Genomic DNA, 112,210 nt, shown 5'->3' on the forward strand with positions numbered 1-112,210 from the left:
GTCGGTCCGGCCAGAAGGATCAACTATCGTGCGACGCTCTGCATCGTCATGCCGTTCCGGACGCTTCGCGTCCTTTTGACGACGCAGAGCGTCGCGAACTGCATTCCCACGCTGGAGCGTGAGGAACGAGATGCTAGCCTCTGTCATGCACCAATCGCCCACCTGACCAGGTCTGTTTCACGGTCCGGTCATCACCAATCGTCATCAGCACGAAGAGAATCTCTTCGATAGTCTTCGCCTGCTTCAAGCGATACGACAGCAGTGGGGTGGCGTTGTAGTCCAGCACCAGGAAGTCAGCCTCGTTGCCGGGCTTCAGGCTGCCGACCTTGTCTTCCAGACGCAGCGCCCGCGCGCCGCCCAGGGTCGCCAGGTACAGCGACTTGAACGGATTGAGCCGGGCGCCCTGCATCTGCATGACCTTGTAGGCCTCGTTCAGGGTCTGCAGAATCGAAAAGCTGGTGCCGCCGCCCACGTCGGTGCCCAGACCGACATTTACCTTGTGCTTCTCGGCCATCGGCAGATTGAACAGGCCGCTGCCAAGAAACAGGTTGGAGGTCGGGCAGAAGGCAATCGCCGAGCCGGTCTGTGCCAGTCGGGCGCATTGTGCGTCGCACAGGTGCACGCCATGGGCGAACACCGAGCGCTCGCTGAGCAGGTTGAAGTGATCGTAGACGTCCAGGTAATGCTTGCGCTCCGGGAACAGCGCCTTGACCCACTCGATCTCCTGAAGGTTCTCGCTGATGTGGGTCTGCAGGTACAGGCCGGGGTATTCGGTCAGCAGCTGGCCAGCCAGGCTCAATTGCTTCGGGCTGCTGGTCGGCGCGAAGCGCGGCGTCACTGCGTAGCTCAAACGCCCTTTGCCATGCCAGCGTTCGATCAGCGCCTTGCTGTCGGCATACCCGGATTCTGGCGTATCGACCAGATAATCCGGCGCATTGCGGTCCATCATCACCTTGCCGGCGATCATGCGCAGATCAAGTGCCTGGGCCGCGCTGAAAAACGCCTCGACCGATTCCTTGTGCACGCTGCCGAACACCAGTGCCGTGGTCGTACCGTTGCGCAGCAGTTCCTTGATGAAGATGTCGGCCACCTGCGCCGAATGCGCGGGGTCGGCGAACTGGCTTTCGCAGGGGAAGGTGTAGGTGTTGAGCCAGTCCAGCAATTGCTCGCCGTAGGAGCCGATCATCCCGGTTTGCGGCAAGTGAATATGGGTGTCGATGAACCCCGGTGTGATCAGTGCGTCCGGGTATTCGATCAGCTCGACATCGTCGTCGAGGCGCTCCAGCAGATCGGCAGCGTGACCCACCGCAACGATCTTGCCGTCCTCGACCAGCAACAGGCCGTCGGCAAAGTATTCATAGGATGCCTCCAGCGCCACTTCGGCCGGGTCGGCGAGGCTGTGAACGATGGCGGCGCGGTAGGCTTTACGGCGGGAAACTGAACTCATGGCACTCTCGTTGTGACTCATTGCGACTGACTGCGGCGCGATGCAGGCAGCAGTCTGGCGATAGGTTCGGCGTTGGCGGTGTGTTGGCCAAAGCTGACATTGTAAGTGGCGATTATTTCCGCGGCGATCGACACCGCGATCTCGATGGGCAGCTTGCCTTTGACCTCGGCCAGGCCCATCGGGCAACGCATGCGTTGCAGCAGACTGGCGTCGAAACCGCGTTCCCGCAAGCGATGTTCGAACTTGACCCGTTTGGTTTTCGAGCCGATCAGCCCGAAGTAACCAAAGTCGCCACGCCTGAGGATGGCGGCCGTCAGTTCCAGATCCAGCTGATGGTTGTGGGTCATCACAATGCAATAGGTGCCGACCGGCAGTTGCGCGACCTCGTCGACCGGCTCGTCATTGATGATCTTCATCACGCCGTCGGGCATCGGTTCGGGGAATTCCTGCTCACGGCTGTCGATCCAGCGCACCCGGCAGGGCAGGCTGGCCAGCAGCGGCACCAGGGCGCGGCCGACGTGACCGGCACCGAACACGGCAATCTGCGCGACGGGCTCGCCCATCGGTTCGAACAACAGCACGTTCACGCCACCGCAACACTGGCCCAGGCTTGCACCCAGGTTGAAACGTTCCAGGCGCGTCTGCCGAGTGCCGCTGGCAAGCATCTCGCGGGCGATTTCCATGGCCTTGTATTCCAGGTGCCCGCCACCGATGGTGTCGTGGATGCGCTCGGCGCAGACCACCATTTTCGATCCGGCATTGCGCGGCGTGGAGCCCAGCTCTTCGATGATGGTTACCAGAATGCCGGGTTCCCCACGGGCCTGCAGCTCGGCCAGGGCGCTGATCCAGTTGTTCATTTCTGCTCCAGGACAGAGTGATCCAGGCCAGGCGCCTTCGCGAGCAAGCTCGCTCCCACAGGCGCATCCTGAATAGGTGAAGACGAGCCTGGCGAAGCTTCGCTTGTTCGCGAAGAGGCGGAAACAATCGGCTCGGCGCTGGACGCGCGACGAGCAGCGCTGTTCTGACGCATCTGTTCACAGCCCCACAACACTTTTTCCGGTGTCGCCGGGGCGTCGATGTTCGGTTGATGGCGGTAGTCACCCAGGCTTGCCACAGCGTCCTTGATGGCGCACCAGGCGGCGATGCCGAGCATGAACGGCGGCTCGCCGACGGCCTTGGAGTGGAACACCGTGTCTTCCGGGTTCTTGCGGTTCTCTACCAGCTTGATGCGCAGATCTAGCGGCATGTCTGCCACTGCCGGGATCTTGTAGGACGCCGGGCCGCTGGTCATCAGCTTGCCCTTGTCGTTCCACACCAGTTCCTCGGTGGTCAGCCAGCCGGCGCCCTGAATATAGCCGCCTTCGACCTGACCGATATCGATGGCCGGGTTCAGCGACGCGCCGACGTCGTGCAGGATGTCGGTGCGCAACATCTTGTATTCGCCGGTCAGCGTATCGACGATGACCTCCACGCAGGCTGCGCCAAAGGCGTAGTAATAGAACGGCCGGCCACGCGCCTGGCTGCGGTCGTAAAAAATCTTCGGCGTCTTGTAATAGCCGGTGCTCGACAGCGACACCTGACCCATCCACGCCAATTGCGCCAGCTCGGCGAACGGCAGGAGCAGCTCGCCGATCCGCACATGGCCGTTGCGGAATTCGACATCCGCTTCGCTCACCTGATAGTGCCTGGCGGCAAATTCCACCAGCCGTTGCTTGAGGATTTCAGCGGCATTCTGTGCTGCCTTGCCGTTCAGGTCGGTGCCGCTCGAGGCCGCAGTGGGCGAGGTATTCGGCACCTTGTCGGTGTTGGTCGCGGTGATCTGGATACGGTCGATGTCCACCTGGAACACCTCGGCCACGACCTGTGCGACCTTGGTGTTCAAGCCCTGGCCCATTTCGGTGCCGCCATGGTTCAGGTGGATGCTGCCGTCGGTGTAGATATGAATCAGCGCACCGGCCTGATTGAGAAAGCTGGCGGTAAACGAGATGCCGAACTTGACCGGTGTCAGCGCCAAGCCTTTTTTCAGTACCGGGCTGCCGGCATTGAAAGCGCGAATCGCTTCGCGGCGCTCGGCGTACTGGCTGCTCTGCTCAAGGTCGGCGGTCATCTCTTCCAGCAGGTTGTGTTCGACCGTCTGGTAATAGTGGGTGACGTTACGCTCGGTCTTGCCGTAATAGTTGGCCTTGCGCACGTGCAGCGGGTCTTTGCCGAGGAAGCGTGCAATGCAGTCCATGACCTCTTCGATGGCGACCATGCCCTGCGGGCCACCAAAGCCCCGGTAGGCGGTGTTGGACGCGGTGTGCGTCTTGCAGCGGTGACCGTTGACAGTGGCCTCACCCAGGTAATAAGCGTTATCGGCATGAAACATGGCGCGGTCGACGATGGACGCCGAGAGGTCCGGCGAATAGCCGCAGTTGCCGGCCAGATCCAGCTGTATGCCCTGCAAACGTCCGTCATCGTCGAAACCCACGTCGTACTCGATGTAGAACGGGTGGCGTTTGCCGGTCATCTGCATGTCTTCGAAGCGTTGCAGGCGCATCTTGGTGGGCTGGCCGGTCAGGCGGGCAATCACTGCGCACAGGCAGGCCGGGCTGGCCGCCTGGGTTTCCTTGCCGCCAAAACCACCGCCCATGCGGCGCATGTCGACCACGATGCGGTTCATCGGCACGCCCAGAACCTCGGCCACCAGCTTCTGGATTTCCGTGGGGTTCTGGGTCGAGCAATAGACGATCATGCCGCCGTCTTCGGTCGGCATCACCGAGGAGATTTGGGTTTCCAGGTAGAAATGTTCCTGGCCGCCAATGTGCAGGTTGCCCTGCAGGCGGTGGGTTGCGCGCGCCAGTGCTGCGGCGGAGTCACCGCGCTTGTGCGTATGGCTGTCGAGCACGAAGTGCTTCTGGCGCAGGGCCTGGACCACATCCAGCACCGGTGGCAGGTCTTGGTATTCGATGATCGCCGCCATGGCCGCCTGGCGTGCAATGTCCAGATCGCGGGCCGCCACGGCGAGCACCGGTTGCCCGACGAACTCCACCTTGTCGATAGCCAGCAGCGGGTCGCCGGGCAGCAACGGCCCGATGTCCTTCAGCCCCGGAATATCCTCATGGGTAATCGCAATGCGCACACCTTCGAAGGCGTAGCAGGGCGAGGTATCGATGCTGACGATTCGCGCATGGGCACGGTCGGAAAGGCGCGCGTACGCGTGCAACTGGTTGGGGAATTCCAGGCGATCATCGATGTACACCGCTTCGCCGGACACATGCTTGTCGGCACTGTCGTGCTTGACGCTGCGGCCCACGCCGGTGCTCAGACCCTGCTGAAATACCGCAAGCATCTCTGCCTGGGTGATGGGTGTGGAATGCTCAGACATAGTCAGTCACCCGCGTTGGAACGGCTGGGGTCTGTAACTCGATGAAGTACTTGCGCAGCAGGTTCTGCGCACTCAACAGGCGGTACTCCTTGCTCGCCCGGAAATCCGACAGCGGGGTGAAGTCCTCGCTCAGCGCTGCGCAAGCGCGTTCGACGGTCGCATGGCTCCACGGCTGTCCGATCAGCGCCTTTTCGCAGGCCGCTGCACGCTTGGGGATCGCCGCCATACCACCGAACGCTACGCGAGCCTCGTGGATGACGCCGCCTTCCAGGGTCAGACGAAAAGCCGCGCAGACCGCCGAGATATCATCGTCCAGTCGTTTGGAGACTTTGTAGGCCCGAAACGTCTGCCGGGGATTGGCTGTCGGCACGATGATCTTTTCGATGAACTCGCTTTCCTGGCGGGCGGTGACCTTGTAGTCGATGAAATAGTCTTCCAGCGCCAGGGTGCGCTGACTGTTGCCTTTGCGCAGCACGACCTGCGCGCCAAGGGCGATCAGCAGCGGCGGGGAGTCGCCGATGGGGGAGGCGTTGCCGATGTTGCCACCCAGCGTGCCCTGATTGCGGATCTGCAACGAAGCAAAGCGCTGCAGTAACTCGCCGAAGTCCGGGTATTCGGCCTTGAGTGCTGCATAACAGTCGGTCAACGGGGTCGCCGCACCGATCTCCAGGCGGTCGTCGAAACGCTTCACGCCCTTCATCTCGTCAATGTGCCCGACGTAAATCATCACCGGCAGCTGTTTGTGAAACTGCGTGACTTCCAGGGCCAGATCGGTGCCGCCGGCCAGCAGGCGCGCCTGTGGATGGCTGTCGTAGAGATCCGCCAGATCCGCCACGGTCAGCGGAATGAAGCAGCGTTTTTCGCCGTCATTCAGTTCATCCGTGCGGGCCGGAGCGATGGCGCGCAGGCGCTCGACGGTCTGCGCCTGGCGCTGATCGAACTGGTCCGGCAGGCGCTGCGCGCAAGACTGCTCGGCGGCGGCCAGAATAGGGCGATAGCCGGTGCAGCGACACAGGTTGCCGGCCAGGGCTTCGTGGGCCTGATGGGGATCGGCTTCGCTGCTGTTCTTTTGCAGGGCAAACAGCGACATCACAAAGCCCGGGGTACAAAAGCCGCATTGCGAGCCATGACACTCGACCATCGCCTTCTGCACGCTGTGCAGCTGGCCCTGATGCTTGAGGTCTTCGACGCTGATCAATTGCTTGCCGTGCAGCGAAGCCATGAACGTCAGGCACGAATTGAGGCTGCGATAACGCAGCGCTTGCTCGCCGTCGGCGTCACTGTGCAACTCGCCAACCACGACGGTGCACGCACCGCAGTCGCCACTGGCGCAACCTTCCTTGGTACCGGGCTTGTGTGCCTGCTCACGCAGGTAGGTCAGCACGGTCATGTTCGGATTAAGGCTGCGCTCGGTTTTTAGCTCTTGGTTCAAAAGGAACTGAATCACGGCGCAAAGCCCTCACGTTTATTGTCATCAGACATGTCAATGAATCTATCAGCTCTGTTTATTGAGTCAATTTGTTTCTGACTTCAGAGTCAGGAAATTGAGTTTTTCGGCCATCTGCCGATCAAAGAGCCTCTGGTTCTTGAATCGCCTGCCGGCTGTATTCAAGGTTTTGCGTATTTCGTGCCAGTTTCCGTGTTTATGGCCCTGCGCCACCCGTGCCGGTTGCGATACACTCCGCGACTTGCATGCGGAACTGGTTTTTTCTGAAGGATAGTCATGACGTTCAAGGCCCCGGACAGCCTCGCTGAGCAAATTGCTCATCATCTTGCCGAGCGGATCATTCGCGGTGAGCTCAAGCCTGGAGAGCGTATCCAGGAGCAGAAAGTCACGCAGGCGTTGAACGTCAGCCGTGGCTCCGTGCGCGAAGCATTGCTGATTCTGGAGCGCCGCCACCTTGTGGTGATCCTGCCGCGGCGTGGCGCACAGGTCACGGTGCTCAACGCACACAACGTCACCAGCCTGTGCAGCCTGATGAGCGAACTGTACATTCTGCTGGCCAATGCGGTTGTGGAGCGCTGGAAGACCGAGGATGATCTTGCGCCGTTCGTGCAGATACAACGGCGTCTGCAGGCCAGTTTCGAGCAGCAGGACGTCAAGGCATTCGTCGAAGAGAGCTTCAATGTCATGCGCGCGGCCTATCCATTCGCCAACAACCCGTACCTCGAGGAAACCGTCGAGAACCTACAGCCTTCCATGAGCCGCAGCTATTTCCTCGCGCTCGAGCAACGCAAGGCCGATATGGGCGACTACCTGGCGTTGTTCGACGAACTGCTTGGCGCAGTCATGGTGCGGGATGTGCCGAAGATTCGTGTCGTGCTGGTCAGCTACTGTCAGCGCAGCTGCCAGTTGGTGCTGGCCGCCCTGGCAGCGGGCTGACGCCGTGCGCCTGAAGTGCATCAAGCTGGCGGGGTTCAAATCTTTCGTCGACCCCACCACGGTGAACTTCCCCAGCAACATGGCGGCTGTCGTCGGCCCCAATGGCTGTGGCAAATCCAACATCATCGATGCCGTGCGCTGGGTCATGGGCGAAAGCTCGGCCAAGAACCTGCGCGGCGAGTCGATGACCGATGTCATCTTCAACGGCTCCACCAGCCGCAAACCGGTCAGCCAGGCCAGCATCGAACTGGTGTTCGACAACTCCGACGGCACGCTGGTGGGCGAGTACGCGGCATATGCGGAAATCTCCATTCGCCGCAAAGTGACCCGCGACAGCCAGAACAGCTACTACCTGAACGGCACAAAATGCCGCCGTCGCGACATCACCGACATCTTCCTCGGCACCGGCCTGGGGCCGCGCAGCTATTCGATCATCGAACAGGGCATGATCTCCAAGCTGATCGAAGCCAAGCCCGAAGACCTGCGCAACTTCATCGAAGAAGCCGCGGGCATCTCCAAGTACAAGGAGCGGCGCCGCGAAACCGAAAACCGTATTCGTCGTACCCATGAAAACCTGGCACGCCTGACCGACCTGCGTGAGGAGCTCGAGCGTCAGCTGGAGCGTCTGCACCGGCAGGCTCAGGCCGCCGAGAAGTATCAGGAATACAAGGCCGAAGAGCGCCAGCTGAAAGCGCAATTGTCGGCCCTGCGCTGGCAAGCGCTGAATGATCTGGTGGGGCAGCGCGAGGCTGTTATCGGCAATCAGGAGGTCGGCTTCGAGGCGCTGGTGGCCGATCAGCGCAGTGCCGATGCCAGTATCGAAAGGCTGCGTGACGGCCACCATGACCTGTCCGAGCGCTTCAACCTGGTGCAGGGCCGCTTTTATTCGGTCGGCGGCGATATTGCCCGCGTCGAGCAGAGCATTCAGCACGGTCAGCAGCGACTGCGCCAACTGCAGGATGACCTGCGCGAAGCCGAGCGTGCCCGCCAGGAAACCGAATCGCACCTTGGGCACGACACCACGTTGCTCGCTACCCTTGGCGAAGAGCTGGAGATGCTCGAGCCCGAGCAGGAAATGACCAGCGCCGCCGCCGAGGAGTCGGCGATCGCTCTGGAAGACGCCGAAGCGGCCATGCAGGGCTGGCAGGAGAAGTGGGACGTCTTCAATCAGCAATCCGCCGAGCCGCAGCGTCAGGCCCAAGTCCAGCAGTCACGTATTCAGCAACTGGAACAGAGCATCGAACGATTGGCCGAGCGCCAGCGACGTCTGGCCGAAGAGCGCCAACTGCTGGCCGCCGACCCGGAAGACGCGGCCATTCTGGAATTGAGCGAAGACCTCGCCACCCGCGACATGACCCTTGAAGAGCTGAACATGGGCGAAGAGCAGGCGGTCGAGCGGCTTGAGCAATTACGCGAAGCATTGCAGCAGGCCAGTCAGGCGCAACAGCAGGCGCAGGGCGAGCTGCAACGTCTCAACGGCCGGCTGGCGTCTCTGGAGGCGCTGCAGCAGGCAGCACTTGATCCGGACACCGGCACCGCCGAGTGGCTGCGTGATCAGCAACTGGCCGAGCGACCGCGTCTGGCCGAAGGGCTGAGCGTCGAAGCTGGCTGGGAAATGGCCGTGGAAACCGTGCTTGGCGCGGATTTGCAGGCCGTGCTGGTGGATGACTTCGACGGGTTCGATCTGGCCGGTTTTCAGCAGGGCGATCTGCGCTTGCTCAGCGCGGGTGCTGACACGGTTCGCGCGCCGGGCAGCCTGCTGGAAAAGGTCGACAGCATGGTTGACCTGTCCGCCTGGCTGGGCCAGGTGATTCCGGTCGAGAATCTGGACGAGGCGCTGGCGCGACGTGCACAACTCGGCGCCGGGCAGAGCCTGATCAGTCGTGACGGCTACTGGGTGGGGCGGCACTTTTTGCGTGTACGCCGCGCCAGTGAAGCGCAGAGCGGTGTGCTGGCTCGCGGTCAGGAATTGCAGCGGCTGGGTCTGGAACGCGATGAGCGCGAGGCTACGCTGGCCACCCTGGAAGAGCAGTTGCTGGTTTTGCGCGAGCAACAGTCGCAGGAGGAAGACGCGCGTGAGCAGTTGCGCCGTCGCGTGCAGGACGAAACCCGTCAGCAAAGCGAACTGAAAGCGCAGCTGTCGGCGGTTCGGGTAAAAGTCGAGCAGTTGACCCTGCGGCGCACCCGCCTTGATGAAGAGTTGGCCGAGCTGGGCGAGCAGCGCGCTGTCGAGCACGAACACCTTGGCGAATCGCGCCTGCAATTGCAGGACGCACTGGACAGCATGGCGCAGGATACCGAGCAGCGCGAGGTGCTCCAGGCCCAGCGCGACGCGCTGCGTGAGCGTCTGGACCGGATACGTCAGGATGCGCGGCAACACAAGGATCACAGTCATCAACTGGCGGTGCGTCTGGGCTCGATCAAGGCGCAATACGATTCGACCCGTCAGGCGCTGGAGCGCCTGCGCATGCAGTCCGAAAGACTTACCGAGAAGCGCGAGCAGCTGAGCCTGAATCTGGAGGAGGGCGAGGCCCCGCTCGAAGAGCTGCGTCTCAAGCTTGAAGAGCTGCTGGAGCGGCGCATGGTGGTCGATGACGAAATGCGCATCGCCAAGAACGCACTCGAAGACGCTGACCGCGAATTGCGTGAGGCAGAAAAGCGCCGGACCCAGGCCGAGCAGCAATCGCAGCTGCTGCGTGGCCAGCTGGAACAACAGCGCCTGGAGTGGCAGGCACTGACGGTGCGGCGCAAAGCCTTGCAGGACCAGTTGCATGAAGACGGCTATGACCTGCACGGCGTGCTCGCAACCTTGACGCCGGAAGCCAGCGAACAGGCCGCCGAGCAGCAACTGGAAAGCATCGCCGGGCGTATTCAGCGTCTGGGCGCGATCAACCTCGCGGCTATCGACGAGTATCAGCAGCAGTCCGAGCGCAAACGCTATCTGGATGCGCAGGATGCCGATCTGGTCGAAGCGCTGGACACACTGGAAAACGTCATCCGCAAGATCGACAAGGAGACCCGAAACCGCTTCAAGGATACCTTCGATCAGATAAACAGCGGAATTCAGGCACTTTTCCCAAAAGTTTTCGGTGGCGGCTCCGCTTATTTGGAACTGACGGGCGAAGATCTACTCGATACTGGGGTGACAATCATGGCGCGCCCCCCCGGCAAGAAGAACAGCACCATTCATTTGCTGTCCGGCGGTGAAAAGGCCCTGACGGCGCTGGCACTGGTTTTTGCCATTTTCAAACTCAATCCTGCGCCGTTTTGCATGCTTGACGAGGTGGATGCGCCGCTGGATGACGCCAACGTGGGTCGCTATGCGCGGTTGGTGAAAGAAATGTCACAAACGGTGCAGTTCATCTACATCACCCACAACAAGATCGCCATGGAAATGGCCGATCAACTGATGGGGGTGACGATGCACGAGCCCGGTTGTTCGCGGCTGGTAGCGGTGGATGTGGAGCAGGCGATGGCGCTGGTGGATGCCTGATTCAAGGCCTCGTTCTACGGCCAGATCGCTGCCCGGAGGCCTGAAAATGCGACGCTTGTACATTGGATGGCAATTTGGTCGGCGAAGAGACGTAACAGACGGTGTAAAGTTACCTTTGGTCGTGCTAGTTTAGTGACCACTTTTTGTTTTCGCGTGGGCGAATTGCCAGTCAGAACATAGACTTGGCACCACGTATTAAAGGGGTTTAGGCCCTTATTTTCAGATTTCTTCATTAGAGGCACTGGATTACATGGAAATCGGTCTGCGCGAGTGGCTGATCGTCATCGGCATAATAGTCATCGCCGGTATTCTCTTTGATGGCTGGCGCCGTATGCGCGGCAGCAAGGGTAAATTGAAATTCAGACTGGATCGGAGCTTCTCCAACCTTCCGGATGAAGAAGAAACCACGTCTGCCGAAGTGCTGGGTCCGCCCCGTGTGCTGGATACGCACAAGGAGCCGCAGCTCGACGAGCACGATCTGCCGTCCATGAGCGCCAGCCCGCGTGAAGGCAAGCGTGGCAGCAGTGAAAAGCGTAGCGACAAGAAGCGCAAGGACGAGCCACAGCAGGGCGACCTGAATCTGGATCTCGACGGCCCGAGCCTGTTCACGGGCCGCGACGACGATTTCCCGGACGACAAGCCGGCCCAGCGCATCACTGAAGACAAGGACCTGCCTCCTGTTGAGGAAGTACTGGTCATCAGCGTGATCTCGCGCAGCGAAGGCGGTTTCAAGGGCCCGGCGCTGCTGCAGAACATTCTGGAAAGCGGCCTGCGTTTTGGCGAGATGGATATTTTCCACCGTCACGAGAGCATGGCTGGCAACGGCGAAGTACTGTTCTCGATGGCCAATGCGGTCAAGCCCGGCGTGTTCGACCTGGACGATATCGACCATTTCAGCACCCGTGCAGTCAGCTTCTTCCTCGGCTTGCCGGGTCCTCGTCACCCCAAGCAGGCATTCGACGTAATGGTTGCCGCCGCTCGAAAGCTGGCCCACGAGCTGGATGGCGAACTGAAGGATGATCAGCGCAGCGTCATGACCGCGCAGACCATCGAGCATTATCGCCAGCGCATCGTCGAGTTCGAGCGTCGTGCGTTGACCCAGCGTCGCGGTTAAGCAAGCCCTTGGGCAGGTCCCCGATCATGAGCGTGCTGCGGCATGCCCTGTCGGGGCCTGACCTGAACAGAACAGAGCCAACAGATTGAGCAGCCTCGGCTGCTTTTTTGCTTTTTGAGAGAACACCGTATGAAGGCCGTCGAAACCCGAATCCTGGAACTGCGTGCAGAGCTGGATCAGCACAACTACCGCTACCACGTTCTGGATGAACCGAGCATTCCGGATGTCGAGTACGACCGCCTGTTTCACGAGCTCAAGGCCCTGGAGGCGGAAAACCCCCATCTGGTCACTCCTGATTCGCCGACGCAACGGGTCGGAAGCGCCGCTTTGTCGGCGTTCACTCAGGTGCGTCACGAAATGCCGATGCTTAGCCTGGGCAACGCGTTCGAAGAAAACGACATGCTCGAGTTCGACCGACGGGTAACCGAGGGGCTGGATCTGCCGTCCGGAGACCTGTTTGGCGAAGGCAGCAAGGTGCAGTACAGCTGCGAGCCCAAGCTGGACGGCCTCGCAGTCAGCCTGTTGTATCGCGACGGCGCTCTGGTACGGGGTGCGACACGCGGCGACGGGACCACCGGCGAAGACATCAGTGTCAACGTGCGCACAGTACGTAACATCCCGCTCAAGCTGCAGGGCAAGGGTTGGCCCGAAGTACTGGAGGTGCGCGGTGAAGTGTTCATGTCCAAGGCTGGTTTCGAGCGCCTCAACGCCAGTCAGCTGGAAATCGGCGGCAAGACCTTCGCCAACCCGCGCAACGCAGCCGCGGGCAGCCTGCGTCAGCTGGATTCCAAGATCACCGCGAACCGCCCGCTGGAGTTCTGCTGCTATGGCCTGGGCCAGACGTCGGCAGAAATCGCCGACACGCATATCGGCGTGCTTGAAGCGCTGAAAGAATGGGGCATGCCGGTCAGTCGCGAGCTGAAACTGGCGAATGGCGTCGAGGAGTGCCTGGCCTATTACCGCGATATCGGTGAGCGGCGCCTGGCGCTGAGCTACGAGATCGACGGCGTGGTATTCAAGGTCAACAACCTGGCAGCGCAGCGCGAACTGGGCTTCCGCGCCCGTGAGCCGCGCTGGGCGATTGCCCACAAATTCCCCGCCATGGAAGAGCTCACCGAACTGCTGGATGTCGAGTTTCAGGTGGGGCGTACTGGCGCAGTGACGCCGGTCGCGCGGCTCAAGCCGGTCAAGGTGGCAGGCGTCATGGTCGCCAACGCCACGCTGCATAACATGGACGAAGTCGCGCGGCTCGGCCTGATGATCGGCGACACGGTAATCATCCGGCGTGCCGGTGACGTGATTCCGCAGGTGGTGCAGGTCGTTGCCGAGCGCCGCCCCGAGAATGCCAGGGCGGTGCAGGTTCCGCAGACCTGCCCGGTGTGCGGCTCGCATGTCGAGCGCACGCAGCTGATCAAGCGCAGCAAAGGCAAGGAAACCGTTACCGAGGGCGCGGTGTATCGCTGTGTCGGGCGTCTGGCCTGCGGTGCGCAACTCAAGCAGGCGATCATCCATTACGTGTCGCGTCGTGCCATGGACATCGAAGGGCTGGGGGACAAGACCATCGAGCAACTGGTCGATGAGAAACTCATCGGCTCGCCTGCCGACCTGTACAAGCTGAAGTACGAACAGATCATCGATCTGGAAGGCTTCGCTGAGATCTCCAGCAACAAGCTGCTCAAGGCCATTGCCGACAGCCGACAGCCGACTCTGGCGCGCTTCATCTATGCCCTGGGTATTCCCGACGTGGGGGAAGAGACGGCCAAGGTTCTGGCGCGTTCGCTGGCGTCGCTGGAGCGCGTCAAACAGGCCTTGCCGGAAGTGTTGACCTATCTGCCGGATGTCGGCCTGGAGGTCGCTTACGAGATTCACAGCTTCTTCGAGGACGAGCACAACCGTAACGTCATCGATGCGCTGCTTGGTGAATGCGGTCTGCAATTGCAGGACCAGGGCGAGCTGGGCGCCGAGTTCGCGGCCAGTACCACGCTGGAAGGGCTGATCGACAAATTGCACATTCCGTCGGTAGGGCCGGGTGCTGCGCAGAAACTGGCGGACCGGTTCGGTACGCTGGAGGCCATCATCAGCGCCGACTGGCTGGACATGCGTCAGACCCTGCCGGAGAAACAGGCCAAGTCGGTCCGCGATTTCTTCGACGACAAGGCGCATGCCGAGCGCGCCCGCGCCATCGAAGCCCAGCTCAAGGACTTCGGCATGCACTGGCGCAGCGAGAAAAAAACCGTCGAAGGCTTGCCGCTGGCCGGCCAGACCTGGGTACTGACCGGCTCGCTGGAACGCATGAGTCGCGATGTCGCCAAGGAAAAACTCGAAAGCCTCGGTGCCAAGGTGTCCGGCTCGGTCTCGGCCAAGACCCACACCGTGGTCGCGGGGCCAGGCGCCGGCTCGAAGCTGACCAAGGCCAACGAACTGGGCCTTACCGTGCTGGACGAAGACGCACTGCTCAAACGCCTGACCGAACTGGGCGTCGCTGTGGATTGAGTGGGGCCGACGCTCCCTATGCCCTGATTATCGTGCGACGCTCCGCGTCGCATGCAGTTCTGAACGCTCTGCGTCCGATCTTGAGTGTGATGGTGCGGCGTAGATCTGTGTCGCGCAGCGTCACGCACTGCATTCCCACGCTGGAGCGTGAGGAACGATAATCCCGACTACCGTGCGACGCACCGTTTTCGCCCGAGCAAACGCCGTCGACGCTATCCTTCCCCGTCGCTCGATAATATTTTGAACCCCCCACGCGTCGGCATGATCTAGTCCATGCAAGGTCAACGGGAGATCGCCATGTACCGCTTCTTCGAGCAATTGAGTTCACGCATTACCGCCCCATTTGTCGGCGAATCCAAACGTAACAGCAAGGTCTGGCAGTGCACCTGTGGCCAGTCGGTGTTTTTCCCCAATACCCAGTGCCTGGCCTGTTCTGCAGCGCTGGGCTACCTGCCTGAACAAGGGCGCGTTGCCACGCTCGAAGCGGGGCCAGATTCCACTACCTGGCGCTTGAGCGATGAGCCAGGTGCCGGGCTGTATCGGCGTTGCGCCAACCTTGGCACTCCGGCAGCCTGCAACTGGCTTTTTCCAGAGCACAATGCCGGCGAATTCTGTGTCGCGTGCAGCCTCAATCGCACCATTCCCGACCTCTCGGTCGTTGAAAACGGCGAGCGCTGGCGCAAGGTCGAGACGGCCAAACGTCGTCTGGTCGCGCAACTGATCTCCCTGGGCCTGCAGGTCATTCCCAAGACTGTCGACGAAGAAACCGGCCTGGCCTTCGATTTTGTCGGTGTCGATCTGGAAGGCAACTTGCCGACCACAGGCCATGCCAACGGCCTGATCACCCTGAACATCGAAGAAGCCGACGACGCACACCGCGAAGCGATGCGCGTCCAGATGCACGAACCCTATCGCACCTTGCTTGGCCATTTTCGTCATGAAGTCGGTCATTACTACTGGGATCGGCTCATTGCCAATACTCACTGGCAGGACAGCTACCGCAACCTGTTCGGCGACGAGCGCGCCAGCTATGCCGACGCGCTCGATCACCACTATAAGAACGGCGCGCCGGACGACTGGCAGGAAAGCTTCGTCAGCGCCTACGCGACCATGCATCCGTGGGAAGACTGGGCCGAAACCTGGGCGCATTACCTGCACATGATGGATGCGGTCGACACCGCGCTGGGCTTTGGCATGAGCGCCCGCGACATGGAGCTCGATTACCAGCCGTTTCCGCTGGAAGTGCTCTACGACCCTCAGCATCCGGGCGGCCCGGCATTCCTTTCGTTCGTCAACGCCTGGATCGAGCTGGCGAGCATGCTCAACGAGCTGTCACGCAGCATGGGGCAACCGGATTTCTATCCGTTCGTGCTACCCCCAGCGGTCATCGCCAAGCTGCACTTCATCCATCTGGTGATTCAGGATGCCGGTGGCAAGGCCGATGAGGTTTTGCAGGCCCAGTAAACACGGGCCGTGCCTGACATGCTTCGGCGGCGTGTCAGGCATGTGTTCTAAGCGGGGTCAAAGCGTCAGGGTCAGCCTGCGCTCGAAACCGATCCGCCCGCGGTACGCCTCACCGGTATCCACCCAGCCCTGGCCCATGTAAAGCCCGATGGCAGCCGAGTTGTCCGCATCCACCGACAGCATCAATTGAGTGATGTCCGGCCATTTCAGGCGCAGAGCCGCCGGCAACGCCTGCAGGCACGCCTTGCCCAGCCCTTTGCCCTGTTCACGGTGATCGATTTGCAGCGCATGCAGTGTCGCCGTCAGATCCTCCTGCGCCCAATGCGGCAGACAATCATCACGCTTGAGCAGGAAGAACCCGACGGGCTTCTCGTCACCGAGCAGCGCAAAGCCGCAAATATTCGGACTGGGTCTGACCAGAAGCGTATTGAGCGCGGTGTAAATATCGCCGGAGAACTGTATCTGTTCCTGCGTAACCTCGAGGTATCCGAGCTGCTGGCGTTGAGAGGCGGTGAGGTCGTGGTAGTCGACCAATCGAGTCTGCATGAGCAACCTGCTGGCTGATTATTGTTGAGGCGGGCAGGGTACAGGAACGAATGGGGCGGTTTCGAGGATTTGTCACGCCGATGACCGATGCGCATTTGCCTTTCAGCCCCGGCACACAAGTGCTTGAGCCCCCTCGAAATTTTTATCCGAAGCAACGGTTGTAAACTCGCGCAAGACCGGTACAATGGCGCGGCTCGCCAACTGGTGAGTGTCGTTATGGTGACCCCATCGGTCCCCCCGCAACGATTACCCGTGAACCTGGTCAGATCCGGAAGGAAGCAGCCACAGCGGGAACATTGTGTGCCGGGGTGTGGCTGGTGGGGGCACCACCTTAACGAATCTTCAGTCGGTCCTCGACGCAGTTGTCCTGAAATCCCCATACCTCCCCGTACATCCAAACGCTCGCCATATGCCGAACGCGCGTTAGCTTTCCTGCGTCTGTGTCCGCGCAGGAATACCTTTTGCACTGAGTGTGACCATCCCGATATAGAACGGTCGGTAACGCGATCCGAATTCGTCTGAACCCTCGGCGCCATGTGCCACCTAACCCCTTACGCGTCGCTTGAAACCGTTTTACGGCAAGGGGCAATTCAAGTCGCTGCGGGTGTCACAGGCTTTTCGGTCAGGCGTCTCGCAGCAGTGGAGCCGGGGGCCGGATGGAACAGGACATCATCAGATTTTTCACAGACTCGCAATTTCTGGGCATATCGCTCGCCAACTGGATACTGGCTATCTTCGCCTCGACCCTGAGTTTTATTCTGGTCCGGGGCGTGATCGGTTTCGTGCTCAGAAAGATGCGTTCGCGTGCAGATGCGCCCAGTACGCATATGCGATACATCGTGGTGCAGGTGCTGTCCGGCACCAGTAATACCTTGTTGCTGCTGGCTTCGATCCTGATCGGCATCGGCATCCTCGATCTGCCGGAACGCTGGCTCGGGCGGGTCAGCAGTCTGTGGTTCGTGGTCGCTGCATTGCAGGTCGGGCTGTGGGCAAACCGGGCGATTGCGCTCGCGTTGCAGCGCTACTTCGTGCGTCACAATGCCGGTGGCACCTTTCAGGGCAGTGCGTTGGCCACGTTGAGTCTGTGGGGCGCGAAAGTGTTGCTGTGGGCCACGGTGGTCATGGCGATGCTGTCGAACGTCGGGGTCAATATCACTGCGTTCGTCGCCAGCCTCGGGGTCGGTGGTATTGCGGTCGCGCTGGCGGTGCAGAACATTCTGGGTGATGTGTTTGCCTCGCTGTCCATCGCGGTGGACAAGCCTTTCGAAGTTGGCGACTTCATTGTCGTCGGTGCGCTGTCCGGGACGGTCGAGCACGTCGGCCTGAAGACCACGCGCATCCGCAGCCTGGGGGGCGAGCAGATCGTGATGGCCAACGCCGACATGATCAACAACACCATCCAGAACTACAAGCGCCTGCAGGAACGGCGCATTGTCTTCGAGTTCAGGCTGACCTATGACTGCTCGGTCGATCAGATCAGGGAAGTGCCGAAGAAAGTCGAAGCGATCATCAACGCGCAGAAACTGGCGCGTTTCGACCGTTCGCATTTCCGGGGTTTTGGCGAGACATCACTGGAATTCGAGACCGTTTTCATCGTGCTCGACCCCAGCTACAACGTCTACATGGATGTGCAGCAGGCGATCAATCTGGACATCATGGAAGCCTTTGCCGAGCTGGATGTGCGTTTCGCGTTCCCGTCCCGCACGGTGTACGTGGCGTCCCTGCCACCGGTGAAAACCGCTCGTCCTACTGCGCTGGAAGCTGCCGACGCGACAACCTGATGGAATCAGGCCGGAAACTGCAGCGCGTTGGTCAGGTCGCCCATCGGCGTCTGGCCACGCGCGATCATGGCCTCGTCGCGACGTTTCAGACCGTCAAGTTTTTCCAGACCATGTACGCGGGTGATCAGGCGCAGGATCGAGGCAGTGTCGTAAACCGTGTGGTCGACCTTGCCCTTGCGGGCGAAAGGCGAGATGACCAGCGCCGGAACGCGTGTGCCGGGACCGAAGCGATCGCCCTTGGGCGGTGCGACGTGGTCCCACCAGCCGCCGTTCTCGTCGACGGTGATGACGATCACCATGTTGTCCCACTGCGGGCTCTTGCGCAGCACCTTGATGACCCGGTCGATGTGTCGGTCACCCGCCGCCACGTCGGCGTAACCGGCGTGCATGTTCAGGTTGCCTTGGGGTTTGTAGAAGGTAACGGCAGGTAACTTGCCGGCTTCGGCATCGGCGAGGAAGCGATTGGTGCTTGACTCGTCACCCAGCCCACCGTCACGCAGACGCTTCTTGCGTTCTTCAGGGTGCTGTGGACCTTGCTGCTTGAAGTAGTTGAACGGCTGGTGATGATATTGAAAGTTGGGGATTTTCGGGATCCCGGTGGAGTCCTTGAATTCATCCAGCGTCACTTGCCAGGCACCGGCATACCAGGCCCAGTCCACATTCCTTTTCGACAGCTTGTCACCGATGTGCTCGTGGCCTTGCGGAACAAGCACGTTTGGCAGATCCGGTTTCGAGTAATCAGGGTTCTGCGGGTCGCGCAGCCAGGTTGGCCAGTAAGGCGGGGCCATGGTGTTGACGGCGTAATTGTCCGGCGTGATAGCGCTGGGCCCGAACTGTGGCGGTCCGTCCATGGCGCTGGCCGGCGACTGGTCGAGCGGTTTGAGGCGCGGGTCATGCGGGTTGAAGCTCTGCAGAGTAGCGATTTGCGACTTGGCCGGAGATTCGGCGGCGTTCGGGTAAATAGGCGCGGTGGCTGAAATCAGGTACTGGTGGTTGAGGAACGAGCCGCCGAAAGCACCCTGAAAGAAGTTGTCACACAGCACGAACTCCTTGGCCACGTCCCACAGGCGCAGCGAGTACTGAGTCTGTGCGTAGTTGCCCATGGTCAGGCCGCCCGCATCAGCCCAGGCCACGAAACGATCATTCTTGCCGTCGTTGATCTGCATCTGGTTCTGGTAAAAGACGTGCCACAGATCGCGGGTCACCAGGCTCAGCGGCAGGTCTTCACCCTTTGGCCCCTTGAGCGGGAACGGCGCGTTGGGCAGGTCTTGCTGAAACTGCTCGCCCACCGGATAGGTCACGCCATCGACGGTTTGCGGTCCGACCTGCAGCACACCGCCCCAGGCCGGTGGCAGTTTCGACAACCGCGTGCCGTCGCGGTCGCGCTGCTCGTAATCGGAAGGCCTGAGCGAAGAGAGTGGCTTTTCGACGCCGGGGAAATCACCGAACAGGTTATTGAAGCTGCGGTTCTCGGCGTAGATCACCACGATGGTTTTCACATTCTCGCGCAGGGCGCGATCCAGCGCGGGTCCGGCAAGGTGATGGTGCCGTTCGTTGTCGCCAGGCGGCTTTTCGTGGGCGGAAACGTAGCTGCTCAGGGTGACTCCTGCACCCAAGGCAGCCATCCCGCCCAGAAAACGACGGCGGCCGGGGTTTTCGTTGGTATCTTCGTCGTCTGGTCTGTCGCTCATCGCCAAATACTCGCGCTGGTTAATGTGTTACCAAAGATTTCAGGCGAGCGTAACGATGCAATATGACGCTATTGCGACAGCGCAGATGAAGGATCAGGGAACAGTGGGCGTGGTGTAGTGATCAATGATTTGCTGGATTTCTCCCGACAGGCGCATCTGCACCAGCGTGCGCAAAATTCTGCCCACTGGCAGGTCGGCGTTGTTGCGGATCAGGCAGGCGGCTGGCTGTTCGGCGACCAGCGATATCGGCTTGAGTTTCTTGCCGGCAGGCAGGTTCCGATTGGTCCATTCTAGGATCAACTGATTGGTCACCGCATAGTTGTAGCGCCCGGCCATCAGTTTGCCGAGCGTCTGGTTCTGCGTGCGTGCGTCTTCACGGATCAGTTTATGATTCTCGAAAAGATGCTGCAGGGCCGGGTAGGTATAGCCCAGCACGGTACCGACGGTTTCATTGTCGAACTGTTCGGGGTAGGGGCCGGCAGCCGTTGCCGCCGAAGCGACCAGCCAGTCGCGCTGATAGAGAATCGGCAGGCTCCACAGGTAGTCCCCGGACAGGTCCGGGTACCACGCCTGGGCGCTGTAGCAGTGCATGTCGACTTCACCGCGCTCCAGCGCCGACTGGATACGCAGGCGCGGCATCACGTGATAACTCGCTTCAAGGCCCACATGGTGTGCAAGGCTTTGCATGATGTCGAACAGAATGCCGGATTCGGGACGAAAGTCGGTGATGTGCATCATCGGCATGGTCCAGCCTTCGTTGACCGCAAAGCTCAAGGTCTCCTGCGCCGCGCGACCGCTTTGCGGCAACAGCAATAGCAGGCAGACCGCCGCTGCACGAGGCAGCCGCGGCGTGGTGAAGGCCCGGATAAAGCGCGTCAATAGAGTCATTTGCACAGCTTAGCCACAATACAGACGGACACCAGATGCAATTTTGCCCCTGCTCGGCTAGCATTGGCGGTCTTCCGCTTACCAGTTGCGACGGTTTTAAATGAGTTATCAGGTTCTTGCACGTAAATGGCGTCCGCGCTCGTTCCGCGAAATGGTCGGCCAGGCTCATGTGTTGAAGGCCCTGATCAACGCGCTGGACAGCCAGCGCCTGCACCATGCCTATCTGTTTACCGGCACACGGGGCGTCGGCAAAACCACTATCGCGCGCATCATCGCCAAGTGCCTGAACTGTGAAACCGGCATCACCTCGACGCCCTGCGGCACCTGCTCGGTGTGCAAGGAGATCGACGAGGGCCGTTTCGTCGACCTGATCGAAATCGATGCCGCCAGCCGCACCAAGGTCGAGGACACGCGCGAGCTGCTGGATAACGTGCAGTACGCGCCCAGTCGCGGTCGTTTCAAGGTTTACCTGATCGACGAAGTGCACATGCTTTCCAGTCACTCGTTCAACGCCTTGCTCAAGACGCTTGAAGAGCCGCCGCCCTACGTCAAGTTCATCCTCGCCACCACCGATCCGCAAAAGCTGCCGGCGACCATTCTTTCGCGCTGCCTGCAGTTCTCGCTGAAGAACATGACGCCTGAACGTGTGGTCGAGCACCTGACCCACGTGCTGGGCGTCGAGAATGTGCCGTTCGAAGACGATGCGCTGTGGCTGCTCGGGCGCGCCGCCGACGGTTCGATGCGTGATGCGATGAGCCTCACCGATCAGGCCATTGCCTTCGGCGAAGGCAAGGTCATGGCCGCCGATGTACGTGCCATGCTCGGCACGCTGGACCACGGCCAGGTGTTCGATGTGCTGACCGCGTTGCTGGAAGGCGATGCCCGCGGAGTACTGGAGGCGGTACGTCACCTGGCCGAGCAGGGCCCTGACTGGAATGGCGTGCTCTCGGAAATCCTCAACGTGCTGCACCGTGTGGCGATTGCCCAGGCGTTGCCGGAAGGTGTCGACAATGGTCATGGCGATCGTGACCGGGTGCTTGCCCTGGCGCAGGCCCTGCCTGCCGAAGACGTGCAGTTTTACTACCAGATGGGCTTGATTGGTCGTCGTGACCTGCCGCTGGCACCTGATCCGCGTGGCGGTTTCGAGATGGTCCTGCTGCGCATGCTGGCGTTCCGGCCTGCCGACAGCGATGACGCGCCGAGGCAGCCGCTAAAGCCAGTGGGGATCAGCCAGGCCACGGTTGATTCCCGAAAAGCAGTGGCGGATGCGACACCTGTTGCATCGGCAACTCCCGCAGTGTCGACCGCCCCGGTGATGGCTGCGCCCGATCCGGCCTTCGAAGCGCTGCCGCCTGCGGCAGCTCCGATGCCGGCCGCAGCCGCCTGGGCAGAGCCCGCGGTACAGCCGGAATCCAAGCCGGAGCCACAAGCCGCGCCAGTCGAAGACCTTGACCTGCCTTGGAATGAGCCGAAGTCACCAGTTGCTGAACCCGCCGCCGAAACTGCGCCTGATAGCGAAGCCGAGCCAGTAGCCGAGCCGGTTCTGGAGACCGTTTCCGAGCAGCCCGACCTGACGCCCATGCCGACACCTGCGCCCGCCAGCCCGGTGCCGGCCGCGCCCGAGGCCGAGCCCGCGCAACCGGTTGCCGAGCAGTCGGTCACGCCGGCAATGCTCGAAGCCATCCCGGACTCTGCGTATATGTCCATGCACGCCGACGCCATGTCTTCCGACTCCGGGCCCATGGGCGGTGATGACGAGCCGCCAGCGGACGACGATTACGTCGAGCCGGATATCGATATAGACCCGGCGTCCTATAGCTATCTGGATGAGCTGGCCCACGAAAGTGTCGTCGAGCTGGAAGCCGTCGAGCCGGAGCCTGCCCCGGCGGCCAAACCGGCCACCGGTCTTGCTGCCGAGTGGCTGGACGTATTCCCCAAGCTGCCGATCTCCGGCATGACCGGCAGCATCGCGGCCAACTGCACATTGATCTCGGCCGATGGCGACAACTGGCTGCTGCACCTCGACCCGGCGCACAGCGCGCTGTTCAACTCGACCCAGCAGCGGCGCCTGAACGATGCGTTGAACCAGTACCATGGGCGCACGATCAATCTGAATATCGAGTTGATCAAGCCTGAGCAGGAAACCCCTGCGCAGGCCGCTTCACGGCTGCGTGCCGAGCGTCAGCGCCAGGCCGAAGCCTCGATCCAGGCCGATCCGTACATCCAGCAGATGCTGCAACAGTTTGGCGCTGTTATCCGGGAAGACACGATCAAACCCGTGGACGCGCCTGCGGTACAGGCTCAATAACTGAACACAGGGCGCCGCTGGCGCCACGCAAACGAACCATCCATTTTCGAGGAGATATCCCATGATGAAAGGTGGCATGGCTGGCCTGATGAAGCAGGCGCAGCAAATGCAGGAAAAAATGGCCAAGATGCAGGAAGAGCTGGCCAACGCGGAAGTCACCGGTCAATCGGGCGCAGGCCTGGTGAGCGTGGTGATGACCGGTCGTCATGACGTCAAGCGCATCAATCTGGATGACAGCCTGATGCAGGAAGACAAGGAAGTGCTGGAAGACCTGATCGCCGCTGCCGTCAACGACGCTGTGCGCAAGATCGAGCAGGCCAGCCAGGACAAGACAGCTTCCATGACTGCCGGCATGCAGTTGCCGCCCGGTATGAAGCTGCCGTTCTGACGGTCGTCCGGGTCATGATCAATGCCAGGCCCTGTGCCTGGCATTTTTCTGTCTGCTGTGTGGCTGGCCGGGCTCCGTTGTTCGGCTTCATCACTACCATCAGTATTTGGCCTGAGCGACTGAATTGAGCGACAATCGTTCCCCGTCTCTGGAGTGCCCCATGTCTGAGCCCATTGAAAACCTTACTGTCGACGCCGAGCTGGACGCAGTCGGGCTGTTTTGTCCGGAACCTGTGATGATGTTGCACCAGAAGGTGCGTGATCTGCCTGCGGGCGGTCTGCTCAAGGTCATTGCAACCGATCCGTCCACGCGTCGCGATATTCCGAAATTCTGTGTATTCCTCGGTCATGAGCTTGTTGCAGAGCAAGCCGAAGAGGGCACGTTCCTGTACTGGATCCGCAAGAAGGCCGACTGATCGTCACATCGCTGCAACCCGCGCCTGTTCACGACGCACCTGTTCCCGATTCGAGCAGGTCCCTGTTCGCCAGACCCAGAGAGTCTTCCATGCGCATTGTTGCTGACGAAAATATTCCCCTGCTCGACGCTTTTTTTGCTCATTTCGGTGAGATCCATCGCTTGCCGGGCCGCGCCATGGACCGTGCCGCCGTGGCTGACGCCGACATCCTGCTGGTTCGCTCCGTCACCGCAGTGACCCGCGAACTGCTTGAAGGCAGCCCGGTGCGTTTTGTCGGGACCTGCACCATCGGCACCGATCACCTGGATCTGGACTGGTTTCAGCAAGCCGGTATCCAGTGGGCCAGCGCACCGGGCTGCAATGCGCGTGGCGTGGTGGACTACGTCCTCGGCAGCCTGTTGACCCTGGCTGAAATCGAAGGCGTCGACCTTGCGCAGCGCACTTATGGTGTGGTCGGTGCAGGGCAGGTGGGTGGTCGGCTGATCAGCGTATTGAAGGCCCTGGGCTGGAACGTGCTGGTCTGTGATCCGCCACGCCAGGCTGCCGAAGACGGCGACTTCGTCAGCCTCGACGAGATCCTGCAGCGCTGTGACGTCATCAGCCTGCACACACCTCTGAGCAAGACTGGGGCGTCACCGACCTGGCACCTGCTCGACGACGCGCGTTTGCGTCAGCTCAGGCAGGGTGCCTGGCTGATCAATGCCAGCCGTGGTGCCGTGGTGGATAACGCAGCGCTGCACGACGTGTTGCTTGAGCGGGAAGACCTGCAGGCCGTGCTGGACGTGTGGGAAGGTGAGCCGCAGGTCAACGTCGCGCTGGCTGACCTGTGTGTTCTGGGTACACCGCATATCGCCGGTTACAGCCTGGATGGCAGGCAGCGCGGCACCGCACAGATCTACCAGGCGCTGTGTGGCTTTCTTGATCAGCCCGCGACCATCGAGCTGGACGATTTGCTGCCAAAACCCTGGCTGGCGCAGGTCAGTCTCGACGCGGACTGCGACCCGGTCTGGGCGCTTAATATGCTGTGCCGCGGCGTGTATGACCCGCGGCGTGACGACGCGGATTTCCGTCGCAGTCTGACCGGTGACACCGTCAGCCAGCGTCTGGCCTTCGATGCATTGCGCAAGCAGTACCCGCCACGCCGGGAAATCGAAGGGCTGAAGGTGCACCTGGAAGGTGAGTCCGAGGCGTTGGCGCAACTGGTGCGCGCGCTGGGTGCGGTGCTGGTCTGATTGCCAGCCGCGCTATCGGGCAATAAAAAACCCGACCTTGTGGTCGGGTTTCAAATGTCTGGTACAGCTCGGTCTTATTTTTCCGGGGTTACCCAGTGCTTGTCGCATTCCTGGCAGGCAGCCTGAACCATTTCTTCGGTGATCAGGACTTCTTCCCCGTGCTGGTCGAGAACTGCACCGCCAACCGGCAGATTGGGCGTGGCTCGAACGACCTGAACTTCGTTGCTGCGCTCTTGCGGGTTCATTGTGTTTCTCCTTTCATCAGGTAACGGCGTTAAGTTAACCGCGCTTGATGACCGGTCCGTTACAGGTTCTGTCAGCCGCTCAAACGCGCTCCAAGTGCAACAGAGATGATGCAAATCTGCCAGCAGGCGCTTAGATCGATGTCTTATAGTGGCCTCTGTAAAGCAGTCATAACCTGACTCTGGAAGCCGACCGCAAGTTCATTCGAAATGATATTCGGCGCGCCTGGCGACACAGGTGTAGGCTTTGCAACTCAGACAGATCGGGCAGACAGGCAGGTTCATCGTTCATGATTTCACGGATTACCCGGCGTCATCGCCAGGCCTTGCGTCTGGCTGCGAGTTTCATCGCGCCGTATCGCTGGCAGGCGCTCGGCGCATTGCTGGCATTGGTCATCACCGCCGGTATCACCCTGTCGATCGGGCAGGGCATCAAATTGATGGTCGATCAGGGTTTCATGACCCGCTCAGCGCAGTTGCTCGAGCGCTCGATCGGGTTTTTCATGCTGCTGACGGTCGGCCTCGCCATCGGGACCTTTGCCCGTTTCTACCTGGTGTCGTGGATCGGCGAGCGTGTGGTTGCCGACCTGCGCAAGAAAGTATTCGATCACCTGATCGAGCTGCATCCGGGCTTCTACGAGAACAATCGCAGCTCGGAAATCCAGTCGCGCCTGACCGCCGACACCACGCTGTTGCAGTCGGTGATCGGCTCGTCACTGTCGATGTTCCTGCGCAATGCGCTGATGGTCATCGGCGGTATCGTGCTGCTGTTCATCACCAACCCCAAACTCACCAGCATCGTGGTGGTGGCGTTGCCGCTGATCATCGCGCCCATTCTCATGTTCGGACGGCGGGTACGAAACCTGTCGCGCGAGAGTCAGGACCGGGTCGCCAATGTGGGCAGCTACGTGGCCGAGGCCCTGGGGCAGATCAAGACGGTGCAGGCCTACAATCACCAGCAGCAGGACAAACAGCGTTTTTCACATACCGTGGAGCAGGCCTTCGAGACCGCCCGCAAACGGATCCTGCAGCGCTCCTGGCTGATCACGCTGGTGATTGTCCTGGTGCTGGGGGCGGTGGCGGTGATGTTGTGGGTGGGCGGCATGGACGTGATCAGCGGCCGCATTTCCAGCGGTGAGCTGGCAGCGTTCGTGTTCTACGCGCTGATGGTCGGTATGGCGTTCGGCACGTTGAGCGAAGTGATTGGCGACCTGCAGCGCGCCGCCGGTGCTGCAGAGAGGATCGGCGAGCTGCTTCAGGCGCGCAGCGAGATCAGCGTACCGACCACTGACCTGCAGAGCCTGCCGCAACGCATCAGTGGGCGTCTGGCGCTGGAGAATGTCACCTTCGCCTACCCGTCGCGCCCCGAGCGCAATGCGCTGGATAACCTGACCCTGAGCATCGAGCCCGGTGAAACCCTGGCGCTGGTCGGGCCCTCCGGAGCAGGCAAGTCGACCATCCTCGATCTGCTGTTGCGTTTTTACGACCCGGTTCAAGGGCGCATTCTGATCGAGGGCGTACCGGTCAAGCAGCTCGATCCCCATGATCTGCGCCGCTGCTTCGCGCTGGTTTCACAATCGCCTGCGCTGTTTTTCGGCAGTGTCGAGGACAACATTCGCTACGGTAACGCCACTGCCAGCCTTGAGCAGGTACAAGCGGCGGCGCGCATTGCCCATGCGCATGAGTTCATTCTCGAAATGGCCGACGGCTACCGTACGCATCTGGGTGAGGGCGGGGTGGGATTGTCGGGCGGACAGCGGCAGCGCCTGGCGATCGCCCGTGCCTTGCTGGTCGATGCGCCGATCCTGTTGCTGGACGAAGCGACCAGTGCGCTGGACGCGCAGAGTGAGTACTTGATTCAACAGGCCCTGCCGAGCTTGATGCAGGGGCGCACCACGCTGGTCATCGCTCATCGGCTGGCCACAGTGCAGAATGCCGACCGGATTGCCGTCATGGATCAGGGGCGGTTGGTGGCGGTGGGCACCCATCAGCAGTTGATTGCCAGCAACCCGCTTTATGCGCGACTGGCGGCGTTGCAGTTCAATGTCGGAGTTGAATAGGAGAGGGCGAGGAGGGCTTGCGGACAACGTGGGAGGTCAAGCCCCCCACCTGGTGAGCCTCAGCGATATTCGCACAGGTAGGCGGTATCGACTTTGACCTGAAGCTGGAACTTGCTGTTGGCCGGTACGTTGAACTGGCTGCCGGTGGCGAAGGTTTCCCAGTCAGTGCTGTCCGGAAGCTTCACGCTCAACTCGCCGGAGATCACATGCATGATTTCCCGTTGCGCTGTACCGAACTCGTATTCGCCCGCTGCCATGACACCGATGGTTGCCTCACCATCGGCCTGGGTGAAGGCGATGGATTTGACGGTGCCGTCGAAGTACTCGTTGACCTTGAACATGGGCGATTCCTTTTGAAAGGGCTGAAAATGGTTCGCCAGTATGCCCAACACGGTAAAACTCGTCACGCCCCTTGCACGTCGACGCTGACGAAGCGTCGACGTGCAGCAGCACTCAATTGGGCAGAATCAACGGCAGCAGCCGGGCGGTATTGCGCGCATCGACCAGGGCGCGATGCTGTTGCCCGCTGAACTGCATGCCTGCCAGTTGCAAGGCACTGTTCAGCCCCATCGGTTTCTGCAACTGACGAGCCTGGGCGAAACGCTGTTTGAGATTGATGTGCGGCATGCCGGACAGCGCACTGTCGAGGTGATGATGACGCCATTCCTCCTCCAGTTGCTGACGATCATAATCCCCCCAGCTGGCCCAGCCGACGATGCGTGCACGGTGATGGCTCAACCAGCGCTCGAATTGTGGCCACACCGTGGTCAGCGGCGCAGCGCTGTCGATGCTGCTCTGGTTGATATGGGTCAGCTCGCGGCAGAAATGGGTCAGCAGCGGCCTGCGCGCCGGGCGCACGAAGCGTTCGAAATGGTCCAGCTCGCGTCCGTCCTGATTGACCAGTGTCGCGCCTATCTCGATGACTTCCATTTCTGCGACCGGCCATCCGCCTTCTTCGGTCGTGGCCTCAAGATCAATTACCAGCCAGTGCGGCATCATCAAGCTTCCTTACGATAGTCAATGGCTTCAGCGTAGCCAGATTAACCCGTTGCGCACACCCTGGGCTTTGCATCGGCACCCTTGTTGTTCCAACTGCTCCTACAGTGACCACGGGTGGTTGCATTGGTGCACTCGCAGTGCCTGGACGAGTATTGCAAGCGCACCGCAGTGCGCTGACGCCGTCGATTTGACAGTTGTTTAAATCACGGAAACCGCATAGCTTGGACGGCTTTGATTGATGTCGTGCTTTATGAAAAGACTTGCAGTGTTAATTGACGGTGTTGCGCGCAGGATCGTTACGGGCGCCATGCTCTTCATTCCGTTGATTGCAACGCAGCATGTCTTCGCCGCGCAGATCGTGCGAGTGGCCGCAGTGCATTTTCCCCCTTACATGGTGCGCCCTGAAAAAGGTGAAGACGCCGGTCTTTTACCCAGGTTGATCGATGCCCTGAATGGCGAGCAGGACGAATACGAATTCGTGATGATTCCGACATCGGTGCCTCGGCGTTTTCGTGATTTCACGGAAGGGCGTTTCGATCTTGCAGTCTTCGAAAACCCCAATTGGGGCTGGAAGGATATTCCCCATGAACAGATCGATATGGGACTCGAGGATGCCGAGGTCTATGTGGCGCGCCGCGTGGAAGGACGCGGGCAGGATTACTTCGACACTCTGGCTGGCAAACGTCTGGCACTGTTCAGTGGCTATCATTATGGATTTGCCAACTTCAATACCGATCAGAAGTACCTGAGCGAGCACTTCACCATTACCTCCACGTACTCCCACGACAGTAACTTGCTGATGGTGGTGCGCGGCCGCGCCGATATCGCGCCTGTTACCCGTTCGTACCTGATTGATTTCATGGCGCGTAACAAGGATGAAGCGGCCCAGTTGATGGTGTCCGACCGTATCGATCAGATCTACCGTCAATACGCGTTGTTGCGCCCGAATGGCAACATTGATGCTCCGCACTTCAGACAGCTACTGGAAAGGCTGCGCGAAGATGGGCAGATGGCGAAGATTTTCGAGCCGCTGCACATCAAGGTGCTTCCGGTAGATACCGGGATGCCGGGCAAATAGCGGAGGGCAGGTTTGCGCCTGCCACCCGGAAGTAATCAGCGGTCCTTGGCGTCCTTGGCATCCATTTCTGCGTTGCGCTCGTGGACGCGCTTGAGCTGTTCTTCAGTGAGGGGCAGTTTCTTGGCTGTGTCACGCAGCATCATCAGACCGCCGACGATCGAGCCAATGGCTACGAGCAGAATTAACCAGGCATACCAGGGCATAGCGCTCTCCTTGTTTTGATACCGGTTTGAGCAGCACGGCTGCCCAATGGTTCAAGTGTATGCGCCCTGAAGGGGTTGCGTACGAAACCATTCGCACGCAACCCCAAGATCCTCGCAATCAGTCCCCGGTCAGCATCGCGTCGGCTGGCGCATCGGCGCGCGATTTGGCGGTCAGGCTGAAGTAGATGAAGCCGATCGCCATCAGACCCAGGAAAATCAGGCCGATCAGGGCGTTGAACCAGGCCATGGCCACCAGGCACACGAGGGCCAGCGCCAGGGCGATGCCGGGTACTACCGGATAACCGGGTGCGCGGAACGTGCGCTCCAGGCCTGGTTCGGTCTTGCGCAGCTTGAACAGGCTGAGCATGCTCATGATGTACATGACGATGGCGCCGAAAACGGCCATGGTGATCATCGCCGCGGTCAGCGTCATGCCGCTCAGGTTGATCAGGCCGTCGCTGTAGATCGCGGCGATGCCGATCACGCCGCCTGCGATGATTGCCCGGTGCGGTGTCTGGAAGCGTGAGAGTCTGGCCAGCGAGGCGGGCAGGTAGCCGGCGCGGGCAAGGGCAAAGAACTGGCGCGAGTACCCCATGATGATCCCGTGGAAGCTGGCGACCAGACCGAACAGGCCAATCCATACCAGCATGTGCAGCCAGCCGGAGTTGTCACCGACCACGGCCTTCATGGCCTGCGGCAGCGGATCATTGATGTTGGCCAGCGTGCGCCAGTCGCCCACGCCACCGGCAAACAGCATTACGCCGATGGCCAGCACCACAAGGGTGAGGATCCCGCTGATGTACGCTTTCGGGATGGTCCGTTTCGGGTCCTTGGCTTCTTCGGCGGCCATGGCTGCACCTTCGATGGCCAGGAAAAACCAGATGGCAAACGGGATTGCCGCGAACATGCCGGCAATGGCTTCGGGTCCGAAAGTCTGTGAGCCCGCCCAGCCATTGAGGGCGAAATTGCTGAAACTGAAGGCCGGCGCGACGACGCCCATGAACACCAGCAACTCGGCGACGGCCAGAATGCACACCACCAGTTCGAAGGTCGCAGCCAGTTTCACACCCACGATGTTGAGCGCCATGAACACAATGTAGGCACCGACTGCTGCATGTCGGGGGTCAAGACCCGGGTATTGCACGTTGAGGTATGCACCGATCGCCATGGCGATCGCCGGTGGTGCGAAGACGAATTCGATCAGCGTCGCCATGCCGGCAATCAGTCCGCCTTTTTCACCAAAGGCACGGCGGCTGTAAGCAAACGGGCCGCCTGCATGCGGGATGGCCGTAGTGAGTTCGGTAAAGCTGAAGATGAAGCAGGTGTACATGGTGGCAACCATCAGTGCTGTTACCAGAAAGCCCAGCGTGCCTGCCGCGCCCCAGCCGTAGCTCCAGCCGAAGTATTCGCCGGAAATCACCAGCCCGACGGCGATCCCCCATAAGTGAATCGTGCCGAGTGTCGGCTTGAGTTGCGTACTCATTGTTATCTCCCTGAGATTTCGATAATCGTTGAAACATCCTGTTGCAGAGGCCGTGCCAGTGCACTGTTCATTGTCGTGTTGCTTCAAAACAGGTCGTTTGTGGAACGTCAGGGGGAACAGATTCACCCTGTTGTGCAGATTCGGTGCAGGCTAACGTAGCGATGGTCGCCGCAGGTGCAGGAAATCGTGACTTTTTACGACCGCCACTGGACAAATGCCGATCTATGGGTCCCGCCGTTGCGCCGGTTCGGCTACAATGCGCGCCGATTTCGACTTACCTGAGACCACGCTCATGTCCGCCTGCCAGACTCCTGTCATCGTCGCCCTGGATTTTCCGACCCGTGAAGCCGCATTGCGCCTGGCTGATCAGCTCGATCCCAAGCTGTGCAGGGTCAAGGTCGGCAAGGAACTGTTCACCAGTTGCGCGGCCGACATCGTCGAGACCCTGCGCCACAGGGGCTTCGAGGTGTTTCTGGATCTCAAATTCCACGACATCCCGAATACCACGGCGATGGCGGTCAGGGCGGCGGCCGAGATGGGCGTGTGGATGGTCAATGTGCATTGCTCCGGCGGCTTGCGCATGATGGCAGCCTGCCGGGAAGTGCTTGAGCAGCGCAGCGGTCCACAGCCGTTGCTGATCGGTGTGACCGTTCTGACCAGCATGGAGCGCGAAGACTTGGCCGGTATCGGCCTGGACATCGACCCGCAGGTGCAGGTGCTGCGCCTCGCCGCTCTGGCCGAGAAGGCCGGGATGGATGGTCTGGTGTGCTCGGCGCTTGAAGCGCAGGCATTGAAAGCGGCTCACCCGTCGTTGCAACTGGTGACGCCCGGCATCCGCCCGGCGGGCAGCGCGCAGGACGATCAGCGGCGTATCCTGACTCCTCGTCAGGCACTGGATGCAGGCTCTGATTACCTTGTCATCGGCCGCCCGATCAGCCAGGCGGCTGATCCGGCGAAGGCACTGGCGGCGGTGGTCGCCGAGCTGTCCTGAACGGATGCGGACGTTACGGATACCTTCCCCTAAAGTGGGGAAGATCCGTAACGTTCGAAAAGCCTGCGGGCTTTATTCCACTTGCAGGATCAGCTTGCCCTGATTCTCACCGCTGAACAGCATCTGGAAGGTTTCCGGGAACGTCTCCAGGCCTTCTACGATGTGCTCCTTGCTCTTGAGCTTGCCTTCCTTGATCCAGCCGGCCATGACCTGGCCCGCTTCTGCAAAGCGCTCCGGGTGGTCCAGTACGATGAAGCCTTCCATGCGAGCACGGTTGACCAGCAGTGACATGTAGTTGGCCGGGCCTTTGATCGCCTTGGTGCTGTTGTACTGGCTGATAGCGCCACAGATCACTACACGCGCGCCGACCGCCAGTTGGCTGAGTGCCGCATCAAGAATGTCGCCACCGACGTTGTCGAAGTACACGTTCACGCCATCCGGGCAGTGGCGTTTCAGGCCGTCCATGACGTCTTCGGATTTGTAGTCGATGGCTGCGTCGAAGCCCAGTTCATCGGTCAGCAGACGGCATTTTTCCGCGCCTCCCGCGATGCCGACGACCCGGCAGCCCTTGAGCTTGGCAATCTGCCCGGCCACGCTGCCGACAGCACCTGCCGCACCGGAAATCACCACGGTGTCACCGCTTTTCGGTTGGCCGACGTCCAGCAGCGCCAGATAGGCGGTCATGCCGGTCATGCCCAGTGCCGATAGATAAAGCGGCAGGGGTGCAAGGCTGGTATCCACTTTGTAGAAGCCCTTCGGCTCACCGGCAAAGTAGTCCTGCACGCCCAAGGCGCCTTGAATATGGTCACCTACGGCGAACTTGGGGTTTTTCGATTCAAGTACTTCACCCACGCCGAGGGCACGCATCACTTCGCCCAGCTTTACGGCTGGAATGTAGGATTTGCCCTCATTCATCCAGCCACGCATGGCCGGGTCCAGTGACAGGTATTTGTTCCTGACCAGAATCTGCCCCTCGGCAAGTGCACTGACCGGGACTTCCTGATAGGTGAAGTCATCACGGCGCGCATCGCCCGAAGGGCGTTTGGCGAGCAGGAACTGGCGGTTGGAAAGATCAGTCATGGCAGGGTCTCCTGAAAATGGTTCAAGAATGGATTCAAACGTTCATAGCGCCGCTAGGGCAAGAAGCGATCACCCAGCGAATGCCATTTGATCCATGTGGTTGATAGGAGTCCGTTGCGCCGCTGGCGTTCAGACGGATGTGCGGATGAAACATGCTGACGACGGATATGGCTTGAGTCACTCCCGTCAGTGCTCTAGATTCCTTGTTCGATCAACGCTTGGACGACCGTGATGCCTGCCACCTCTTCAAACACTCTCCACCCCCGTGCTCTGCGAGCTGGCGACGCCGTGGCGCTGGTATCCCCGGCAGGACCTGTGGACCCCGCCAAGATCAAGGCGGCGGTGGCGGTACTTGAGGGGTGGGGGCTGCGTCCACGGGTCTATCCGCATGCGCTGGGCAACTACTCGTTCTATTCGGGGACCGACGAAGAGCGGCTCGCCGACCTCAACGCAGCGCTTGCCGATCCGGAAATCCGCGCGGTCATCTGTACTCGCGGCGGCTATGGCGTGCAAAGGATTGTCCAGCAGGTGGATATGGACGCGGTGCGTCGTGACCCCAAGCTGGTGACCGGCTTTTCCGATATCACCGCGTTGCACGGTGCACTGTGGAACCACGCACGCCTGGCGACCATACATGGCCCGGTCGCTTCGCAGCTTGAACGTGGCGGCCTGTTCGTCAGCGGCATGCGCCATGTACTGATGAGTACCGAGCCGGTCTTGCTCAAGGCTGATCCGGCCTCGCCAACGGCCAGGGTCAGAACCGGTGGCAGCGCACAGGGCCTGCTGCTGGGTGGCAACCTGTGCATCCTCGATACCTCTGTAGGTACGCCATTCATGCCCGACCTGCGCGGTGCGATCCTGCTCATCGAAGAGGTCAACGAACCCGCCTATCGGGTCGACCGCATGCTCACCCACCTGGGCAATTGCGGGATTCTTGCGTCTCTGGCCGGCATTGCCGTCGGCGAATTCACCCCTGCCGCGAACACTGGCCGCACGATCAGCCCCGCCGATGTGCTGCTCGAGAGGCTGGGCAGTCTCGGCATCCCGGTGCTCGGCGGTCTACCGGTAGGGCATGGCGATCCTAATCAGGCAGTGCCACTGGGCACCCAGGCGATACTTGATGCCGACGCCGGAACCCTGCTGGTATCGGCTGCCGCCCGCAGTTGATGTCTCTGCCGCGCTGCGCTGGCGGTTGACCTAATCGGCCTTGCGTGTGTTCAGGATCAGCAAGGTCAGCAGGCCTGCAACGATGCCCCAGAATGCCGAGCCTATGGAGAACAGCGTCAGTCCCGAGGCGGTCACCATGAAGGTGATCAGCGCGGGTTCGCGCTCCCTCGGTTCGGCCATCGCAACGGTCAGGCCGTTGGTAATCGATCCGAGCAGCGCCAGCGCGGCAATCGAGAGCATCAGTTCCTTGGGGAACGCACTGAACAGACCCGCCAGGGTGGCACCGAAAATGCCGGCTATTGCATAGAAAATCCCGCACCAGATCGCTGCCGTATAGCGTTTGGACTTGTCCTCATGGGCATGAGGACTGGTACAGATGGCGGCACTGATCGCCGCCAGATTGATTCCGTGGCAGCCGAACGGCGCTGTGAGCAATGAGGCGAAGCCTGTCACCGATATCAGCGGCGAGGTCGGCGGGAAGTAGCCGTCGGCTCGCAACACGGCCACACCGGGCATGTTCTGCGAGGTCATGGCCACCACGAACAGCGGGATGCCAATGCTGACCGTCGCCGCCCAGGAAAACTCGGGAGTGGTCCAGACCGGCATGGCGACTTCCAGCGCCAGGCCGTCAAAATTCAGCAGGCCCAGCATGCCTGAGATGCCGATACCGACCAGCAGCGCGAGCAGCACCGAGTAGCGTGGCGACAGGCGCTTGACCAGCAGATAGGTGAAGAACATGCCCATTACCAGGCTGGTGTGGTGCTCTGCGGCAACAAAGATCTCGCTGCCGATCCTGAACAGGATCCCTGCCAGCAAAGCCGCAGCCAGCGAGGCTGGCAGGCGCCGCACGATGCGCTCGAAGCTGCCGGTCAGCCCGCACAGAATGACCAGCAGCGCGCTGGTGATGAACGCGCCAATGGCCTGCGGGTAGCTGACGCCGCCCAGGCTGGTGATCAGCAATGCAGCGCCGGGTGTCGACCACGCCACGGTAATCGGCATGCGGTAGCGCAACGAGAGGCCGATGCTGCATACGGCCATGCCCATGAACAGCGCCCACAGCCAGGATGAAATCTGCACGCTGCTCAACCCCGCCGCCTGGCCCGCCTGAAACATCAGCACCAGCGAACTGGTGCAGCCGGTCATCATGGCGATGAAACCGGCAACCACCGCCGACGGCGATGAGTCTGTCAGCGGGCGCAATGGCATCTTGAGGGATTCGTTCATGCTGGGCGTTCCTTGAAGCGGGCAGGTAGCAGAGGGCGCCAAGCCTAAACGCATGGCTGCTCGGCCTTGCAATACAGCGACATGAGTAAACGCCAGCACAGTTGCAGCCGTGGCTTTACTCGGCGTCAGTCCCGACCGGGCAGGCGCCGGATTGCAGGGTCTGCCCCAACGCCCGATTGACCGTCAGCCAGCCGTCCACGGCATCCTGACCCGCCTCGGCGAACACCCGCTGCAGCAGTTTGACCTGTTCGCGTCGCAAGCCCTGTTCAAAAAGAGCGCCTTCATCGGTGAGGCCCAACAGTCGTTTGCGCTTGTCATTCTCGGGGGCCGCACTGTGCACCAGATTCATCGCGATCAGCTGGCGCAGCGGGGCATTGAGGGCCTGTTTGCTGACGCCTAATACGGTGAGCAGCTCCTTGACGCTCAGGCCGGGGTAGCGAGCGATGAAAAATACAATGCGCTGATGCACGCGACTGAAGCCGCGTCTGGCCAGCATTTCATCAGCCTTGGCAGTGAACGCCTGATAGCCGAAGAAGAAGGCTTCCATGGCCATTTGTTGATTGGCAGGTTTTTTAAGGTCAAGCATGTTGACGTATCCAGGTTGATCGTCGTAATTTGAGTCAACCAGTTTGACGTATTTCCAATTGTCTCGGCTACAGGTAACTGCCATGGCTTTCTCCGAACGCGTTTCCCGTCTGAAAAGTTCTCTGATTCGCGAGATCCTCGCCGCCGCTCAGCGTCCGGAAGTGATGTCGTTTGCTGGTGGTCTGCCTGCCGAGTCGATGCTGCCCAAAGTGCAGTGGGCCGATATGCCCGTTGCACTGGGGCAGTACGGCATGAGCGAGGGCGAGCCGGCGCTGCGCGAAGCGCTGGCCGCCGATGCCCGCGCCCTGGGTATCGACTGCGACGCCCGTCAGGTCATGGTGGTCAGCGGTTCTCAGCAGACACTGGACCTGGCAGCCAAGCTGTACATCGACAAAGGCACCGAAATTCTCCTCGAGGCGCCTACCTATCTGGCGGCGCTGCAGATATTCCAGCTGTTCGGTGCCGACTGCATCACCGTACCGCTGCAGGCCGAAGGACCGGACCTGGTTGCCATGCGTCAGCGTCTGGAGCAGCACAAACCAGCGTTCGCCTACCTCATCCCGACGTTCCAGAACCCCTCGGCGGTGCGCTACAGCCAGGCCAGTCGCGATGCCGTGGCGGCCTTGCTCGACGAGTTCGGTGTCACGTTGATCGAGGACGAGCCGTATCGTGAGTTGAGCTTTGACGGCGGCAGTGCCAGGCCGATCGTCAGCGGTTTGAAAACGGCCAGCTGGATTTACACCGGTACGGTTTCCAAGACGCTGCTGCCCGGCCTGCGGGTGGGTTATCTGATCGCCAGCCCCGATCTGTTTCCGCACTTGCTGCGTCTGAAACAGTCGGCTGACCTGCATACCAATCGCCTCGGACAGTGGCAGGCCTTGCAGTGGATTGGTACTGAGCACTATCGTGAGCATCTGGTGACGCTGTGCGAGTTTTATCGGGGCCGTCGTGATGCGTTCGAAAGCGCCTTGCAAACGCATTTTTCCGACTTGGCCACCTGGAACAGCCCACAAGGCGGGCTTTTCTTCTGGCTGACGCTGAAGCAGCCGCTGGACACGCGCACCTTGCTGGATGCAGCGCTGGCGCAGGATGTGGCGTTCATGCCGGGCGAACCTTTTTTTGCCGATCCGGACGCCAATCACGGTCATTTGCGGCTCAATTTCAGCCATATCGACCCTGCACGGCTCGATGAGGGTATAAAACGACTGGCGTCGGTGGTCCGCGCTGCACACCTCCTGCAAGCCGCCTGATTCAAGACGTCAACATAGACGCAGCAAGGGAGCAGTCTTATGTACAAGGTTTATGGCGATTACAACTCGGGCAACTGCTACAAGGTCAAGCTGATGCTTAACCTGCTGGGCAGTGAGTACGAGTGGGTGCCGGTTGATATTCTCAACGGCGAAACCCAGACCCCGGCGTTTCTGGAAAAGAACCCCAACGGCAAGATTCCGGTGCTGGAGCTGGAAGATGGCACTTGCCTGTGGGAATCCAACGCGATTCTCAACTTTCTGGCTGACGGCTCTTCGTACCTGCCGAGCGAACCGAGGTTGCGCACCCAGGTGCTGCAGTGGCAGTTCTTCGAACAGTACAGCCATGAGCCGTCGGTCGCGGTTGCCCGATTCATCCAGTTCTATCTGGGCTTGCCGGCCGAGCGCATGACCGAGTATCGCGCCATGCAGAAGGCCGGCTACCGCGCACTGGCGGTCATGGAGCAGCAGCTCGACCGTACGCCGTTTCTGGTCGGCGAGAATTTCTCCATCGCCGACATCGCCTTGTATGCCTACACCCACGTCGCTCATCAGGGCGGTTTCGATCTGGCACCCTATACCGGGATCCGCCGTTGGCTGGATCGGGTCAAGGCACAGCCGGGTTATATCGGTATGCTGGACTGACACATCCGTCATTTGAACAAAGGGAAATGTATGCGCGTTCCAATCGTACTTCTGGGCGCTTTCATTGCGCTGGGTATCGGCTGCTCGGCCCAGGCCGAGGACTGCGACGCCAATCAGGCCAGCATGAATCGCTGCGCTGCCAATGAGCAGGCGACGCTCGATGCCGATCTCAACAAGCAGTACAACGCGCAAATGGCGTGGTTGAAGACCCCGGCGAAAAAGCAGGCACTCAAGGATGCGCAACGAAAGTGGATAGCCCTGCGTGATGCCGATTGCCTGTATCAGGCAGGCAAACCCGAAGATTCAGGCTCCATCTGGCCATTGCTGCAGTCGCAATGCCTGGCCGAGCAGACCCGTGTGCGGCTGAAGCAGTTGCAAGCCTATGTGGCTTGTCGCGAGGAAGGTTGCCCGCGCTGAGAGGCGGCGCCGGGCAAACAGGCGTCAGATCGCTCCGAAGCGCTGGTTCAGGTAGTCGATGATCACCTTGGACTCATACATCCACACGGTTTTGTCGCCTTCCTCGATGCGCAGGCAAGGCACTTTGATCCTGCCGCCCTCGTTGAGCAGGGTCTGGCGATCGAGCTCATTGTTTTTCGCATCGCGCAACGCGACCGGAACATTGAGGCGGCGCAGGGCGCGACGGGTTTTCACGCAGAATGGGCAGGCGTGGAACTGATACAGCGTCAGATTCTGAGCCGCTTCAGCAACGGCCGCCTGGGCCTGCGGGTCACGTTTTTTCCTGCTCGGGCGAGTCAGGAAATCGATGCCGATGACGAGTTGGCCGAGGCCGACTCTTAACGCTTTCATGAACAAGGTCATACCTCTTGCGGGCGGTGGCGTGCCCAGCCGTGCATTCAGCGTGCCTCACGGCAGGTGAACGCAGGCTGAACGATCACTTAATCAGGCTGAGAAACTCACTGCGGGTGGCCGCGTTTTCACGGAACTCGCCCAGCATCACCGAGGTGATCATGGCCGAATTCTGCTTCTCGACGCCACGCATCATCATGCACATGTGCTTGGCTTCGATCACCACCGCAACGCCCAGCGCGCCGGTAACCTGCTGGATGGCCTCGGCGATCTGGCGGCTGAGGTTTTCCTGGATCTGCAGACGGCGAGCGTACATGTCGACGATCCGCGCCACTTTAGACAAACCAAGCACCTTGCCCTGCGGGATGTAGGCCACATGTGCCTTGCCAATGAACGGCAGCAGATGGTGCTCGCACAGCGAGTACAGCTCGATGTCCTTGACCATCACCATTTCACTGGCATCGGAGCTGAACAGCGCGCCGTTGGTTACTTCTTCCAGGGTCTGCGCGTAACCGCGACACAGATACTGCATGGCCTTGGCGGCGCGCTTGGGGGTGTCCAGCAGACCTTCGCGCGAGACGTCCTCGCCCAGTTGCCCGAGGATGGCGGTGTAATTCTGTTCCAGTGTCACAGGGGTGTGTTTCCGTGTGGGGTTCGATGGTTGCGAGGGCAGGCCCGTCGCCGAGACGCACATAGTAACGTACGCATGCGGGCGGGTGCACGGCAGGGCTGCAAATCAACCGGCCGGTCAGTGCCTTTGTATCCTCTCGCTTACACGTTGGCGACCAGATCGCTACCCACTTCTGACGCCCATTGCGGTCTGAGTAGGCAGGTCATCAATCCATTGCCTGTCCCTAGAGAGTAAACCCGGATGTTGAGTCGAGTAGCAAAAATAGCGTTGTTCGCGATTGTACTGTCGTCGGTTTCCGGCTGCTGGCCGTTCTGGCCTGGTCCGGGCGGACATGGCGGCGGTGGCGGGCATCATGAAGGCGGCGGCCCTGGTCCTGGCGGTCCTGGCCCGGGTCGCTGAGTCAGCGGCAGGGCGGCGCTGCAGCCCTGCGTGCGGGGTCTGACTGACTGAAAGGGCGCGGCGGGTTCTACTCGTCGCGCCCTTCCATCATGATGCGCCTGAGGATCACGTACACCGCACCTGCACCGCCGTGTTTGGCCAGGCAGGAGCAAAAGCCCAGTACCTGCGAATGCTGACGCAGCCAGGTGTTGACGTGGCTTTTGATCATGGGCCGCTTGCCGTCCAGACGTACCGCCTTGCCATGGGTGACGCGTACGCAGCGTATTTCCAGACGGGTTGCTTCAGCCAGAAATTCCCACAGCGTCTCTCGCGCCACTTCCACGCTCATGCCATGCAGGTCCAGGCTGCCCTCGAAGCTGATCTGCCCGAGTTTGAGCTTGCGCATCTGACCTTCCTGCACGCCGTCACGCGACCAGCTCAGGACATCTTCAGGACCAACGTCGATCACAAATTGATCCGACAAGCCATCAACGGTCACCGAATCGGTGCGCACGGTTGCCGACTGGCGCAGGCGGGCCAGCATTTTTCGATCGGTCTTGGGTTTGCCGACATCGGCATGTTCATGCTTGAGCGGCTTGACGCCGCGTGTCTCGCTTCTGAACAGGGAAAAATCGTCGTCTTGCATGGGGCCTCCGCGAAGGAGGCCATTCTAACCGTTCAGACAAGAGGGTCAGTTGTGTTTTTTCATCAGGTGCGAAGAGATACTCAGGCCGCCGGCACTGCGCTGACGACGGCAGCGGCGCCATAGCCAGACGCCCACGTACAGCACCAGCAGTCCGCCGATGGCGACAAACGCCGCGCCGCCCGGACTGGCGTTCAGTTCGCCGAGCATCTGCGGGTGAACCGTGAGGCTGGATGCACCGGCAACTGTCAGCAACAGACCTGCGATCACAAGGAGCAGTGCGATCAGCGTGCCGATGCGTTTGCCCCAGTTGCCCTGACCCCTGGGGCGCAGGCGACGTGCATCGAAACCATCTGACGTTTTCATGCCTTTTCCTCAACAGGTATCAGCTCAATGGAGTATCGGCGCTCTGACCCGGGGAAGGAGGGGTGGTTCCCGCCTCCGGGACGATCCATGACGGCAAAGGATGGGCGGTTATGTGAACCTTGTCACACGCTCCCTCGCCTGTGCGGTGTCAGACAAGGTCTTTGGTCAGCGCCAGGGTGGCGAAGTTGTCGGCCATGATTGCCATCTCGGTTCTGTGCACGACCTCTGCGCTGACCACGCCGTGCGGGCTCGGCAGGTCGCGGGTTGCGCAGGCATCGTCGACCAGAGTGCAGCGATAACCGTAGTCCTTGGTGGCGCGAACCGTGGTGCTGATACTCGAATGGCTCATGAAGCCGCAGACGATCAGGTCCAGGTGCCCAAGGTCCTGCAACAGTTCATGCAGTCCGGTGCCATTGAAGGCATTGGGCAGGCGTTTCTCGATCAGGTGTTCATCACCCTGCGGCAACAGCTCCGGCACCAGTTCACCGCGCTCGCCATGTGGGTCGAACGGGCCGCCCACAGTGCCCAGATGGCGGATGTGAACGATCGGGCATTTGACCGCACGTGCCTTTTCGACCAATCGGCCGATGTTGGCCATGGCTTCTCTCACGCCGGTCAAGGCCAGCGGGCCGCGGAGGTATTCTTTTTGCGCGTCGATGATGATCAGCGTCGCGTTACTCAGATGGGCGGGCGCATGCACCCGGCCGCTGAGCTGAAACATGGTCTTTAAATCCGACATTCACGGGCTCCTTTGTGTGGGGCTTTTGCGACATTGTCCTCTGGCTGAAGCGTTCTGGGAATGGCAACCATCGCAGGCCACGGTTTTTATGGCCTGCAGGGCAGTTGGAGGAGGGGATGGCTGGCGGTTTGCCTTGATGGCGGTAGACGAATCATGGAAACTTCCCCGCCTATCGGGTACGAAGAATGCACGTTGTTCGTAACCAGACTGTTCACCGAGGCTCGTCTTACAGCAGTTCGTTGCCTTTCAAGGAGTTTGTCCATGATCACTTCCCGTCTGCGTACCGTGCGCGACCATATACGCTGGGCCGTCAGCCGCTTTCACGAGGAAGACGTATTTTTCGGTCATGGCACCGACAATGCCTGGGATGAAGCGCGGCAACTGGTGCTGGGTGCACTGCACCTGCCTTGGGAAATTGCCGACAGCTACCTGGATTGCCGTCTGGAAGTCGACGAAATATCCGAACTGCAACGCTTGATCAAGCGCCGCATCGACGAGCGTGTGCCCACCCCGTACCTGCTCGGCGAGGCCTGGTTCTGTGGCATGTCGTTCATTGTCGATGACCGCGTCCTGATCCCGCGTTCGCCCATCGCCGAGCTGATCGAAGAACGTTTCGCCCCCTGGCTGGCCGACGAGCCAGCGCGGATTCTCGACCTGTGCACAGGCTCGGGTTGCATCGGTATCGCCTGCGCCGAAGTGTTTCCCGAAGCCGAGGTGGCCCTGGCCGACCTGTCCTACGACGCATTGGAAGTGGCCAATCAGAACATTGAGCGTCACGGCATGGAGGATCGGGTCTACACCGTTCAGGGCGACGGATTCGACGGCCTGCCGGGTCAGCGTTTTGACCTGATCGTGTCCAACCCGCCCTATGTGGACGCCGAAGATTTTGCCGACATGCCTGACGAGTATCAGCATGAGCCGGAACTGGCGCTGGCCTGTGGCAGCGATGGCCTGAACCTGGTCCGCCGCATGCTCGCCCAGGCCGCCGATCATCTGCACGAGAAGGGGCTGTTGATCGTCGAGGTCGGCAATAGCCAGGTGCACGTGCAGGCGCTGTACCCGGAGGTCGATTTCGCCTGGCTGGACTTCCAGCGGGGCGGGCATGGTGTGTTCATGCTCACGGCAGAACAGTGCCGCGACCACCAGGCATTGTTTCAGTCGAAGGTTTGAGGTCAAGGGCCGCGATAACCGGCTGAGACAAAAGGGGGGCTGATATCAGCCCCCCTTTTTTCGGCGTGTTTTTTATCGGTGCGTCGCGATCCAGATCAGCAGTCCGGCCTGGAATACCGCGAAGGTCACCAGACAGGCAATCGTGAAGCGCAGGCCGCTGTCTTCACGCTTGTATTTGCTGACCCGGTCTTCATGCTGGCGAATCGTCACTTCCTGTTCGATCAGATTTTTCTCGGCCTTTTCCAGCATCTGCGAGGCTTCGAGAATCTCGATGATCTGCACCTTGTCGTTGTTCCAGGTGCTGTGCAGGTTGCCGACGTGTACATCCTTGATCGCGCCTTTCATGTGCTGGGCATCGGCATACGTCACTTCAAAACCCAGAGTGCGCAGAAAGTGATCGCGACGCAGACGTGTGTCTTCATTCAGACCGTCCTTGCTGGCCAGCGCCACGCCTTCAATCTTGTAGGAAGACCATCTTTTCTGCGCCCAGTGCACCGCATGAGCAATCATGAAGCGTCCGATACCGCGGTTCCACGGCTCGATCTGCAAGCCTGACTCGGGACCGAAACGCACTATGCGTTTTTCGTGGTCGGCCCAGATATCCAGATGGTTCTGTTCCTTGCGGACCCGCTGACCTGGCAATTGCACGGTGATGCGCAGCAGGCTCAATGCCTTGCTGTGCCGCTCGGCACGCCCGAACTGTACGAAGCGCAGTGGGCGGCCGCCGGTCGCGCGGTCGGTGGGCAGTGGCGACAGACGCAGCATCTGAAAGCTTTCGGGCAGGACGTCTTCCCACGGCTGCGGGGGCACCGGCACTGCGACTTCTGCGCTGGCCGGCTCTGCGAGGGTTTCAGTCATGGTATTTGCGTCTGTCATAAGGGTGTCCTTTCCTGGGCCTTGCCCCGGAGCAGGTTCGCCGGGGCATAAAGGTGCCGAAACACTAGGGTGCCGGAACACAGGGCCAGCAAACTGCTATCGGCCAGGTTCGCCAGGACTGAAGGACTTTTGACTAGCGCGCGTCAGATCTTTTTTCCGGGTGGAGCATCCGGATTTGGGAGTGCCTTGATGAAGCTCAGGATCCGCTCAGTCACTTCACTGGCCAGCGGCTGGGTCGGATTGCGGTAGGACAATAGTTGCTGCTGCAAATCATCCGGTACGATGCGCAGCACATGGTTCATACCGTCGATCAGGGCCAGTTGAGCATCCGGTTTGGCTTTTTGCAGCAGCAGCGCATCACCCACACCGACCTGAATGTCGTTTCGGCCCTGAACGATCAGCGCCGGAATGTGCAGTGCACCGAATGCCGCCGCCGGGTCCTGGCGGAACAGCGAGATCAGGTACGGCTGGACACTGGGGCGGAAGACCACTTCCAGCTCGGCGGGCACGTTGTCATCGGTCTTGCCGGCCTTGAGTTCGTCGAGCAACTGATCGCTGCGCTGCAGCAGGTCCGGCGGCAGGCGCTCCTGAAACTGTTCGCGCAGCACCTGATCCACCGGTCGCCCGGTGCCGGCCACGGAAATCAGCGCCGCTGCACCTACCTTTTCAGCCGCTAGCGTCGCCACCAGTGCACCTTCGCTGTGGCCCAACAGAATCAGCTGGCCCAGGCGCGGGTTGGCTTTCAGCGCTCTGGCCCAGAGCTGGACGTCGGCCACGTAGCGGTCGACGCTTAGGTTGCGTTCATCCGGCGTGACCGCCTTGCTGGCCGCGACGCCCCGTTTGTCGTAGCGCACGCTGGCAATATTGTTGCTCGCCAGGATCACCGCCAGGCGTTTCATGCTGTCGTTGCGTCCACCTTCCGGGTTGTTGCCGTCGCGGTCGGTGGGGCCGGAACCGGCGATGATCAGCACCACCGGCACCGGTTTGTCGGAACGCGGCATGAGCAGCGTGCCGTACAGCTTGCCGTTTTCGGTGTCCACGCTTATCGGCCGCTGCACCGCGCTGGGCGCCGCAGCGCTGGCGGTTGCGGCGGCCAGGCTCAGGATCAGGGTTATCGGCACGGCCAGCAGACGCAGCGCGTTGGGAACTCGAAGCAGGGAAATACCGGATAACATCGCAAGGCCATCATTGGGGGAGTCACGCTTGGACGCACGCGGTGACAGAAGGTTCGAGGATGAACTGAACCGCGAGCCTGCGTATACTGGCGAGCTTGGTTTAACGATCTGGTTTTTTGGCTGATTTTTCGGAGCGCCCGCATGTCCGGCAACACTTTCGGCAAGCTGTTCACTGTCACCACCGCCGGCGAAAGCCACGGCCCGGCGCTGGTCGCTATCGTCGACGGCTGCCCGCCGGGGCTGGAACTGGACCTGCAAGACCTGCAGCGCGACCTGGATCGGCGCAAGCCGGGCACCAGCCGCCATACCACGCAGCGTCAGGAGGCCGATGAAGTCGAGATTCTCTCGGGTGTCTTCGAGGGCAGGACCACCGGCGCGTCCATCGGTCTGCTGATCCGCAATACCGATCAGAAGTCCAAGGACTATTCGGCGATCAAGGACCTGTTCCGCCCGGCCCACGCCGATTACACCTATCACCACAAGTACGGCATTCGTGATTACCGTGGCGGCGGTCGCAGTTCGGCCAGGGAAACCGCCATGCGTGTGGCCGCTGGTGCCATTGCCAAGAAGTATCTTGCAAGCCAGGGCATCGTCATTCGCGGTTACATGAGCCAGCTTGGCCCGATCCAGATCCCGTTCAAGACCTGGGATTCGGTGGAAGACAACGCGTTTTTCTGCCCCGACCCTGACAAGGTGCCGGAGCTGGAAGCCTACATGGACCAGCTGCGACGTGATCAGGACTCGGTCGGTGCGAAAATCACCGTGGTCGCAGAAGGCGTGATGCCGGGTCTTGGCGAGCCGATCTTCGATCGTCTGGACGCTGAACTGGCCCATGCGCTGATGAGCATCAACGCGGTCAAGGGTGTGGAAATCGGTGCCGGTTTCGACTGTGTTGCCCAGCGTGGCACCGAGCACCGTGACGAGATGACGCCACAGGGATTCCTGTCCAATCACGCGGGCGGCATTCTCGGCGGCATTTCCTCCGGCCAGCCGATCATCGCGCACCTGGCGCTCAAGCCGACGTCCAGCATCACCACGCCAGGTCTTTCGATCGATGTCGACGGCAACGCAGCCGACGTCATCACCAAGGGTCGGCATGACCCGTGTGTCGGCATTCGTGCCACACCGATTGCCGAAGCGATGATGGCCATCGTTCTGCTTGATCACTTGTTGCGTCATCGCGGTCAGAACGCCGATGTCAGCGTCAACACACCTGTGCTGGGGCAGGTGTAATGCACGCCGTCACGGTTGCGGACTGCTAGCGTGGCGCAACCTGGCGGCGGACAGCTGCCTTACTGGCGGCTGTCCGGGTTCTACGTATGCTATTTCGCTCTGCTGGGCCTGTCGGCGCCCTTCATGGCCCTTTACCTTCACCATCTGGGTTTTTCCAGCGCACGGATCGGCGAGCTTGTCGCCATTCCCATGCTGATGCGCTGCGTCGCGCCCAATCTCTGGGGGTGGCTGGGTGATCACACCGGTTGGCGTCTGACCATTGTGCGGTCTGGCGCCATCTGCACCTTGTTGGCGTTTTCGCTGATTCTGGTCGAAAAAAGCTATGCCTGGCTGGCGATGGTCATGGCGCTCTATGCGTTCTTCTGGCACGCCATCCTGCCGCAGTTCGAAGTCATCACCCTTGCGCACCTGCAAGGCCAGACCGCGCGTTACAGCCAGATCCGGCTGTGGGGCTCGATCGGTTTCATTCTGGCCGTGGTGATGCTGGGGCGGGTGTTTGAATGGTTCAGTCTGGACCTGTTCCCTTACATTGCGCTGGCGATCATGTCCGGTATCGTTGTCAGCAGCTGGTGGGTGCCGAATGCGCATCCTGCACCGTCCAGCCGCGAAACCGGGTCCGGCGGTTTTCTCAGGCAGCTGGCGCGCCCCGGTGTGTTGGCGTTCTACCTCAGTGTCGCGCTGATGGTGCTCAGCCATGGCCCGTATTACACCTTTTTGACCCTGCACCTCGAAGCACTCGGTTACAGCCGCGGCCTGATCGGCCTGTTATGGGCGGTCGGCGTGGTGGCTGAGGTGCTGATGTTCATGGTCATGAGCCGGATTCTGCAGCGTTTCTCCGTGCGCCAGGTACTGTTCGCCAGCTTTCTCCTGGCCGCATTGCGCTGGCTGCTGCTGGGCCTGTTTGCCGATCACCTCACCGCGCTGCTGATTGCCCAGGTGATGCATGCTGCCACGTTCGGCAGCTTTCACGCCGCTGCCATTCATTTCGTGCAAAGTAGCTTCGGCCCACGTCAGCAAGGTCAGGGGCAGGCACTTTATGCAGCTTTGTCCGGCGTCGGCGGGGCGTTGGGCGCTCTGTATTCCGGTTACAGCTGGAACGCGCTGGGGCCGACCTGGACCTTTGCCATTGCCAGCCTTGCAGCCTTTGCCGCTGCCGTCATGATTGTCACACCCAAGAAAGAGGAAGGTGTATGAGCCGTGAACAATTGAGCCTGGAAATCATCGAGGCCGGGCGTTTTCTGTACGGCCGTGGCTGGTCGCCTGCCACCAGCAGCAATTATTCCGCGCGCCTGTCTGCCAGCGAGGCGCTGTTGACCGTATCCGGCAAGCACAAGGGCCAGTTGGGCCCTGACGATGTGCTGGCCACCGATCTGGCTGGCAACAGCCTGGAACCCGGTAAAAAGCCGTCTGCCGAAACCTTGCTGCATACCCAGTTGTACAGCTGCAGACCGCAGGTCGGCGCCGTGCTGCACACTCACTCGGTGAACGCTACCGTGTTGTCGAGGCTGACCACGGCCGATCATCTGGTGTTCGAGGATTACGAGCTGCAAAAGGCTTTTAGCGGCGTGGTCACTCATGAGTCGCAGGTCGTGGTGCCGATTTTCGACAACGATCAGGATATTGCCCGTCTCGCGGCAAAGGTGCAGCCTTGGCTGGACGCCCATCCCGAGTGCGCCGGCTACCTGATCCGCGGTCATGGCCTCTACACCTGGGGTGCGAAGATGAGCGACGCCTTGCGCCAGATCGAAGCGTTCGAGTTCCTGTTCGAGTGCGAACTGAAAATGCGCGCGGTCTTGAACCGCTGACAACGTCTTGTCAAACCAGTCTGTAAGCCTGACCGGCCTGTAAAAGCCGGAAGGCGTTGCACCAAACCGAGGATTCACGCATGAGCAGCCTGTCCGTTTATCACGTTTCAAGCCCTGATATACCCAACAAGGTGCTGACCCATCTGGAAGACATCGCGTCGACGCTGGCCGAGCATGGCGTGGCGTTCGACCGCTGGGAGGCCGCCACGCCGATCACTCCCGGTGCGAGTCAGGAAGAGGTGATCAGCGCCTATCGCACCCAGATCGACACGCTGATGACCGAGCGCGGTTATGTCACCGTGGACGTCATCAGTCTCAACAGCGATCACCCGCAAAAAGCCGAATTGCGCGCCAAGTTTCTTGAAGAGCACCGCCACGGCGAAGACGAGGTACGCTTTTTCGTCGCCGGGCGGGGCTTGTTCACCTTGCACATCGACGATTATGTGTACGCCGTGCTGTGCGAAAAGAACGATCTGATTTCCGTGCCGGCCGGCACGCGGCACTGGTTCGATATGGGCGAAAACCCGCACTTCGTTGCTATCCGCCTGTTCAATAATCCGGAAGGCTGGGTAGCAAATTTTACCGGTGAAGACATTGCCGGCCGTTTTCCACGGCTGGAAGACTGACAGGAGCCCGATTCTGATGCCCATCAAAGCTATCCTCACGGATATCGAAGGCACCACCAGTGCAGTGAGTTTCGTTTTCGACGTGTTGTTTCCGTTCGCCAGAAAGCACCTGCCCGGATTCGTTCGCCAAAATGCCGAGCAACCGGCCGTGGCGCAGCAGCTGCAGGCGGTGCGCGACCAAGCCGGTGAACCGGACGCCGATGTCGAGCGCGTCATTGCAGTCCTGCTGGAATGGATCGCCGAGGACCGCAAGGCCACACCGCTCAAGGCCCTGCAGGGTATGGTCTGGGAGCAGGGCTACAACGCCGGACAGCTCAAGGGCCACGTTTATCCGGATGCTGTGGATGCCTTGAAACACTGGCATCAACAGGGCTACCGGCTTTACGTTTATTCGTCGGGCTCGATTCAGGCTCAGCAACTGATTTTCGGCTGTTCCGAGGCGGGCGATCTGTCCGGTCTGTTCAGCGGTTATTTCGATACGACGTCCGGCCCCAAGCGCGAAGCGCAGTCCTACCAAACGATTGCCCAGGCAATGGACTGTCCTGCCGGTGACATTCTGTTCCTGTCGGATATCGTCGAAGAACTCGATGCTGCGCGGGTCGCCGGCATGGCCACCTGCGGTCTTGCGCGTGATGGCGGGGCACTTGCCGGGCACAGGCAGGTGGCCAGTTTTGCGCTTATTGATCCCGCTTCTTTCTAGAAGACTCCCGCCTGCTGTGCGCGGCATCGTCCTGATGCCGCTGCATTGAAATCTGCCTGCCGCAAGGCCTACCTACGCATTTGTAGGGTATTTCCTGCTTACGCGTGAGGTCTTGCCTGGTGGGAAGTGCGTTGAATCTGTTTGTTCTGTTCGCCGTTTTTCAACGTCATTATTCGTGTAAGTTTTGCGCCATCTTCACCGGGGTCACGGAAAACACCTGTACCGACTCCCGGGCGAACAAGGAGCGGCAGCGATGTGCAGTGCCATGACAGAAAGCGCGACCCGGGGCCTATTGATACAGCAGATGGTGAGCACGATTACCGAACTCGATGGACAGACAGCCATCGAAAATGCACTTGAGTGGTTAAGGCGCGAATGCAACAGCGAGCGCGCGATGTTCTTTCAGTTCAAGGGTCCGGTGTTGCTGACGTTCATCACTTCCAACGTCGACCATGCCTGGGGCGAGGCCTACCGCCAGCACGACTTGATCACACAGGACCCGGTGATCCGTTGTTATCGCAATCAATTGGGCTTCCTGAACTGGCAGGATGCGTTCAGACAATACCCGGTATCAGCCTTTTACGACGAGCTCGTCGACACCTGTGAACTGCTTCCGGCCATCTCCTATGGCTACACCAATCATTGCCGTGGCGCCGACAGCGTGACATCAGTCTGTACTCTGGGCGAAGTGGCGCGGACCATCAGCGCTGAACAAAAGTACCTCATGAGCAGTCTCATGCCGGTGCTGCACAGTGTCGCGCGGGGCCTGAAGTTCTCTTCACGCGGTCTGACCCATCGTGAGCTGGAAGTATTGCAGTGGGCCAGGGACGGAAAGACGGCCTGGGAGATCTCGATGATCCGCGATGTGTCGGAGTCGACGGTGAAGTATCACCTCAAGACCATCTACTCCAAGCTGGGCGTTGCCAACAGGGCACAGGCAGTTGGCGAAGCACTTTGTCGTGGTCTGATCAGGTAGCCGCCCTGCAAAACGCACGCAAAAAAAAGCCGCGAGAACAAAGTGTAATCGCGGCAAACAAGGGATGAGAGAGCGTACAGCGGGTGCCACCTACGAAGGTGGCGGGCAAATCAACGTGTGTGATACGTCGGCAGATCAAAACGGTGCTGGCTTTGCAGCATCGAGATCGCTGGCAGCTCGCTGGCTTGTGCAGCCAGGTCGCGGCGGATGGCGCTGATTACCCATTCCAGTTGAACCGGAGTGTGCAGCTGAGCATAAGAGACTGAGCGACGGATCTGCTTACCATCCTGGGTACGCAGTGACAACAGAACACCACCATCGGGACGCGGCTGAGTGGTGACGGTGTAGTCGGAGAATACGGAAGCGAATTTTTCTTGAATAAAAGTCATGTGAGGCGGCTCCATTGCTCATGGGATAACAAGCTTGCAAGTACTATTGCAGTGTCTGTGCCAGTCTCTCCCCTAAATTAACTCCTTTAAAATCAATAGCTTGGAATATCGTCTATTTTCAGGCTTCGTGCATTTTGCATGAACACCCTTCGTGCGCCCTGCATTTTGCCGTTTCCTGCACGATGGGGATCGGGCAGAAGGGGGATCGTATGGATTGCAGCCATCAAAAGCAGGCACTGCGCATCCGGATCGATGCTGATCGAACAGCTGGCGAGACTTGAGGTCAGTGTGTTTATCGATGCCGGGTCAACACATGTCCGGAGTACTGTGCGCCAAGGAGTAGTTAATGACCGATACAGATATCAGCGCTTCGAAAACCATGACTGAAGACGAAGCCGCCGAGTTCGCCGAGCAGGTATTCGATGTGGCTCGCCAGGGAAATGCAGTCATGCTGGAGCGCCTGCTTGAAAAGGGTCTGCCTGCAGATCTGCGCAACCATAAGGGCGATACGCTGCTGATGCTGGCCAGCTATCACTGCCACGCAGATGCCGTCCGTGTGCTGCTGAATCACAAGGCTGATCCTGAAATCCGCAACGATAATGGCCAGAGCCCCATTGCCGGCGCAGCGTTCAAGGGCGATCTGGCGGTGGTCAGGTTGCTGGTCGAGGCAGGTGCCGATATAGACGGTGCCTCTGCCGACGGCCGTACCGCATTGATGATGGCGGCGATGTTCAACCGCAACGAAATAGTCGACTACCTGATCAGTCAGGGCGCGGACCCGCATGCCACTGATGCCAAGGGCATCACTGCACTGGGCGCTGCTCAGGCAATGGGCGCGACCGTCACCATCGAACAGTTGACCAAAATGGGCGTGCAGCCTGCCCGGTCCTGATACCGAGTGGATTGACAGCAAGGCATGAACACATAGAGGCGCGATGGATTTACCGTTATCCTTCGCGCCTCTTTTTTGCCCGCTATCAGGATCGCCACCATGAAAGACTCACTGGTCGAATTAATCAGCAAAGTCAGCTCCGGCTGCATGGGCGACGATGAAATCGTGCATATCGCCGATGAAGCCGCGCAGGCGTATGCCGATCCGCAGGCATTTCTGGCGGCCAACCCTGATATCAACTACGACGATACATTCCCGATCCCGCTGGGCGAATGGGTAGTAGTGGGCAGTCTGCCGGAAACCGTGCTGTTCCAGGCCGACAGCTACATGGACCTGTTCGAGCAGATCGTTCAGTCGTTTGGCAAGGACGTGACCTTCAACATCAAGCCCAAACAACTGGCCAAGGTAGAACCGCTGGTCGCGCTCAATCGCATTCAGATTCAGTTGAGCAGCATGAACAAGGACATGGGCGGCTATGTGCTGATGAACTTCAGCCAGCCACTGGATGACGAGCTGCAAACGGTGCTGGTCTATGGCCGTGACGAAGCTCGCGTACTTGAGCTGGCGGCATCGGCCGGCATCCATGCCGCACCCGCACTGCAGGCACTGCGCGGTTAACCCAGCGCCGTATCGAGAAACATCATTACCGCAAAGCCGCCCATCAGGCCCAGGGTTGCCGAGGTCTGATGGCCATTGCGGTGGGTTTCCGGGATGACTTCATGGGATACCACGAAGATCATCGCGCCTGCCGCCAGCCCCATGCTCAGCGGGTAGGCGATGGCAAAGCCGCTGGAGATGCCCAAGCCCACCAGTGAGCCCAGTGGCTCCATGAGGCCGGAACCGATCGCCACCAGCATTGCCTTGAAGGCCGACAGGCCGGTCGCGCGCAGGGCCAGCGCGATGGCCAGACCTTCGGGAATGTCCTGAATGGCGATGGCCGTGGTCAATGGCAGACCGACATTCATGTCGCCGCTGGCGAAACTGACGCCAATCGCCATGCCCTCAGGCAGGTTATGCAGGGTGATCGCCAGCACAAACAGCCAGACCCGACTGATTCGGTCCGAATGAGGCCCCTGGCGGCCTACGCTTTCATGTTCGTGAGGGGTGAACCTGTCCAGCCCCAGCATCAGCAGCACACCCAGCCCGAGACCGGCAACAACCGTCGCAGCTGCCCACGGGCCGCTGTCGGTAATGTCCCGGGCGGCTTCCAGGCCTGGAAGAATCAGCGAGAACGAGCTGGCCGCCAGCATCATCCCCGCGGCAAACCCGAGCATGATGTCCTGAGCGCGTTGCGAAACATTGCGCAGGGCAACCGCCATCACCGCGCCTAGCGCCGTCGCCAGAAAACCAGCGATACCGCCCAGCAGGGCGTGATTGAAGTTGACCTGACTGGTGCCGTAGAAGGCGTTGTAAAGACTGATGCCACCGAGGCCGACGACGATCAGCAGGGCGAGGGCGAAGCCCAGGCTCACCAGCGGGCTGCCCTGAAGCTGGTTTAACCAGTTCGCCCAAGGCGTTCGGGATTGTGCGGGCGTAGGCATTAATAGAGCTACCTTTGTAAAGAGGGGAGACGATAGTGACTGAAATGCAAAGTCGACCCCGCTTGGGAGCCCGAGAATATAAGGTTGGTTCAACGGAACCCCCGAACGGCGCTACTATCCTAGGAGGGTAAGCATTCATTTTAGGGGCAACACCATGGGTTCTAGCTTCAACGGCCTGGTCGGCTTGATCATTCTGGCGCTCGATATCTGGGCCATCATCAACGTATTGAAAAGCGGTGCCGAAACTGGCAAGAAAATCCTCTGGGTATTGCTGATCGTACTGCTTCCTGTGGTGGGCCTTATCATCTGGGCAATCCTGGGGCCGCGTGGCAACGTACGCATGTGATACGTCCACACGCTGGGCAAACAACGCTTGATTACCCTGGGTAATCAGGCGTTTTTCGTTTCATGCACAGGGCACTGGCAGCAGCGGTGACGCACTGAACTGCCATAGAGGTTCGACCTGTCATGTTCCTCGACGTAGAATGCGCGCCTTTGTTGTGGGCGGTCGGCCGTCCTGTCATCAGTACCCAGCGGGAGCTTACCCATGAGCGATTATCAGGAAACGTTATACGAAGGCTACGGCCAGCGCTTTCGTATGGAAAAAATGCTTCACGAAGTACGTACCGATCACCAGCACCTGGTGATCTTCCAGAACCCGCGCATGGGCCGTGTCATGGCGCTGGACGGCGTCATCCAGACCACCGAAGCGGACGAGTTCATCTACCACGAAATGCTCACCCATGTGCCGATTCTGGCGCACGGCGCAGCCAAACGTGTGCTGATCATCGGCGGCGGCGACGGCGGCATGCTGCGTGAGGTCGCCAAGCACATGAGCGTCGAACACATCACCATGGTCGAGATCGATGCGACTGTGGTCGAGATGTGCAAGGAGTATCTGCCCAATCATTCCAGCGGTGCCTTCGACGATTCGCGTCTGAACCTGGTCATTGACGACGGCATGCGCTTCGTCGCGACCACCGAAGAGAAGTTCGACGTGATCATTTCCGACTCCACCGATCCGATCGGCCCGGGTGAAGTCCTGTTCTCGGAAAACTTTTATCAGGCCTGCCATCGCTGCCTCAACGAAGGCGGCATTCTGGTCACCCAGAACGGCACGCCTTTCATGCAGTTGAGCGGTGTGCAGACCACAGCCGGGCGCATGAACGGTCTGTTCGCCGACTGGCATTTCTATCACGCAGCGATCCCGACCTACATCGGCGGAGCAATGACTTTCGCCTGGGGTTCGACCGATAAGCGCTATCGCAAACTGCCGCTGGAAACCCTGCGTCAGCGTTTTTCGGGCAGCGGTATTGTTACGCGTTATTACAATCCGGAAGTCCACATCGGCGCGTTCGCCTTGCCGCAGTACGTTCTGCAGGCCGTGGGCAAGGCCAGCAACGACTGATGAGCCGGTCCGGCTTCTCGGAGCCGGATTTTCTCGAGCGTCGCCTGCAAGGCTTTATAAGCGCGTAATTCGCGACAGAAATTTCACACGTTCTGTCACAAAATTGCGCGCGAAGCTGAACAGGCAAGCGTCTTCATCGGCTGACCTGGCCCCTGGCGACCCGCAATCAAGTAATATCTGCGCCCTGTCGCGCGCCGTCTCCCTCAAGAGGAGGGCGGCACTGCACTCTGAACCTACCCCTGAATCCACCGGATCCTGACAACCATGGCCAAAACGGACGCCCAGATTCATCGGCAAGCCCGCCTGCAAAACCCCACTGTCAAATCGCATCTGGCTTACATCCTGCTCAGCGGCTTCGCCCTGATGGTGATGTACACGCTTCTGCGTATCGGTCTGCTGGTCTACAACCGCGAGATGATTGGCGACACGCCAGCCTCGACGTTCCTTGAAGCACTGTTCAACGGCACGCGCTTCGACCTGCGCCTGACCATGTACCTGCTCATTCCGCTGGTGCTGTCGCTGTTCAGCGCACGCGCCATGGCGGCACGCGGGTTCTTCCGTTTCTGGCTGACTCTGGTCGGCAGCATCACGCTGTTCTTCGGCCTGATGGAAATGGACTTCTACCGTGAGTTTCACCAGCGCCTGAACGGCCTGGTGTTTCAATACGTCAAGGAAGACCCGAAGACTGTTCTGAGCATGCTCTGGTACGGTTTTCCGGTGGTCCGCTACCTGCTGGCATGGGCAGTGGTGACCTGGCTGCTGAGCCTGGTGTTCAAGGGCATTGACCGTGCAACCCGTCCACGTGTCGCTGCAAAAACCAGCCCGGAGGCTACTCGCTCCGTTGCGCCGTGGTATGTGCGCGCCGGTGTGTTCGTTCTGGTATTACTGGTCATGGTGGTCTGCATCCGTGGCACTCTGCGTCAGGGCCCGCCGCTGCGCTGGGGCGACGCTTACACCACCGAGTCCAATTTCGCCAACCAGTTGGGCCTGAACGGCACACTGACGCTGATCACTGCGGCCAAGAGCCGTATGTCCGAAGACCGCGACAACATCTGGAAAGCCACGCTGCCACAGGCCGAGGCCCAGCAGACGGTGCGCGACATGCTGCTGACGCCGAACGACAAGCTGGTCGAACCGGATATCGCGGCTGTGCGTCGCGATTTCACGCCGCCGGCAGAGAACACCTTGCCGATCCGCAACGTGGTCGTGATCCTGATGGAAAGCTTCGCCGGTCACTCGGTGGGCGCCTTGGGCAACGATGCCAACATCACGCCGTACTTCGACAAGTTGTCCAAGGAAGGCCTGTTGTTCGATCACTTCTTCTCCAACGGTACTCACACCCACCAGGGTATGTTCGCCACCATGGCGTGCTTCCCGAACCTGCCGGGCTTCGAGTACCTGATGCAGACGCCGGAAGGCAGCCACAAGCTGTCGGGTCTTCCGCAGTTGCTGAGTACGGGTCGCAACTACGATGATGTCTACGTCTATAACGGCAACTTTGCCTGGGACAACCAGTCGGGTTTCTTCAGCAACCAGGGCATGACCAACTTCGTCGGTCGTGAAGACTTCGTCAATCCGGTGTTCTCCGATCCGACCTGGGGCGTTTCCGACCAGGACATGTTCGACCGTGGCGCGCAGGAGCTCAAGGCCCGTCAGGACGGCAAGCCGTTCTATGCCTTGCTGCAAACCCTGTCCAACCACACGCCGTATGCGCTGCCAGATCCTTTGCCGGTCGAGCGTGTGACCGGGCACGGCTCGCTGGACGAGCATTTGACCGCCATGCGTTATGCCGATTGGGCGCTGGGCCAGTTCTTCGAGAAGGCCAAAAAAGAGCCTTACTTCAAGAACACTCTGTTCGTGGTGCTGGGCGACCATGGCTTCGGTAACGACAAGCAGCTGACTGAAATGGACCTGGGCCGTTTCAACGTGCCTCTGCTGCTGATCGGCCCTGGTGTGCAGGAGAAGTTCGGTCAGCGCAGCAGCATCGTGGGTACGCAGGTCGACGTGGTGCCGACCATCATGGGTCGTCTGGGTGGCCTGAACCGCAACCAGTGCTGGGGCCGCGATCTGCTGAACCTGCCTGAGGGTGACAAGGGCTTCGGTGTGATCAAGCCATCGGGCAGTGAGCAGGTGGTCGCTATCATCAGCGGTAACCGTATCCTGATCGAACCGACCGAGATGCCTGCCAAGCTGTTGACCTACACCCTCGGCGCCAAGCCGCATGCCGAAGAAGTGCCTGATGCGCCCGACACGCAGGAGCTCAAGCGCAAGCTGGAAAGCTTCCTGCAGACGGCTACCAAGAGCCTTCTGGACAACACGGCCGGTGTAGAGGCCAGCAAGAACCGCAACTGATGACGACTGACTCGTCCGGCTGACCGGCGAGCCGGATCAGTCAAGCGACAAGGGCCCTCGGCATTGACTGCGAGGGTCTTTTTTTTTGCCCGGCATGGCTGGCTCTTCGGCGTAATTGGTTGAACGAATACGCGGGCCAAAAGGTCCAGATTACATAAGCCAGAGTGCCTGGCTTCGTACGGGAGGCATTGATGAAACAGTGGGCCATTTTGTATCTGGACAAGGATGGTGTGCAGCAACGCCGCGAGGCTGGTTTTGATGAGCGTCCCAGCGAGGAGGAGGCCGCGCGCTTCCTGCGCAAGGACCTTTACCCGGTCACCGACGAGCTGAATCTGAATGATCTTGATGGGCGCACCGAGGAGCCTACCGTGAAGACGCTCAAGGACCATAACAGTGTGCGGATCATTTCCATTACAGAAGTCGCCTGATCTGCGCTGATCAAAAACCTTTTCGTGGCAACCACTTGGCATCCGGCCCACGATGGGGCTACTCTGCAGATGAGGCTGTTCAGGCAGCCTCTGACATCTCGATACCCGACCGGTGCCAAGCCTGGTCCGGTCAGCTACATGCTTGATTCCCCGCGTCGGATTATCTGTCGTGAGGTGGCCTCCGAGGACTCGGCGGTCGCTCTGGAAGAGTTGAAACTCTATCTATCGTTGCATAGGAGGACGTTTCATGAGCACAGCCTATCAAGAGGACATCAGCAGTAACGTACTGCGCCGCATGAAGGAAGGCGGTTTTGATTTCGCGCGAATCTATCCCATCGAGTTCTACGCCATCTTCCCGGATGAGGAGCGGGCACGGCAGGCCGCAGAGCAATTTCGCGGCGAATCCCTCAACACCCAGGTAAACGTACGTGATGACGGCAATTGGCACCTGCAATTGAGCAAAGTCATGTACGCGACTTATGACGGCATTGGTGACTTCGAGCAGGACTTCCAGACGGTCATTTCACCTATGGACGGCGAAGTCGAGGGATGGGGCGTTACTCAGGAGATCAGAAGACTGCACGCTTGATGGCTGCGGATTGTCAGGCAATACACTACCGGCTGATTCGGGATACGTTCCGGATCGGCCGGTTCTGTTTTCGCTGACCGTTCCTGAACGGTGGTCAAAAAAAAGCCACTCAAACGAGTGGCGCAAAGGGAAGTCTGTTTAAAATCCGCAAGCGTTTTTGGCATGCTGGACAAAATATCGATTTGGGCAAAAGCGGCGTTTGGTGCCCTGTTTGCTCGGTTGCTGTGGAGTGTGGCGAACTAATGTCGTTGGCGGAAATCAACTCTGACTATGCTGATCATAGATTTCACGGTTGAATGACGCTTCCGAATGAGGCGCGAAAGAATTGGCTTGGGCGTTTAGTGCACAGGAATGGTGCGTAGAGCGTCGAGTGTTTACCTAACCTTTTGAAATCAAAGCGTTTATGCCGGTGGCACGGGCTTTGCGATGGTCTTGGTGTCCATGGTGACAAGGAGTACGGCATGATCCGCACCTTTTATGACGAGATGTACGATGCGGGCGGCGTAGTCCGTCCGCACTATCGGGAGTTTGCCCGCTGGCTGGGCGATACGCCTCCCGAGCTTTTGGCTCAACGCAGGCGCGAAGCCGATCTGCTGTTTCACCGTGCCGGGATCACGTTCACGCTGTATGGTGATGAGCAGGGCACCGAGCGGCTTATCCCTTTCGACACCATCCCGCGCAGCATCCCGGCCAGCGAATGGCGGGTTGTCGAGCGCGGCTGCATTCAGCGCGTCAAGGCGCTGAACATGTTTCTGGCAGATCTGTATCACGACCAGCGGATTATCAAGGCCGGAATAATTCCCGCCGAACAGGTGCTGGCCAACGAGCAGTATCAGTTGGCAATGCAAGGCCTGAATCTGCACCGCGATCTGTACTCGCACATTTCCGGCGTCGATCTGGTGCGCGACGGTGACGGCACCTATTACGTGCTGGAAGACAATCTGCGCACCCCGAGCGGCGTGAGCTACATGCTCGAAGACCGCAAGATGATGATGCGCCTGTTTCCGGAGCTGTTCTCCGCGCAGCGCATTGCACCGATCGACCACTACCCGAATCTGTTGCTCGACACGCTCAAGAGTTCCAGCCATCTGGACAACCCGAGTGTCGTGGTGCTGACGCCTGGCCGCTTCAACAGCGCCTTTTTCGAGCATGCGTTTCTGGCTCGCGAGATGGGCGTCGAACTGGTGGAAGGTGCCGACCTGTTTGTTCGCGATGACCGTGTGTTCATGCGCACCACTGACGGTCCGAAAGCCGTTGACGTGATCTACCGTCGTCTCGATGACGCGTTTCTGGATCCGCTGGCCTTCAACCCCGATTCGATGCTGGGCGTCCCTGGGCTGCTGGCGGCCTATCGATCCGGCAACGTGGTCCTGGCCAATGCCATCGGTACCGGTGTCGCGGATGACAAGTCGGTTTACCCCTACGTCACCGACATGATTCGCTTCTATCTGGATGAAGAGCCGATTCTCAAGAATGTGCCGACCTGGCAGTGCCGCAAGCCGGAAGAACTGTCGCATGTGCTGGCAAACCTCGGCGACCTTGTCGTCAAGGAAACCCAGGGCTCCGGTGGCTACGGCATGCTGGTCGGTCCCGCAGCGACCGCCGCCGAGATCGAAGCCTTCCGGGCGCGCCTCAAGGCCAAGCCGCACGCGTACATCGCCCAACCCACCTTGTGCCTGTCGACCTGTCCGACCTTTGTCGAGAACGGCATAGCCCCGCGACATATCGATTTGCGCCCGTTTGTTCTGTCCGGTCGTGAAACCCGCGTTGTGCCTGGCGGGCTTACCCGAGTGGCCTTGCGTGAAGGTTCACTGGTGGTCAATTCGTCACAGGGTGGCGGAACCAAAGACACCTGGGTGGTCGAGGATTAAGGATGCCTGCCAATGTTAAGTAGAACTGCCTCTGATCTTTTCTGGATGTCGCGTTACCTGGAGCGAGCGGAGAACCTCGCCCGAATGCTGGACGTGAGCTATTCGCTGTCGCTGATGCCGCAGGACGGGCGGGGCGACGGGCTGGATGAAATAGCCATGCCGTTGCTGATCACCGGAACGCTGGAAACCTATATCGAGCGTCATGGCGAGCTGCATGCCGAACGCATGCTGCATTTCTTTGCTCTGGACGCCACCAACCCGGCCAGTATCTACAGCTGCCTTGGCGCAGCAAGGGTCAGTGCGCATGCGGTGCGCGGGCGCATTACCGCGGACATGTGGGAGAACATCAATTCCACCTGGCTGGAGATTCGCGGTATCGCCCAACAGGGGCTGACCCGCTATGGCATGAGCCGCTTTTGCGAGTGGGTCAAGGAGCGTTCGCACCTGTTCCGTGGCGCCACCTACGGCACCATCATGCGCAACGACGCGTTCCGCTTCATCCGTCTGGGCACTTTCATCGAGCGCGCCGACAACACCATGCGCATGCTCGATGCCCGCTATGAAATGCTTGAATTGCGCGGGCCACAGGCCAATGCTGCGGCAGACAACTCGGCGGCCGGTTATTACCAGTGGAGCGCCTTGCTGCGCGCACTGTCCTCGTTCGAGGCTTACACTGAGGTCTATCGGGATGCGCCAGGCGCGCGTCAGGTTGCCGAGCTGTTGCTGCTGCGTGCCGACATTCCGCGCTCGCTACGCGCGTGTCTGGAAGAGATGGACGTCATTCTGGCCAGCCTGCCCGGCGTCAATGGTCGACCCGCACAGCGCATGGCTGCCGAGATGGACGCGAGATTGCGCTACACCAGCATCGACGAGATTCTGGATGAAGGCCTGCACGAGTGGTTGAACGAATTCATTCCGATGCTGGCCCAACTGGGTGATGCCATTCACACTTCGTACCTGGAGGCTGCATGAGACTTTCGATAAGCCATGAGACCACCTATCACTACGATGACCAGGTGCGTTCGAGTATCCAGTATCTGCGCCTGACGCCTCACGACAGTGAACGTCAGCAAGTGCTCAGCTGGCAGCTGACGTTGCCACGGCCGGTGCGTGCGCAGATCGACCCCTTTGGCAATATTCTGCATGTCCTGAGCCTGGAAGAGCCGCACGAAGCCATCATCATCGGCGCGCGCGGGCAGGTGGAAATCGACGAAACCCGTGAGGCCGAGCACGAAAGCCAGTCTGCGTTGCCGTTTTTGCGCGTTACACGACTGACCGAGCCTGACGAAGCGATTCGCAGCTTTGCGGCCATGGAGTGTCGCAAGCGGGCTGACCGCACCGGGTTGATCGACCTGATGCAGGCGCTCAATCAGCACATGACCTACACCCAGGGCGCGACCGAAGTGGACACCAGTGCCGCGCAGGCCTTCGCCGGACGCTCGGGCGTGTGTCAGGACCATACCCACGCGTTTCTCGCCTGTGCCCGCAGCCTTGGGGTGCCGGCTCGTTATGTCTCAGGTTATCTGTGCAGCGAAGACAGCGAACACCTGTCCAGCCACGCCTGGGCCGAGGCCTGGATAGACGACGCCTGGTACAGTTTTGATGTGACCAATCAGTTGGCCATCCCCGAGCGCCATTTGAAACTGGCGGTAGGGCTGGACTATCTGGACGCCTGCCCGGTGCGCGGCATGCGCCGCGGCGGCGGATCCGAGCAGATGCATGCCAAGGTTGTGGTATCGCCCATGACCGGCACGCCGAAAGTGAAAACCCGCGTGCAGGTCCAGACGCAGCATCAATAACCTTTACGCTCACGCTTTGCGTCATGAAATGGCCGGGCTCAACTGCCTGGCCGTTGCTTATTCGGCGGGATCGTCGGTGATGTCGTAGAGCGCGTTGTGCAGCTCTTCATAGTTACCGCCATTGATAACGCTGAAGTAGCCCGCAGACCTGAGCTTTTCCTGGGCCCTGTCGGCCTTGCTGTCCGTACTGCTGAAAATGACGAACACGGCATTGCGGTCGTTGAGCACCTGTTTCATCTGATTGACCAGCCGTCGCTCATCGACGCGTACGGCGTTCAGCACCGTGCCTGCGTCATAGTCGGTCTGGCTACGCACATCCATCGCCAGCTTGCCTTCCTTCAGCGCAGTCACGGCCGCAGCCTGATCGACTACCCCCGCGTGTGCTGCGAAACTGCTGACAAGTGCACAAGCAGCAATCCATTGGCGCATAAACTCCACCTCCCTCAGTGCGAATGGAAAGAGTGGCACAGTTGATCGTTGTTCGAAAGCGCGTGGATCAGCCAAACAATCGATTCAGGTTAGGCACGATCAATAACAGCGCAGTGGTGAAAAGGATCAATCCCGCCTGACGTACTTTGGAGTGCTTGAACTTGAACATGGCTGACCGCCTTTTGTTGTTATTCCTGAGCGACAAAAGCAGGCCCGATCTGCAAGACAGATAATCGACTGCTGGCAAGGTTGCGCATTGAACAGGTGAGCCCGGTCATTCGACCGCTGGCCCGAGCGCTGAAAGGATTTTGCGCATTTCCTGTTACAGATATAACCATAGAGCCGAGGCGCCCTGTAGTTTAGAACTGTTGGGAATCTAAAACTGTTTATCTAGACTTGAACGCTATTAACGGGAGTGGCACTGAATGCACAGGCCTTTTCTAGACGCTTCGTCAGTGACCATCAGCGTTGCACCGTTCGTCCGGGGCAGATTTTTCCTACACCGAATAAACGTCTGAAACAGGCCGGAGTGCTGCTTGATTTGCCAAGGTCTTCAAGGCAGGCTCTGCCGGTGCGCTACTGCCTCATTACCGCTTCAGGGTCTCTTTTATGTCTTTACGCATCTGTATTCTGGAAACCGACAATCTGCGACCTGAACTGGTCGAGCAATATCATGGGTATGGGCGGATGTTCGAATTACTCTTCGCTCGTCAGCCCCTCGCCGCAGAGCTGACGGTCTACAACGTGGTGCAAGGGGACTACCCACCTGCAGACGAGCAGTTCGATGCTTACCTGGTGACTGGCAGCAAGGCCGACTCATTTGGCACCGACCCGTGGATTCAGACCCTGAAGGTCTATCTGCTGGAGCTGTATCAGCGCGGCGAAAAACTGTTGGGTATCTGCTTCGGTCACCAGTTGCTGGCCTTGCTGCTGGGCGGCAAAACCGAGCGTGCCGTGCAGGGCTGGGGCGTCGGGATTCACCATTACCAACTGGCTTCCGCCAGGCCGTGGATGACGCCGGCGATGGACAAGCTCACGCTGTTGATCAGTCATCAGGATCAGGTCACTGCGCTGCCCGAGAACGCTACGGTGATTGCGTCCAGCGAGTTCTGCCCGTTTGCCGCCTACCATATCAATGATCAGGTGCTGTGTTTCCAGGGGCATCCCGAGTTCATCCATGACTTTTCCCGCACCTTGCTCGACCTTCGTCAGGAAGCGCTGGGCGAGCAGATTTACAAGCAGGGTGTCGCGAGCCTGGACCACGACCATCATGGCGCGACGGTGGCGGAGTGGATGATGCGCTTTGTGGCACACAAACCGGATAACCAGTCCGTCTGACCTGGCGCATGGCTCATCGTCATGCGCTCGCCGGACTGTTTGAATGGGAATGGGCTGACGGAGTTATAGCCAGCCGGAGCGTTTGAAGCTGGCGAACAGCGCCGTACACCCGCCCAGAATGACACCCAGTACGATGAAGTAGCCGTGTTCCCACTTGAGTTCGGGCATGTTCTCGAAATTCATGCCGTAGATGCCGGCAATGGCCGTCGGGAACGCCAGAATCGCTGCCCATCCGGCAAACTTGCGTTGCACGATGCTTTGCCGCGAAGACTCCAGCAGCAGGCCGATTTCGATGGTCTGGCTGGCGATGTCACACAGGTTGCCCAGGTCTTCCATCTGGCGCTTGACGTGAATTTCGACATCGCGAAAGTAGGGACGCATGTTCTTGTCGATGAACGGAAAACTGAGTCTCTGCAACTCTTCGCCCACTTCCACCATTGGTGCCACGTAGCGGCGCATGCGTAACAGGTCGCGGCGCAGGGCGTGAATGTGCTGGATATCGGACTCGCGCAACGAACCACCGATGACACTCTGCTCCAGTTGCTCGAGCTCGGCGTGAATGGCTTCGGTCACCGGCTGATAGTTCTCGGTCACGAAGTCCAGAAGCGCGTAGAGCACGAAGTCTTCGCCGTGCTCCAGCAGCAGTGGTCTGGCCTCGCAGCGCTGACGCACCAGTCCGTAGGACTTGGAGTGACCGTTGCGCGAGGTGATGATATAGCCCTTGCCGGCGAAGATATGGGTTTCGATGAACAGCAGCTTGCCGTTGTCGCGCACGGGGGCGTACGTCACGATGAACAGCGCATCGCCAAAGGTTTCCAGCTTCGGACGGCTATGAACCTCCAGCGCGTCTTCAAGGGCCAGCTCATGCAGGTTGAACTGCTCCTTGAGGCTGGTCAGCTCCGCGTTGGTGGGCTGCTCCAGTCCTATCCAGACGAAATGATCGGGCTTGGCTGCCCAGGCAGCGCCCTCATCGAGGGTGATATCACGGACTTTTTTACCCTTGCTGTACACCGCTGCTGCAACAACTCGGCCCATGGCGCTATCGCTTCTTCAATTTGTCAGTGGCGCAAAAACATGCGCGGTCGCTGATCAGATTGATCAAACGCGTATGAGTTCGCCGATAAACGAAAGCCCGTTGATACGGGCTTTGGTTGAGGATCAGAGCATGTGCTGCCGATCCTGTTCGATCGCTGCCTCCAGCGTGTCGAGCAAGGCCTTTCTGACCTTGAGCTTGGTCTTCTTGTGCGCGCTCATATTGATCTTCTTCAACTGCCCGGCGACGGCCAGCGCGGTGCTCTGCAGCTCCTCGACGCTGACCACCCGATCGAGGAACCCGGCGGCCATCGCTGCTTCAGGGTCGAACATCTCGGCGTTGATCACCGAGCGATTGAAAGCCGATTTGCGCAGGCGGTCGCGCGCCAGTTCGATACCGGCGTGGTGCATGGTCATGCCGATCTGCACTTCGTTCAGGCCGATACTGAACGGCCCGGCGACACCGATTCGATAATCGGCGGACAACAGCAGAAAGGCGCCCTTGGCAACCGCATGGCCGGGGCAGGCGACGATGATCGGGAAGGGGTGCGACAGCATGCGCCGTGCCAGCGTCGAGCCTTGTGCGACCAGCTCGATCGCGGCCTCGGCGCTGGAGGTCATGACCTTGAGGTCGTAGCCGCCCGACAGAATGCCCGGCTGGCCGGTGAGAATAACGATGGCCCGGTCCTTTTCGGCCTGGTCCAGTGCGGCGTTGAACGCAACGATCACGTCCGGGGAAATGGCATTGACCTTGCCGTTGTTCAGGGTCAGCGTGGCGACGCCGTCGTCCAGATGGTACGAGACCAGATCACTCATGACGTGATTCCTTTATTGAAGTGAGCAAACGTTACTCATCCATAAGGAACAGGTAAAGCGCTGACTGCCGGGTCACTGAATGGCGTACCGATCAATGGCTGATTTATCGCCGGGCGGCGGTTGATGTCATGGCTGGATATCGTTGAACCCGCAATATTCTTCCCAGTCCATCCCCAGCGCTTCGGCGACCTGGCGGTGTGCTTCAAGGCGCATGCTCTGCAACTGTTCGGGCGACTCGGCAATCAATTCCAGTGCCAGTTCCCAGGTCTCGATACCCTGGCTCTCGGCCTCGTCTTCGAATGCCCATTGCACTTGCTGCTGTTGCTCCTTGGGGCTCAAAGCGCTGATTTCATCCTTCAGGGTCGGATGGGTCGCGAGGTATTTCGCCAGCGCGGCCTCGTTCCACTCAAGTGTATTCATGTGGTTTTGCCTCAAACGTTTCGATAGCCAGGCTGTCTCTATGAATAGTCTGGCAAGACAGCGTGATTGTGAGGGAGGTGGCCTTTGGTGTCAGCACTTGCAAGCGGTTGTCCGCACGAATTTATCGATCATTTGAAGAGGAACCTGTCGTTATGATCAAAGTGAGCGTGCTGTATGCGTATGAAGAGGGTGCCCGTTTCGACCACGATTACTATCGTGACAGACACATGCCGCTGGTGCAGGAACTGATGGGCAAGTACTGCAAGGGCTACAGCGTGGACCGAGGCATAGGTGGAGCAACCCCAGGCTCCGACCCCGCATATATAGGCATGTGCCACATTTACTGTGATTCCATTGAAGACTTTGAAGCTGGCATGGGGCCGCATTCAAAGCAGATCAATGCCGATATCGTCAACTACACCGACCTGATCCCCGAAATTCAGATCAGTGAAGTGCGCGCCGACGTGAAAACCGCTCTATAAGTCATCGAGCGATATCCCGAAAGACCGCCTGTTTTTTCGAGGACATTCCCCCCGACGGATCGAAACACTGACTGTCGTAACGCGGGCTTTGGCACTGCGAGGGGATGTTCGGGGGAGGCGGGCGGTTTCTCTGGAAGGCCTTGTAGCGCTCGGTCTCGATCACCTGCACTCGAGTGCGACCGCCGACCTTGAGGTATTCGGTAGCCTTGAGGTTGGTCTGATGAACGTAGTCCAGCGGCTCGTCTTCACGCCGTATGTAGGACGGACCCTGGCGTTGCAGTGCGCTTTGCGCGCTTTCATCACACGGGATCGATGCATAACTCACCTTGCCTTGCGGTGATGTGCATTTGAAGATCTCGCCGTATGCTGCGCCGCTGCCCAGCAAAGCGAACACCGACAGCGTTATTGAAAGCCTTTTCATTGTGTATCCCTGCAGGACGCGAGCATGGCGCAAGGCTACCACTTGCTCTTTACCGCTGCCATATCCCTCTGCCAGGCCCGTTCGTCAGACACATCGCACGGCTGTGGCCAGAGGCTCTCTGAATATCAGGTCCTGAATTCAAAAACGGAGGCGCATATGACCGGCACCCAGCCAGGCAGCAGCAACGAAAACAAGAATGATCCGGGCTTCGACGAGAAATCGCCGAACACCAAAGACCCGCAGATCGACCCTACCGAGCCGGCGAAGACTCCGGCCACCGAGAAAGGCAGTAAGGATGATTACCCGCCTTACACGCCGGACAAGTAACCGACAGATTGCCCTCGTTGATTAACGGGGGCGATTTATATCCGAACCTCGCTTTACCCCCTCGTACTACTTGTTGGCATCGAGGTATTCCAGCAGATCTTCCATTCGCTCATCGTTGCCCATCCACCACAGCTTCATGCGGGTGCCGGGGACAACTTCGCTCGGGTCCTTGATATAAGTGCGCAACGCTTCACGTGTCCAGACCAGCCCCGAGTTCTTCATCGCATCGGTGTACACGTAGCCTTCCTGTTGTCCCGCCTGACGACCAATGATGCCGTTGAGGGGCGGGCCAAATGCGCTGCGTGCAGAGGGGCCGATCTTGTGGCAGCCGGAGCAGAGGCGGGTGAACACGGCTTTCCCGGCCTCTGCATCACCCGCGCCCTGAGCAATCGGGGGCAGGGCCAGTGCCAGCAGGAGTAATGCGGTCTTTTTTAATCGATAATCCACAGCGCGTTTGGCCTTCCGCTTAAAAGTGGCAAATTTTAACGCAATTATCGGCGGTTCACTTGCTGGTCGGTATCTGGCTCGACAGTTCGTCGAAGTCACGCTTGTAACTCGCCATCTCGGCTGCACTGACGAAGCTCTGTTCAAGAACCAGTTTCTTCGCTCCGGCTTCGATGGTGTCCAGTTGATGAAGGAAGCGCTTCTTCTTTCTGGCCTCCATCCGCGTGCCTGCCTCATCGATAGCCGTGCGTAGCTCTGTTGCTCGTTGGTTCACAAAATCCTGGCCTCGACGGTCAACCGTGAGCCCGTCATTTTCGAGATAGCCTTCCAGCCCGGTTTTTTTCAAGACCAGCCACAACGCCTGATCCGGGGTGAACGTGCCCTTGAACTTCTTGACCTTTCTGCTGCTATCCGCGCCCAGGTCGACCTTCACCGGGCAGCCGGAGCGATGGGCCAGTTGCTGTAATGCCTCGTCCAGACGCTGCGAAGGCATGTCGTACGCCACCGGCGCCATCTGACATGCAGCGAACGCGGGAGCCGCCGCCAGACACGCAGCGGCGAGGAGCAGTTTTTTCAGGGTGTTTTTCATGATTGAAGGGTTTCATCCGGGAGGTAGGGCTTGGAAATCGGTTTCTGCATGATGTTCCCTGTCTGCCCGACGCTTGCTGGAGCAGTCGTGTCCCTGATGTCTCTTGACCCATGCCAGACGCTGCATGCTCAAATCGCAGACAAAGAAAAGCCCGCGATGGGGGGTAGCGGGCTTAAGGTCTTGCTGGGAATTGAGTTAACAATAAACCCGCGAACGTGAAAAAAGCGTGAACTGCCGGATACAATTTATAAACAATTCAAATCACGGCTCGCCGTCCCAGTAATCGAGATTTTCCGTGGTCCGCTGGTTGGCGGTGAACACTCGGGTCCCTTGAACTGAAACCATGGCCTGGTACTTGCCCGAGTCCGGGTACTCGCACACTTCGGGTGTTTCCCGGGTGCTGATCGAGAGGTATTTCAGCGGCGCCTGTGAAGTATTGATTATCTGGTGCGGGTAATCGGCACCCGCGGGGATAAACACGATGTCACCCGTTCTGATCGGCAGCATCTCGCCCGCAACACGCAAACTCCCTTCGCCCTCGATGATCACGAACATCTCTTCCTGCACATGATGAAAATGATAAGGGCAGGAGCGCTTGCCCGGCGCCACGACATCAATCGAGGCCCCCAGCTTTTGCGCCGCCGTGCCTGTGCCCAGGCGGGCCGCAGAGCTTTCATACAGCGGTTCACGAACTTCATGTGCGAGGGGAGCCTCGTTTAAATTGCGAATCAGACGAGACGCCAGTTCACGTGCGCGTTCATTCATATCGTTCGACGCTCGGGGAGTTCAGGAGAGGGTACTTTAGACCAGAGAGCGTAAGGTGTTGCAGGCAGTTGCCTTGATCAGGCAAAACAGTCCCAGGCAGTCGCCACAAAAAGCCCCGGCCCCGCGTGCATTCGTTGCGCCGCTCGGAAACCTATTCGCCTGAAACTCGTCTACACTTTACATCACGCTTCGGCCCCTTCCAGAGGACGCACCATGTTTTCAAAACCCGATATTCAGCGAGTTCTTGAAACAGCTTTTCTACCTTCAAAGTGCGAGTGCGTCGTAGCGCCAAATGAAACCTTCTCGGTAAAGCTTCTCCACCCCGAGTCAGGTGATATCCAGCTCTACGTAACGGCGCTGTCCCTGTCCGAGGTAGAGAGCAGCAGATCCATCGCACGGCTGGTGCTCTCCCTGAGAGAACAGCGAGACCTGATGGGGCAGATGAACTTGTCCCTGAGGCGCATGGCTTAAGGGCTGGGCTCGTGTGTTGATTGCGGTTATTTGATCGCATTCGCAAAGCCCCTGAATTCCTTTCAGAGTTCAGGGGCTTTGCGTTTTATCGATATGGCGGTGAAGGAGGGGGGCTCAAGTAATCGTCAATGGCGTGGTGCGCTCCAGGTGCGTCTACCCTTGCTAGTTCATCACCAAGACAATGACTCGATGCTTTCCCGAGAAACGGGCCTTGAGTCGGGCCTGAGGTTGATTCCCTTTCATAACGAGAGCCATGGTGCTCGCGGTTTAATACCCAATATGATGCACAACCACCGGCGCCCGATGACAGGAGTCGCATCTGCGCATGGATCCTCAAAAATGATGGAAACTGCAATCACGGCACCAGCAAGTCATGTCCCACCTTTTACCTCGGTTCGTACAGCCGCACAGGCGTTGCCGTTTAGTGAGCTACGCTGGGAGGATTCGAAAAGCTCACCCGCATGGATTTAGAGAAGGCTTGTGCGGCTTTCTTCGCCGGAGGCTGGTTGGCGAGGGCTGACATGTTTTACATCACCGTGTAAGGTCGACTGATTGCGTCGGGTCGCAGGCGTCTCCGCTTGGGTTTGAATCTGCCGGTGGCGACTGACCGCTATCGGCCAGAAGCGGTCAGTGCAGGTCTCTTGAAATTGCAATCTTATGAGGCGCAGCGTTCAACCCCAAATAGTAGAGTTGCAGTCTAGTCGCGTTGAGAACTTTGGTGGTTATTAACTCAGGCCCACCTGCACTAGATCGGATTTGAGAGTGTGGGCATGATATATTGGTGAGGTTGTGTCAGTTGGGTTTTATCAACTGTGGGGTTATGAAAATTTATGCCCGCTTTGAGGCGGGCACCTCCTAGAAAACGATAGGCGTACTAGACGAGACTAAAAGTATTCGGGAGTTTTTATTATGTGTTCGTTAGCCAATTTCTAGTTTGAGCGAAATCGAAGCCTCATCCAAATCCAAAAGCTCCTGATCCCAAAACCCTAAAAGAAACAATTCATTTTTCAGGTAGGCATACTCTGCATCAGAATGCAAAATTGTCGCAGTTGTAGCAGCATACTCGGAGAAACACTGACACTCTTTAAGAATACTCTTAATAGTGCCAACTAACAAATTCTTGGTTTTAGTCGATAGCTTTGACTTGTAACTATCAAGTCGCTCTCGGGCCTTTAGTAAGGTTTCATGGAGTTGCTCGCCAATCTCGAAGCGGACCATAACAGTGCGGCCAGAGTTATTTAGATCCACCGTATCGATTGTTTCTAGTCCAATATCGGTCTTGGCACGGAGCCTATATAGACGAAACTGAAGGTGGTCGCGAGGATCAGTTTCATATGGATTTATGATTGGTGCTTTCATTACGTTGTGCCCACTTTTTTTGCCATTACATCTTTTGCAGGCTGGTAACAGATTTTGCCAATTCATTACATCATCCGGATATGTGTCCTTGTCTCGAAAATGTTCCACCTCCATATACTTGCTTTCTTTAGTTAGATCGCACTCGCAATATGCACACTTCCCAAAGCTGGTTTTAAGCAATGCAGACTTCAAGTCGTTAAAGTTCCAGACCGAGGTGTGTTTCTCTTTAAAGATTTCTGTTAGTCGTGCTGTCTCAGTAGGGTTCAGGCATGTCGGGTGAAAACTTCGCTCTAGTTTTATCATCACTCACCCCCTCCTAATGAAGCCATTTGCAGCTTAAGTAGTTTTCGCAAGTGACTCAAAGGGTGAAGCGAGTTGTCTAACTTCTCGAATGCGACTTTAGCGACTTTTTGATTTTCTTGATCGATTGCTGATGTGAACTCATTCATTAGCTTATTGAAGAGCTGCGTTCGAGTATCAGTCATGCCCATGACGTCGGTGAGAACTTCATCCACAGTCCACCCCTTAAATCCGTATTCAGACAATGGAAGCTTTCGGGAACCGACTTGACCGTCGCGAACTTCAAGAGCCAATATCTGGTCTCGATCGGCAGATTGTATAACATGGGGGCTGTGGGTCGTTACTACGAACTGCACCATTGGGAAGATTTCAGAAAGTAATCCAGCTATCTTATTTTGCCATTCGGGGTGAAGATGAAGCTCAACCTCGTCAATTAGCACAATACCTTCAAACTCTACTGCTCGTACGTCAGTGAATCGAAATTCAATTTCTTTTATTATGCCAAAGAAGATCGCTAGGCACGACTTAAATCCGGAGGAGAGATACTCATAATATATTGGTCCGCTTGGAGAGTTAACGAGAATCTCATTAGAGGAAGCAACAACTTTGCTGAATGAGAACTCTGGGTTCAACGCCGAAAAACATTTCTTCGCCAACTCAAAATTATCCATCTGAGCATCAGTTAATGCTTCTCGGTGAGCGGAATATAGATATCGGTGTACAAACCAATTCTTTATATCATGCACGCTCACTCCAGATCTGCTGTCTTGCCAAATTGTATATATAGGTTTTTCTATGTCCTTGGTTATAGATTGCAGGGGTGTGTAAGCAAATGTTCTAGTTGTTTTAAGTGAGAGCAAATACCCCGAATTAACAGTATCTCCACTTATGCTTGCACCTTGGCCGGGCTCATACTGTGTAAATGTCATATTTACTGGAGTGACGATACCTTTATGGGAAAGTGATGCCGCTATTTCGCTGCTCGTCGCCAACACATTTCGACGTAGGATTAGAGTTTCGCCGTTCGAAAAGCAATGGGCTATACACTCTAATATAGTTGTTTTCCCTATTCCATTAGGTCCGCATAAAATATTCATCCTTGGGTTGAGCGTCAGAGATAGGCTATGAAGCCCCCCAACGTCCTTGATTAGAATCTGCTCAATTTTCAATTTTTTCTCCTTAGGTTTGGCAAAATCAGACACGGTAACAATTTTTACGGCCTACATATTTGGAATCCAGCTCGCACAATACTATGTCGAGGGTGGTACTTACATCTGACACGTTGATTTCCGTTTGCCTGCAGACATCCTTTCCTTGTTGGGGGGATGAAGTACGCTAAGCCTCGCATGTAGTTGTAGGCATGCCAACGATACGATTTTTTCATTTAAACCTCCGGTTGTATAAAGATCCAGAGCGTGCCAGGGTTGATTGTAGTCGTTTACGACGGGCTGCTTATGGCCCAGAGTGTGTAAAAACGGGCCAGTGCAATGTCGGCACGTAGCATCGACGGTTTTTGCTATGTAGTCGCTCGCGGTAAGCCCTGCGGGTCGTCACTCGGGTCTTTGAGGCTTCAATAAAGCCCCTACGATGCCAGGTGGGCAACAAAGCCAACCATTTCAGGCTGACAACGCCTTCATTAAGCTGCTGGTGCCAAGGATTTTCATAACTCGCTTCATGTTGTAGGCGAGCACGTTCAAGCTCATTTCTGCACTGACGCCTTCCAGCCTTCGCGTCAAAAAATGCGTGGCACCCATCCACTGTTTGAGCGTCCCGAAGGGATGCTCAACTGTGCGCTTTCGGACTCGCATCATGTCCGGCGCGTTGCTCAGCCGGACCTGCATCTCTTCCAATATCGCCTCATGCTCCCAGCGCCGAATACGGCGTTGCTTGCTCGGTGTGCACTGTGTTTTCAAGGCGCAGCCTTGACACTTTGAACTCCAATAACGATGCAGCTTCATGCCTTCCTCGACGCTGGAGAAACGCCATATCAGCGTTTCTCCAGCTGGACATACATAGTGATTGTTCGCCGCGTCATAGATAAAGGCATCGTTGTTAAAACGCCCATCAGCTTTGGCTCCAGAGGTCATTGGCTTGGGCACATACGCGGTGATATCAGCGTTGTGACAAGCCAGGATTTCCTCACCTTTGAAATAGCCTCGGTCGGCCACCACCGAAAGCGAATCTTATGCCATGGCCTCGCGCGCCTGCTTGGCTATTGAACTGAGCTGATCACGGTCGGAACCGACATTGGTCACCTCATGAGCAACGATCAAATGGTGCTGAGCATCGACTCCTGTTTGCACGTTGTAGCCAACGATTCCTGTACCTCGCGTCATCATTGAACGCGCATCTGGATCGGTCAGTGACACCTGTTTATCCGGTGAGTCGTTGAGCCGTATTTCAATCGCCTGAAGCTCCTTCATTTGCACTTTGAGCTTGGCGATTTTCTCTTCCAGCCGCACCGTCTTGGCTCCAGAGGATGTGGGTTCTTGCCGATCCGCAGTATCAAGTGCCGTTAGGTAACGGTTGATGCTCGATTCGATTTCTTCCATGCGCCGCTTCAGTTTAGCGCTGGTGAAATTTCGGTCGCGGTTGTTGACGGCTTTAAACTTGCTGCCATCAATGGCAACCAGATTTTCACCGAATAATCCCAACTGCTGACATAGCACTACGAACTGGCGACAGACGCCTCGGATAGCCTTGCTGTTGTCTTTTCGGAAGTTGGCGATGGTCTTGAAATCCGGCATCAAACGCCCGGTCAACCAAATCAGCTCGACGTTGCGTTGAGCTTCTCGTTCCAGCCGCCGGCTCGACTGAATGCGGTTGAGATAGCCGTAGATGTAGATCTTTAGCAGGATCGCGGGGTGGTAAGCCGGCCGTCCAGTATCGGCTGGAATGGCACCCTCAAAACCTAGATTTACCAAGTTGAGTTCGTCGACGAAAACGTCAACTACTCGTACCGGATTGGTATCGCTGACGTAGTGGTCGAGGCTTTCGGGAAGTAAGGTGCCTTGGCCTCGGTGTTCACCTTGGATAAAGCGCTTCATAGGCAATCCCCGCGATAAAATCCTCAGCAATCATAGCAAGGGATCACGGAGTCGTTTCTACATACGCCGGGGCAATCGCATACACCAATGGATGCCTATATATAGAAGGTCCGGGGGCAGCGACTCTGATTGCTCAGCCTCAGGCTCCGAGATACCCTTTCTCCTCCTGACAAATAGGCGCGGCCAACAAATCATGTCTACTTGCTATTCCATTCAAATCACGCCAGAAAGACCATTGCCGGCCTTTTATTGCATTGCTGAACATCTATGGGGAACCGGATGTGATGTTGACTCTGACGGTGACTGCGCAGGTTCAGATGATCACCAATGGACGGAACTGACATTGTCGCTTCGCGGCACATCAGGAGAACGTATCGACATTGACCCGCTCTCGCTCATGCCTCTTACCCTCGTAATCCGTTCATCGCACGCCACCCTCTGCCAAAGAGCGGCCGACTACATCGTATCTGTTTCCGGAGGCACTATCGGCGCAGTTGCTAACGTCAATACGGTATGAGTGCGGGGACACGAGGCTTATAGATTTCCGGCAGGTGAAGAACCTAAAAGTGAACCCCTTGGCGTTTTTACACACTCTGGGCCGAAAGCGGTCATTCAATGCAGGTAACAAAGCGAGTTTCAATTTCAGGACATGCAGGTGGAGGCGCGTTGACCAGCATCACAGCATCGTCACCCTGGTTCAGAAAAACCAGGTAATTGCCGGACTCGAAAGTGATTCTAAACCCGACCTGCCGAGGAGCCTGATCGTAGAGGGAGTCCAGAACGCCTTCTACTTCGCAAACCGTGTCGCGTTCAAAGTGGGATATTGACAGGGCTGCCAGAAGATTTTCCCTCTTCCAACAGCAGGTCGCTTCGGGCTTGAGATCGAGCGGCAGGGGTGTCGTTATGGGCAACAGATCAGCCCCTACGCTTTCACCGTCACTCAACAGGTACATGGCAATTGTGGGGTGGCCGTCACTATGCCACTCAATGGAGCCTACATTTCCCAGACACTTCTCTTCGTTGAAGTAGTACTGGTCATGTGTAAGCGCGATCAGTCGTCTACCCACCAGTAGGCGTGCGGTGTGAAGATCCTGAATCGCCCTGTCAGAGGTAAAGATGTATCGGCTAGCCATATCAGGTCTCGTTGGGTCAGGCGGGTATCGGATTCTTCACAAGCAGAACAGCGTCTGCCCCTGGCTGAAAACAGCCAAAGCGGGCATTCGTGTGAATCAACGCCTAATCGCTGGCGCAGTGATCAGTTTGTTGTCAGATACCGAAAATGCGTGCGTCTGAAGGGAGTCGCAAAGTTCTGACAGAAGCGCCAGAAAGACGTTGAAGGATGAGTCGTACCAACACGTTCCGAACCGGAGTGATAAATGGATGGACGTCACCGGCTTTCCTGAAAGGCTTCCTTCAACTGTGAACGACTCATCCTTGGCGAATACCCCTTGAACACACCCCGGCAACACCTGCGCCAGAGACCTTAGGACCGATGCTTCATCCCCGATTTCCAGCACCTCATCGACGTTTGCCAAATCATCAGTGCCAGGCCCAATCGGCTTTAAGATGATGATGTCGTAGCTCATACGTTTTCCTGTACCCCATCTCGTGCGTGTGACTCATCATACCCTCGAGAAGGGGGATGTGGATGTTGTCGACTAGCCATTGGCTTGCAGGTCCTTGCGTAAGGGCGAGAGCAGTCGCGAATGGCAGCAATCGACCGATTCTGTTGAAAAAGTCGGATTCGAAGTCCACGGCAGAAAAGTACGCGCCTGAGATTGAAATCTGAGTTTTGCGCGGAAGGTTCGGGAGTCGGATTTCACGTAGCAACGTGCAAAAGAGATATGTTCATCCATCAATATTCGAGCGTTTTGGGCAAGCCGAATTTTTCAACAGAATCGACCCATTGCAGCCGTTCAGCATGTTGCTAAAATCGACCAAGAATAGACTGACACCCATAAGTGAAGATTGATGTTTACCTGCCCATGCTGCGGATATGCAGTCTTCGAGGAACACCCAGGGTCATACGATATTTGCCCAATTTGTTTCTGGGAGGATGACGTGTTCCAACTCTATTACCCTCACCAGGTGGATGGACCGAATAGATGTAGCTTGATCGAGGCGCAAGTCAATTTCGTCCAATTCGGTGCCTGCGAGCGAACCATGTTGAAGAATGTGCGAATGGTTAGCGATAGCGATGTGCGGGATGGTGAGTGGTTCCCACTCTGGACTCGCCGAGTCGCCATTCCAGATCCCGACTCCGACAACCAGCATCCTCAACACATGAAGTCGAAGTACGACCTCTACTATTGGCTGCGGACCTAGCAGCGCAAAATGGCGTACTAAGTCCAAATTGGTCGGAAGCAGCCTATTCCAAACGACTGCTCTTGGCCGATAGCAGCCCAATCACAGCAGCCAGCCACCGACCCAAGGCGGCTATGTTTAGATCTCTAACGGCCCATCAGGCGTTGATGATGGACAGGGCAGGCCAGATAGCTGCGCAGTTTTCTGAGCACCTTTTTTCTACTTCGAATTTTGCTGTTGATCTAACGACGAGGCTGAAAAGATCGTCGAGCCCGTGCCGTTGATGCCACGGATTGCCAATCCATACACGATCCATCAGCTTCTGAAAAGTGATGGCCTCCGGGCTGATTGCTTTCTCGGCATACAGCTTCTTTGAAGCCTTCCGGCACAAGATAAATATGCAAATACCTAGAGGAGTGTAGGGGGGCTGGTGCAAAGCCGAAATAACATAGTGTCCGCATCCCGCTGAAACCCGACTGGAACTGTCGAGCCCTCGCGGGGACTGAACTTAACCCCCCCTTAAGGAGCTACCCCCATGAACAGCGATCAACTCAATCAATACGACGCCGAGCGCCTTCACCAGCGAGTGGCGGCCGAACTGGGCATTACTGCCGAAGAGCTGACCACCTGGATGATCAACGATATCGAACGCGTGACCGAAGGCGGCAAGGACGTCGGGCACATGGTGGTCTTCCGCGAGTCGACCCCTGCGCAGGTTCTCGACAAGGTTCAGCACAAGCAAAGCCATTTCACGGCCATGACCGGCGTGATCGATCTGAGCTAAGTGCAGCGGGCTTTGCTGTCAAAGCCCGCAGACTCAATAGCCTGCTCCGGTACCCGCGCCTGTCACGATCGCAATCCCGGAACTTGTGCCCAGGCGTGTGGCGCCGGCTTCGATCATCGCCCTGGCGGTGGCCACGTCACGCACTCCGCCAGACGCCTTGACGCCGATGTCAGGGCCGACCACACGGCGCATCAGCGCCACATCCTCGAGCGTCGCGCCACTGCGGCTGAAGCCGGTGGAGGTCTTGACGAATGCCACACCCAAGTCGCGGCAGATCTCGCAGGCGCGCACCTTCTGCGCCTCATCGAGCAGGCAGGTTTCCAGGATCACCTTGAGCGGCACCGTGCCGCAGGCCTGCAGCACCGCAGCGATATCGTCGCGGACCTCATCGAACAGGCCGTCCTTGAGCCAGCCGATGTTCAGCACCATGTCGATTTCCTGAGCTCCGGCGGCGATCGTCAGGGCTGCTTCCGACGCCTTGCTGGCACTCAGTCCGGCACCCAGCGGAAAGCCCACCACCGCACAGACCTTGACGGCAGAGCCGGCCAGTTGTCGAGCGGCAAAAGGCACCTGGCTGGAGTTCACGCACACCGAGTAGAAGCCGTGTTCCCGGGCTTCGGTGCAAAGTGTGGCAATCTGCGCCCGGCTGGCATCCGCCGCCAACAAGGTGTGATCGATGGCCTGGGCCAGTGCAGCGGGTTCTAGCGAGTTCATCAAGGGATTCCTGTCATCAGTAAAAACACTTGGGTGGATACCCATAAGTTAAAAAATTAACACTTGGTGTTACTCTAGCGACACCTCCAACGGATTGCCGGGATGCCCATGGACGTCAAAAAAACCGACCGCATCAAACAGATTCAACAGGCTCTGCAAGATCAGAAAGCGATCCATCTGCGGGAGATGGCGGCGCTGCTCGATGTGTCCGAAATGACCCTGCGCCGCGACCTCAGCCGGCACCCCGGGCAGTTACGGCTGCTGGGCGGCTACATCACTCGCGCCCATGATGATCCGGAACCGGGGGATTACCGGGTCAGCGAGCAGGACACCCGCCATGTCGAAGAGAAGCGCCGCATCGGCAAGCTGGCCGCCACCTTCATCCGGCCCGGCGACACGGTATTTTTCGACTGTGGCACGACGATCCCCTTCGTGGTCGACTTCATCCCCGACGAGCTGGAGTTCACCGCGGTGTGCAACTCGCTCAACGTACTGCTCAAGCTGCAGCAGAAACCCAACTGCAGCATCGTCCTGTGCGGTGGCATGTTCCACCGCAAGAACCAGGTGTTCGAGAGCCATGCCGAAACCAGCATCCTCGATGGCGTGCGCCTGACCTGGGCCTTTGTCTCGGCGGCCGGGGTCAGCCTGGACTGCGGTGTAACCTGTTTCAATTTCCACGAGGTGGAGGTCAAGCAGAAGGTCATGCGCCAGGCCCGGCAAAGCCTGCTGCTGGCCGATCACTCCAAATTCGACGCCGTACGCACTGCGCACTTCGGTGCCTTGAGCGATTTCCATTGCGTGGTCAGCGACAAGAAAATCCCGCGTAGCTACCGCGAGGCCATCGAGGCCGGCGGCGCGCAGCTTGTGCTCTAGAAGCATCACGGTTGCAGCGCACGGCGTTCGGGTGCGTTCAGGTAACCGGTGGTCACGCTGAACTCGGCGCTGGCTCCGGGCGCGAGGCTGCGCACGTTGCCTTTGGCGAGTTCGGCGCGGTAGCCCTCCGGTTCGCAGGTGGCCGGCAAGATGAAGGCCGCCACCTGCTGATCAGTGTTATGCAGGATCCAGCGCGCGGCATGCTCAAATTGTCGCGGGCTGTAGCGGGTGTAGAACGCCGCGCCGTCGGGATGATCAAGGAAGAAGTGCGCCTGTCCCTGAGCGTCGCTGCGCACGTCGTCGAAGAAGCAGACGATCTCCGGGTCATACAGCGCGGGCGAGTCGAGCACCTCGAGGCCGGTCGGGTCCTGGCTGAGTTCGGCGATATAGGCGCTCCAGGCCGGCGTCGGCCGCACATGGGCAGGCACGCTGGCGCGCACCCGTGTGCGCTCGCAGCCCAGGGGCTGGGTGAGGCGGGCGCCGTCCACGTAGGCGTAGTTCATGTGCGCCATGTACATCAGGTCCATGGCCTTGCCGGCCAGATTGACCACCTGCATGCCGATCTCGAACAGCCCGCTGGCCGGGCGCAGGGTCACGCTCGGGCTGGCCCGGTAATGGTCGCCGAAGCCCTGCACGTATTCACAGGTGCCGCCGAGGCGCAGATAAGCGCCGTGCTCGTCTTCGCCTGCTTGCAGCCAGGCATCGTCCATCGACGCGCAGGGCATTTCGCCGTGCAGCGCATGATCATCCTCGGGCCCCGGGCAACCGTTGCGCAGCAGGCCGCTGTGAAACATGAAACAGCCGTAGGTGCCGATCACGCTGGAACTGGGCCGCGGCTGGGTAAACATATTGAGCATGGTCAAATCAACGCCGTCGAATTCGGCCGACCAGATCATTTGCCCCTGCCAGGGCAGGACCACCAGCTTGCCGCGGCTGTTTTCCAGTGACAGGGCCTTGACCCCGCTGGGGTAGGTCCAGGCACGCACGCTGAAATTTGCTGATTCGAGCAGCAGCCGGCTGTTCTGGTCCCAGAGCTGTGGGTAGAGCGGCAGGCGCAACGCTTCGCTACTCATTGCGCCACCGCCTTGGCCGAGCCGCCCAGCACTGGTTGCGGCTGACGCATGCAGTGCACTGCGTACATCACGATGGCCACGAAACACAGCAGCGGCACGCTATAGGCAATCTGCATGTTGCCGCCATTGGCATCGCTGAGCAGGCCCTGGAAGATCGGCATCACGCCACCGCCGACGATGCTCATCACCAGCAGCGAGCCACCGACGCCGGTGTCCTCGCCGAGCCCGTCAATGGTCAGACCATAGATGGTCGGCCAGCAAGGCCCGAGAAACACACTGACCCCCACGGCGGCATACACCGCGGTGATGTTCGGCACCAGGATGGTGTAGGCCAGCAGCACGATGCACAGCACGCCATACACCGCCAGGACCTTGGCCGGGTGCATTTTGCGCATCAGCAGGTTGGCGATCATCTTGCCGATAAAATAGGCAGCAAAGGTGGTCAGCAGGAACCACGAGGCACTGCGCTCGTTCATGCCGCCCATTTGCATGGCCAGGCGAATAGTGAAGCTCCACACCCCGACCTGCGCGCCCACATAGAGGAACTGCGCCAGTACACCGAAGCAGAAGCGCGGATTGCGCCGCAGGCGGCCGAGGCTCTCGCCGATGCTCGCCCGCGGTTCGCTGACGGTACCGTTGCCCTTGCACGCGGGGAAGCGCGTGATGGCGATCAGAATGAACATCAATATGAGTACCGCGATCATCCATTTGTACGGCAGCAGGGTCGACTGGATCATCTGCAATTGCTGCGCCGCCGCATCGCTGGCGCTCATCTGGGTCAACTGTTCGCGCGTGGCGTCGGTGTCCTTGAACATCACGAAGCTGCCGACGTACACCCCGGTCATGGCGCCGAAGGGGTGGAAGGTCTGCGAGATGTTCAGGCGCCGTGTGCCGGTCTCCCGCGGGCCCATCAGTGTCGAATAGGTGTTGCATGCGGTCTCGAGAAACGACAAACCGGCGGCGATGACGAACAGCGCCATCAGGAACATGCCGTACTTGGCGGTCGACGCTGCCGGAAAGAACAGGGCGCAGCCGAACAGGTACAGCATCAGCCCGATGAGGATGGTGGTCTTGTAGCTGAAGCGGCGCACTACCATTGCTGCTGGGATGGCGACGAAAAAGTAGCCCAGGTAGAACGCCGACTGGACGAAAGCGGTCTGGAAGTCGCTGAGCAGGAAAGCCTTCTTGAAGTGCGCGATCAGCACGTCGTTCATGCTCGCGGCCGCCGCCCAAAGAGCGAAGATGCTGCAGAGCAGGAGGAAGGCGAACCACGGCGTGCGGTTCAGGTAGAACCCGTCAGGGGTTTGTTGCAGCGCAGGCTTATTCATTATTGTTCTCCGCGAAATGCTGGTGAGTGTCAGCTGGCCGATGCATCGAGGAATCGCGCAAACGTGGGCGCATCGGGGTAAGAGGATTGCGTGCCGAGGCCAGTGACCGAGCAGGCGGAGTAGGCCACCGCCTGGTGCATGGCTTGGCGGATATTGCCGTCCTGGCTCCAGTGCCGGGCGAAGCAGCCAATGAAGGCGTCCCCGGCACCGGTGGTGTCACGCGCCTGAACCTTGACCCCTGGCACCTGCCACTCGCCTTCGGCGCCGACGTACAGCGCCCCTTGTTCGCCCAGGGTGACGATGACGTGGCGTACGCCCAGCGCGACCAGTTGGTGTGCAGCCTGAGCTGCCTCCTCGGCGCACGTCACCGGCTGGCCGCTGATCAGTGCCAGCTCGCTCTCGTTGGGGATCAGGAAATCCAGCTGCGCCAAATGCTCGCGGCTCAGGCTGGCCAAGGCCGGAGCCGGATTGAGCAGCACCGGGATGGCATGCCGGTGAGCGAAGGCGATGGCGTGGTAAACGGTCGCCAGCTCGACTTCCAGTTGCAGCACAATCAAAGCGCAATCGCGCAGCTGCGCCTCGGCACGGTCGATATCGGCCGGGCTCAGGTGGGCATTGGCGCCTTTGACGATGAGGATGCTGTTGTGGGAGTTCTCCTGGACGAAGATCGGCGCGACGCCGCTCGACACGCCCGGCACCCGTTCGACGAAGCGCGTATCAATGCCCAGCCGTTGAAAATTGGCCAGGGTGGTATCGGCGAAAGCATCGTCGCCGACCTTGCTGAGCATCAGCACGTCGGCGCCCAGCAGCGCCGCGGCGGCGGCCTGATTGGCGCCCTTGCCGCCGCACCCCATGGCAAAACGCGGTGCTTCGAGCGTTTCGCCCTGAGCAGGCATGCGTTCGATGTAAGTGATCAGATCGACCATGTTGCTGCCGATGACTGCAATCTTGCTCATTGTTATTTTGACCTCACCAGCGCCGACGAATGCCTCGGCGGCTTTTATTTATGTTATTTAAATAACATTTTCTGTGAGGATTCAATCTTTATTTTTTGATGTGAGCGTGCGCTATCAAAACGCCTGTAGGGTGTTTTGGTGGCTGTTTCGGATCGGAGGCAGGGGTGTCGCGCGCGTGAGGCGTGCCCCTGAAAAATTGATTCCACGGCCATTTTTTCAGACCCCGGAAACCACAAAACCCCTGAATTCGTTGAAGAATTCAGGGGTTTTGTGTGTTTCAAATATGGCGGTGAAGGAGGGATTCGAACCCTCGATACAATTTCTTGTATACACACTTTCCAGGCGTGCTCCTTAAGCCACTCGGACACCTCACCGTATCTCGACGACAACGTTGTGTCTGCCGAGGCGCGCTAATGTAGTCGAAAGCTTTTCCTAACGCAAAACTTTTTTTCAGATTTTTCATGCGCTTAAGCAAATAAACGCTTATTCGCCAGTAAAGGGCCCTGGCGGGGGATGCGGCCCTTGGGCAAAGGGCCGCTTGTGGTGGAGGCGTCAGGCGCTGAAGCCGCCATCGATGGTCAGGCTGGCACCGGTGATGTAGCCTGCTTCAGGGCCAGCGAGGTAGGCGACGAAGCTGGCGATTTCTTCGCTGGTACCGTAGCGGGGCAGAGCCATCAGCGCTTTCAGGGTCTCGGCGAATTCGCCCTGCGCCGGGTTCATGTCGGTGTCCACCGGGCCGGGCTGGACGTTGTTGACGGTGATGCCTTGCGGGCCGAGGTCGCGCGCCATGCCTTTGGTCAGACCGATCAGCGCTGATTTGCTCATGGCGTACGTGGCACCGCCCGCAAAGGGCATGCGGTCAGCGTTGGTGCTGCCGATGTTGATGATGCGGCCGCCTTCTTCCATATGTCGCGCGGCTTCCTGGCTGGCGATGAAGACGCTGCGCACGTTGATGGCCAGGGTCTTGTCGAAATCCTGCATGCTGAATTCATTGAGCGGCGCAATGGCCAGAATGCCAGCGTTATTGACCAGGATATCCAGCCTGCCAAGGGTCTCGGCAGTGGTCTGTACGGCCTGGCGGATGGCTTTTTCGTCGGCACTGTCGGCGCGAATGGCCAATGCGCGGCCGCCATTGGCGTTGATGCTGTCCTGAATCTCCAGGGCGCTGACCTCGGAGCTGACGTAGGTAAACGCCACGGCTGCGCCTTCTTTGGCCAGGCGCTGGACGATGGCCGCGCCGATGCCACGTGAGCCGCCCTGCACGAGCGCTACTTTGCCGGTGAGTTTAAGGTGTTCGATCATGATGTTCTCCTTGGGGGCAGGTCTCGGACAAGCCTGGGCCTGTCGACGATTGCGACCAGAATAGACCTTGATTGCGATAGTCTTCCTGAACCAAAAGTTCGGACTGATTCATCATGGATATTCAAGACAACAGCGCGCTGATCCTGATCGACCTGCAGGAGGGTATCAATCACCCCAAGCTCGGACGGCGCAATAACCCATTGGCCGAGACCCACATCAGCGCGCTGCTCGGCGCCTGGCGGCAATCCGGGCGGCCGGTGATCCACGTCCGGCATTTCTCGACATCACCCGAATCAGTGTTCTGGCCGCAACAGTCAGGCGTCGAATACCAGTCAGCTTTCGTGCCGCAAGCCGACGAGCGTGAGTTGAGCAAGCAGGTGCCCGACGCGTTTTGCGGGTCCTTTCTGGAAATGTGGTTACGCTCCGACGGGATCAGGCAACTGGTGATTGCCGGTGTGGTCACCAATAACTCGATCGAGTCCACCGCGCGCAGTGGCGGCAATCTGGGGTTTGACGTGCTGGTTGCGCACGATGCCTGTTTTACCTTCGATCAACAGGACTTTTTCGGCACGCCGCGCAGTGCCGAAGAGGTGCACGCGATGTCGCTGGCCAATCTGCATGGCGAGTACGCTACGGTCCTGTCGACGGCGCAGATTCTCCAGCAGGTTGCTGTCGAATAAGCGCCTGACGGGCTTACTTGCGGGTTTTCTTTGGTGCAGCGGGCAGAGGGGCGAAAAGCGCTTGCAGGTCTTCGTCGCGCAATTTCCAGTCGCCGGTTGTGCGTCCATCGAGCACACCCGAGGCCAGCGCTGACTTTTCCCGCTGCAGGCGCTGGATTTTCTCTTCCACGGTGCCGCGCGCAATCATCTTGTAGACGAACACCGGCTTGTCCTGGCCGATACGGTACGCTCGGTCGGTCGCCTGATTTTCCGCTGCCGGGTTCCACCACGGGTCATAGTGGATCACCGTATCGGCGGCGGTCAGGTTGAGGCCGGTGCCGCCTGCTTTGAGGCTGATCAGGAAGATCGGCAGTTTGCCGCTCTGGAAGTCATGAATCGGCGTGCGGCGATCGCGGGTCGAGCCGGTCAGCAGGGCGTAGGCGATACCGCGTTGCTTGAGTTCTTCCTCGATCAGGCTGAGCATCGAAGTGAACTGTGAGAACAACAGAATCTTGCGACCTTCGGCCAGCAGTTCTTCGAACATCTCCATCAGGCTGTTGAGCTTGCCCGAGGTGCCCTGTTTGCTGTTGACCGGCATGTCCTGATTGACCAGGCGCAGGTCGCAGCAGACCTGACGCAGCTTGAGCAGCGCTTCGAGAATGATGATCTGACTGCGCGCCACGCCTTTGCGGGTGATTTCGTCCCTGACCTTTTTGTCCATCGCCAGGCGCACGGTTTCGTACACATCGCGCTGCGCGTCGTTGAGGTCGACCCAGTGGATGATCTCGGTCTTGGGCGGCAGTTCGGTCGCGACCTGCTCCTTGGTGCGACGCAGCAGGAACGGCTTGATACGCGCATTGAGGTGATGCAGGCGATCCTGGTTGCCATGCTTTTCGATGGCAGTGCGGTAATTGCTGTTGAATTCCTTGCTGTTGCCCAGCCAGCCGGGCATCAGGAAGTGAAACAGTGACCACAGCTCGCCCAGGTGGTTTTCCAGCGGCGTGCCGCTCAGGCACAGACGCTGACGGGCATTGAGGTTGCGTGCGGCCTGGGCGGCCTTGCTGTTGGGGTTCTTGATGTACTGCGCTTCATCGAGAATCAGCACGTGGAAGGGCTGTTTTTCCAGCAGATCCAGGTCCCTTGGCAACAGCGCGTAGGTGGTCAGGATCAGGTCGTAATCCTGAAGGTTGCCTGCATCCTGATGGCGATTGGCGCCGTACAGTGCCAGCACCTTGAGGTCCGGGGTGAAGTGCTCGGACTCGTCCAGCCAGTTGGGGATCAGGCTGGTCGGCATGACCGCCAGCGCAGGGCGGTCGAGGCGTCCGGCCTGTTTTTCCATCAGCAGGTGGGCCAGGGTCTGCAGGGTCTTGCCCAGCCCCATGTCGTCGGCCAGCACGCCGCCGACTTCCAGCTCGCGCAGCGACTGCATCCAGCTCAGGCCTTCCAGCTGATACGGGCGCAGCGTGGCGTTCAGGCCATCGGGCAGGCTGACCGGCGCGTCCTTGATATTGATCAGGCGTTCGGCAAAGTGACGCAGGCGGTCGCCACCCTGCCAGGTCAGCGGCAGGTCTTCGAGCTGGGTAAGGCGCGCCGCATCGGCTTTGCTCATGCGCAGCGCGTTGTTGCCCTCCTGACGCCAGTAGAAGTCACCCAGTGTCGCCAGTACCGGCTTGAGCCGGCCATAGGGCAGGGCGATCTGTACCGGACTGCCGCCGCTTTGCGTGAAGTGGTTGAGCTGCACCAGCAGTTGTTCTTCGTCGCCGCGCTTGGCCACGGCCGACGGGCTCATGAGTTCGGGATGGCTGCGGATCAGGTTGATCAGGATCGGCAGCAGGCTCAGACGCTCGCCGTTGACGATAATGCCCAGCTCCAGGTCGAACCAGTCGCGTTCGTTCTCTTCGTCGATGACCGCGTACCAGTCTTCCACCGGCGTGACGTCGAAGCCGAATTCTTCCTGAATGTCGATTTCCCAGCCTTGCTCGCGCAGGCGCGGCAGGTCGTCGAGGACAAAATGCAGCCAGGCCTTGTCATTGGGCAGTTCGTACATGTCGCCGGCGCTGTCGGGCAGCGCCTTGCTTTGCCGGGTGGCGACCTTGAAGCCCAGATCGGCCAGTTCCTGACGCAACTGCCGCTCCCGTTCGCCCTGACGACGGATGCGCAGGGTTTCGGTGTCGGTGTGTTCGATGATGTCGCTTTTCTGATTCACCAGATCGCTGCCCAGCGAACTGACCAGGATGCTCACGTTGGTCGTGCCGACCGCATAATGCTTGCCGTAGGCAAAGGCCAGCGCGGCACGGTGCTGAATGTGCCGCTGCATGCGTCCGTTGCGCGGCTCGTAGGCACTGAATTCGATGCTGGCCAGAATCAGCCTGGGCCGTGGCTGCAGATCATCGATCAGGCGCTCCGGCAATCTGGGCTTCTGCTCGATGGGCTTTTCCGGCTCTTGCTGGTGCGAGGCCAGTGCGGCCTGCAGCAGCGGACGGTTGTGCGGGTCCTGCAGAAACAGCAGGGCGGCCACGCAATGTTTGCAATCGTTGCGAACCGGGCAGGTGCATTTGCAGGTCAGGTAGTTCTTGTAGCGATCAGGGTCCTTGAACAGCAGCGTCTGGGTGTAGATTTCCAGGCCCGAGCCCCGACAGGCGGTGCGGATGATCTGCGGGCTGGAGTCTTCCAGCACGATGCGTTTTTGCCGGGCGTAGTCGCGCCCTCGCTCAAGCGTTCGCTCGTGGAATAAGTCTGTCCAGGCCGCAGCCAGGACTTTTTCGAGAATGGACGACAAGTTTTAAAAAGCCCTACGCCGCAGCGATGCTCAAAAAGAAAGGGGACGCCTGGGCGTCCCTTGCGTACGTAAAGATCAAAGAGGAGAAACCTTGATCAGCAACGCGAGGTTGCCATTGTCCAGATAGGTCAGCTCACCGTTCTTTACCCTGGCAGTCTGCTTCAATCGTTCACTGCTGATGACCACGCCATGCGGGTCCAGCTGGTTGACCCAGAATTGTGCACCAATATCGGTGAAGCGTGCCATCGCCAGACTGACGGTGCCCTCGATCGGAAAATGCCCAAGCCGCTCTTCACCACTGGTGATGGCGACTTTGCCCGGCTCGGTGCCGATGCTTTGCTGCCAGGCGCGCTGCATCAGCACTTCATAGTTGCCGCTGCCTTGCAGTTTGCTCGCCAGATCATTGAGGGCGGGGCTTCGTTCATCGTTCGCGTCGATCTTCTGTGCGCCCTTGTCCCAGTTTTCCGGTACAAGCTGGCGGGTCGAGGCAGGTTCGCCGTTCTGGCGAAACAGCAGAATCTCGACCTGATACAGGCCGTCGGCGAACGCGGTTGGCGCGATCAGCGTCAGCAGCAGGATCAATGAACGAAACAGAAGCATGCGTGAATCCTTCAAGCAGTTTTCGGGGTCAGGCGCTCAAGCAGCGCTTCGATCGTGTTGAAGCGCTCTTCCGGGCGCTCCATGGGAACCATGAATTTGAACAGCGTGGCGCCTTCGAACTTGTAGCGGTTGGGCTGGCTCTGGATCAGCTTGATCAGGGTCAGTGGATCAACCGGGGTCTCGGCCGCGAATTCGATACGGCCACCTTGCGGGCCACCGTCGATTTTCCTGATGCCCAGCTGCTCGGCGTGCAATTTGAGCAGCGTGATACGCACCAGATTTTTGGTCGGTTCCGGAAGCAGGCCGAAGCGGTCGATCATTTCGACCTGCAGGTCCTTGAGGGCCTCTTCGTCAGCGGCGTTGGCAATGCGCTTGTAGAGAATCAGGCGCGTGTGCACATCCGGCAGGTAGGCTTCGGGGATCAATGCCGGCACGCGCAGGTTGATTTCCGGTCCGCCGCCCAGTGGCTGATCGAGATTGGGCTGCTCGCCCTTGCGAATCGACTTCACCGCGCGCTCGAGCATTTCCATATACAGGGTGAAGCCCACCGCCTGGATCTGGCCGCTCTGGCCGTCCCCGAGCAGTTCGCCTGCGCCACGGATCTCCAGGTCGTTGGTGGCGAGCACGAAGCCCGCGCCCAGGTCCTGGGTGTTGGCAATCGCTTCCAGGCGCTTTTCGGCGTCGTGGGTGATCTGTTTGCGTGGCGGGGTCAGCAGGTAGGCGTAGGCCTGGTGGTGACTGCGCCCGACGCGCCCGCGCAACTGGTGCAGCTGGGCCAGACCGAACTTGTCGGCGCGCTCGATGATGATGGTGTTGGCGCTCGGTACGTCGATGCCGGTCTCGATGATGGTCGAGGCGATCAGCACATTGAAGCGCTTGTGGTAGAAGTCGCTCATCACCTGTTCGAGTTCGCGCTCGCGCATCTGCCCGTGGCCGATGCCGATACGTGCTTCCGGCACCAGCTCGGCCAGATCGGCAGCGCATTTCTCGATGGTCTTGACGTCGTTGTGTAGGTAATAGACCTGGCCGCCGCGCAACAGCTCGCGCAGCAGGGCTTCCTTGATGGTCGGCTTGTTCTGCTCCATCACGAAGGTGCGCACCGACAGCCTGCGCGCCGGCGGCGTCGCGATGATCGACAGGTCGCGCATGCCAGACACGGCCATGTTCAGGGTTCGCGGGATCGGCGTTGCGGTCAGGGTCAGAATATCGACCTCGCTGCGCAGCGCCTTGAGCTGTTCTTTCTGGCGCACGCCAAACCGGTGTTCTTCGTCGATGATCACCAGGCCGAGGTTCTTGATCTTGACGTCATCCTGCAACAGCTTGTGCGTGCCGATGACGATGTCGATCTTGCCTTCGGCCAGATCGGCAACCGCGGCGTTGACTTCCTTGGCCGACTTGAAGCGGCTCATCACTTCGACGGTCACCGGCCAGTCGGCGAAACGGTCGCGGAAGCTGTTGTAGTGCTGCTGGGCGAGCAGGGTGGTCGGCACCAGAATGGCCACCTGACGCCCGCCATGCACGGCGATGAAGGCAGCGCGCATGGCCACTTCGGTCTTGCCGAAGCCCACGTCGCCACAGACCAGGCGATCCATCGGCTTGGGCGCCAGCATGTCGGCGCGCACGGCATCGATGGTGGTCTGCTGATCCGGTGTCTCTTCGAACGGGAAGCCTGCGCTGAAGGTCGCGTAATCGGCTTTCGGGTCGGCAAATGCATAGCCTTCGCGGGCTGCGCGACGCGCGTAGATATCCAGCAGTTCAGCCGCCACGTCACGGACTTGCTCGGCAGCCTTGCGCTTGGCTTTCTGCCAGGTTTCCGAGCCCAGGCGATGCAGCGGCGCCGTTTCGTCGTCGCTGCCGGTGTAACGGGCAATCAGGTGCAGGTTGGCGACCGGGACGTACAGCTTGGCGTCTTCGGCGTAGGCCAGCATCAGGAATTCGGCAACCTGGTTTTCGACTTCCAGCGTCGCGAGCCCGAGGTAACGACCTACGCCATGGTCGATGTGCACCACCGGCGCGCCTTCGCGCAGCTCGGTGAGGTTCTTGATGACTGCGTCGTTGTTGCCGCCATCAGTGCGCTTTTCGCGGCGACGGCGTTGCATGACGCGCTGGCCGAACAGCGGGCTTTCTGCGATCAGCGCCAGGGCCGGTTGCTCCAGCAGCAGGCCTTCGTCAAGCGGTGCGATGGTGATCGCCAGCCGGTCCTTGCCGTCGACGAAGTCCAGCCAGCTGTCGACGGTTTTGGGGCGCAGCTTGAGACGTTCGAGCAGCTCCAGCAGCACTTCCCGGCGTCCGGCGGACTCGGCGGTGAACAGCACGCGCCCGGGGAAGTCATCCAGAAACTTCGACAGGGCCGCCAGTGGTTGAGTAGCCTTGGCTTCGATGGACAGGTCCGGCAGGGACTGTGCGGGAAAACGCTCGCGTCCGGCACCGGCGTCGACATCCTGCTGGCTGGCGACCACGCGCGGCCAGTTTTTCAGGCGTGCGAAGCAGTCTTCCACCGGTAGAAACAATTCTGCTGGCGGCAGCAGCGGCCGGGCAGGGTCGACGCGGCGTTCTTCATAGCGGTTGCGCACGTCGTTCCAGAAGTTCTCTGCAGCCTGTTCGATGCCCGGCAGGGAAAACACCTGGGTGTCCTGCGGCAGGTAATCGAACAGCGTCGAGGTTTCTTCGAAGAACAGCGGGATGTAGTACTCGATGCCGGCAGGCGTGATGCCGCTGCTCAAGTCCTGGAAAATCGGGCTGCGCCGGAAGTCCACGTCGAAGCGCTCGCGAAAGCGCGCCTTGAAGCGCGTGACTTCTTCTTTCTGCAACGGGAATTCACGGGCAGGCAACAGGCGTACCGACTCGACTTTGTCGATGGAGCGCTGGGTGTCCGGATCGAAGGTGCGCAGCGTTTCGATTTCATCGTCGAACAGGTCGATACGAAACGGCAGCTTGCTGCCCATCGGGAACAGATCGATCAGCGCCCCGCGCACGGTGAACTCGCCGTGTTCGTAGACCGTGTCCACATACCGGTAGCCGCTGGCTTCCAGGCGCGTACGCATGGCTTCCACATCGAGCTTCTGGCCGACATCCAGCACCAGGCTGCTGCCGAGCAGAAATTTGGTCGGCGCCAGCCTGTGTAGGGCGGTCGTGATGGGGACTACCAAAACGCCATGTTCCAGTTCCGGCAGGCGATAAAGGCTGGCAATGCGCTGCGAAATGATGTCCTGGTGCGGCGAAAACAGATCGTAGGGCAGGGTTTCCCAGTCCGGGAAGTGCAGAACCGGCAGCGTGGGGGCAAAAAACTTCAGCTCTTGCTCGAGCCGCTCGGCGCTTTGGCTGTCGGCGGTCAGGAGCAGGGTGAAGCGCTTGGCCGCGCTGGCGGCTTCGGCAATGGCCAGGCTCAGTGTGGCACCGGGAAGATTGCCCCAGTGTTGTTTGCCTGCAGCGGCAGAAAGATGCGGTAGACGCAGAACTGGCACGGGAAGGTCGGGCTCCAGGCGTTGCAACAGGGGCGGCGATTGTAACGGGGGAAGGTGGTGGCTGTCAGTTTTCCGGAGTATTGCCACGTGTTTACGGGCGAAAATTATGTAGTGCGCGTCGATATGACAGCCGTGCATTGCTCATAAACAAAGGCGCGGTCATAATGTAGCCCCTTTTTTCAGCCCCTACATGTGGAAGGTTCCCGTGACTCAGAAGCCCGACCAGTGTCTTGGTGAATGGATTGATCGTGAAGCTCTCGCCGAAGCGATGATCCCGCTCATCGGTCAGCTCTACCGCAATAATAATGTGGTGAGCTCGATCTATGGCCGTAGCCTGATCAACCGTTCAGTCATCGCGATTCTCAAAGCTCACCGCTTTGCGCGTCATCGTCAGTCCGATGCGGTTGAGTTGTCCGTACACGAGACGTTCCCGCTGATCAAAGCGATGAGCGAGCTCAAGCTGGGTGCCGCTTCGGTGGACCTTGGCAAGCTGGCCGTGAAGTTCAAGACCGAAGGCAATGGCCGCACGCCAGAGCAGTTCGTTCGTGAAGAACTGGCCAGTGTAGTGGGTCAGCAGGGCACCAGCCCACGCAAGGGCACCGATGTCGTGCTGTACGGTTTCGGTCGTATCGGTCGCCTGCTGGCGCGGATCCTGATCGAGAAGACCGGTGGTGGCGACGGCCTGCGTCTGCGCGCCATCGTGGTCCGCAAGGGCGCGGAAAACGATCTGGTCAAGCGCGCCAGCCTGCTGCGCCGTGACTCGGTTCACGGTCCGTTCGATGGCACCATCACCATCGACGAAGCCAACAGCACGCTCACCGCCAACGGCAACCTGATTCAGGTGATCTACGCCAAGAACCCGTCCGAGGTGGATTACACCCAGTACGGTATCAAGGACGCTCTGCTGGTGGACAACACCGGTGTATGGCGTGATGCCGAGGGTCTGGGTCAGCATCTGGCCTGCCCGGGCATCGACCGCGTGGTGCTGACCGCGCCGGGCAAGGGCAAGCTGAAGAACATCGTGCACGGTATCAACCACGGTGAAATCACCGCGGACGACAAGATCGTCTCGGCGGCATCCTGCACCACCAACGCCATCGTGCCGGTGCTCAAGGCAGTCAACGACAAGTTCGGCATCGCCAACGGTCACGTCGAAACGGTTCACTCGTACACCAACGACCAGAACCTGATCGACAACTTCCACAAGGGCGACCGTCGTGGTCGCAGTGCTGCGTTGAACATGGTCATCACCGAAACCGGTGCGGCCACCGCTGCTGCCAAGGCATTGCCTGAGCTGGCCGGCAAGCTGACCGGCAACGCGATCCGCGTGCCGACGCCGAACGTGTCCATGGCCATTCTTAACCTCAACCTCGAGAAGCAGACCACTCGCGAAGAAATGAACGAGTACCTGCGCTACATGGCGCTGCACTCGGATCTGCACAAGCAGATCGACTTCGTGAACTCGCAGGAAGTGGTCTCCACTGACTTCGTCGGCTCGCGTCACGCCGGTGTCGTTGATGCCGAAGCCACTATCGTCAACGACAACCGCGTTGTTCTGTACGTCTGGTACGACAACGAATTCGGTTACAGCCATCAGGTGGTTCGCGTGATGGAAGACATGGCAGACGTCAATCCGCCAGCCTTCCCGCAGTAAACGTTGAACGCTTGAGCTGCCCGGTCTGACCGGGGCAGCAGATAAACGGGCCGAACCCTGCGCAGGCAGGCTTCGGCCCGTTTTGTTTTATGGCTGACCGTGAGAGTCTGTCACGCGCAGATTTTCTGGACGATGGAGTATCAAGGATGAGCAGTTCGGCTCTGGACAGTTCGCAACATCCCCTCAAAAGCAGCTTCTTCTTTCTGTTTCTGACGATCTTCATCCCCTTCGGGCTGGGGCATTTCGTTTCGTACCTGTTTCGCACCGTCAACGCAGTGATCTACGTCGACCTGCAGGCCGACCTGAGTTTGCCTGCGAGCAGTCTGGGGTTGTTGACTGGCGTGTATTTTCTGACCTTCGCCGCCGCACAGATTCCGCTCGGCGTTCTGCTGGACCGCTACGGGCCGCGTAGTGTCCAGGCGCCGATGCTGTTGTTTGCAGTCGCCGGTGCGGTGATCTTCAGTATTTCCAGCACCGAGACAGGGTTGTTGATCGGGCGTGGGCTGATTGGCCTGGGGGTGGCGGGTTCGCTGATGAGTGCGATCAAGGCGTGTGCCATCTGGTTGCCGGTCGAGCGTTTGCCACTGAGTACCGCCTGCCTGTTGTCTATCGGTGGCCTTGGTGCGATGGCGTCGACCACGCCTTTGCATACACTGCTGAGCTGGTTGACCTGGCGAGAAGCGTTTCTGGTTCTGGCGCTGCTGACCTTTTGTGTGGCGGTGGTCATACACCTCAGCGTTCCCAGGACCTACGAGAGCAAAAACACTCGCTACGCCGATATGTTTGCCGCTGTCGGCAAGCTGTACTCGTCATGGACGTTCTGGCGTCTGGCGCTGTACTCGGTGTTCGCACATGCCATCTACATGTCGGTCCTGTCACTGTGGATGGGGCCGTGGCTACGCGATATGGCGGGCTTGAGCGATTCCGGGATGGCCAATGTGCTGTTGTTCGGCGCTATCGCGATGGTGGCGGGGTCCCTGACGTTCGGCACGATCACCGATTACCTGCGCAGGTTCGGCGTACAGCCAATCATGATCTGCGGCACCGGTATGGTGATCTTTGTCGGCTTTCAGATGCTGATGGTCAGCGGCTTGCCCGTATCGCCTTATCTGATTGCCATGGGCTTCAGCTTCTTCGGCACTTCGACCACCATGAACTACGCCATCGTCGCGCAATCGGTCTCGCCGCAGCTGGCGGGCAGGGTGAGTTCGTCGTTCAACCTGGTGGTGTTCGTACTGGCGTTTTTCCTCCAGTGGCTGATGGGCGGTGTCCTGAATCTGTGGCCAGTCGCGGAGGGGGCAGGGCATCCACCCGAGGCTTGGCAGTGGTCGATGGGGTTGATGATTGCCCTGCAATTGCCGGGCATTCTGCTCTGGCTCGGTTTCCGGCCCTGGAAACGCAAGGTCTGAAAAACGCAAAACCCCGGCAGAGAGACTCTCGAGCCGGGGTTTGGGTTTTACGATGCAGCGATCAATCAGCTGGCGGAAGCCGCCACAGGCGCTTCAAGCTTTTTCCCGCCCTTGCGGAACAGCACCAGTGTGGCCACCAGGCCCAGCACTGCTGCGCCGGTCAGCCAGATGCCTGGCGCTGCCTTGTTATCCAGTACGTGAATCAGGTAAGTACAGGCCGCCGGGGTAAAACCACCGAAGGTTGCAGTCGCCAAGCTGTAGGCCAGCGAGAAACCCGTGGTGCGGACTTCGACCGGCATGATCTCGGTCAGCGCCACGACCATCGCGCCATTGTAGGAGCCGTACAGGAACGAGAACCACAGCTCGACCATCAGCAGATTGCCGAAGCTCGGGTGTGCGACCAGCCACGACAGCGCAGGGTACGCCGTGGCGATGGCCAGTACGGTCGCGGCAATCAGCAGCGGCTTGCGGCCAATGCGATCGGAGAACGAACCCATGATCGGCAGCCAGATAAAGTTGGACACGCCCACGCAGACAGTCACCAACAGACTTTCAAGGTCGGTCAGGTTCAGTTCGTTCTTGCCGAAGGTCGGGGTGTAGGCGGTGATCAGGTAGAACGACACGGTGGTCATCACCACCAGCGCCATGCCGCCCAGCACCAGACCGAAGTTCTGGCCGATGGAGCGCACCACTTCACGCAGCGTCGGACGATGCGTGCGCGCTTCGAACTCCGGTGACTCTTCCAGCGAGCGACGGATGATGAAGATCGCCGGGACGATCAGGCAGCCGATCAGGAACGGCACGCGCCAGCCCCATTCGCCCATCTGCTCCGGGCTCAGCCAGTGGTTCAGACCCACGCCCAGCAAGCCGGCGAAGACCACGGCGGCCTGTTGGCTGGCGGACTGCCAGCTGACGAAGAAGCCTTTGCGGCCCGGTGTCGAGATTTCAGCCAGATACACCGAAACGCCGCCCAGTTCCACACCTGCCGAGAAGCCTTGCAGCAAACGACCGAGCAGTACCAGCAGGGGTGCGATGACACCCAAGGTGGCGTAGCCCGGCACGCAGGCAATCAACAGAGTGCCCATTGCCATCATCGCGAGGGTGATAATCAGCCCTTTGCGACGTCCGTGACGGTCGATGTAGGCACCCAGAAAGATCGCGCCCAGAGGGCGCATCAGGAAGCCTGCGCCGAAGGTCGCCAGCGACAGCATCAACGAAGCGAAAGCGCTGTCGGAAGGGAAGAAGGTTTTTGCGATGGCCGTGGCGTAGAAGCCATAGACCATGAAATCGAACATCTCGAGGAAGTTACCGCTGACAACGCGAAAGATCGCTTTGCCCTTACTTGTTGTGGAGGCCATTTAGTTACTCGCTCAGGCTCGTCGGCTTGGAGTCCGTTGTCGTTTTTATCCCGTTTGCATCGCCATTTCGTGTGTGCAACTGGCGATGCACATTTGTAACAGTATGTGTAACAGGGCTCAAAGACAACCGTTTCGGCGATTTGCTATCAGTTAACTGACGCTTGACAGGTACAGGCGATGAGGATCGTGCGGTGCGTCGATTTGATGAAACCTGATGAACAGGCATGCCACGCAGGGATCATAAGTCGCCTTCGGCTACTCAATATGCCGGTCGGCCTCGTATCGGGGCGATTCACTGTGTGTCAGGGCAGGTTATGGACGCTTTTCTGTCTTGTTCGCCAAGGGCAGCAAGTCACTCTGAAGGGTTTTTATAGTGCGGGGCGTGTGTTTGCGTAGATTTGGCAATTTTGCAGGGTGCCTCGTGTTGCTGGTGTGCGGCGGTTGTGGTCAGGAGCGCAAGCTGGAAAGCTTTGGCGGCCCCACCATGGGCAGCCATTATTCCGTGGTGTATGTGCGCGCTTCCGGGCAGCCTGAGCCTGCGGCTGTGCGTCCCCAGGTTGAAGCGATTCTGGCCGAGGTCGATCAGCAGATGTCGCTCTGGCGCACGGATTCGGATATCGAACGCTTCAATGCATTGCCTGCCAATAGCTGCCAGGTGATGCCGGAGCCGGTCTTGAAAATGATCGGCGTGGGCGAACAGCTGGCGCAGGAGAGTGACGGAGCCTTCGATCTGACCGTCAAGCCGTTGATGGACCTGTGGGGTTTGGGGCCTCATACGCTGTTCGAGCGGATGCCGCTGGTGCGGCAGCTGGCCCGGACTCAAGCGCTGGTCGGTTATCGCAACCTGCGCATCGTCGGTGACCGGTTGTGCAAGAGCGCCGCCGTGCAGGTGGACCTCAACAGCATCGCCGCCGGCTATGCGGTGGATCGCATCAGCGAACGGATGGACGCATTCGGTTTGCACGATTATCTGGTGCAGGCCACGGGTGAGCTTAAAGTCAGCGGGCTCAAGCCCGACGGCTCGCCCTGGCGGGTGACCCTGGACGCGCCGCTCGATGATGGCAATGTCACGCAAAAAGTCTTTCCGCTCGAGGGCTACGCCGTTTCTACGTCGGGCGATTTTCGGCGCTACATCGACCATGACGGGTGGCGCATTTCCGATACGCTCGATGCCTTGACCGGCAAGCCGATCAGCCACAGTCTGGCGTCGGTGACGGTCATTCATCCCTCGGCGCTGATGGCTGACGGCCTGTCCTCCCTGCTGTTGATTCTCGGCCCTCAGCGCGGCTGGAATTATGCGCAAGAACATAAAATCCCTGCTTTTTTTGTGATTCGTGCCGATAAGCGCTTTATCATCCGCAGCAATGCGTCGTTCGATCGTCTGGTTGTGGAGCAGCCGCGTTAAGTCAGCGGGCCGGATTATCCGGTCACTGGCACCACGTGCTGACAAAAATTGGCCTTCGACGCGACCAAGGGTTAATGTTCGCCGCCTCGGTGCAGCGCTAGACTGCGCCGCGTGATTTAGCCAGAGATGCCAAAGTGGCGCCTCGGTCTGTTTAAAGGAGTACGCATGGCTGTCTACAACTACGACGTAGTGGTACTGGGTTCCGGCCCTGCCGGAGAAGGCGCGGCAATGAACGCCGCCAAGGCGGGGCGCAAGGTCGCCATGGTCGACAGCCGTCGGCAGGTGGGCGGCAACTGCACCCATTTGGGCACCATTCCGTCCAAGGCCCTGCGTCACTCGGTCAAGCAGATCATTCAGTTCAACACCAATCCCATGTTTCGTGCCATCGGCGAGCCGCGCTGGTTTTCGTTTCCGGATGTGTTGAAAAACGCCGAAATGGTCATCTCCAAGCAAGTGGCCTCGCGCACCAGTTACTACGCCCGCAACCGCGTCGACGTGTTCTTCGGTACCGGCAGTTTTGCCGACGAGACCAGCGTCAACGTGGTCTGCACCAACGGTGTGGTGGAAAAGCTGGTGGCCAACCAGATCATCATCGCCACCGGCTCGCGCCCTTATCGGCCGGCCGATATCGATTTCAGTCACAAGCGCATCTACGACAGCGACACCATCCTCAGCCTGGGCCATACCCCGCGCAAGCTGATCATTTATGGTGCCGGTGTGATCGGCTGCGAATACGCCTCGATCTTCAGTGGCCTTGGCGTGCTGGTTGAACTGGTGGATAACCGTGACCAGTTGCTGAGTTTCCTGGATTCGGAAATTTCCCAGGCGCTGAGCTATCACTTCAGCAACAACAACGTGATGGTCCGCCACAACGAGGAATACGAGAAGGTCGAGGGTCTGGATAACGGCGTTATCCTGCACCTCAAGTCCGGCAAGAAGATCAAGGCGGATGCCTTGCTGTGGTGCAACGGCCGTACCGGCAACACCGACAAGCTGGGCCTCGAGAACATCGGGCTGAAGGCCAATGGCCGTGGTCAGATCGAGGTGGACGAGACCTACCGCACCAGCGTTTCCAACGTCTATGGGGCAGGCGACGTGATTGGTTGGCCAAGCCTGGCCAGTGCTGCTTACGACCAGGGTCGTTCGGCAGCGGGCAGCATGGTCGACAATGGCAGCTGGCGATATGTCAACGATGTGCCGACCGGGATCTACACCATTCCCGAGATCAGCTCGATCGGCAAGAACGAACACGAACTGACTCAGGCCAAGGTGCCTTACGAAGTGGGCAAGGCATTCTTCAAGGGCATGGCGCGTGCGCAGATTTCCGGGGAGCGGGTCGGGATGCTGAAGATCCTGTTCCACCGCGAGACGCTCGAGGTGCTGGGTGTGCATTGCTTCGGTGATCAGGCGTCCGAGATCGTGCACATCGGTCAGGCAATCATGAGCCAGCCGGGTGAAGCGAACACCATGAAGTACTTCGTCAACACCACGTTCAACTACCCGACCATGGCCGAAGCCTATCGGGTAGCTGCATACGACGGCCTCAACCGGCTTTTTTAAGCGACTCCGGCCGGTGGCCTGAGCCGGCCGGGGAGACCGATTTCAGTGATTCCCGAGCGTGGCGGTGGCCAAACCGGGAAAGTCTGTAATCAGGCTGTCGACGCCGAAATCAGCGAGCCTGCGCATCAGTGCAGGCTCGTTGACTGTCCATACCGACACATGCAGGCCCTGACGCTGCGCTTTCTGCAGACGCTCCGGGGTACACAGTGTCCAGTTCAATGCCAGAATTTCACAGCCGTAGCTCTGGGCGACCTTCAATGGGTCGAGCCAGGCGTACTCGGCTACCAGCCCGCGCGAGATGTCCGGCGTCAGGTCCAGCGCGGCGCGCAGCACTTCGCGAGAGCTGGAGGTGATCGTCACCTTGTCCAGCACGCCATGGCGCTGAGCCATTTCACGAATCGCCAGCACGGTATTGGCGGCGCGAGTGCGTGAGGCGCTTTTGACTTCCAGCTGCCAGTGCTCGAAATCGCATTGTTCGAAGAGTTCGTCCAGGCGTGGAATCGGGCACGGCGAGACCCAGCCAGGGCCACCGTTGCGTGCGTCATACGTCACCAGATCGGCCGCCAGGTGTTCATTGACCTTGCCGCGTCGGTCGGTGGTGCGCTTTAGGGTCGGGTCATGAATGACCATCAACTCTCCATCCTTTGAAAGATGCAGGTCCAGTTCACAGCGGCGCACGCCGTGCTTGAGGCATTCCTGAAAGCTGGTCAGGGTGTTTTCCGGTGCTTCGCCCTTGGCGCCGCGGTGGCCGTAGATAAGGGTCACGTTTACTCCTGGCTGCTACTGATAGTGATAAAGGGGCCGGGCGTTCAATTTCCGGATGGCTGGCCCTGTTCCAGCGCCTGACGTCGCTGCTGAGCCTGACGCTGCAACACGTGGCGGGCGAGTAGCTGGCGCTGGGCGTCCGGGAGATTGACGAACTCGGTACTGATATCGAAATTGCCGTCTGCCAGCGTGTCGCACTGGCAGACCCTGGCGCGCAGCATCAAACCTGCGGCCTGGGGCATGAGCACCATCTTGATCGACAGCTGTTCGCCGACTGCAAAAGCCTGTTGCGAATTGAACTGAAGCCCGCCTTCGGACAGTTTGACCGGCTGGGGAGCACCCAGCTTGCCCAGTGCGGTGTGGGCAACCACTTCGCCCAGCAAGTCGATGCGCTTGCTCAGCGACTTGAGAAAACTGTTCAGTACGCGGTCGCGCTCGTCGAGCTGGCGCATCAAATGCTGCGACTCGAACTCGCTGACGTGCAGCTCGCTGAGCAGGTCGAACAGCGTCGAGGTGTCCTGCATGGCATCCTGGCTTGCCTGGTCGGCGGCAGACAGGGGGTTAATTTCCAGTGCGACGCTGTCGTCGATACGGTAGTATTCGCGGCGTCCTGCTTCATCTAATGTCGACATGGCGAACCCAAGCTAGCGGCGGTGGTCAGAGAGTTTCGAGTGTAAAGCTGCACGTCAAGGCCCGCCACACGGACGTCCTCATTCCTGCGAACAAATTCCTACATGTTCAGACCTCTTTTTGTATTTATCGGCACGCGCTACACCCGTGCGAAGCGACGCAATCATTTTGTTTCCTTCATCTCCCTGACCTCCATGATCGGCCTCGCCCTGGGCGTTGTGGTCATGATAGTCGTGTTATCGGTGATGAATGGTTTCGATCACGAAATGCGTACCCGCGTGCTCGGCATGGTGCCGCACGCGACCATCGAATCCGCTGATCCGATCACCGACTGGCGCGGTCTGGCTGCGAAGGTTCAGGAAAACCCGCAGGTGCTGGCCGTTGCGCCGTTCACCCAGATGCAGGGCTTGCTGACCCACGACGGCAAGGTGCAGAAAGTGCTGCTCAACGGTATAGACCCGACTGAAGAGCGCAAGGTCTCGATCATTGACCACTTCATCAAGCAGGGCCGGCTCGACAGCCTGTCGCCCGGCAGCTTCGGCATCATGATCGGCGACAAGGCTGCGGCCAAGCTGGGCGTCGGCATCGGTGACAAGCTGACTTTCGTCGCCCCCGAGGTGACGGTGACGCCAGCCGGGATGTTCCCACGCATGAAACGTTTCGAAGTGACCGGCATCTTTCACGTCGGCGCTGGCGAAATCGACGGTTTCCTGGGGCTGACCAACCTGGATGACCTGGGTCGCCTGCACCGCTGGAAGCCCAATCAGGTGCAGGGGCTGCGTCTCAAGTTCGACGATCTGTTCGCGGCGCCCCGTACCTCGTGGGAAATCGCGCAGAAGCTGGGCGAAAACAATTTCTACTCGCGTGACTGGACGCGCACCCACGGCAACCTGTACCAGGCCATCCGCATGGAAAAAGCCATGATCGGTCTGTTGCTGCTGCTGATCGTGGCGGTGGCGGCCTTCAACATCATTTCCACGCTGGTGATGGTGGTCAATGACAAGAAGGGCGACATTGCCATTCTGCGTACTCTGGGCGCTACCCCGCGACAGATCATGGCGATATTCATGGTCCAGGGTACGGTGATCGGCGTGGTCGGTACGCTGATCGGCGCGGCACTGGGTATTCTCGCGGCGCTCAATGTCAGTGCTGCCATTTCTGCACTCGAAGGGCTGATCGGCCACAAGTTTCTCAATGCCGACGTCTACTTCATTGATTACCTGCCTTCGCAACTGATGGCCCAGGACGTGTTCCAGGTCTGCGGTGCGGCGTTGGTCCTGAGTTTCCTCGCCACCCTGTATCCCGCCTGGCGTGCTGCGCGCACCCAGCCGGCGGAGGCGTTACGTTATGAGTGAGTCGGGCATGTCTGATAAAGCAGTATTGAGTTGCCGCAACCTGGGTAAATCCTACGAGGAAGGCCCGGAGTCCGTGGTGGTGTTGTCCGGTCTGCAGCTGGAGTTGCACCCTGGCGAGCGTGTCGCGATCGTCGGCAGTTCGGGGTCGGGCAAAAGTACCTTGCTCAACCTGCTGGGCGGGCTGGACACGCCGTCCGAAGGCAGTGTCTGGCTGGCAGGTGAAGAGTTGTCGGCGCTGGGCGAAAAGGCTCGCGGCCTGTTGCGTAACCGGGCGTTGGGTTTCGTCTACCAGTTCCACCACCTGCTGCCCGAATTCACCGCGCTTGAAAACGTCTGCATGCCTTTGTTGATCGGCCGCACGCCGATCCCCGAAGCCCGCAAGCGTTCCACCGCATTGCTGGAGCGTGTCGGCCTCGGTCATCGTCTGGCCCACAAGCCGTCGGAGCTTTCCGGTGGCGAGCGTCAGCGTGTGGCGATTGCCCGTGCCTTGATCAATCAGCCGGGTCTGGTGATGCTTGACGAGCCAACCGGTAACCTCGATCACCACACGGCGCAGGGCATTCAGGACCTGATGCGTGAATTGAGCACATCATCGCGCACGGCGTTTCTGATCGTGACTCACGACATGAGTCTGGCCCGGCAAATGGACCGTGTCCTGCGTCTGGAAGACGGCCGCCTCGTCGAGGCCTGATCGACCCGGCCCGGCGCAATTCATCGCGTCGGGTTCCAGTTTTTATACGGTGTATTTTTCCACGGTGCTTCGCGAATGTTCAGACCGTTACCCATCTTCATCGGCATGCGCTATACCCGCGCCAAACGCCGCAAAAGCTTCATCTCGTTCATTTCGATGACCTCGATGATCGGTCTGGCACTCGGTGTCCTGGCGATGATCGTGGTGCTGTCGGTCATGAACGGTTTCCAGCGGGAAATGAGCTCGCGGATTCTCGGCATGGTGCCGCACGCGGTCATTGCCGGTACCACCCCGGTGGATGACTGGAAACCGCTGGCCGACGCTGCGCTGAAAAATCCTGAAGTCACCGCTGCCGTGCCGTTCACCGACATGGAAGGCATGCTGTCCTACAAGGGCTCGATGCAGCCGATCCAGATCAGCGGTGTCGACCCGGCACTGGAACATGAGGTGTCGATCGTCACGCAACACATCACCCGCGGAAGTCTCGAAGACCTCAAGCCGGGCGAGTTCGGCGTGGTGCTCGGTGATATCACCGCGCGCCGCTTTCGCTTGAGCATCGGCGACAAGCTGACCCTGATCGTGCCGGAAGTCAGCAGCGCCCCTGGCGGCATCACGCCGCGCCTGCAACGCTTGACCGTCGTGGGTATCTTCAAGGTCGGTGCCGAGCTGGATGGATCGATGGGCCTGATCAACATTGCCGATGCGGCGCAGATGCAACGCTGGCAGCCCAATCAGGTTCAAGGCGTGCGACTTGCACTCAAGGATCTGTACAAGGCGCCTCAGGTGTCCACCGCCATCGCCGCCGGTCTGGGTGAGGGCTATCGCGCCGATGACTGGACCCACACCCAGGGCAGCCTGTTCAGTGCCATGAAGATGGAAAAGACCATGATCGGTCTGTTGCTGCTGATGATCGTTGCCGTGGCAGCGTTCAACATCATTGCCACGCTGATCATGGTGGTCAACGACAAGGGCGCAGACATCGCCATCCTGCGCACCATCGGCGCCACGCCGCGGCAGATCATGGCGATCTTCGTGGTCCAGGGCACCGTCATCGGCATCGTCGGTACGTTGATCGGCGGCATCCTGGGGATTATTGCGGCGCTGAACGTCAGCAGTCTGGTGGGCTGGATCGAGCGGGTCAGCGGCCAGCACATCTTCAGTTCCGATGTGTATTTCATCAGCAACCTGCCTTCCGAACTGCAGGCCGGTGACGTGCTGCTGATCTGCAGTGCCGGGTTTATCCTGAGCTTTCTGGCGACCATCTACCCTGCATGGCGCGCCGCCCAGATCCAGCCGGCGCACGCGCTGCGTTACGAGTGATCGGGCCTGAGCCACCCTCGTCGAGGCCGCATTGTGGTCCGCGAGGGTGGCGGGGCAGAGCGGATTTTCGCTGAAAGCCCCACGCAAACGCTATAAACTCGCCGCGTTAATTCATGATCCAGGTATCGCCATGCATCCCGCAGCCGAACACTCGCCGCTGGGCAAGTCCAGTGAGTACATCGCCACCTACACGCCGTCGCTGTTGTTCCCGATCCCTCGTGCCGCGAAATGGGCCGAGCTTGGGCTCACCGCTGAGACGCTGCCTTATCAGGGTGTCGATTTCTGGAACTGCTACGAGCTGTCGTGGCTGCTGCCTTCCGGCAAGCCGGTGGTGGCCATTGGTGAGTTCAGTATCCCGGCCGAATCGCCGAACATCATCGAATCGAAGTCCTTCAAGCTGTACCTCAATTCGTTGAATCAGACGGCTTTTGCGAGCGTAGAACAGCTGCAGGCTACTCTTGAACAGGATCTGTCGGCTGCTGCGGGCAAGCCGGTCGGCGTGCGTATTCGCAGCCTGGCGGAAATCGAAGAAGAAGGTGTAGCGGCGCTACCGGGCATGTGTATCGACGACCTGGACATCTCGGTGAGCAGCTACGACCGACCGCAACCCGAGTTGCTGCGTTGTGATGACTCGCGTGTAGTGGAGGAGAGCGTGCACAGTCATCTGCTCAAATCCAACTGCCCGGTCACCAGTCAGCCTGACTGGGGCAGCGTAGTGGTCGAGTATCGCGGTGCAGCGCTGGATCACGCCAGCCTGCTGGCGTATATCGTCAGCTTCCGTCAGCACTCGGACTTTCATGAGCAGTGCGTGGAAAGAATCTTCCTCGACCTGCAGCGCTTGCTCAAGCCGGAGAAGCTCACCGTGTATGCGCGCTATGTGCGCCGCGGTGGTCTGGACATCAACCCGTACCGCAGCACTGAAACGCTCGACGTGGACAATCGCAGGTTGGCGCGGCAGTAGTATTTTTTTGAGCGCGGGGAGTGGACGCAGAGCGTCTGGAACGGCATTCCCACGCGGAGCGTGGGGAACTATAGGTGTCCGTAGTGCCGAGGCTCCGCGTCGCACCGCGCATCAGCGGCCGGACGCAGAGCCAGCAGAGCGGCATTACCCGATCAGACTCCGATATTGCCTAGCGTCTGCACGATGTTGCGCAAGGTGCCGGCGATGGTCGGATGCTCCAGCTCAAAACGCTCGACGGCCAGATTCACGTTATCAGCCAAGCTGCTGTCCTGCTCGTGGGTAGCCTGTTCCAGCTCGATTTTAGTTTCAATTTGTTTCATGAGTTCGCGCAGGTCTTCCCGCTCGGACTCTGACATCGGCGGGTTATGCTCCAGTTGCTCGCGCAGGGTATTGAGTTGTTCTTGCAGTTCGCGGGCGGGCATGACGTGCTCCTTGATTGATAAGTCTGTCTCATGGACTTCGCCGGAGAGCTAAAGGTCCATGTTCACTCAAGACTAATCCAGTCCGCACCCGTCTGCATATGTATCAGGGTTTTTCGCCTTTGCTGCGTCGCAGGGCAATGTCGGCCAGGCAGGATTCCAGTTCGCCCAGGTGGTCGATCACCGAATGCACCCCCAGCGAATAGAGTTTGAGTGTGGCCTGCGCGCGTCGCTGTTCGCGTTCGGCATCGCTGAGAGCCTGCCATTGAGAAGGCGAGAGCCCGCACAGCGGTCCGCAGGATGCCAGGCCAATGGTCCACAGCCCGGCGTTCAGCCCGGACTGCAAAAGGCGCGGGTCGCCGCTGATCAGTACGCAGCCATCCAGATGACTGACTTTCAGGGCCATCAATGCCATCCAGCAGGCATCAGGGGCGGGCCATCCTGCGGTCGGGCGAGGGGCGGGAGTCATCCATTCACTCACCGGCACGGCCAGTGCGGCACTTACGCTATCAGGCAGTTCATCGAGCCAGGCGCAAGGCATGCTCTGGTCGCGCAGCGTCTGCAGAATAGCCTTTGCACCCGGTGTGAATTGCGTGTGTTCATGGCCGGGTGCGCGCGAGTTTGCGGCCTGCGCGCCGAAGTCCACCAGGCAGCCGCTGAGGCCGAACAGCAGGGCAGGGAAGGTTGGCAGAGGCGTGAGGACCGGGGCGAGCATGAGGATTTCTCTGAAATATAGAGAAACGCTACCGATCTTTTGTGACACTTCGATGAATGTGCGATGACGGAGTTTATGCGGAACCCTTTGCTGACAGACCTGCCTTATTCTCGACAGAAGGCTTTATACTCCCTGTCCTAGCGTGTGGGGCGTAGCACCCGCGTCATTATTTCGATATCTCGATCAGGAGTGTCAGCTATGCCCGTGACCGGTGCAGGCTTTATCAAACGTTTGGTGCAATTGTCCCTGTGTGCAGGCATGGCGCTGCTTCCGGTAGCCGTTCAGGCCGCCGAGGACGATCCGTGGGAAGGTATCAACCGTTCCATTTTTACCTTCAACGATACCCTTGATGCCTACACGCTCAAGCCGCTGGCCAAGGGGTATCAGTACATCGCGCCGCAATTCGTCGAAGACGGTATCCATAACTTCTTCAGCAACATCGGTGATGTCGGCAACCTGGCGAACAACGTGCTGCAGGCCAAGCCTGAAGCGGCTGGCGTCGATACCGCGCGCCTGATCGTCAACACCACTTTCGGCCTGCTGGGCTTCATCGACGTGGGCACCCGCATGGGCCTGCAACGCAACGATGAAGACTTCGGCCAGACGCTGGGCTACTGGGGCGTGCCGAGCGGCCCGTTCGTGGTCATTCCGTTGCTGGGGCCAAGCACCGTACGTGATGCCTTCGCCAAGTACCCGGACACCTACACCTCGCCCTACCGTTACATCGATCACGTCCCGACCCGTAACACGGCGCTGGGCGTCAATCTGGTCGATACGCGGGCCAGCCTGCTGTCTGCCGAGCGCATGGTCAGTGGCGATCGCTACACCTTCATTCGCAATGCCTATTTGCAGAACCGCGAGTTCAAGGTCAAGGATGGCAAGGTCGAAGACGATTTTTAATCGCTACTTTGCCTCTGTATGAATCAATAAAGGCGACCCCGGGGTCGCCTTTATTATTTTGTAAAAGTGTGAACCGGTTCCGTCTGCTTTCACTTCATAGAGAGGATTGAAAGCCCCAGTTTCTGTCCGCCACCTTCTTCATCATTCACCCAAACCACCTCGGTTTCGGCTTCAAGCCCCTTGAGCGCAGGATGGTCAGAGTCAATGCGCACGCTGAGTTTGTCTCCGACCTGGAACGAGCGTGGCGCCTGAACCTGCATGCCAGAGCTGGAAAGGTCAATGCATACGGCAGGAATCACCTGACCGGCGTGGATCAGGTTGACGTCTGCATCGACGCGCATGCGGATGTAATCCCGCTTTTCCTCGTAGTCGCGATCATTTCGACTCATGTACAGTCCTTCGTTTTAGTTGCTGATTTGGGAGTTCTTATAACTCTGGGTGATTTGCGATGTAAAGAGCGCAAAGTGAGGGTGGGAGCATGCTTGAAACACCCGTCGGATGGGAGTACCGTCTGCGCCTTGAAGGGCACCTCTGAAACACGACAGACTTATCAAGTTGTTGCGTGTTATTGCGGAGAGGCTAGAAGCGAATCCAGTAAGCGGCTTCCGGTAATCCCGGGCCGCCTACGCCAACCTGATCTGGCGCCGTTTGCCCCCATGCCAAAAACCAGTGCCAAGCTGCTGATTATCGATGACGACGACGTAGTGCGCGCAAGCCTTGCCGCCTACCTTGAAGACAGTGGCTTCAGCGTTCTGCAAGCGAGTAACGGCTTGCAGGGAATTCAGATATTCGAGCAGGAGAACCCCGATCTGGTGGTCTGCGATCTACGCATGCCACAGATGGGCGGGCTTGAGCTGATCCGTCAGGTCACGGCCATTGCTCCGCAGACGCCTGTCATCGTCGTTTCCGGCGCGGGTGTGATGAGCGATGCAGTCGAGGCCTTGCGCCTTGGCGCTGCCGACTACCTGATCAAGCCTCTCGAAGATCTTGCCGTACTCGAGCATTCAGTGCGTCGTGCGCTGGATAGGGCCCGCCTGCTCACTGAAAATCAGGTCTACCGCGAAAAGCTGGAAAAGGCCAATCGCGAACTCGAAGCCAGCCTTCACCTGTTGCAGGAAGACCAGGACGCGGGTCGGCAAGTGCAGATGAACATGTTGCCGATCACACCGTGGTCGATTGACGCGTTCAAATTTGCGCACCAGATTATTCCGTCGTTGTATCTGTCCGGCGATTTTGTCGATTATTTCAGGGTCGATGAACGGCGCGTTGCCTTCTATCTCGCCGATGTTTCAGGGCATGGTGCGTCATCAGCGTTCATTACCGTGCTGCTGAAGTTCATGACCACGCGGCTGCTGTTCGAATCCAAGCGTGGCGGAACGCTTCCGGAATTCAAGCCGTCGGATGTGCTGGGACATATCAACCGCGGCCTTATCAGTTGCAAGCTGGGCAAGCACGTTACGATGGTCGGCGGTGTCATCGACGAAGAGTCAGGTAAACTGACGTACGCAGTGGGCGGACATCTGCCATTGCCTGTGTTGTATTCCGAAGGGCAGGCGCATTATCTGGAAGGTCGTGGGCTGCCGGTAGGGTTGTTCAACGAGGCCACTTACCAGGATCATGAAATTGATCTGCCCGAGTCCTTTAGTCTGACCATGCTGTCTGATGGCATACTGGACTTGTTACCCGGTGATACACTCAAAGAGAAAGAAGCCGTCCTTCCCGAATTGGTCAAGACGGCTGGCGGCAGCCTGGATGGCTTGCAGCGGGTTTTTGAATTGGCAACGCTAGGGGAGATGCCGGATGATATCGCCTTGTTAGTGTTAAGCAGGAATCTTGAATGAGTACCGGTAGAATCCAGTTCGCCGAGCAGGAAGGCACCTTCGTTCTCAAGTTCGTGGGTGAAGTGCGGTTGACGCTGTGTTCGGCCCTGGATGCGACTATCGAGCGCATCTTCACTGCGCTGAATTTCTCGGCGGTGGTCATTGATCTGACCGAGACACGCAGCATTGACAGCACTACGCTTGGCCTGCTGGCCAAACTGTCGATTCTGTCGCGCCAGAAGGTGGGCCTGTTGCCGACCCTCGTGACCACTCACGAGGACATCACGCGCCTGTTGCAGTCGATGGGCTTTGATCAGGTCTTCAACATCGTTGACCGGCCTCTGCCGCGGCCTGAGTGCCTGACTGATCTGCCGTCACAGGACCAGTGCGAAGAAGTGGTGAAAGCCAAGGTTCTTGAAGCGCACAAGATTCTCATGGGCCTCAACGATTCGAATCGTGAAGCGTTCCATGATCTGGTCAACGCACTGGAAGGTCAGCGCTAGGCCTAGGCCGCTGCTCTAAATCGCAGGCAGCAAAAAGGGCGACACCCGTGAGGGTGCCGCCCTTTTTTCGTATCACGCTTTTTTGGCAGGAAGCAGCGCTTCCAGTTTTTCCTGATCGCGAGCGAACTGACGAATGCCTTCGGCCAGTTTCTCGGTGGCCATGGCATCTTCGTTGGAGTTCCAGCGGAACTGGCTCTCGGTCAGGCTCTGACGTGGCTCACCTGCATTATTGCCCGGAGCAAGCTTGCGCTCCAGTGTGCCGGTGTCTTCGGCCAATTGCTTGAGCAGCTCGGTGCTGATGGTCAGGCGATCACAACCGGCCAACTGTTCGATCTGATTCAGGTTGCGGAAGCTGGCACCCATCACGACAGTCTTGAAGTCGTTGGCCTTGTAATAATTGTAGATGCGCGTTACCGACTGCACGCCCGGGTCTTCTGCACCGGTGTAATCGGTGCCTGTCGACTTCTTGTACCAGTCGTAGATGCGGCCCACGAATGGCGAAATCAGGAAGACGCCAGCCTCGGCGCAAGCCACAGCCTGGGCAAAGGAAAACAGCAACGTCAGGTTGGTCTGGATACCTTTCTTCTCAAGGTATTCGGCGGCGCGGATACCTTCCCAGGTGGAGGCAAGCTTCACCAGCACACGATCGTTTTCGACACCGGCAGCGTTGTAAAGGCCGATCAGGCGTTCACTGCGTTCGATCAGCGCGTTAGTGTCGAAGGACAGTCGCGCGTCCACTTCAGTGGACACGCGGCCGGGTACGACCTTGAGAATCTCCTGACCGATGGCCACTGCGAAATGGTCGCAGGCCAGGCCTATGTCGCCTTTGCCACGTGCGAATGCTTCTTCGAGCATCGCTTTATTGCTTTCGCTCGAAGCTGCCTTGAGCAGCAGAGAAGGGTTGGTGGTTGCATCTTGAGGCTTGAGGCTCTTGATTGCGCCGAAGTCGCCGGTGTCAGCAACAACGGTGGTGAATTTCTTGAGTTGATCCAGCTTGGAAGTCATGAGCGTGCTCTGTCCTGTGCGGTTGGATGACATTACCCGAGCGCTGCCGACCACTCAAGGCCGCAGCGTTTACTGCTGCCGATGATAGGCCCTGAGGGACGGCATTGTCGTGAATACCTTTGTCTAGACTGTTTTGAGCCTCGCACCGACTGCTTGTTCCCTTGATATGAATTTAAGCTCTTTAGAGCGACCTGCATGCTGCAGGATTCACAGCGACCACTTCAGCGATACCATCAGGTTGCGCGGGTCGCCGTACACGCCGCTGCCGGTGGCCAGCGGAATGCCTTGCCAGTATTTTTCGTCGAATACGTTGTTGAGGTTGACTCGCGCGTCCCAGTGCTCGTCGAACCGGTAGCCTGCCATCAGGCCCACGACCGCATAGGCATCCTGCACGGAGTGACCGTTGCCGACCCGATTGTACGTCTCGCTTTGTGCCAGGACATCTGCGCCCACGCGCCATTTGTTCAGGTTGCCGGGCAGGTGATAGGACGTTGCTGCCTTGAACAGGTGTTTCGGTTGGTTGGGCGCAAACAGGTCGCCCTTGTCATTGGTCCGGTCCTTCACGTACTGGCTCAACACCAGTGTGTAGGAGGCGGAGGCCTGCCAGTCAGGTGTCAGCTGGCCGGTGATTTCTGCGTCGATACCCCGGCTGCGCACTTCTCCGGCGGCTTCGTAACAGACGCGATTCTGCTGCTGGCAGGTGGCTGGCGGATTGACGATGGCATACGCGCGGTTTTCCTGGGTCATGTCGAAGACTGCCAGCGAGGCATTCAGGCCGCCGTCGAAGTACTCGCCTTTCAGACCGATCTCATAACTTTCGCCGGTCATCGGGTCAAGCACGCCGCCTCCCGCGTCCAGCTGGTTTTGCGGCTTGAAGATCTCTGTATAGCTGGCGTAGGCCGAGTAGGTGTCGTTCAGGTCATAGACAACACCGGCGTAGGGCGTGACTTCGCGTATGACCTTGTAGTCACCATTATTGGCCGAACGATTCTGGTAGTCGTACCAGCTCACTCGGCTGCCGACGATAAGGTGCAACGGATCAATCGGGTTGAGACGCGCAGCAGCGTAGACACCTTCCTCGGTGGCGGTGTTCTGGCTGACATAGGCAGTGCGCGTGGCAGGGTCTGGTTTTGCAATCACATTGGGATTGAAGTGGTAGATATCGATTGGCGTGGAGCCGTAGAAACCGCCTTTCTGGTCAAACTTCTCTTCGCGACGACTGACCCCGAGCATCAGCTCATGCTCTCGGCCAAACAGCTGGAACGGGCCCGATAGTGAGCCGTCGAGACTGGTCTGCACATCCGTGGTGTCGTACTGGCCGGCTGCCTGGCCGTAGCCGGTGCCGTTGGCGGTCAGGTAGTTGGAGTACATGTCGGACTCCGCCCAGATTCTGGTCGCTGCCAGCTTGCTGCTCCAGCCGTTGTCGAAATGATGGGTCAGGTCAGTGAAGAGGCTGACGTTCTGCCTGTCCCAGTAGGCCCAGTCGTTGCTCAGGAACGTGGAGCGCGGCAGGCCAAGATTCTCGCCGTTCGGACCGGACGGCAGGCTGCCCCAGTCGGAGGTCGCGTCATCGCGCTGTTTCGAGGCTCCGATGGTCCACGTGGTCGAATCGCTGAGATCGGCTTCCAGTACGCCATAGAACGTCTGGCGTTCTTTATCGCGCTCATCGACAAAACTGTTGCCCGTTTCATAGGCCGTCACCACGCGGCCGCGCAATGTACCGGAATCGTTGAGCCGGTTCGACGCGTCCACTTCGGTACGGTAACGGTCCCAACTCCCTGCGCTGGCAGTCACGCTGACTTGCGGAGTCGCGGTAGGACGCTTGCGGATCAGGTTCAGCGTCGCCGATGGACTGCCCGCGCCGGTCATCAGCCCCGTCGCGCCGCGTACCACCTCGACGCGGTCGTACAGGGCCAGATCGGCACCGGAAATGGTGTCCAGTGTAAAGGTGCTGACGATTGTCGGCAGACCGTCATACATCAGGTTATCGATGGCAAAGCCGCGCGCCAGAAACTGCTGGCGGTCCGAGCCGAACTTGCGCAGTGTGACGCCGGGTGCATATTTGACCACATCATTGAGGTCGTTCATGCCTTGATCTTCAATGCGCTGGCGGGTGATCACGCTCACCGACTGCGGCGTCTCGCGAATCGAGAGGGGCAGTTTGGTCGCGCTGTTCATCGATCCGGTCGTATACGAGCCGCTGCCTTCCGTAGTGGCCATTCCAGCGATTCCCGTTTGAGCGCTGATATCCACGTTGCCCAGCGTCATGGGGCCATTGCTGGCTGGCTGGAACACCTTCGCGGCATTGCCCTGCACCTGCGCATCAAGGCCGCTGCCCAGCAGCAGTCGGCTCAATGCCTGAGCCGGTTCCAGGCTGCCTCTGACAGCCGGGGCCTGCTTGCTTGCAATCAGGGAGTCATCAACTGATATCTGCAGGCCGCTTGCCTGACTCAGTTGTGTCAGCGACCTGGAGAGCGGCTGTGCGGGCAGATCGAGTTGAACGGGGGCTGCCACAGCGGTGGCTGAAAGCCCGAGGACTAAAATACCGGTCAGCGAAGGGAGAAACGGACGAAGCATTAGGGTCATTCCTGCAAGGGCTGAGGACGTGGCGGTACATGTCGCAGATGGTGTGCCTGTCGCAACAGTGGTGACGGGCAGCGGCGGGGCGAGACTAACAACTTTTTTGCGCTTTACTAAACGCTAATCACTATCAGTTACATTCTCATACATATTTTCTGCACAAGCCTCGCCTGTGGCGTCGAGCGGCGCATTGGGGTAAAGATGCTGTTCAACTCGCGATCATCTGAAGGAACCAGCATGCATTCACGACGCTTCCCCATCACTGCCGCAATCGGACTTTCCCTGGTGTCCATGGGCCTGTTTTCCATGGCTGCGAACGCCGCCGAGCTGTCACCCGATCAGTTGCTGAAAAAAGCCCAGGCCGAACAGCCGGCCTACCTCGACACTGTCCGGCAACTGGTCGATATCGATACAGGCACCGGCCAGGCACCCGGGCTGAAGACCGTCAGCGCGATGCTGGTCGAACGTCTCAAGGCGCTGGGCGCGGAAGTCTCCACCACGCCGGCAGAGCCTTCGGCGGGGAACAATATCGTCGGCACTTTCAAAGGCAACGGCACACGCTCTTTTCTGTTGATGGTCCACTACGACACGGTGTTCGGGCCGGGCACCGCCGCCAAGCGTCCCTTCAGGCTCGACAGCGAGCGCGCCTATGGTCCCGGGGTGGCAGATGCCAAGG

The 112,210-nt window shown here is 59.2% G+C and carries 106 protein-coding genes, 1 tRNA gene, 1 other RNA gene and 1 pseudogene (1 of these 109 cut by a window edge); 55 read left to right on the top strand and 54 right to left on the bottom strand.

Translation table 11 applies throughout. The features are described from left to right. Positions 1-133: 133 nt before the first annotated feature. The 4 genes from guaD to xdhA are packed head-to-tail and all read right to left on the bottom strand — an operon-like array spanning position 134 to position 6,261. A complete protein-coding gene (gene guaD / locus BLR20_RS00005) occupies positions 134-1,447 on the bottom strand; it encodes a guanine deaminase (protein ID WP_054993736.1) in 1,314 nt (437 codons plus the stop codon). 17 nt (positions 1,448-1,464) lie between these two features. Continuing rightward, complete coding sequence (gene xdhC / locus BLR20_RS00010; protein ID WP_032611346.1) at positions 1,465-2,304, bottom strand: xanthine dehydrogenase accessory protein XdhC; 840 nt, start codon at positions 2,302-2,304, stop codon at positions 1,465-1,467. Further along, the gene (gene xdhB, locus BLR20_RS00015; RefSeq protein ID WP_054993735.1) at positions 2,301-4,814 is read right to left on the bottom strand and encodes a xanthine dehydrogenase molybdopterin binding subunit; all 2,514 of its coding nucleotides are present in this window, start codon (positions 4,812-4,814) and stop codon (positions 2,301-2,303) included. Before xdhB ends, xdhC begins: the two co-directional genes overlap by 4 nt. Next, complete coding sequence (gene xdhA / locus BLR20_RS00020; protein WP_054993734.1) at positions 4,807-6,261, bottom strand: xanthine dehydrogenase small subunit; 1,455 nt, start codon at positions 6,259-6,261, stop codon at positions 4,807-4,809. Before xdhA ends, xdhB begins: the two co-directional genes overlap by 8 nt. Before the next feature lie 276 nt (positions 6,262-6,537). On the opposite strand from xdhA, the gene BLR20_RS00025 reads away from it, so the two are divergent. From BLR20_RS00025 to BLR20_RS00045, 5 genes are all read left to right on the top strand, one after another. After that, positions 6,538-7,197 (top strand): GntR family transcriptional regulator, encoded by a 660-nt coding sequence (locus BLR20_RS00025; RefSeq protein ID WP_054993733.1) that lies wholly within the window; start codon positions 6,538-6,540, stop codon positions 7,195-7,197. Positions 7,198-7,201: 4 nt separating this feature from the next. Beyond that, entirely contained in the window at positions 7,202-10,690 is a 3,489-nt protein-coding gene (smc, locus tag BLR20_RS00030) for a chromosome segregation protein SMC (protein WP_054993732.1), read from the top strand. Positions 10,691-10,940: 250 nt separating this feature from the next. Continuing rightward, positions 10,941-11,804 carry a cell division protein ZipA gene (zipA, locus tag BLR20_RS00035; protein ID WP_010427154.1) on the top strand — a complete coding sequence of 288 codons (864 nt, stop codon included), beginning with the start codon at positions 10,941-10,943 and terminating at the stop codon, positions 11,802-11,804. A 129-nt stretch (positions 11,805-11,933) separates the two neighbouring features. After that, positions 11,934-14,297: an NAD-dependent DNA ligase LigA gene (gene ligA, locus BLR20_RS00040; RefSeq protein WP_054993731.1), complete on the top strand. Its 2,364-nt coding sequence runs from the start codon at positions 11,934-11,936 to the stop codon at positions 14,295-14,297. A 297-nt stretch (positions 14,298-14,594) separates the two neighbouring features. Further along, positions 14,595-15,761, top strand: coding sequence for a zinc-binding metallopeptidase family protein (locus BLR20_RS00045; RefSeq protein ID WP_010427151.1), 1,167 nt, complete (start codon positions 14,595-14,597; stop codon positions 15,759-15,761). A 57-nt stretch (positions 15,762-15,818) separates the two neighbouring features. Here BLR20_RS00045 and BLR20_RS00050 read toward each other — a convergent pair whose 3' ends face one another. Continuing rightward, positions 15,819-16,307, bottom strand: a complete 489-nt coding sequence (locus tag BLR20_RS00050) for a GNAT family N-acetyltransferase (RefSeq protein ID WP_054993730.1) — start codon at positions 16,305-16,307, stop codon at positions 15,819-15,821. A gap of 226 nt (positions 16,308-16,533) precedes the next feature. On the opposite strand from BLR20_RS00050, the gene ffs reads away from it, so the two are divergent. Continuing rightward, positions 16,534-16,630, top strand: an RNA gene (gene ffs / locus BLR20_RS00055) — signal recognition particle sRNA small type. Positions 16,631-16,963: 333 nt separating this feature from the next. Further along, positions 16,964-18,088, top strand: coding sequence for a mechanosensitive ion channel family protein (locus BLR20_RS00065; RefSeq protein ID WP_010427145.1), 1,125 nt, complete (start codon positions 16,964-16,966; stop codon positions 18,086-18,088). 5 nt (positions 18,089-18,093) lie between these two features. On the opposite strand, the gene BLR20_RS00070 is transcribed toward BLR20_RS00065, so the two are convergent. Beyond that, complete coding sequence (locus BLR20_RS00070) at positions 18,094-19,779, bottom strand: acid phosphatase (RefSeq protein ID WP_054993729.1); 1,686 nt, start codon at positions 19,777-19,779, stop codon at positions 18,094-18,096. Positions 19,780-19,872: 93 nt separating this feature from the next. Then, the gene (locus tag BLR20_RS00075) at positions 19,873-20,667 is read right to left on the bottom strand and encodes a substrate-binding periplasmic protein (RefSeq protein WP_054993728.1); all 795 of its coding nucleotides are present in this window, start codon (positions 20,665-20,667) and stop codon (positions 19,873-19,875) included. A gap of 100 nt (positions 20,668-20,767) precedes the next feature. On the opposite strand from BLR20_RS00075, the gene dnaX reads away from it, so the two are divergent. From dnaX to pdxB, 4 genes are all read left to right on the top strand, one after another. Beyond that, positions 20,768-22,975: a DNA polymerase III subunit gamma/tau gene (gene dnaX, locus BLR20_RS00080; protein ID WP_054993727.1), complete on the top strand. Its 2,208-nt coding sequence runs from the start codon at positions 20,768-20,770 to the stop codon at positions 22,973-22,975. Positions 22,976-23,036: 61 nt separating this feature from the next. Next, positions 23,037-23,363 (top strand): YbaB/EbfC family nucleoid-associated protein, encoded by a 327-nt coding sequence (locus BLR20_RS00085; protein ID WP_002552818.1) that lies wholly within the window; start codon positions 23,037-23,039, stop codon positions 23,361-23,363. 160 nt (positions 23,364-23,523) lie between these two features. Continuing rightward, positions 23,524-23,778, top strand: coding sequence for a sulfurtransferase TusA (gene tusA, locus BLR20_RS00090; RefSeq protein WP_054993726.1), 255 nt, complete (start codon positions 23,524-23,526; stop codon positions 23,776-23,778). A gap of 89 nt (positions 23,779-23,867) precedes the next feature. Further along, positions 23,868-25,010: a 4-phosphoerythronate dehydrogenase PdxB gene (gene pdxB, locus BLR20_RS00095; protein ID WP_054993725.1), complete on the top strand. Its 1,143-nt coding sequence runs from the start codon at positions 23,868-23,870 to the stop codon at positions 25,008-25,010. Between the two features lie 74 nt (positions 25,011-25,084). Here pdxB and BLR20_RS27685 read toward each other — a convergent pair whose 3' ends face one another. Further along, positions 25,085-25,255 (bottom strand): PA1571 family protein, encoded by a 171-nt coding sequence (locus BLR20_RS27685; RefSeq protein ID WP_010427136.1) that lies wholly within the window; start codon positions 25,253-25,255, stop codon positions 25,085-25,087. A gap of 287 nt (positions 25,256-25,542) precedes the next feature. Here BLR20_RS27685 and BLR20_RS00105 point away from each other — a divergent pair, with 287 nt between their 5' ends. Further along, positions 25,543-27,312 (top strand): ABC transporter transmembrane domain-containing protein, encoded by a 1,770-nt coding sequence (locus tag BLR20_RS00105; RefSeq protein WP_010427135.1) that lies wholly within the window; start codon positions 25,543-25,545, stop codon positions 27,310-27,312. 59 nt (positions 27,313-27,371) lie between these two features. On the opposite strand, the gene ppnP is transcribed toward BLR20_RS00105, so the two are convergent. Further along, the gene (gene ppnP, locus BLR20_RS00110) at positions 27,372-27,653 is read right to left on the bottom strand and encodes a pyrimidine/purine nucleoside phosphorylase (protein WP_010427133.1); all 282 of its coding nucleotides are present in this window, start codon (positions 27,651-27,653) and stop codon (positions 27,372-27,374) included. Positions 27,654-27,765: 112 nt separating this feature from the next. Further along, positions 27,766-28,308: a 3'-5' exonuclease gene (locus BLR20_RS00115; protein WP_010427132.1), complete on the bottom strand. Its 543-nt coding sequence runs from the start codon at positions 28,306-28,308 to the stop codon at positions 27,766-27,768. A gap of 241 nt (positions 28,309-28,549) precedes the next feature. Between BLR20_RS00115 and BLR20_RS00120 the strand changes: the two genes are divergently transcribed. Continuing rightward, positions 28,550-29,389, top strand: coding sequence for a substrate-binding periplasmic protein (locus tag BLR20_RS00120; RefSeq protein WP_032611366.1), 840 nt, complete (start codon positions 28,550-28,552; stop codon positions 29,387-29,389). A 35-nt stretch (positions 29,390-29,424) separates the two neighbouring features. Here BLR20_RS00120 and BLR20_RS00125 read toward each other — a convergent pair whose 3' ends face one another. Continuing rightward, complete coding sequence (locus tag BLR20_RS00125; protein WP_003378661.1) at positions 29,425-29,592, bottom strand: DUF2897 family protein; 168 nt, start codon at positions 29,590-29,592, stop codon at positions 29,425-29,427. 118 nt (positions 29,593-29,710) lie between these two features. After that, positions 29,711-31,075 carry an ethanolamine permease gene (eat, locus tag BLR20_RS00130; RefSeq protein WP_054993724.1) on the bottom strand — a complete coding sequence of 455 codons (1,365 nt, stop codon included), beginning with the start codon at positions 31,073-31,075 and terminating at the stop codon, positions 29,711-29,713. 292 nt (positions 31,076-31,367) lie between these two features. Here eat and pyrF point away from each other — a divergent pair, with 292 nt between their 5' ends. Beyond that, complete coding sequence (gene pyrF / locus BLR20_RS00135; RefSeq protein ID WP_025990789.1) at positions 31,368-32,066, top strand: orotidine-5'-phosphate decarboxylase; 699 nt, start codon at positions 31,368-31,370, stop codon at positions 32,064-32,066. A gap of 72 nt (positions 32,067-32,138) precedes the next feature. On the opposite strand, the gene BLR20_RS00140 is transcribed toward pyrF, so the two are convergent. After that, complete coding sequence (locus tag BLR20_RS00140) at positions 32,139-33,146, bottom strand: NADP-dependent oxidoreductase (protein ID WP_032611369.1); 1,008 nt, start codon at positions 33,144-33,146, stop codon at positions 32,139-32,141. A 231-nt stretch (positions 33,147-33,377) separates the two neighbouring features. Between BLR20_RS00140 and BLR20_RS00145 the strand changes: the two genes are divergently transcribed. Beyond that, positions 33,378-34,313, top strand: coding sequence for a S66 peptidase family protein (locus BLR20_RS00145; RefSeq protein ID WP_032611371.1), 936 nt, complete (start codon positions 33,378-33,380; stop codon positions 34,311-34,313). A gap of 30 nt (positions 34,314-34,343) precedes the next feature. On the opposite strand, the gene BLR20_RS00150 is transcribed toward BLR20_RS00145, so the two are convergent. Continuing rightward, positions 34,344-35,537 (bottom strand): benzoate/H(+) symporter BenE family transporter, encoded by a 1,194-nt coding sequence (locus tag BLR20_RS00150; RefSeq protein ID WP_054993723.1) that lies wholly within the window; start codon positions 35,535-35,537, stop codon positions 34,344-34,346. Positions 35,538-35,652: 115 nt separating this feature from the next. Further along, positions 35,653-36,123, bottom strand: coding sequence for a MarR family transcriptional regulator (locus tag BLR20_RS00155; RefSeq protein WP_010427115.1), 471 nt, complete (start codon positions 36,121-36,123; stop codon positions 35,653-35,655). An 82-nt stretch (positions 36,124-36,205) separates the two neighbouring features. Here BLR20_RS00155 and BLR20_RS00160 point away from each other — a divergent pair, with 82 nt between their 5' ends. Genes BLR20_RS00160 through BLR20_RS00170 form a run of 3 tightly spaced genes read left to right on the top strand, consistent with a single transcriptional unit; the run spans position 36,206 to position 38,431 of the window. Beyond that, on the top strand, positions 36,206-37,372 hold the full coding sequence (locus BLR20_RS00160) for an aminotransferase-like domain-containing protein (RefSeq protein WP_054993722.1): 1,167 nt from the start codon (positions 36,206-36,208) through the stop codon (positions 37,370-37,372). A 39-nt stretch (positions 37,373-37,411) separates the two neighbouring features. After that, entirely contained in the window at positions 37,412-38,014 is a 603-nt protein-coding gene (locus BLR20_RS00165) for a glutathione S-transferase family protein (protein WP_003343108.1), read from the top strand. A 30-nt stretch (positions 38,015-38,044) separates the two neighbouring features. After that, the gene (locus BLR20_RS00170; RefSeq protein ID WP_032611380.1) at positions 38,045-38,431 is read left to right on the top strand and encodes a lysozyme inhibitor LprI family protein; all 387 of its coding nucleotides are present in this window, start codon (positions 38,045-38,047) and stop codon (positions 38,429-38,431) included. Between the two features lie 24 nt (positions 38,432-38,455). On the opposite strand, the gene BLR20_RS00175 is transcribed toward BLR20_RS00170, so the two are convergent. From BLR20_RS00175 to BLR20_RS00200, 5 genes are all read right to left on the bottom strand, one after another. Next, a complete protein-coding gene (locus BLR20_RS00175) occupies positions 38,456-38,833 on the bottom strand; it encodes a glutaredoxin family protein (protein WP_003405811.1) in 378 nt (125 codons plus the stop codon). Positions 38,834-38,906: 73 nt separating this feature from the next. Then, the gene (gene folE, locus BLR20_RS00180) at positions 38,907-39,452 is read right to left on the bottom strand and encodes a GTP cyclohydrolase I FolE (protein WP_010427107.1); all 546 of its coding nucleotides are present in this window, start codon (positions 39,450-39,452) and stop codon (positions 38,907-38,909) included. Positions 39,453-39,918: 466 nt separating this feature from the next. Beyond that, positions 39,919-40,476, bottom strand: a complete 558-nt coding sequence (locus BLR20_RS00190) for a Smr/MutS family protein (protein ID WP_003315144.1) — start codon at positions 40,474-40,476, stop codon at positions 39,919-39,921. A gap of 45 nt (positions 40,477-40,521) precedes the next feature. Continuing rightward, complete coding sequence (locus BLR20_RS00195) at positions 40,522-40,839, bottom strand: hypothetical protein (protein WP_010427102.1); 318 nt, start codon at positions 40,837-40,839, stop codon at positions 40,522-40,524. Between the two features lie 148 nt (positions 40,840-40,987). Continuing rightward, complete coding sequence (locus BLR20_RS00200; RefSeq protein WP_010427101.1) at positions 40,988-41,578, bottom strand: cysteine hydrolase family protein; 591 nt, start codon at positions 41,576-41,578, stop codon at positions 40,988-40,990. A gap of 261 nt (positions 41,579-41,839) precedes the next feature. Here BLR20_RS00200 and prmB point away from each other — a divergent pair, with 261 nt between their 5' ends. Beyond that, the gene (gene prmB, locus BLR20_RS00205) at positions 41,840-42,748 is read left to right on the top strand and encodes a 50S ribosomal protein L3 N(5)-glutamine methyltransferase (protein WP_032611382.1); all 909 of its coding nucleotides are present in this window, start codon (positions 41,840-41,842) and stop codon (positions 42,746-42,748) included. A 72-nt stretch (positions 42,749-42,820) separates the two neighbouring features. On the opposite strand, the gene BLR20_RS00210 is transcribed toward prmB, so the two are convergent. Together BLR20_RS00210 and BLR20_RS00215 are read right to left on the bottom strand one after the other, a co-directional pair. Further along, the gene (locus BLR20_RS00210; RefSeq protein WP_010427096.1) at positions 42,821-43,624 is read right to left on the bottom strand and encodes a hypothetical protein; all 804 of its coding nucleotides are present in this window, start codon (positions 43,622-43,624) and stop codon (positions 42,821-42,823) included. 143 nt (positions 43,625-43,767) lie between these two features. Further along, on the bottom strand, positions 43,768-44,799 hold the full coding sequence (locus BLR20_RS00215; protein ID WP_010427094.1) for an alpha/beta hydrolase: 1,032 nt from the start codon (positions 44,797-44,799) through the stop codon (positions 43,768-43,770). A gap of 141 nt (positions 44,800-44,940) precedes the next feature. On the opposite strand from BLR20_RS00215, the gene aroC reads away from it, so the two are divergent. The 6 genes from aroC to BLR20_RS00245 all read left to right on the top strand — a co-directional run bounded on the left by aroC (position 44,941) and on the right by BLR20_RS00245 (position 50,139). After that, the gene (gene aroC / locus BLR20_RS00220) at positions 44,941-46,032 is read left to right on the top strand and encodes a chorismate synthase (protein WP_010427092.1); all 1,092 of its coding nucleotides are present in this window, start codon (positions 44,941-44,943) and stop codon (positions 46,030-46,032) included. A gap of 30 nt (positions 46,033-46,062) precedes the next feature. Further along, the gene (locus tag BLR20_RS00225) at positions 46,063-47,226 is read left to right on the top strand and encodes an MFS transporter (protein WP_010427091.1); all 1,164 of its coding nucleotides are present in this window, start codon (positions 46,063-46,065) and stop codon (positions 47,224-47,226) included. After that, positions 47,223-47,837, top strand: a complete 615-nt coding sequence (locus BLR20_RS00230; protein WP_003371534.1) for a methylthioribulose 1-phosphate dehydratase — start codon at positions 47,223-47,225, stop codon at positions 47,835-47,837. The genes BLR20_RS00225 and BLR20_RS00230 overlap by 4 nt, the downstream gene beginning before the upstream one ends. 80 nt (positions 47,838-47,917) lie before the next feature. Further along, positions 47,918-48,463 (top strand): 1,2-dihydroxy-3-keto-5-methylthiopentene dioxygenase, encoded by a 546-nt coding sequence (locus BLR20_RS00235; RefSeq protein ID WP_024682752.1) that lies wholly within the window; start codon positions 47,918-47,920, stop codon positions 48,461-48,463. Positions 48,464-48,479: 16 nt separating this feature from the next. After that, entirely contained in the window at positions 48,480-49,163 is a 684-nt protein-coding gene (mtnC, locus tag BLR20_RS00240) for an acireductone synthase (RefSeq protein ID WP_054993721.1), read from the top strand. A gap of 253 nt (positions 49,164-49,416) precedes the next feature. Continuing rightward, positions 49,417-50,139, top strand: coding sequence for a helix-turn-helix transcriptional regulator (locus BLR20_RS00245; RefSeq protein ID WP_054993720.1), 723 nt, complete (start codon positions 49,417-49,419; stop codon positions 50,137-50,139). A gap of 110 nt (positions 50,140-50,249) precedes the next feature. On the opposite strand, the gene BLR20_RS00250 is transcribed toward BLR20_RS00245, so the two are convergent. Beyond that, positions 50,250-50,528, bottom strand: coding sequence for a DUF3509 domain-containing protein (locus BLR20_RS00250; RefSeq protein WP_003315128.1), 279 nt, complete (start codon positions 50,526-50,528; stop codon positions 50,250-50,252). Between the two features lie 346 nt (positions 50,529-50,874). Between BLR20_RS00250 and BLR20_RS00255 the strand changes: the two genes are divergently transcribed. Both BLR20_RS00255 and BLR20_RS00260 read left to right on the top strand, forming a co-directional pair. Beyond that, a complete protein-coding gene (locus tag BLR20_RS00255; RefSeq protein ID WP_010427083.1) occupies positions 50,875-51,420 on the top strand; it encodes an ankyrin repeat domain-containing protein in 546 nt (181 codons plus the stop codon). A 99-nt stretch (positions 51,421-51,519) separates the two neighbouring features. Next, positions 51,520-52,038 (top strand): hypothetical protein, encoded by a 519-nt coding sequence (locus BLR20_RS00260; RefSeq protein WP_010427081.1) that lies wholly within the window; start codon positions 51,520-51,522, stop codon positions 52,036-52,038. Here the strand turns inward: BLR20_RS00260 and BLR20_RS00265 are convergent. Next, entirely contained in the window at positions 52,035-52,961 is a 927-nt protein-coding gene (locus BLR20_RS00265; RefSeq protein WP_010427078.1) for a ZIP family metal transporter, read from the bottom strand. The genes BLR20_RS00260 and BLR20_RS00265 overlap by 4 nt on opposite strands. 154 nt (positions 52,962-53,115) lie before the next feature. On the opposite strand from BLR20_RS00265, the gene BLR20_RS00270 reads away from it, so the two are divergent. From BLR20_RS00270 to BLR20_RS00305, 8 genes are all read left to right on the top strand, one after another. Then, positions 53,116-53,307, top strand: a complete 192-nt coding sequence (locus tag BLR20_RS00270; protein WP_003315122.1) for a PLDc N-terminal domain-containing protein — start codon at positions 53,116-53,118, stop codon at positions 53,305-53,307. A gap of 201 nt (positions 53,308-53,508) precedes the next feature. After that, positions 53,509-54,369, top strand: a complete 861-nt coding sequence (gene speE / locus BLR20_RS00275; RefSeq protein ID WP_010427075.1) for a polyamine aminopropyltransferase — start codon at positions 53,509-53,511, stop codon at positions 54,367-54,369. 264 nt (positions 54,370-54,633) lie between these two features. Further along, on the top strand, positions 54,634-56,721 hold the full coding sequence (locus BLR20_RS00280) for an LTA synthase family protein (RefSeq protein ID WP_010427073.1): 2,088 nt from the start codon (positions 54,634-54,636) through the stop codon (positions 56,719-56,721). A gap of 191 nt (positions 56,722-56,912) precedes the next feature. After that, complete coding sequence (locus BLR20_RS00285; protein ID WP_010427071.1) at positions 56,913-57,149, top strand: hypothetical protein; 237 nt, start codon at positions 56,913-56,915, stop codon at positions 57,147-57,149. A 247-nt stretch (positions 57,150-57,396) separates the two neighbouring features. After that, positions 57,397-57,738 (top strand): ribonuclease E inhibitor RraB, encoded by a 342-nt coding sequence (locus BLR20_RS00290; protein ID WP_010427069.1) that lies wholly within the window; start codon positions 57,397-57,399, stop codon positions 57,736-57,738. 461 nt (positions 57,739-58,199) lie between these two features. Next, positions 58,200-59,609, top strand: a complete 1,410-nt coding sequence (locus BLR20_RS00295; RefSeq protein ID WP_002552858.1) for a circularly permuted type 2 ATP-grasp protein — start codon at positions 58,200-58,202, stop codon at positions 59,607-59,609. Between the two features lie 12 nt (positions 59,610-59,621). Then, on the top strand, positions 59,622-60,581 hold the full coding sequence (locus tag BLR20_RS00300) for an alpha-E domain-containing protein (protein WP_010427066.1): 960 nt from the start codon (positions 59,622-59,624) through the stop codon (positions 60,579-60,581). After that, a complete protein-coding gene (locus BLR20_RS00305) occupies positions 60,578-61,408 on the top strand; it encodes a transglutaminase family protein (protein ID WP_003371560.1) in 831 nt (276 codons plus the stop codon). Before BLR20_RS00300 ends, BLR20_RS00305 begins: the two co-directional genes overlap by 4 nt. A 57-nt stretch (positions 61,409-61,465) precedes the next feature. On the opposite strand, the gene BLR20_RS00310 is transcribed toward BLR20_RS00305, so the two are convergent. Then, positions 61,466-61,837 (bottom strand): rhodanese-like domain-containing protein, encoded by a 372-nt coding sequence (locus BLR20_RS00310; protein WP_032611396.1) that lies wholly within the window; start codon positions 61,835-61,837, stop codon positions 61,466-61,468. Positions 61,838-62,446: 609 nt separating this feature from the next. Between BLR20_RS00310 and BLR20_RS00315 the strand changes: the two genes are divergently transcribed. Continuing rightward, positions 62,447-63,175 carry an amidotransferase gene (locus tag BLR20_RS00315; RefSeq protein ID WP_054993719.1) on the top strand — a complete coding sequence of 243 codons (729 nt, stop codon included), beginning with the start codon at positions 62,447-62,449 and terminating at the stop codon, positions 63,173-63,175. 63 nt (positions 63,176-63,238) lie between these two features. Here the strand turns inward: BLR20_RS00315 and BLR20_RS00320 are convergent, their stop codons facing one another. The 3 genes from BLR20_RS00320 to BLR20_RS00330 all read right to left on the bottom strand — a co-directional run bounded on the left by BLR20_RS00320 (position 63,239) and on the right by BLR20_RS00330 (position 65,443). Next, complete coding sequence (locus BLR20_RS00320; RefSeq protein ID WP_032611400.1) at positions 63,239-64,210, bottom strand: magnesium and cobalt transport protein CorA; 972 nt, start codon at positions 64,208-64,210, stop codon at positions 63,239-63,241. A gap of 123 nt (positions 64,211-64,333) precedes the next feature. Then, entirely contained in the window at positions 64,334-65,023 is a 690-nt protein-coding gene (locus BLR20_RS00325) for a crotonase/enoyl-CoA hydratase family protein (RefSeq protein WP_004410220.1), read from the bottom strand. A 126-nt stretch (positions 65,024-65,149) separates the two neighbouring features. Next, on the bottom strand, positions 65,150-65,443 hold the full coding sequence (locus BLR20_RS00330; RefSeq protein ID WP_003396701.1) for a DUF6388 family protein: 294 nt from the start codon (positions 65,441-65,443) through the stop codon (positions 65,150-65,152). 152 nt (positions 65,444-65,595) lie between these two features. Between BLR20_RS00330 and BLR20_RS00335 the strand changes: the two genes are divergently transcribed. After that, positions 65,596-65,925: an EthD family reductase gene (locus tag BLR20_RS00335; RefSeq protein ID WP_010427062.1), complete on the top strand. Its 330-nt coding sequence runs from the start codon at positions 65,596-65,598 to the stop codon at positions 65,923-65,925. Position 65,926: 1 nt separating this feature from the next. Here BLR20_RS00335 and BLR20_RS00340 read toward each other — a convergent pair whose 3' ends face one another. Beyond that, positions 65,927-66,346 (bottom strand): DUF4124 domain-containing protein, encoded by a 420-nt coding sequence (locus tag BLR20_RS00340; RefSeq protein ID WP_054993718.1) that lies wholly within the window; start codon positions 66,344-66,346, stop codon positions 65,927-65,929. Positions 66,347-66,502: 156 nt separating this feature from the next. Here BLR20_RS00340 and BLR20_RS00345 point away from each other — a divergent pair, with 156 nt between their 5' ends. Continuing rightward, entirely contained in the window at positions 66,503-66,673 is a 171-nt protein-coding gene (locus BLR20_RS00345; RefSeq protein WP_032611406.1) for a DUF6021 family protein, read from the top strand. Positions 66,674-66,739: 66 nt separating this feature from the next. Here BLR20_RS00345 and BLR20_RS00350 read toward each other — a convergent pair whose 3' ends face one another. The 3 genes from BLR20_RS00350 to BLR20_RS00360 form a co-directional block, all read right to left on the bottom strand. Then, positions 66,740-67,120: a c-type cytochrome gene (locus BLR20_RS00350; RefSeq protein ID WP_010427057.1), complete on the bottom strand. Its 381-nt coding sequence runs from the start codon at positions 67,118-67,120 to the stop codon at positions 66,740-66,742. A gap of 55 nt (positions 67,121-67,175) precedes the next feature. Then, the gene (locus BLR20_RS00355; RefSeq protein ID WP_032611408.1) at positions 67,176-67,706 is read right to left on the bottom strand and encodes a hypothetical protein; all 531 of its coding nucleotides are present in this window, start codon (positions 67,704-67,706) and stop codon (positions 67,176-67,178) included. Between the two features lie 261 nt (positions 67,707-67,967). Continuing rightward, positions 67,968-68,471: a cupin domain-containing protein gene (locus BLR20_RS00360; RefSeq protein WP_054993717.1), complete on the bottom strand. Its 504-nt coding sequence runs from the start codon at positions 68,469-68,471 to the stop codon at positions 67,968-67,970. A gap of 213 nt (positions 68,472-68,684) precedes the next feature. Here BLR20_RS00360 and BLR20_RS00365 point away from each other — a divergent pair, with 213 nt between their 5' ends. Beyond that, positions 68,685-68,942, top strand: a complete 258-nt coding sequence (locus BLR20_RS00365) for a DUF1652 domain-containing protein (RefSeq protein WP_054993716.1) — start codon at positions 68,685-68,687, stop codon at positions 68,940-68,942. Between the two features lie 918 nt (positions 68,943-69,860). Here BLR20_RS00365 and BLR20_RS00375 read toward each other — a convergent pair. From BLR20_RS00375 to BLR20_RS00400, 5 genes and pseudogenes are all read right to left on the bottom strand, one after another. Next, positions 69,861-70,604: an HNH endonuclease gene (locus BLR20_RS00375; RefSeq protein WP_054993715.1), complete on the bottom strand. Its 744-nt coding sequence runs from the start codon at positions 70,602-70,604 to the stop codon at positions 69,861-69,863. Next, complete coding sequence (locus BLR20_RS00380) at positions 70,604-71,803, bottom strand: AAA family ATPase (RefSeq protein WP_202907617.1); 1,200 nt, start codon at positions 71,801-71,803, stop codon at positions 70,604-70,606. The genes BLR20_RS00375 and BLR20_RS00380 overlap by 1 nt, the downstream gene beginning before the upstream one ends. A 414-nt stretch (positions 71,804-72,217) precedes the next feature. Beyond that, a pseudogene (locus BLR20_RS00385) lies at positions 72,218-73,648 on the bottom strand (IS1182 family transposase). Between the two features lie 608 nt (positions 73,649-74,256). Continuing rightward, positions 74,257-74,781: a hypothetical protein gene (locus tag BLR20_RS00395; protein ID WP_054993713.1), complete on the bottom strand. Its 525-nt coding sequence runs from the start codon at positions 74,779-74,781 to the stop codon at positions 74,257-74,259. 96 nt (positions 74,782-74,877) lie between these two features. After that, complete coding sequence (locus tag BLR20_RS00400) at positions 74,878-75,234, bottom strand: hypothetical protein (protein ID WP_054993712.1); 357 nt, start codon at positions 75,232-75,234, stop codon at positions 74,878-74,880. 385 nt (positions 75,235-75,619) lie between these two features. On the opposite strand from BLR20_RS00400, the gene BLR20_RS00405 reads away from it, so the two are divergent. Beyond that, on the top strand, positions 75,620-75,973 hold the full coding sequence (locus tag BLR20_RS00405; protein WP_074594262.1) for a CPCC family cysteine-rich protein: 354 nt from the start codon (positions 75,620-75,622) through the stop codon (positions 75,971-75,973). A 514-nt stretch (positions 75,974-76,487) separates the two neighbouring features. Then, entirely contained in the window at positions 76,488-76,736 is a 249-nt protein-coding gene (locus tag BLR20_RS00410) for a hypothetical protein (RefSeq protein ID WP_017278918.1), read from the top strand. A gap of 33 nt (positions 76,737-76,769) precedes the next feature. Here the strand turns inward: BLR20_RS00410 and deoC are convergent, their stop codons facing one another. After that, on the bottom strand, positions 76,770-77,450 hold the full coding sequence (deoC, locus tag BLR20_RS00415) for a deoxyribose-phosphate aldolase (RefSeq protein ID WP_054993711.1): 681 nt from the start codon (positions 77,448-77,450) through the stop codon (positions 76,770-76,772). A 108-nt stretch (positions 77,451-77,558) separates the two neighbouring features. Between deoC and deoR the strand changes: the two genes are divergently transcribed. Then, positions 77,559-78,323 carry a DNA-binding transcriptional repressor DeoR gene (gene deoR, locus BLR20_RS00420; protein ID WP_032611499.1) on the top strand — a complete coding sequence of 255 codons (765 nt, stop codon included), beginning with the start codon at positions 77,559-77,561 and terminating at the stop codon, positions 78,321-78,323. Positions 78,324-78,328: 5 nt separating this feature from the next. Here the strand turns inward: deoR and BLR20_RS00425 are convergent, their stop codons facing one another. The 5 genes from BLR20_RS00425 to BLR20_RS00445 form a co-directional block, all read right to left on the bottom strand. Beyond that, the gene (locus tag BLR20_RS00425; RefSeq protein WP_054993710.1) at positions 78,329-79,396 is read right to left on the bottom strand and encodes an aldose 1-epimerase family protein; all 1,068 of its coding nucleotides are present in this window, start codon (positions 79,394-79,396) and stop codon (positions 78,329-78,331) included. After that, positions 79,393-80,724 carry an L-fucose:H+ symporter permease gene (gene fucP / locus BLR20_RS00430; protein ID WP_054993709.1) on the bottom strand — a complete coding sequence of 444 codons (1,332 nt, stop codon included), beginning with the start codon at positions 80,722-80,724 and terminating at the stop codon, positions 79,393-79,395. Before fucP ends, BLR20_RS00425 begins: the two co-directional genes overlap by 4 nt. Before the next feature lie 29 nt (positions 80,725-80,753). Further along, positions 80,754-81,680, bottom strand: coding sequence for a ribokinase (rbsK, locus tag BLR20_RS00435; protein ID WP_054993708.1), 927 nt, complete (start codon positions 81,678-81,680; stop codon positions 80,754-80,756). A gap of 284 nt (positions 81,681-81,964) precedes the next feature. Next, positions 81,965-82,054, bottom strand: a tRNA-Ser gene (locus BLR20_RS00440). 178 nt (positions 82,055-82,232) lie between these two features. Beyond that, the gene (locus tag BLR20_RS00445) at positions 82,233-82,982 is read right to left on the bottom strand and encodes a 3-oxoacyl-ACP reductase family protein (RefSeq protein WP_010426757.1); all 750 of its coding nucleotides are present in this window, start codon (positions 82,980-82,982) and stop codon (positions 82,233-82,235) included. Between the two features lie 113 nt (positions 82,983-83,095). On the opposite strand from BLR20_RS00445, the gene BLR20_RS00450 reads away from it, so the two are divergent. Continuing rightward, entirely contained in the window at positions 83,096-83,662 is a 567-nt protein-coding gene (locus BLR20_RS00450; protein WP_054993707.1) for a cysteine hydrolase family protein, read from the top strand. Between the two features lie 13 nt (positions 83,663-83,675). Here BLR20_RS00450 and BLR20_RS00455 read toward each other — a convergent pair whose 3' ends face one another. The 3 genes from BLR20_RS00455 to mfd all read right to left on the bottom strand — a co-directional run bounded on the left by BLR20_RS00455 (position 83,676) and on the right by mfd (position 90,484). Further along, on the bottom strand, positions 83,676-86,420 hold the full coding sequence (locus tag BLR20_RS00455; protein WP_032611433.1) for a DEAD/DEAH box helicase: 2,745 nt from the start codon (positions 86,418-86,420) through the stop codon (positions 83,676-83,678). 75 nt (positions 86,421-86,495) lie between these two features. Further along, the gene (locus tag BLR20_RS00460; protein ID WP_010426763.1) at positions 86,496-87,020 is read right to left on the bottom strand and encodes a CsiV family protein; all 525 of its coding nucleotides are present in this window, start codon (positions 87,018-87,020) and stop codon (positions 86,496-86,498) included. 11 nt (positions 87,021-87,031) lie between these two features. Beyond that, positions 87,032-90,484 (bottom strand): transcription-repair coupling factor, encoded by a 3,453-nt coding sequence (gene mfd / locus BLR20_RS00465; RefSeq protein WP_010426766.1) that lies wholly within the window; start codon positions 90,482-90,484, stop codon positions 87,032-87,034. A 190-nt stretch (positions 90,485-90,674) separates the two neighbouring features. On the opposite strand from mfd, the gene BLR20_RS00470 reads away from it, so the two are divergent. Both BLR20_RS00470 and BLR20_RS00475 read left to right on the top strand, forming a co-directional pair. Then, a complete protein-coding gene (locus BLR20_RS00470; protein WP_054993706.1) occupies positions 90,675-92,138 on the top strand; it encodes a glyceraldehyde-3-phosphate dehydrogenase in 1,464 nt (487 codons plus the stop codon). 146 nt (positions 92,139-92,284) lie between these two features. Beyond that, positions 92,285-93,547 carry an MFS transporter gene (locus BLR20_RS00475; protein ID WP_054993705.1) on the top strand — a complete coding sequence of 421 codons (1,263 nt, stop codon included), beginning with the start codon at positions 92,285-92,287 and terminating at the stop codon, positions 93,545-93,547. A 65-nt stretch (positions 93,548-93,612) separates the two neighbouring features. Here the strand turns inward: BLR20_RS00475 and tcuC are convergent, their stop codons facing one another. Then, positions 93,613-94,905, bottom strand: a complete 1,293-nt coding sequence (gene tcuC / locus BLR20_RS00480; RefSeq protein WP_054993704.1) for an MFS transporter — start codon at positions 94,903-94,905, stop codon at positions 93,613-93,615. A gap of 421 nt (positions 94,906-95,326) precedes the next feature. Between tcuC and BLR20_RS00485 the strand changes: the two genes are divergently transcribed. Both BLR20_RS00485 and sthA read left to right on the top strand, forming a co-directional pair. Continuing rightward, positions 95,327-96,310 (top strand): FAD:protein FMN transferase, encoded by a 984-nt coding sequence (locus BLR20_RS00485; protein WP_025990766.1) that lies wholly within the window; start codon positions 95,327-95,329, stop codon positions 96,308-96,310. Positions 96,311-96,475: 165 nt separating this feature from the next. Beyond that, positions 96,476-97,870: a Si-specific NAD(P)(+) transhydrogenase gene (gene sthA / locus BLR20_RS00490; protein WP_032611438.1), complete on the top strand. Its 1,395-nt coding sequence runs from the start codon at positions 96,476-96,478 to the stop codon at positions 97,868-97,870. A gap of 42 nt (positions 97,871-97,912) precedes the next feature. Here the strand turns inward: sthA and BLR20_RS00495 are convergent, their stop codons facing one another. Both BLR20_RS00495 and BLR20_RS00500 read right to left on the bottom strand, forming a co-directional pair. Then, complete coding sequence (locus BLR20_RS00495) at positions 97,913-98,635, bottom strand: glycerophosphodiester phosphodiesterase (protein ID WP_054993703.1); 723 nt, start codon at positions 98,633-98,635, stop codon at positions 97,913-97,915. Between the two features lie 44 nt (positions 98,636-98,679). Continuing rightward, on the bottom strand, positions 98,680-99,267 hold the full coding sequence (locus BLR20_RS00500; RefSeq protein ID WP_054993702.1) for a PilZ domain-containing protein: 588 nt from the start codon (positions 99,265-99,267) through the stop codon (positions 98,680-98,682). 102 nt (positions 99,268-99,369) lie between these two features. Between BLR20_RS00500 and BLR20_RS00505 the strand changes: the two genes are divergently transcribed. The 4 genes from BLR20_RS00505 to queF all read left to right on the top strand — a co-directional run bounded on the left by BLR20_RS00505 (position 99,370) and on the right by queF (position 103,592). Beyond that, positions 99,370-100,620: a lipoprotein-releasing ABC transporter permease subunit gene (locus tag BLR20_RS00505; RefSeq protein WP_010426776.1), complete on the top strand. Its 1,251-nt coding sequence runs from the start codon at positions 99,370-99,372 to the stop codon at positions 100,618-100,620. A 7-nt stretch (positions 100,621-100,627) separates the two neighbouring features. Then, on the top strand, positions 100,628-101,311 hold the full coding sequence (lolD, locus tag BLR20_RS00510) for a lipoprotein-releasing ABC transporter ATP-binding protein LolD (RefSeq protein ID WP_172452211.1): 684 nt from the start codon (positions 100,628-100,630) through the stop codon (positions 101,309-101,311). Between the two features lie 75 nt (positions 101,312-101,386). Then, on the top strand, positions 101,387-102,631 hold the full coding sequence (locus BLR20_RS00515; protein ID WP_054993701.1) for a lipoprotein-releasing ABC transporter permease subunit: 1,245 nt from the start codon (positions 101,387-101,389) through the stop codon (positions 102,629-102,631). A gap of 130 nt (positions 102,632-102,761) precedes the next feature. Further along, positions 102,762-103,592 carry an NADPH-dependent 7-cyano-7-deazaguanine reductase QueF gene (gene queF, locus BLR20_RS00520; protein ID WP_054993700.1) on the top strand — a complete coding sequence of 277 codons (831 nt, stop codon included), beginning with the start codon at positions 102,762-102,764 and terminating at the stop codon, positions 103,590-103,592. Between the two features lie 152 nt (positions 103,593-103,744). Here queF and BLR20_RS00525 read toward each other — a convergent pair whose 3' ends face one another. Continuing rightward, positions 103,745-104,014, bottom strand: coding sequence for a DUF4404 family protein (locus BLR20_RS00525; RefSeq protein WP_010426779.1), 270 nt, complete (start codon positions 104,012-104,014; stop codon positions 103,745-103,747). 103 nt (positions 104,015-104,117) lie between these two features. Continuing rightward, positions 104,118-104,726, bottom strand: a complete 609-nt coding sequence (locus tag BLR20_RS00530; protein WP_032611447.1) for an HAD superfamily inactivated hydrolase PcrP — start codon at positions 104,724-104,726, stop codon at positions 104,118-104,120. A 198-nt stretch (positions 104,727-104,924) separates the two neighbouring features. On the opposite strand from BLR20_RS00530, the gene BLR20_RS00535 reads away from it, so the two are divergent. Continuing rightward, positions 104,925-105,626, top strand: a complete 702-nt coding sequence (locus BLR20_RS00535) for an MlaA family lipoprotein (RefSeq protein ID WP_010426781.1) — start codon at positions 104,925-104,927, stop codon at positions 105,624-105,626. 89 nt (positions 105,627-105,715) lie between these two features. Here BLR20_RS00535 and BLR20_RS00540 read toward each other — a convergent pair whose 3' ends face one another. Beyond that, positions 105,716-106,015, bottom strand: coding sequence for a PilZ domain-containing protein (locus tag BLR20_RS00540; RefSeq protein ID WP_010426782.1), 300 nt, complete (start codon positions 106,013-106,015; stop codon positions 105,716-105,718). Between the two features lie 267 nt (positions 106,016-106,282). Between BLR20_RS00540 and rssB the strand changes: the two genes are divergently transcribed. Next, on the top strand, positions 106,283-107,467 hold the full coding sequence (gene rssB / locus BLR20_RS00545) for a two-component system response regulator RssB (protein ID WP_003315068.1): 1,185 nt from the start codon (positions 106,283-106,285) through the stop codon (positions 107,465-107,467). Further along, positions 107,464-107,949 (top strand): anti-sigma factor antagonist RssC, encoded by a 486-nt coding sequence (gene rssC, locus BLR20_RS00550; protein ID WP_003315067.1) that lies wholly within the window; start codon positions 107,464-107,466, stop codon positions 107,947-107,949. Before rssB ends, rssC begins: the two co-directional genes overlap by 4 nt. A gap of 72 nt (positions 107,950-108,021) precedes the next feature. On the opposite strand, the gene tal is transcribed toward rssC, so the two are convergent. Beyond that, complete coding sequence (tal, locus tag BLR20_RS00555) at positions 108,022-108,954, bottom strand: transaldolase (protein WP_010426783.1); 933 nt, start codon at positions 108,952-108,954, stop codon at positions 108,022-108,024. A 207-nt stretch (positions 108,955-109,161) separates the two neighbouring features. Continuing rightward, complete coding sequence (locus BLR20_RS00560) at positions 109,162-111,531, bottom strand: TonB-dependent siderophore receptor (RefSeq protein WP_054993699.1); 2,370 nt, start codon at positions 111,529-111,531, stop codon at positions 109,162-109,164. Between the two features lie 240 nt (positions 111,532-111,771). Here BLR20_RS00560 and BLR20_RS00565 point away from each other — a divergent pair, with 240 nt between their 5' ends. Next, on the top strand, positions 111,772-112,210 hold the 5' end (the start) of the coding sequence (locus tag BLR20_RS00565; protein WP_032611452.1) for a M20/M25/M40 family metallo-hydrolase. The gene runs 824 nt beyond the window's last position; only the first 439 of its 1,263 coding nucleotides appear in the window; its start codon is at positions 111,772-111,774; its stop codon lies off the right edge, out of view.

Origin of the sequence: Pseudomonas congelans (assembly GCF_900103225.1) — a bacterium.
GTDB lineage: Bacteria > Pseudomonadota > Gammaproteobacteria > Pseudomonadales > Pseudomonadaceae > Aquipseudomonas > Aquipseudomonas congelans.

Excerpts from the sequence above, each read along its gene's own strand:
- xdhB (WP_054993735.1), bottom strand. The coding sequence starts at position 4,814 with ATGTCTGAGCATTCCACACCCATCACCCAGGCAGAGATGCTTGCGGTA.
- BLR20_RS00150 (WP_054993723.1), bottom strand. The coding sequence starts at position 35,537 with ATGAACGAATCCCTCAAGATGCCATTGCGCCCGCTGACAGACTCATCG.
- deoC (WP_054993711.1), bottom strand. The coding sequence starts at position 77,450 with ATGAACTCGCTAGAACCCGCTGCACTGGCCCAGGCCATCGATCACACC.
- BLR20_RS00340 (WP_054993718.1), bottom strand. The coding sequence starts at position 66,346 with ATGAAAAGGCTTTCAATAACGCTGTCGGTGTTCGCTTTGCTGGGCAGC.
- BLR20_RS00305 (WP_003371560.1), top strand. The coding sequence starts at position 60,578 with ATGAGACTTTCGATAAGCCATGAGACCACCTATCACTACGATGACCAG.
- rbsK (WP_054993708.1), bottom strand. The coding sequence starts at position 81,680 with ATGAGCAAGATTGCAGTCATCGGCAGCAACATGGTCGATCTGATCACT.
- BLR20_RS00065 (WP_010427145.1), top strand. The coding sequence starts at position 16,964 with ATGGAACAGGACATCATCAGATTTTTCACAGACTCGCAATTTCTGGGC.
- BLR20_RS00165 (WP_003343108.1), top strand. The coding sequence starts at position 37,412 with ATGTACAAGGTTTATGGCGATTACAACTCGGGCAACTGCTACAAGGTC.
- queF (WP_054993700.1), top strand. The coding sequence starts at position 102,762 with ATGCATCCCGCAGCCGAACACTCGCCGCTGGGCAAGTCCAGTGAGTAC.
- BLR20_RS00525 (WP_010426779.1), bottom strand. The coding sequence starts at position 104,014 with ATGCCCGCCCGCGAACTGCAAGAACAACTCAATACCCTGCGCGAGCAA.
- mtnC (WP_054993721.1), top strand. The coding sequence starts at position 48,480 with ATGCCCATCAAAGCTATCCTCACGGATATCGAAGGCACCACCAGTGCA.
- BLR20_RS00075 (WP_054993728.1), bottom strand. The coding sequence starts at position 20,667 with ATGACTCTATTGACGCGCTTTATCCGGGCCTTCACCACGCCGCGGCTG.
- fucP (WP_054993709.1), bottom strand. The coding sequence starts at position 80,724 with ATGAATAAGCCTGCGCTGCAACAAACCCCTGACGGGTTCTACCTGAAC.
- BLR20_RS00320 (WP_032611400.1), bottom strand. The coding sequence starts at position 64,210 with ATGGGCCGAGTTGTTGCAGCAGCGGTGTACAGCAAGGGTAAAAAAGTC.
- BLR20_RS00125 (WP_003378661.1), bottom strand. The coding sequence starts at position 29,592 with ATGCCCTGGTATGCCTGGTTAATTCTGCTCGTAGCCATTGGCTCGATC.
- BLR20_RS00475 (WP_054993705.1), top strand. The coding sequence starts at position 92,285 with ATGAGCAGTTCGGCTCTGGACAGTTCGCAACATCCCCTCAAAAGCAGC.
- BLR20_RS00505 (WP_010426776.1), top strand. The coding sequence starts at position 99,370 with ATGTTCAGACCTCTTTTTGTATTTATCGGCACGCGCTACACCCGTGCG.
- aroC (WP_010427092.1), top strand. The coding sequence starts at position 44,941 with ATGTCCGGCAACACTTTCGGCAAGCTGTTCACTGTCACCACCGCCGGC.
- ppnP (WP_010427133.1), bottom strand. The coding sequence starts at position 27,653 with ATGTTCAAGGTCAACGAGTACTTCGACGGCACCGTCAAATCCATCGCC.
- BLR20_RS00070 (WP_054993729.1), bottom strand. The coding sequence starts at position 19,779 with ATGAGCGACAGACCAGACGACGAAGATACCAACGAAAACCCCGGCCGC.
- tusA (WP_054993726.1), top strand. The coding sequence starts at position 23,524 with ATGTCTGAGCCCATTGAAAACCTTACTGTCGACGCCGAGCTGGACGCA.
- zipA (WP_010427154.1), top strand. The coding sequence starts at position 10,941 with ATGGAAATCGGTCTGCGCGAGTGGCTGATCGTCATCGGCATAATAGTC.
- BLR20_RS00045 (WP_010427151.1), top strand. The coding sequence starts at position 14,595 with ATGTACCGCTTCTTCGAGCAATTGAGTTCACGCATTACCGCCCCATTT.
- sthA (WP_032611438.1), top strand. The coding sequence starts at position 96,476 with ATGGCTGTCTACAACTACGACGTAGTGGTACTGGGTTCCGGCCCTGCC.
- ligA (WP_054993731.1), top strand. The coding sequence starts at position 11,934 with ATGAAGGCCGTCGAAACCCGAATCCTGGAACTGCGTGCAGAGCTGGAT.
- BLR20_RS00400 (WP_054993712.1), bottom strand. The coding sequence starts at position 75,234 with ATGAGCTACGACATCATCATCTTAAAGCCGATTGGGCCTGGCACTGAT.
- deoR (WP_032611499.1), top strand. The coding sequence starts at position 77,559 with ATGGACGTCAAAAAAACCGACCGCATCAAACAGATTCAACAGGCTCTG.
- BLR20_RS00105 (WP_010427135.1), top strand. The coding sequence starts at position 25,543 with ATGATTTCACGGATTACCCGGCGTCATCGCCAGGCCTTGCGTCTGGCT.
- BLR20_RS00460 (WP_010426763.1), bottom strand. The coding sequence starts at position 87,020 with ATGCTTCTGTTTCGTTCATTGATCCTGCTGCTGACGCTGATCGCGCCA.
- dnaX (WP_054993727.1), top strand. The coding sequence starts at position 20,768 with ATGAGTTATCAGGTTCTTGCACGTAAATGGCGTCCGCGCTCGTTCCGC.
- BLR20_RS00500 (WP_054993702.1), bottom strand. The coding sequence starts at position 99,267 with ATGTCGACATTAGATGAAGCAGGACGCCGCGAATACTACCGTATCGAC.
- BLR20_RS00280 (WP_010427073.1), top strand. The coding sequence starts at position 54,634 with ATGGCCAAAACGGACGCCCAGATTCATCGGCAAGCCCGCCTGCAAAAC.
- tal (WP_010426783.1), bottom strand. The coding sequence starts at position 108,954 with ATGACTTCCAAGCTGGATCAACTCAAGAAATTCACCACCGTTGTTGCT.
- BLR20_RS00210 (WP_010427096.1), bottom strand. The coding sequence starts at position 43,624 with ATGACAGACGCAAATACCATGACTGAAACCCTCGCAGAGCCGGCCAGC.
- BLR20_RS00255 (WP_010427083.1), top strand. The coding sequence starts at position 50,875 with ATGACCGATACAGATATCAGCGCTTCGAAAACCATGACTGAAGACGAA.
- BLR20_RS00170 (WP_032611380.1), top strand. The coding sequence starts at position 38,045 with ATGCGCGTTCCAATCGTACTTCTGGGCGCTTTCATTGCGCTGGGTATC.
- BLR20_RS00200 (WP_010427101.1), bottom strand. The coding sequence starts at position 41,578 with ATGTCGGATTTAAAGACCATGTTTCAGCTCAGCGGCCGGGTGCATGCG.
- tcuC (WP_054993704.1), bottom strand. The coding sequence starts at position 94,905 with ATGGCCTCCACAACAAGTAAGGGCAAAGCGATCTTTCGCGTTGTCAGC.
- BLR20_RS00325 (WP_004410220.1), bottom strand. The coding sequence starts at position 65,023 with ATGAGTGATCTGGTCTCGTACCATCTGGACGACGGCGTCGCCACGCTG.
- BLR20_RS00025 (WP_054993733.1), top strand. The coding sequence starts at position 6,538 with ATGACGTTCAAGGCCCCGGACAGCCTCGCTGAGCAAATTGCTCATCAT.
- BLR20_RS00365 (WP_054993716.1), top strand. The coding sequence starts at position 68,685 with ATGTTTTCAAAACCCGATATTCAGCGAGTTCTTGAAACAGCTTTTCTA.
- BLR20_RS00540 (WP_010426782.1), bottom strand. The coding sequence starts at position 106,015 with ATGAGTCGAAATGATCGCGACTACGAGGAAAAGCGGGATTACATCCGC.
- BLR20_RS00265 (WP_010427078.1), bottom strand. The coding sequence starts at position 52,961 with ATGCCTACGCCCGCACAATCCCGAACGCCTTGGGCGAACTGGTTAAAC.
- BLR20_RS00285 (WP_010427071.1), top strand. The coding sequence starts at position 56,913 with ATGAAACAGTGGGCCATTTTGTATCTGGACAAGGATGGTGTGCAGCAA.
- BLR20_RS00140 (WP_032611369.1), bottom strand. The coding sequence starts at position 33,146 with ATGACTGATCTTTCCAACCGCCAGTTCCTGCTCGCCAAACGCCCTTCG.
- BLR20_RS00245 (WP_054993720.1), top strand. The coding sequence starts at position 49,417 with ATGTGCAGTGCCATGACAGAAAGCGCGACCCGGGGCCTATTGATACAG.
- BLR20_RS00410 (WP_017278918.1), top strand. The coding sequence starts at position 76,488 with ATGAACAGCGATCAACTCAATCAATACGACGCCGAGCGCCTTCACCAG.
- eat (WP_054993724.1), bottom strand. The coding sequence starts at position 31,075 with ATGAGTACGCAACTCAAGCCGACACTCGGCACGATTCACTTATGGGGG.
- xdhC (WP_032611346.1), bottom strand. The coding sequence starts at position 2,304 with ATGAACAACTGGATCAGCGCCCTGGCCGAGCTGCAGGCCCGTGGGGAA.
- BLR20_RS00360 (WP_054993717.1), bottom strand. The coding sequence starts at position 68,471 with ATGAATGAACGCGCACGTGAACTGGCGTCTCGTCTGATTCGCAATTTA.
- BLR20_RS00295 (WP_002552858.1), top strand. The coding sequence starts at position 58,200 with ATGATCCGCACCTTTTATGACGAGATGTACGATGCGGGCGGCGTAGTC.
- pdxB (WP_054993725.1), top strand. The coding sequence starts at position 23,868 with ATGCGCATTGTTGCTGACGAAAATATTCCCCTGCTCGACGCTTTTTTT.
- BLR20_RS00250 (WP_003315128.1), bottom strand. The coding sequence starts at position 50,528 with ATGACTTTTATTCAAGAAAAATTCGCTTCCGTATTCTCCGACTACACC.
- BLR20_RS00535 (WP_010426781.1), top strand. The coding sequence starts at position 104,925 with ATGCCCGTGACCGGTGCAGGCTTTATCAAACGTTTGGTGCAATTGTCC.
- BLR20_RS00405 (WP_074594262.1), top strand. The coding sequence starts at position 75,620 with ATGTTTACCTGCCCATGCTGCGGATATGCAGTCTTCGAGGAACACCCA.
- BLR20_RS00195 (WP_010427102.1), bottom strand. The coding sequence starts at position 40,839 with ATGAAAACGTCAGATGGTTTCGATGCACGTCGCCTGCGCCCCAGGGGT.
- BLR20_RS00560 (WP_054993699.1), bottom strand. The coding sequence starts at position 111,531 with ATGCTTCGTCCGTTTCTCCCTTCGCTGACCGGTATTTTAGTCCTCGGG.
- BLR20_RS27685 (WP_010427136.1), bottom strand. The coding sequence starts at position 25,255 with ATGAACCCGCAAGAGCGCAGCAACGAAGTTCAGGTCGTTCGAGCCACG.
- BLR20_RS00270 (WP_003315122.1), top strand. The coding sequence starts at position 53,116 with ATGGGTTCTAGCTTCAACGGCCTGGTCGGCTTGATCATTCTGGCGCTC.
- BLR20_RS00395 (WP_054993713.1), bottom strand. The coding sequence starts at position 74,781 with ATGGCTAGCCGATACATCTTTACCTCTGACAGGGCGATTCAGGATCTT.
- BLR20_RS00315 (WP_054993719.1), top strand. The coding sequence starts at position 62,447 with ATGTCTTTACGCATCTGTATTCTGGAAACCGACAATCTGCGACCTGAA.
- BLR20_RS00160 (WP_054993722.1), top strand. The coding sequence starts at position 36,206 with ATGGCTTTCTCCGAACGCGTTTCCCGTCTGAAAAGTTCTCTGATTCGC.
- BLR20_RS00050 (WP_054993730.1), bottom strand. The coding sequence starts at position 16,307 with ATGCAGACTCGATTGGTCGACTACCACGACCTCACCGCCTCTCAACGC.
- BLR20_RS00375 (WP_054993715.1), bottom strand. The coding sequence starts at position 70,604 with ATGATAAAACTAGAGCGAAGTTTTCACCCGACATGCCTGAACCCTACT.
- speE (WP_010427075.1), top strand. The coding sequence starts at position 53,509 with ATGAGCGATTATCAGGAAACGTTATACGAAGGCTACGGCCAGCGCTTT.
- pyrF (WP_025990789.1), top strand. The coding sequence starts at position 31,368 with ATGTCCGCCTGCCAGACTCCTGTCATCGTCGCCCTGGATTTTCCGACC.
- BLR20_RS00155 (WP_010427115.1), bottom strand. The coding sequence starts at position 36,123 with ATGCTTGACCTTAAAAAACCTGCCAATCAACAAATGGCCATGGAAGCC.
- BLR20_RS00230 (WP_003371534.1), top strand. The coding sequence starts at position 47,223 with ATGAGCCGTGAACAATTGAGCCTGGAAATCATCGAGGCCGGGCGTTTT.
- BLR20_RS00355 (WP_032611408.1), bottom strand. The coding sequence starts at position 67,706 with ATGAAAAACACCCTGAAAAAACTGCTCCTCGCCGCTGCGTGTCTGGCG.
- BLR20_RS00215 (WP_010427094.1), bottom strand. The coding sequence starts at position 44,799 with ATGTTATCCGGTATTTCCCTGCTTCGAGTTCCCAACGCGCTGCGTCTG.
- rssC (WP_003315067.1), top strand. The coding sequence starts at position 107,464 with ATGAGTACCGGTAGAATCCAGTTCGCCGAGCAGGAAGGCACCTTCGTT.
- BLR20_RS00300 (WP_010427066.1), top strand. The coding sequence starts at position 59,622 with ATGTTAAGTAGAACTGCCTCTGATCTTTTCTGGATGTCGCGTTACCTG.
- BLR20_RS00425 (WP_054993710.1), bottom strand. The coding sequence starts at position 79,396 with ATGAGTAGCGAAGCGTTGCGCCTGCCGCTCTACCCACAGCTCTGGGAC.
- BLR20_RS00530 (WP_032611447.1), bottom strand. The coding sequence starts at position 104,726 with ATGCTCGCCCCGGTCCTCACGCCTCTGCCAACCTTCCCTGCCCTGCTG.
- rssB (WP_003315068.1), top strand. The coding sequence starts at position 106,283 with ATGCCAAAAACCAGTGCCAAGCTGCTGATTATCGATGACGACGACGTA.
- prmB (WP_032611382.1), top strand. The coding sequence starts at position 41,840 with ATGATCACTTCCCGTCTGCGTACCGTGCGCGACCATATACGCTGGGCC.
- BLR20_RS00145 (WP_032611371.1), top strand. The coding sequence starts at position 33,378 with ATGCCTGCCACCTCTTCAAACACTCTCCACCCCCGTGCTCTGCGAGCT.
- BLR20_RS00345 (WP_032611406.1), top strand. The coding sequence starts at position 66,503 with ATGACCGGCACCCAGCCAGGCAGCAGCAACGAAAACAAGAATGATCCG.
- BLR20_RS00330 (WP_003396701.1), bottom strand. The coding sequence starts at position 65,443 with ATGAATACACTTGAGTGGAACGAGGCCGCGCTGGCGAAATACCTCGCG.
- BLR20_RS00190 (WP_003315144.1), bottom strand. The coding sequence starts at position 40,476 with ATGCAAGACGACGATTTTTCCCTGTTCAGAAGCGAGACACGCGGCGTC.
- lolD (WP_172452211.1), top strand. The coding sequence starts at position 100,628 with ATGTCTGATAAAGCAGTATTGAGTTGCCGCAACCTGGGTAAATCCTAC.
- BLR20_RS00310 (WP_032611396.1), bottom strand. The coding sequence starts at position 61,837 with ATGCGCCAATGGATTGCTGCTTGTGCACTTGTCAGCAGTTTCGCAGCA.
- BLR20_RS00260 (WP_010427081.1), top strand. The coding sequence starts at position 51,520 with ATGAAAGACTCACTGGTCGAATTAATCAGCAAAGTCAGCTCCGGCTGC.
- BLR20_RS00290 (WP_010427069.1), top strand. The coding sequence starts at position 57,397 with ATGAGCACAGCCTATCAAGAGGACATCAGCAGTAACGTACTGCGCCGC.
- BLR20_RS00450 (WP_054993707.1), top strand. The coding sequence starts at position 83,096 with ATGGATATTCAAGACAACAGCGCGCTGATCCTGATCGACCTGCAGGAG.
- BLR20_RS00470 (WP_054993706.1), top strand. The coding sequence starts at position 90,675 with ATGTGGAAGGTTCCCGTGACTCAGAAGCCCGACCAGTGTCTTGGTGAA.
- BLR20_RS00085 (WP_002552818.1), top strand. The coding sequence starts at position 23,037 with ATGATGAAAGGTGGCATGGCTGGCCTGATGAAGCAGGCGCAGCAAATG.
- BLR20_RS00115 (WP_010427132.1), bottom strand. The coding sequence starts at position 28,308 with ATGCCGCACTGGCTGGTAATTGATCTTGAGGCCACGACCGAAGAAGGC.
- BLR20_RS00515 (WP_054993701.1), top strand. The coding sequence starts at position 101,387 with ATGTTCAGACCGTTACCCATCTTCATCGGCATGCGCTATACCCGCGCC.
- BLR20_RS00235 (WP_024682752.1), top strand. The coding sequence starts at position 47,918 with ATGAGCAGCCTGTCCGTTTATCACGTTTCAAGCCCTGATATACCCAAC.
- guaD (WP_054993736.1), bottom strand. The coding sequence starts at position 1,447 with ATGAGTTCAGTTTCCCGCCGTAAAGCCTACCGCGCCGCCATCGTTCAC.
- BLR20_RS00120 (WP_032611366.1), top strand. The coding sequence starts at position 28,550 with ATGTCGTGCTTTATGAAAAGACTTGCAGTGTTAATTGACGGTGTTGCG.
- BLR20_RS00445 (WP_010426757.1), bottom strand. The coding sequence starts at position 82,982 with ATGATCGAACACCTTAAACTCACCGGCAAAGTAGCGCTCGTGCAGGGC.
- BLR20_RS00175 (WP_003405811.1), bottom strand. The coding sequence starts at position 38,833 with ATGACCTTGTTCATGAAAGCGTTAAGAGTCGGCCTCGGCCAACTCGTC.
- BLR20_RS00335 (WP_010427062.1), top strand. The coding sequence starts at position 65,596 with ATGATCAAAGTGAGCGTGCTGTATGCGTATGAAGAGGGTGCCCGTTTC.